The sequence below is a fragment of the Sphingobium sp. CECT 9361 genome (assembly GCF_918741285.1).
GTDB lineage: Bacteria > Pseudomonadota > Alphaproteobacteria > Sphingomonadales > Sphingomonadaceae > Sphingobium.
The window spans coordinates 55367-159875 of the sequence record NZ_CAKKNC010000009.1; the positions used below are offsets into that span (position 1 = coordinate 55367).

At 62.0% G+C, this 104509-nt stretch carries 104 protein-coding genes and 10 pseudogenes (1 of these 114 only partly in view); 73 read left to right on the forward strand and 41 right to left on the reverse strand.

Annotated features, from left to right (window positions below; genetic code table 11):
* Both LQ220_RS13955 and LQ220_RS13960 read left to right on the forward strand, forming a co-directional pair.
* Positions 1-949: the 3' portion of a TolC family protein gene (locus LQ220_RS13955; protein ID WP_132884060.1), read on the forward strand. The gene continues 314 nt to the left of window position 1, outside the view; 949 of the gene's 1263 nt are visible here — the last part of the coding sequence; its start codon lies off the left edge, out of view; its stop codon occupies positions 947-949.
* Complete coding sequence (locus LQ220_RS13960; protein WP_230188866.1) at positions 946-2181, forward strand: efflux RND transporter periplasmic adaptor subunit; 1236 nt, start codon at positions 946-948, stop codon at positions 2179-2181. Before LQ220_RS13955 ends, LQ220_RS13960 begins: the two co-directional genes overlap by 4 nt.
* Before the next feature lie 74 nt (positions 2182-2255).
* On the opposite strand, the gene LQ220_RS13965 is transcribed toward LQ220_RS13960, so the two are convergent.
* The gene (locus tag LQ220_RS13965) at positions 2256-3173 is read right to left on the reverse strand and encodes a recombinase family protein (protein ID WP_017503726.1); all 918 of its coding nucleotides are present in this window, start codon (positions 3171-3173) and stop codon (positions 2256-2258) included.
* Positions 3174-3581: 408 nt separating this feature from the next.
* On the opposite strand from LQ220_RS13965, the gene LQ220_RS13970 reads away from it, so the two are divergent.
* Positions 3582-4604 (forward strand): hypothetical protein, encoded by a 1023-nt coding sequence (locus LQ220_RS13970; protein ID WP_230188867.1) that lies wholly within the window; start codon positions 3582-3584, stop codon positions 4602-4604.
* 1781 nt (positions 4605-6385) lie between these two features.
* Here the strand turns inward: LQ220_RS13970 and LQ220_RS13975 are convergent.
* The 3 genes from LQ220_RS13975 to LQ220_RS13985 form a co-directional block, all read right to left on the reverse strand.
* Complete coding sequence (locus LQ220_RS13975; protein WP_188084536.1) at positions 6386-7501, reverse strand: replication initiator protein A; 1116 nt, start codon at positions 7499-7501, stop codon at positions 6386-6388.
* Between the two features lie 79 nt (positions 7502-7580).
* Entirely contained in the window at positions 7581-8660 is a 1080-nt protein-coding gene (locus tag LQ220_RS13980; protein ID WP_188084533.1) for a ParB/RepB/Spo0J family partition protein, read from the reverse strand.
* Entirely contained in the window at positions 8657-9853 is a 1197-nt protein-coding gene (locus LQ220_RS13985; RefSeq protein WP_029623213.1) for an AAA family ATPase, read from the reverse strand. The genes LQ220_RS13980 and LQ220_RS13985 overlap by 4 nt, the downstream gene beginning before the upstream one ends.
* Positions 9854-10390: 537 nt before the next feature.
* On the opposite strand from LQ220_RS13985, the gene LQ220_RS13990 reads away from it, so the two are divergent.
* Complete coding sequence (locus LQ220_RS13990; RefSeq protein ID WP_188084534.1) at positions 10391-11236, forward strand: toprim domain-containing protein; 846 nt, start codon at positions 10391-10393, stop codon at positions 11234-11236.
* A gap of 55 nt (positions 11237-11291) precedes the next feature.
* On the opposite strand, the gene LQ220_RS13995 is transcribed toward LQ220_RS13990, so the two are convergent.
* Positions 11292-11705, reverse strand: a complete 414-nt coding sequence (locus LQ220_RS13995) for a hypothetical protein (protein ID WP_230188868.1) — start codon at positions 11703-11705, stop codon at positions 11292-11294.
* Between the two features lie 2 nt (positions 11706-11707).
* On the opposite strand from LQ220_RS13995, the pseudogene LQ220_RS14000 reads away from it, so the two are divergent.
* The 6 genes and pseudogenes from LQ220_RS14000 to LQ220_RS14025 form a co-directional block, all read left to right on the forward strand.
* Positions 11708-12652 (forward strand): annotated as a pseudogene (locus tag LQ220_RS14000) (methylase); the annotation flags it as partial.
* Positions 12653-12935: 283 nt separating this feature from the next.
* Positions 12936-13802, forward strand: coding sequence for a PAS domain S-box protein (locus LQ220_RS14005; RefSeq protein WP_230188869.1), 867 nt, complete (start codon positions 12936-12938; stop codon positions 13800-13802).
* 93 nt (positions 13803-13895) lie between these two features.
* Complete coding sequence (locus LQ220_RS14010; RefSeq protein WP_230188870.1) at positions 13896-15557, forward strand: ATP-binding protein; 1662 nt, start codon at positions 13896-13898, stop codon at positions 15555-15557.
* Positions 15558-15580: 23 nt separating this feature from the next.
* Complete coding sequence (locus tag LQ220_RS14015) at positions 15581-15775, forward strand: hypothetical protein (RefSeq protein ID WP_230188871.1); 195 nt, start codon at positions 15581-15583, stop codon at positions 15773-15775.
* Entirely contained in the window at positions 15772-16098 is a 327-nt protein-coding gene (locus LQ220_RS14020; RefSeq protein WP_230188872.1) for a hypothetical protein, read from the forward strand. The genes LQ220_RS14015 and LQ220_RS14020 overlap by 4 nt, the downstream gene beginning before the upstream one ends.
* 154 nt (positions 16099-16252) lie before the next feature.
* Complete coding sequence (locus tag LQ220_RS14025) at positions 16253-16717, forward strand: DUF736 domain-containing protein (RefSeq protein WP_230188873.1); 465 nt, start codon at positions 16253-16255, stop codon at positions 16715-16717.
* Positions 16718-16813: 96 nt separating this feature from the next.
* Here the strand turns inward: LQ220_RS14025 and LQ220_RS14030 are convergent, their stop codons facing one another.
* The gene (locus tag LQ220_RS14030) at positions 16814-17380 is read right to left on the reverse strand and encodes a hypothetical protein (RefSeq protein WP_230188874.1); all 567 of its coding nucleotides are present in this window, start codon (positions 17378-17380) and stop codon (positions 16814-16816) included.
* A 1-nt stretch (position 17381) separates the two neighbouring features.
* Positions 17382-17732 (reverse strand): hypothetical protein, encoded by a 351-nt coding sequence (locus LQ220_RS14035; RefSeq protein ID WP_230188875.1) that lies wholly within the window; start codon positions 17730-17732, stop codon positions 17382-17384.
* A gap of 167 nt (positions 17733-17899) precedes the next feature.
* Between LQ220_RS14035 and LQ220_RS14040 the strand changes: the two genes are divergently transcribed.
* From LQ220_RS14040 to LQ220_RS14095, 13 genes are all read left to right on the forward strand, one after another.
* Complete coding sequence (locus tag LQ220_RS14040) at positions 17900-18418, forward strand: hypothetical protein (RefSeq protein WP_230188876.1); 519 nt, start codon at positions 17900-17902, stop codon at positions 18416-18418.
* Positions 18415-18885 (forward strand): DUF6878 family protein, encoded by a 471-nt coding sequence (locus tag LQ220_RS14045; RefSeq protein ID WP_230188877.1) that lies wholly within the window; start codon positions 18415-18417, stop codon positions 18883-18885. The genes LQ220_RS14040 and LQ220_RS14045 overlap by 4 nt, the downstream gene beginning before the upstream one ends.
* 2 nt (positions 18886-18887) lie before the next feature.
* Positions 18888-19289, forward strand: coding sequence for a hypothetical protein (locus tag LQ220_RS14050; RefSeq protein WP_230188878.1), 402 nt, complete (start codon positions 18888-18890; stop codon positions 19287-19289).
* Between the two features lie 4 nt (positions 19290-19293).
* Positions 19294-19605: a hypothetical protein gene (locus LQ220_RS14055; protein WP_230188879.1), complete on the forward strand. Its 312-nt coding sequence runs from the start codon at positions 19294-19296 to the stop codon at positions 19603-19605.
* 41 nt (positions 19606-19646) lie between these two features.
* Positions 19647-19844 carry a hypothetical protein gene (locus LQ220_RS14060; protein WP_230188880.1) on the forward strand — a complete coding sequence of 66 codons (198 nt, stop codon included), beginning with the start codon at positions 19647-19649 and terminating at the stop codon, positions 19842-19844.
* A 193-nt stretch (positions 19845-20037) separates the two neighbouring features.
* Positions 20038-20793 (forward strand): hypothetical protein, encoded by a 756-nt coding sequence (locus tag LQ220_RS14065; protein WP_230188881.1) that lies wholly within the window; start codon positions 20038-20040, stop codon positions 20791-20793.
* A gap of 87 nt (positions 20794-20880) precedes the next feature.
* On the forward strand, positions 20881-21141 hold the full coding sequence (locus LQ220_RS14070; RefSeq protein ID WP_230188882.1) for an AbrB/MazE/SpoVT family DNA-binding domain-containing protein: 261 nt from the start codon (positions 20881-20883) through the stop codon (positions 21139-21141).
* Between the two features lie 11 nt (positions 21142-21152).
* Positions 21153-21551: a type II toxin-antitoxin system VapC family toxin gene (locus LQ220_RS14075; RefSeq protein WP_230188917.1), complete on the forward strand. Its 399-nt coding sequence runs from the start codon at positions 21153-21155 to the stop codon at positions 21549-21551.
* Between the two features lie 240 nt (positions 21552-21791).
* Positions 21792-21926: a hypothetical protein gene (locus LQ220_RS24925; protein ID WP_290369043.1), complete on the forward strand. Its 135-nt coding sequence runs from the start codon at positions 21792-21794 to the stop codon at positions 21924-21926.
* Between the two features lie 60 nt (positions 21927-21986).
* Positions 21987-22232, forward strand: coding sequence for a hypothetical protein (locus LQ220_RS14080; RefSeq protein ID WP_230188883.1), 246 nt, complete (start codon positions 21987-21989; stop codon positions 22230-22232).
* 56 nt (positions 22233-22288) lie between these two features.
* Positions 22289-22780, forward strand: coding sequence for a hypothetical protein (locus LQ220_RS14085; protein ID WP_230188884.1), 492 nt, complete (start codon positions 22289-22291; stop codon positions 22778-22780).
* Between the two features lie 742 nt (positions 22781-23522).
* A complete protein-coding gene (locus tag LQ220_RS14090) occupies positions 23523-23867 on the forward strand; it encodes a hypothetical protein (RefSeq protein WP_051767939.1) in 345 nt (114 codons plus the stop codon).
* Positions 23868-23916: 49 nt separating this feature from the next.
* Positions 23917-25722 (forward strand): amidohydrolase, encoded by a 1806-nt coding sequence (locus LQ220_RS14095; protein ID WP_188084301.1) that lies wholly within the window; start codon positions 23917-23919, stop codon positions 25720-25722.
* A 290-nt stretch (positions 25723-26012) separates the two neighbouring features.
* Here LQ220_RS14095 and LQ220_RS14100 read toward each other — a convergent pair whose 3' ends face one another.
* Positions 26013-26660, reverse strand: a complete 648-nt coding sequence (locus LQ220_RS14100) for a substrate binding domain-containing protein (protein ID WP_354957819.1) — start codon at positions 26658-26660, stop codon at positions 26013-26015.
* Here LQ220_RS14100 and LQ220_RS14105 point away from each other — a divergent pair.
* The 8 genes and pseudogenes from LQ220_RS14105 (at position 26632) to LQ220_RS14145 (ending at position 33728) form a co-directional block, all read left to right on the forward strand.
* Positions 26632-27069, forward strand: a complete 438-nt coding sequence (locus tag LQ220_RS14105; RefSeq protein ID WP_290369044.1) for an alpha/beta hydrolase — start codon at positions 26632-26634, stop codon at positions 27067-27069. The genes LQ220_RS14100 and LQ220_RS14105 overlap by 29 nt on opposite strands.
* Entirely contained in the window at positions 27062-27955 is an 894-nt protein-coding gene (locus LQ220_RS14115) for a pirin family protein (RefSeq protein WP_030538470.1), read from the forward strand. Before LQ220_RS14105 ends, LQ220_RS14115 begins: the two co-directional genes overlap by 8 nt.
* Positions 27952-28980 carry a retropepsin-like aspartic protease gene (locus LQ220_RS14120; protein WP_230188886.1) on the forward strand — a complete coding sequence of 343 codons (1029 nt, stop codon included), beginning with the start codon at positions 27952-27954 and terminating at the stop codon, positions 28978-28980. The genes LQ220_RS14115 and LQ220_RS14120 overlap by 4 nt, the downstream gene beginning before the upstream one ends.
* 88 nt (positions 28981-29068) lie before the next feature.
* Positions 29069-29290, forward strand: a pseudogene (locus LQ220_RS24930) (OsmC family protein); the annotation flags it as partial.
* Positions 29291-29321: 31 nt separating this feature from the next.
* Complete coding sequence (locus tag LQ220_RS14130) at positions 29322-29723, forward strand: RidA family protein (protein WP_030538465.1); 402 nt, start codon at positions 29322-29324, stop codon at positions 29721-29723.
* Between the two features lie 69 nt (positions 29724-29792).
* Complete coding sequence (locus LQ220_RS14135; RefSeq protein WP_051767932.1) at positions 29793-30833, forward strand: alpha/beta hydrolase; 1041 nt, start codon at positions 29793-29795, stop codon at positions 30831-30833.
* Positions 30834-30863: 30 nt separating this feature from the next.
* Positions 30864-32648, forward strand: coding sequence for a monovalent cation:proton antiporter-2 (CPA2) family protein (locus LQ220_RS14140; protein WP_230188887.1), 1785 nt, complete (start codon positions 30864-30866; stop codon positions 32646-32648).
* A 69-nt stretch (positions 32649-32717) separates the two neighbouring features.
* A complete protein-coding gene (locus LQ220_RS14145) occupies positions 32718-33728 on the forward strand; it encodes a hypothetical protein (protein ID WP_125723805.1) in 1011 nt (336 codons plus the stop codon).
* A 98-nt stretch (positions 33729-33826) separates the two neighbouring features.
* On the opposite strand, the gene LQ220_RS14150 is transcribed toward LQ220_RS14145, so the two are convergent.
* Positions 33827-34714, reverse strand: a complete 888-nt coding sequence (locus LQ220_RS14150; RefSeq protein ID WP_230188888.1) for an AraC family transcriptional regulator — start codon at positions 34712-34714, stop codon at positions 33827-33829.
* Between the two features lie 281 nt (positions 34715-34995).
* Between LQ220_RS14150 and LQ220_RS14155 the strand changes: the two genes are divergently transcribed.
* Complete coding sequence (locus LQ220_RS14155) at positions 34996-35736, forward strand: SDR family oxidoreductase (RefSeq protein ID WP_230188889.1); 741 nt, start codon at positions 34996-34998, stop codon at positions 35734-35736.
* A gap of 36 nt (positions 35737-35772) precedes the next feature.
* On the opposite strand, the gene LQ220_RS14160 is transcribed toward LQ220_RS14155, so the two are convergent.
* The 4 genes from LQ220_RS14160 to LQ220_RS14175 all read right to left on the reverse strand — a co-directional run bounded on the left by LQ220_RS14160 (position 35773) and on the right by LQ220_RS14175 (position 39250).
* The gene (locus LQ220_RS14160) at positions 35773-36174 is read right to left on the reverse strand and encodes a zinc-binding dehydrogenase (RefSeq protein ID WP_082733607.1); all 402 of its coding nucleotides are present in this window, start codon (positions 36172-36174) and stop codon (positions 35773-35775) included.
* A 126-nt stretch (positions 36175-36300) separates the two neighbouring features.
* On the reverse strand, positions 36301-37500 hold the full coding sequence (locus LQ220_RS14165) for a tyrosine-type recombinase/integrase (protein WP_066769777.1): 1200 nt from the start codon (positions 37498-37500) through the stop codon (positions 36301-36303).
* A 219-nt stretch (positions 37501-37719) separates the two neighbouring features.
* A complete protein-coding gene (locus LQ220_RS14170; protein WP_066769775.1) occupies positions 37720-38655 on the reverse strand; it encodes a nucleotidyl transferase AbiEii/AbiGii toxin family protein in 936 nt (311 codons plus the stop codon).
* Positions 38642-39250, reverse strand: a complete 609-nt coding sequence (locus tag LQ220_RS14175) for a hypothetical protein (RefSeq protein ID WP_066769803.1) — start codon at positions 39248-39250, stop codon at positions 38642-38644. The genes LQ220_RS14170 and LQ220_RS14175 overlap by 14 nt, the downstream gene beginning before the upstream one ends.
* Before the next feature lie 253 nt (positions 39251-39503).
* Between LQ220_RS14175 and LQ220_RS14180 the strand changes: the two genes are divergently transcribed.
* Together LQ220_RS14180 and LQ220_RS14185 are read left to right on the forward strand one after the other, a co-directional pair.
* Positions 39504-39767, forward strand: a complete 264-nt coding sequence (locus tag LQ220_RS14180; protein ID WP_230188890.1) for a hypothetical protein — start codon at positions 39504-39506, stop codon at positions 39765-39767.
* Positions 39768-39845: 78 nt separating this feature from the next.
* Positions 39846-40742, forward strand: coding sequence for an abortive infection family protein (locus LQ220_RS14185; RefSeq protein ID WP_066769770.1), 897 nt, complete (start codon positions 39846-39848; stop codon positions 40740-40742).
* On the opposite strand, the gene LQ220_RS14190 is transcribed toward LQ220_RS14185, so the two are convergent.
* Positions 40739-41350, reverse strand: a complete 612-nt coding sequence (locus tag LQ220_RS14190; RefSeq protein WP_066769767.1) for a hypothetical protein — start codon at positions 41348-41350, stop codon at positions 40739-40741. The genes LQ220_RS14185 and LQ220_RS14190 overlap by 4 nt on opposite strands.
* Before the next feature lie 291 nt (positions 41351-41641).
* Between LQ220_RS14190 and LQ220_RS25030 the strand changes: the two genes are divergently transcribed.
* A complete protein-coding gene (locus tag LQ220_RS25030; protein ID WP_331711466.1) occupies positions 41642-41812 on the forward strand; it encodes an AtpZ/AtpI family protein in 171 nt (56 codons plus the stop codon).
* A gap of 128 nt (positions 41813-41940) precedes the next feature.
* Here the strand turns inward: LQ220_RS25030 and LQ220_RS14200 are convergent, their stop codons facing one another.
* The gene (locus LQ220_RS14200) at positions 41941-42342 is read right to left on the reverse strand and encodes a DNA-binding protein (RefSeq protein ID WP_066769765.1); all 402 of its coding nucleotides are present in this window, start codon (positions 42340-42342) and stop codon (positions 41941-41943) included.
* Positions 42343-42569: 227 nt separating this feature from the next.
* On the opposite strand from LQ220_RS14200, the gene LQ220_RS14205 reads away from it, so the two are divergent.
* The 3 genes from LQ220_RS14205 (at position 42570) to LQ220_RS14215 (ending at position 44122) form a co-directional block, all read left to right on the forward strand.
* Entirely contained in the window at positions 42570-42722 is a 153-nt protein-coding gene (locus LQ220_RS14205) for a hypothetical protein (RefSeq protein WP_156448168.1), read from the forward strand.
* Between the two features lie 139 nt (positions 42723-42861).
* The gene (locus tag LQ220_RS14210; RefSeq protein ID WP_066769761.1) at positions 42862-43137 is read left to right on the forward strand and encodes an HU family DNA-binding protein; all 276 of its coding nucleotides are present in this window, start codon (positions 42862-42864) and stop codon (positions 43135-43137) included.
* A gap of 76 nt (positions 43138-43213) precedes the next feature.
* Positions 43214-44122, forward strand: a complete 909-nt coding sequence (locus tag LQ220_RS14215) for a hypothetical protein (protein WP_066769757.1) — start codon at positions 43214-43216, stop codon at positions 44120-44122.
* Between the two features lie 31 nt (positions 44123-44153).
* On the opposite strand, the gene LQ220_RS14220 is transcribed toward LQ220_RS14215, so the two are convergent.
* The 11 genes and pseudogenes from LQ220_RS14220 to LQ220_RS14270 form a co-directional block, all read right to left on the reverse strand.
* Complete coding sequence (locus tag LQ220_RS14220) at positions 44154-45077, reverse strand: nucleotidyl transferase AbiEii/AbiGii toxin family protein (protein WP_066769755.1); 924 nt, start codon at positions 45075-45077, stop codon at positions 44154-44156.
* Positions 45067-45816, reverse strand: coding sequence for a type IV toxin-antitoxin system AbiEi family antitoxin (locus LQ220_RS14225; protein WP_230188891.1), 750 nt, complete (start codon positions 45814-45816; stop codon positions 45067-45069). Before LQ220_RS14225 ends, LQ220_RS14220 begins: the two co-directional genes overlap by 11 nt.
* A 495-nt stretch (positions 45817-46311) precedes the next feature.
* Positions 46312-46851 (reverse strand): annotated as a pseudogene (locus LQ220_RS14230) (conjugal transfer protein TraH); the annotation flags it as partial.
* Positions 46852-46943: 92 nt separating this feature from the next.
* Positions 46944-48443 (reverse strand): annotated as a pseudogene (locus LQ220_RS14235) (DUF5934 domain-containing protein); the annotation flags it as partial.
* Between the two features lies 1 nt (position 48444).
* The gene (locus LQ220_RS14240) at positions 48445-49452 is read right to left on the reverse strand and encodes a TraV family lipoprotein (RefSeq protein WP_066762753.1); all 1008 of its coding nucleotides are present in this window, start codon (positions 49450-49452) and stop codon (positions 48445-48447) included.
* A complete protein-coding gene (locus LQ220_RS14245) occupies positions 49449-50324 on the reverse strand; it encodes a DsbC family protein (RefSeq protein WP_066762744.1) in 876 nt (291 codons plus the stop codon). Before LQ220_RS14245 ends, LQ220_RS14240 begins: the two co-directional genes overlap by 4 nt.
* Positions 50311-51207 (reverse strand): annotated as a pseudogene (locus LQ220_RS14250) (TraB/VirB10 family protein); the annotation flags it as partial. The gene LQ220_RS14245 and the pseudogene LQ220_RS14250, both read right to left, overlap by 14 nt.
* A pseudogene (locus tag LQ220_RS14255) lies at positions 51206-51805 on the reverse strand (type-F conjugative transfer system secretin TraK); the annotation flags it as partial. The pseudogenes LQ220_RS14255 and LQ220_RS14250, both read right to left, overlap by 2 nt.
* The gene (locus tag LQ220_RS14260) at positions 51802-52383 is read right to left on the reverse strand and encodes a type IV conjugative transfer system protein TraE (protein WP_230188892.1); all 582 of its coding nucleotides are present in this window, start codon (positions 52381-52383) and stop codon (positions 51802-51804) included. The gene LQ220_RS14260 and the pseudogene LQ220_RS14255, both read right to left, overlap by 4 nt.
* 1 nt (position 52384) lies before the next feature.
* Positions 52385-52675 carry a type IV conjugative transfer system protein TraL gene (gene traL, locus LQ220_RS14265; RefSeq protein ID WP_066762733.1) on the reverse strand — a complete coding sequence of 97 codons (291 nt, stop codon included), beginning with the start codon at positions 52673-52675 and terminating at the stop codon, positions 52385-52387.
* A 61-nt stretch (positions 52676-52736) separates the two neighbouring features.
* Positions 52737-53057, reverse strand: a complete 321-nt coding sequence (locus tag LQ220_RS14270; protein WP_066762730.1) for a TrbC/VirB2 family protein — start codon at positions 53055-53057, stop codon at positions 52737-52739.
* A 531-nt stretch (positions 53058-53588) separates the two neighbouring features.
* Here LQ220_RS14270 and LQ220_RS14275 point away from each other — a divergent pair.
* The 3 genes from LQ220_RS14275 (at position 53589) to LQ220_RS14285 (ending at position 56335) form a co-directional block, all read left to right on the forward strand.
* Positions 53589-53864, forward strand: a complete 276-nt coding sequence (locus LQ220_RS14275; RefSeq protein ID WP_230188893.1) for a hypothetical protein — start codon at positions 53589-53591, stop codon at positions 53862-53864.
* A 118-nt stretch (positions 53865-53982) separates the two neighbouring features.
* A complete protein-coding gene (locus tag LQ220_RS14280) occupies positions 53983-54489 on the forward strand; it encodes a helix-turn-helix transcriptional regulator (RefSeq protein ID WP_066762725.1) in 507 nt (168 codons plus the stop codon).
* Between the two features lie 733 nt (positions 54490-55222).
* Positions 55223-56335, forward strand: coding sequence for a LysR family transcriptional regulator (locus tag LQ220_RS14285; protein ID WP_230188894.1), 1113 nt, complete (start codon positions 55223-55225; stop codon positions 56333-56335).
* 250 nt (positions 56336-56585) lie between these two features.
* On the opposite strand, the gene LQ220_RS14290 is transcribed toward LQ220_RS14285, so the two are convergent.
* A complete protein-coding gene (locus LQ220_RS14290; RefSeq protein ID WP_230188895.1) occupies positions 56586-57026 on the reverse strand; it encodes a hypothetical protein in 441 nt (146 codons plus the stop codon).
* Between the two features lie 677 nt (positions 57027-57703).
* On the opposite strand from LQ220_RS14290, the gene LQ220_RS14295 reads away from it, so the two are divergent.
* From LQ220_RS14295 to LQ220_RS14320, 6 genes and pseudogenes are all read left to right on the forward strand, one after another.
* Complete coding sequence (locus tag LQ220_RS14295; RefSeq protein WP_230188896.1) at positions 57704-59596, forward strand: PAS domain S-box protein; 1893 nt, start codon at positions 57704-57706, stop codon at positions 59594-59596.
* Positions 59586-60209 carry a response regulator gene (locus LQ220_RS14300; protein ID WP_230188897.1) on the forward strand — a complete coding sequence of 208 codons (624 nt, stop codon included), beginning with the start codon at positions 59586-59588 and terminating at the stop codon, positions 60207-60209. The genes LQ220_RS14295 and LQ220_RS14300 overlap by 11 nt, the downstream gene beginning before the upstream one ends.
* 148 nt (positions 60210-60357) lie before the next feature.
* Positions 60358-60471: pseudogene (locus tag LQ220_RS14305) on the forward strand (phosphopantetheine-binding protein); the annotation flags it as partial.
* Positions 60472-60701: 230 nt separating this feature from the next.
* Complete coding sequence (locus LQ220_RS14310) at positions 60702-61094, forward strand: response regulator (RefSeq protein ID WP_230188898.1); 393 nt, start codon at positions 60702-60704, stop codon at positions 61092-61094.
* Positions 61095-61365: 271 nt separating this feature from the next.
* Positions 61366-63036, forward strand: a complete 1671-nt coding sequence (locus LQ220_RS14315; RefSeq protein WP_290369045.1) for a catalase — start codon at positions 61366-61368, stop codon at positions 63034-63036.
* 75 nt (positions 63037-63111) lie between these two features.
* On the forward strand, positions 63112-63669 hold the full coding sequence (locus tag LQ220_RS14320) for an ankyrin repeat domain-containing protein (RefSeq protein ID WP_230188899.1): 558 nt from the start codon (positions 63112-63114) through the stop codon (positions 63667-63669).
* Positions 63670-63744: 75 nt separating this feature from the next.
* Here LQ220_RS14320 and LQ220_RS14325 read toward each other — a convergent pair whose 3' ends face one another.
* Positions 63745-64857 (reverse strand): SufD family Fe-S cluster assembly protein, encoded by a 1113-nt coding sequence (locus tag LQ220_RS14325; protein ID WP_230188900.1) that lies wholly within the window; start codon positions 64855-64857, stop codon positions 63745-63747.
* A complete protein-coding gene (locus tag LQ220_RS14330; RefSeq protein WP_230188901.1) occupies positions 64854-65621 on the reverse strand; it encodes an ATP-binding cassette domain-containing protein in 768 nt (255 codons plus the stop codon). The genes LQ220_RS14325 and LQ220_RS14330 overlap by 4 nt, the downstream gene beginning before the upstream one ends.
* 346 nt (positions 65622-65967) lie before the next feature.
* On the opposite strand from LQ220_RS14330, the gene LQ220_RS14335 reads away from it, so the two are divergent.
* The 4 genes and pseudogenes from LQ220_RS14335 (at position 65968) to LQ220_RS14350 (ending at position 68409) form a co-directional block, all read left to right on the forward strand.
* Positions 65968-66495 carry a hypothetical protein gene (locus tag LQ220_RS14335; RefSeq protein WP_230188902.1) on the forward strand — a complete coding sequence of 176 codons (528 nt, stop codon included), beginning with the start codon at positions 65968-65970 and terminating at the stop codon, positions 66493-66495.
* 172 nt (positions 66496-66667) lie between these two features.
* Positions 66668-67489, forward strand: a complete 822-nt coding sequence (locus LQ220_RS14340) for a universal stress protein (RefSeq protein WP_230188903.1) — start codon at positions 66668-66670, stop codon at positions 67487-67489.
* 232 nt (positions 67490-67721) lie between these two features.
* Positions 67722-67853, forward strand: a pseudogene (locus tag LQ220_RS25035) (N-acetyltransferase); the annotation flags it as partial.
* Positions 67854-67902: 49 nt separating this feature from the next.
* Positions 67903-68409 carry a zinc-binding dehydrogenase gene (locus LQ220_RS14350; protein ID WP_354957834.1) on the forward strand — a complete coding sequence of 169 codons (507 nt, stop codon included), beginning with the start codon at positions 67903-67905 and terminating at the stop codon, positions 68407-68409.
* Here the strand turns inward: LQ220_RS14350 and LQ220_RS25040 are convergent.
* Both LQ220_RS25040 and LQ220_RS14360 read right to left on the reverse strand, forming a co-directional pair.
* Positions 68366-69544, reverse strand: coding sequence for an AAA family ATPase (locus LQ220_RS25040; protein WP_354957848.1), 1179 nt, complete (start codon positions 69542-69544; stop codon positions 68366-68368). The two genes, LQ220_RS14350 and LQ220_RS25040, sit on opposite strands and share 44 nt — an antisense overlap.
* Positions 69462-70313, reverse strand: a complete 852-nt coding sequence (locus LQ220_RS14360; RefSeq protein ID WP_230188906.1) for a hypothetical protein — start codon at positions 70311-70313, stop codon at positions 69462-69464. The genes LQ220_RS25040 and LQ220_RS14360 overlap by 83 nt, the downstream gene beginning before the upstream one ends.
* A gap of 89 nt (positions 70314-70402) precedes the next feature.
* On the opposite strand from LQ220_RS14360, the gene LQ220_RS14365 reads away from it, so the two are divergent.
* On the forward strand, positions 70403-70963 hold the full coding sequence (locus LQ220_RS14365) for a TetR/AcrR family transcriptional regulator (protein ID WP_025290648.1): 561 nt from the start codon (positions 70403-70405) through the stop codon (positions 70961-70963).
* Positions 70964-71049: 86 nt separating this feature from the next.
* On the opposite strand, the pseudogene phbB (LQ220_RS14370) reads toward LQ220_RS14365, so the two are convergent.
* Together phbB (LQ220_RS14370) and LQ220_RS14375 are read right to left on the reverse strand one after the other, a co-directional pair.
* Positions 71050-71743: pseudogene (gene phbB, locus LQ220_RS14370) on the reverse strand (acetoacetyl-CoA reductase).
* 7 nt (positions 71744-71750) lie between these two features.
* Entirely contained in the window at positions 71751-72002 is a 252-nt protein-coding gene (locus LQ220_RS14375; protein ID WP_158013867.1) for a hypothetical protein, read from the reverse strand.
* Between the two features lie 164 nt (positions 72003-72166).
* On the opposite strand from LQ220_RS14375, the gene LQ220_RS14380 reads away from it, so the two are divergent.
* The gene (locus LQ220_RS14380) at positions 72167-73336 is read left to right on the forward strand and encodes an HAD-IC family P-type ATPase (protein ID WP_230188908.1); all 1170 of its coding nucleotides are present in this window, start codon (positions 72167-72169) and stop codon (positions 73334-73336) included.
* 231 nt (positions 73337-73567) lie between these two features.
* Entirely contained in the window at positions 73568-74170 is a 603-nt protein-coding gene (locus tag LQ220_RS14385; RefSeq protein ID WP_025290636.1) for a TetR/AcrR family transcriptional regulator, read from the forward strand.
* 538 nt (positions 74171-74708) lie between these two features.
* Here the strand turns inward: LQ220_RS14385 and LQ220_RS14390 are convergent.
* Genes LQ220_RS14390 through LQ220_RS14400 form a run of 3 tightly spaced genes read right to left on the reverse strand, consistent with a single transcriptional unit; the run spans position 74709 to position 76248 of the window.
* Positions 74709-75347: a glutathione S-transferase family protein gene (locus LQ220_RS14390; RefSeq protein WP_230188910.1), complete on the reverse strand. Its 639-nt coding sequence runs from the start codon at positions 75345-75347 to the stop codon at positions 74709-74711.
* A 3-nt stretch (positions 75348-75350) separates the two neighbouring features.
* On the reverse strand, positions 75351-75812 hold the full coding sequence (locus LQ220_RS14395) for a MarR family transcriptional regulator (protein WP_025290634.1): 462 nt from the start codon (positions 75810-75812) through the stop codon (positions 75351-75353).
* Between the two features lie 10 nt (positions 75813-75822).
* On the reverse strand, positions 75823-76248 hold the full coding sequence (locus tag LQ220_RS14400; RefSeq protein WP_025290633.1) for an organic hydroperoxide resistance protein: 426 nt from the start codon (positions 76246-76248) through the stop codon (positions 75823-75825).
* Between the two features lie 355 nt (positions 76249-76603).
* Between LQ220_RS14400 and LQ220_RS14405 the strand changes: the two genes are divergently transcribed.
* The 16 genes and pseudogenes from LQ220_RS14405 (at position 76604) to LQ220_RS14475 (ending at position 94724) form a co-directional block, all read left to right on the forward strand.
* On the forward strand, positions 76604-76753 hold the full coding sequence (locus LQ220_RS14405; protein ID WP_158013866.1) for a hypothetical protein: 150 nt from the start codon (positions 76604-76606) through the stop codon (positions 76751-76753).
* Between the two features lie 35 nt (positions 76754-76788).
* The gene (gene phbB / locus LQ220_RS14410) at positions 76789-77511 is read left to right on the forward strand and encodes an acetoacetyl-CoA reductase (protein WP_025290632.1); all 723 of its coding nucleotides are present in this window, start codon (positions 76789-76791) and stop codon (positions 77509-77511) included.
* Positions 77512-77605: 94 nt separating this feature from the next.
* A complete protein-coding gene (locus LQ220_RS14415) occupies positions 77606-78790 on the forward strand; it encodes an acetyl-CoA C-acetyltransferase (RefSeq protein WP_025290631.1) in 1185 nt (394 codons plus the stop codon).
* Positions 78791-78970: 180 nt separating this feature from the next.
* Positions 78971-79687: an LPS export ABC transporter ATP-binding protein gene (gene lptB, locus LQ220_RS14420; protein WP_053000735.1), complete on the forward strand. Its 717-nt coding sequence runs from the start codon at positions 78971-78973 to the stop codon at positions 79685-79687.
* Positions 79688-79815: 128 nt separating this feature from the next.
* Positions 79816-81573, forward strand: a complete 1758-nt coding sequence (locus tag LQ220_RS14425; protein ID WP_025290629.1) for an alpha/beta fold hydrolase — start codon at positions 79816-79818, stop codon at positions 81571-81573.
* A 3-nt stretch (positions 81574-81576) separates the two neighbouring features.
* Positions 81577-82998: a bifunctional enoyl-CoA hydratase/phosphate acetyltransferase gene (locus LQ220_RS14430; protein ID WP_230188911.1), complete on the forward strand. Its 1422-nt coding sequence runs from the start codon at positions 81577-81579 to the stop codon at positions 82996-82998.
* Positions 82995-84188, forward strand: a complete 1194-nt coding sequence (locus LQ220_RS14435; protein WP_025290627.1) for an acetate/propionate family kinase — start codon at positions 82995-82997, stop codon at positions 84186-84188. The genes LQ220_RS14430 and LQ220_RS14435 overlap by 4 nt, the downstream gene beginning before the upstream one ends.
* Positions 84189-84304: 116 nt before the next feature.
* Entirely contained in the window at positions 84305-84979 is a 675-nt protein-coding gene (locus LQ220_RS14440) for a TetR/AcrR family transcriptional regulator (protein ID WP_039996368.1), read from the forward strand.
* 208 nt (positions 84980-85187) lie between these two features.
* Complete coding sequence (gene fabI, locus LQ220_RS14445; protein ID WP_025290626.1) at positions 85188-85961, forward strand: enoyl-ACP reductase FabI; 774 nt, start codon at positions 85188-85190, stop codon at positions 85959-85961.
* Complete coding sequence (locus LQ220_RS14450) at positions 85958-87193, forward strand: phospholipase A (protein WP_025290625.1); 1236 nt, start codon at positions 85958-85960, stop codon at positions 87191-87193. The genes fabI and LQ220_RS14450 overlap by 4 nt, the downstream gene beginning before the upstream one ends.
* Positions 87194-87212: 19 nt before the next feature.
* On the forward strand, positions 87213-88190 hold the full coding sequence (locus LQ220_RS14455; RefSeq protein WP_025290624.1) for an HlyD family efflux transporter periplasmic adaptor subunit: 978 nt from the start codon (positions 87213-87215) through the stop codon (positions 88188-88190).
* The gene (gene rbbA, locus LQ220_RS14460) at positions 88187-90979 is read left to right on the forward strand and encodes a ribosome-associated ATPase/putative transporter RbbA (protein WP_025290623.1); all 2793 of its coding nucleotides are present in this window, start codon (positions 88187-88189) and stop codon (positions 90977-90979) included. The genes LQ220_RS14455 and rbbA overlap by 4 nt, the downstream gene beginning before the upstream one ends.
* Complete coding sequence (locus LQ220_RS14465; RefSeq protein WP_025290622.1) at positions 90976-92103, forward strand: ABC transporter permease; 1128 nt, start codon at positions 90976-90978, stop codon at positions 92101-92103. Before rbbA ends, LQ220_RS14465 begins: the two co-directional genes overlap by 4 nt.
* A 33-nt stretch (positions 92104-92136) precedes the next feature.
* A complete protein-coding gene (locus LQ220_RS14470) occupies positions 92137-93543 on the forward strand; it encodes a TolC family protein (RefSeq protein WP_230188912.1) in 1407 nt (468 codons plus the stop codon).
* A 236-nt stretch (positions 93544-93779) separates the two neighbouring features.
* Positions 93780-93989, forward strand: a pseudogene (locus LQ220_RS25045) (PAS domain-containing protein); the annotation flags it as partial.
* 156 nt (positions 93990-94145) lie between these two features.
* Positions 94146-94724, forward strand: a complete 579-nt coding sequence (locus LQ220_RS14475) for a GGDEF domain-containing protein (RefSeq protein ID WP_230188913.1) — start codon at positions 94146-94148, stop codon at positions 94722-94724.
* Between the two features lie 132 nt (positions 94725-94856).
* Here the strand turns inward: LQ220_RS14475 and LQ220_RS14480 are convergent, their stop codons facing one another.
* Entirely contained in the window at positions 94857-95678 is an 822-nt protein-coding gene (locus LQ220_RS14480) for an IS5 family transposase (protein WP_025290619.1), read from the reverse strand.
* 160 nt (positions 95679-95838) lie between these two features.
* Here LQ220_RS14480 and LQ220_RS14485 point away from each other — a divergent pair, with 160 nt between their 5' ends.
* Positions 95839-97464 (forward strand): EAL domain-containing protein, encoded by a 1626-nt coding sequence (locus LQ220_RS14485; RefSeq protein WP_084717589.1) that lies wholly within the window; start codon positions 95839-95841, stop codon positions 97462-97464.
* A gap of 57 nt (positions 97465-97521) precedes the next feature.
* Here LQ220_RS14485 and LQ220_RS14490 read toward each other — a convergent pair whose 3' ends face one another.
* The 4 genes from LQ220_RS14490 to LQ220_RS14505 form a co-directional block, all read right to left on the reverse strand.
* A complete protein-coding gene (locus tag LQ220_RS14490) occupies positions 97522-98196 on the reverse strand; it encodes a TonB family protein (RefSeq protein ID WP_230188914.1) in 675 nt (224 codons plus the stop codon).
* A gap of 151 nt (positions 98197-98347) precedes the next feature.
* Complete coding sequence (locus LQ220_RS14495; protein WP_230188915.1) at positions 98348-98551, reverse strand: hypothetical protein; 204 nt, start codon at positions 98549-98551, stop codon at positions 98348-98350.
* Positions 98552-98757: 206 nt separating this feature from the next.
* Positions 98758-100248, reverse strand: coding sequence for a glycerol kinase GlpK (gene glpK / locus LQ220_RS14500; RefSeq protein ID WP_004207049.1), 1491 nt, complete (start codon positions 100246-100248; stop codon positions 98758-98760).
* 31 nt (positions 100249-100279) lie between these two features.
* Positions 100280-101140: an MIP/aquaporin family protein gene (locus LQ220_RS14505; protein WP_047099721.1), complete on the reverse strand. Its 861-nt coding sequence runs from the start codon at positions 101138-101140 to the stop codon at positions 100280-100282.
* Positions 101141-101300: 160 nt separating this feature from the next.
* On the opposite strand from LQ220_RS14505, the gene LQ220_RS14510 reads away from it, so the two are divergent.
* Both LQ220_RS14510 and LQ220_RS14515 read left to right on the forward strand, forming a co-directional pair.
* Positions 101301-102866, forward strand: coding sequence for a glycerol-3-phosphate dehydrogenase (locus tag LQ220_RS14510; protein ID WP_172598892.1), 1566 nt, complete (start codon positions 101301-101303; stop codon positions 102864-102866).
* Complete coding sequence (locus LQ220_RS14515; RefSeq protein ID WP_331711422.1) at positions 102866-103702, forward strand: DeoR/GlpR family DNA-binding transcription regulator; 837 nt, start codon at positions 102866-102868, stop codon at positions 103700-103702. The genes LQ220_RS14510 and LQ220_RS14515 overlap by 1 nt, the downstream gene beginning before the upstream one ends.
* The last annotated feature ends 807 nt before the right edge of the window (positions 103703-104509 follow it).

Sequence of the window (104509 nt, forward strand, 5' to 3'; positions counted from 1 at the left end):
GGCCTTCCCCAATCTTGCCAAGCGCCATGCACGCGCCGCGCGCGCCGCGGCCGATATCGGTGTCGCCGAGGCCGGCGAGCTGGTCGAAGGCCGCAACGTGCGGCTCGAGACCGCCCTCGCCTGGGTCGATCTCTATTATGGCGAACGCCGGCTCCGGCAGCTCGACCTGCTCGATGCCAGCCTCGACGACCTGCAGAAGACCGTGACCGCGCGCCTGGCGTCGGGCAGCGCCCGACCGAGCCAGGCGCTCGAGCCCGACCAGCTCCGCGCCGCCATCGCCGATCGCCGCGCCGAGATGGCTGCGGTGGTGGCGCAGGCGCGGGCCCGGCTCGCGCGCTATACCGGCGACCCCGACCCGCAGGCGATGGGCGACCCGCCGATGCTCGATGTCGATCCGATCCGGCTGCGGGCCGGGATCGATGCGCTTCCCGCCCTGCGCGCGCAGGACGCGCGGATCGCAGTCGCCGAAGCGGACGTGCGCCTCGCGCGCGCCGACAAGCGCCCCGACTGGAAGGTCGGCGTCACCTATGGCCGGCGCGATTCCATGTACGGCGACATGGCCTCGGTCGGCGTGTCGATCGACCTGCCGCTGTTCGCCGGCAAGCGCCAGAATCCCAGGATCGCTGCCAGCGAGAGCCTCGTGCAAGGGGGGCGGTTCGACCGCGAGGCGATCCGCCGCGAACTGGTGGCGCAGCTCGACGCCGACCTTGCCGATCATGCCATGCATCTCTCCCGGTTGCGCAATGCCCGCGAGACGCTGGTGCCCCTCGCCAGGCACCGCGCCGAGCTCGACCGCGACAGCTATGGCGCCGGCAAGCTCGACCTTGGCGCCGCGCTGCTCACGACGCTCGGGCTCGCGGAGGCCGAGGTCGAGGCGCTCAACCGCGAAGCCGACGTCGCGCGCGACGCGGTCCGCATCACCATCACCTATGGGGAGGAGCGGCCATGACGCTCGATAAATCCGCACTGCGCTGGGGCGCATCGATCCTGGCTGTCGCGCTGCTGGCCGGCGGCACAGGCTATTGGGCAGGCCATCGCCAGGCACCGCAATCGGAGGCGACCACGCCCGCCGGGGCAGGCAAAGTCCTTTACTGGTACGATCCGATGTTCCCCAACCAGAAGTTCGACAAGCCCGGCAAGTCGCCCTTCATGGATATGCAGCTCGTGCCGCGATACGCGGACGGAGGAAGCGCCGGCGCGGCCCCCACGGTCGCCGTCGATCCCGCCGCGCGGCAGAGCCTGGGATTGCGGGTCGTCGCGGCGAAGATGGGCAGCCTTGCCTCGGCCCTCGAGGTCACCGGCACGATCGACTTCAACCAGCGCGACGTCGCCGTCATCCAGGCGCGTTCGGGCGGGTTCGTGAGCCGCGTCTATGCGCGAGCGCCCGGGGACGTGGTCCGCGCCGGCGCGCCGATCGCGGACCTGCTCCTGCCCGAATGGGGCGGCGCGCAGACCGAATATCTGAGCGTCAGGCGGCTCGGCAAGCCCGATCTCACCGCGGCCGCGCGCCAGCGGCTGCGGCTGATGGGCATGTCCGACGGCCTCATCGCCAGCGTCGAGCGGAGCGGTCGACCGAACGGCGTGGTGACGATCACGACGCCGATCTCGGGCACCATCCAGACGCTCGACGCCCGTGCCGGCGTGACGCTCGCCATGGGCCAGACGCTCGCCCAGGTGAGCGGGCTCGGCACCGTCTGGCTCAACGCCGCGGTGCCCGAAGCGCGCGCGGGCGATGTCCGCGTCGGCCAGAATGCCAGCGCCACGCTGGCGAGCTTCCCCGGCGAGCGCTTCGCCGGCCGGGTGATCGCGATCCTGCCGACCACGCAGGCCGACAGCCGCACGCTCACCGTGCGGATCGCGCTGCCCAACCGCGACGGCCGGTTGCGGCCGGGCATGTTCGCCACCGTCGCGCTTGGCGGCGATGCCAAGCCGGCGCTGCTGGTGCCGAGCGAGGCGGTGAAGCCACGCATCGTCATGTCCTGCAACATACGCTCACGCAGCGAATGGGTCGGGGCAGCGGTCGTGATAGTATCCATGGTAAGTTCCTCTCCGTTGAAGGAACTCCACCGTCGGCGGGCGACGCCGCCCCGCCGAAAGCCTCACAAATACTACGCTACGTCACCCCAAGCGACCCTCCCGCGGAGCGGGTTCGTGCTTTGGTCGGCAGCCGACTCCACGTGAGTGTCAGCTGTCCTCGCGATCCGGCTCCAATCCGGACAGTCGCCTACCGGCCCGCAGCCGACCTTCTCCGGCATTCACGGCGATAAGGTCGCCGGTAACTTCGGCACGACGATCAAGCCCAAATTCCGCGCCTGAGAAATCACGCGCCTCACCCCCTCAGGCGACCATTGCGTACCTTTGCGCGGCGTTGGCTCTCGCAAATCCTTGCTCAACCACGTCGCGAGGCTGCGAAGAGTAGCATCTGGATCGTTGTTGAGCTTGTCGGCCACCAGCAATGCGATCCGACTGTCGGGAGCCAATCGCGGCGCCGCCTCGAGTATCACCCGATCAGCGTAGCCCGCTTCGACCAACGTTCGGCATGCCTTCACCAGGGTACGCTCGGAAAACGACCGCACCGGCGGCTTAAGCGCCTGAATACGCCGGAGCACCAAGCTCCAGGGTAAGTGCGGTCGCAACCGCTCGACGATTGGCAGCCATCGAAGCCGGCCATCGACCAATTCGTGAAGATGCTTTTCCTTCAAACTGTGGCGCAAGTCGCCTATCGCCGACGGGTCTCTCGCGCGCATCTTCGGATTTCCCGGTCTGGCGCCGCGCGCAACCGCGGCCTTCAGCCCTGCCCGCGTCCGCTCGCGAATAAGCGCACGTTCGAACTCCGCAAAGGCGCCAAGCATCTGTGTCATCAGCATCCCTTGCGGGCTGCTGGTGTCGATCGGATCATTGATCGAGCGAAAATACGCTCCCTTGGCGCGGAGCGCTTCGACGATTTCCAGCAAATGTGACAACGATCGTGCGAGGCGATCGATCCGCACAACCACGAGGGTGTCCCCCTGTCCCACCGCTGCGAGCGCGCTGGCCAGTTTCGGACGGCTGCGGCTAGCGCCGCTGGCCCGGTCCTCGAATAGGGTTACACAGCCTGCGCGTCTTAACTCACTAATCTGGGCGAAGGTATCCTGTTCGTCGGTAGAAACGCGGGCGTAACCGATCAAGGGCATTTGTCACAATCCATCTAACGGGGTCAACCGACCGGTTGCCCCCATTGGACAACTCTTTCAATCCCGCGAGGCCACCCCTTCCCCAACCCGAGCTTACGGGTCTGAATGCGGCGAGACGGCCCGGAAAGCCCCTCAGAACGGCGTTGGGCGCGTCAATGCCCCGCCGCCCGCCGACGCGAAACGGCGCTCCTACGGGCTTTCTCGGGCCGATGCCGGCCGAGTCCTGTGTTTTGGTATCAGCCTGACGGTCGAAATCGCCGGATGACCTAGAGTCCTGCGGTTTGGGGAAACCGACAGCGAGCAATAGCCGGGATTCGGCTTAAATGATAGGGTCATGATAAACCCCCATTATCACGACTACGCATACCAGCCAATTTGACTGAGAGGCACTTTGGGTTAAAAAACGGCGTGGACGCTCCTCTTTCCAACAGCCGCTATGGCCCCGCCTACAGCGCGAAGATGGTCTCTGCGATCGCCTCCTGCACGGCCGCTATTACGCGTCTGGATGCCCGGTTTTGCGTGAGTTCGGTGGCATCGGCCTGGGCGCGCCGCGCCGCCTGGAGCGGCTACACCCGCGCGCTGCAACTGCAATCGGCCGAGATCGACGAAATCGACGTCTTTTCCTGGGGCTGCGGGCTGCAAATCCCCGGCCGGCCGCTGCGGTCGACCAACCTCGACCTGTTCGATCGCTTTCCCGCCTGGGATGCCGCACTTCGCGATCCCGACCCCCTCGCCTGGCGCGATGCGCTCCCGACCGCGATCGGCGAGATCGAGATCGCCGCGGACCATGCGCCGCTGATCCGCGCGCTCGATCGGGTCCGCCAGCATGCGCGTCTCGACGGCACCGCTCTGCCCTGGCTCTCGCTGCCCTTCGCTCTGCGCGACAAGGGGCTGGTGACCACTCCCCTCCCCTGCCTCGCGGGCGGCGGGAAGGCATTCAGGCTGAAGCGGACCGTTGGCGACGAGGACTGGTATGCGGCGTTGCGCAGCCTAGAGGCAAGCGCCACCGCAAACCTCGAACGGTTGCACGAGCTGGAGAAGCTCCATCGCGAGGCCCAGCGCGCGATCGTCGCGGAATATCGACCCGGCAATCTCCCGGCGCTCGCGGCCCTCCTCCATCACCGGCCCCTGCTCTCGCCTCAGTCGCTGGCGGATCTGCTGGGCATGAGCGTTGCCGGCGCGAGCAAACTCCTGGCCCGTGGCGTCGACTGCGGTTTGCTCGTGGAGATCACCAAGCGGCGGACCTGGCGCGTGTTCCTGACCACGGACCTTGCCGTCGAGTTTGGCTTTGCTGCGCCCAAGCGCGGGCGGCCGCGCAACGAGACCCCTCCCCCGCCTGCGAGCCGCGAACTGGCCGAGGTCTTCGATGCCTTCGATCGCGAGATGGAGAACATCGACAAGCTTCTCCAGCAACGCGCCGTGAGTTCGTAAAAGAAGGTCCGCGGGAGGATGTTTCGAATGCCGCCCGATCTGATGAACCGGGCTTTCTCCCCGAACACCGCTCTCTCGGATGATTGGAATGTCGTCGGCTAGTCAGGGCCTGTCTACTGAGGTGCGCCCGGTAGACGGTCCACCCCAGGGGGTAGGTGCCTCCCCTCCCTGCTCGCAATTCACAGCGCCGGATACAGCGAGGATCGATACGCCGGCGAGCGCGGTGCCGTTCCCCTTGTCCCAAGGGTGAAACTCGAACTCTGCAGTCGGCGGCTATCGGCTCTCGTAAGTTGTATGCGGTAGCTGGGACATCCAGTCGACGGCTCGTCTGAGCCGCAACGGCTCTAGCCCACCGGCTGCTGTTCGTGATCAGGCTTTGGTAGGAAGGCCCCACAGCGCCTTCTGGGCGTTTTGCTTGCCCTGCGGATAGCCATGGGTGGAAACGCGCTGTGCGGGCTGCTGGCGCCGCTCAGTGCAGCTCGGACCTGGTTCGGGTTTCACAGAGCGGTTCCTGTCACAGTGCCTTCGCTGAACAGTGCCCAGAGAGGTTTGGTGCGATAACCGGGTCGTAAGGAGCCAGGGCGCTGCGATGATCGGCGGTGATGTGCGGTCGCATGTCTGAGGCGACGAACGTGACGGAGCATTAGGGTTGGACGATTTGGCTAGTGCGCGGCGATCGTCCCTACCCCTTCTTCCCAATCAATTCTTCAAAAGAAGGAAGCGCCGCAGGCGGGTTAATCTCTTTAGAGAATAGGATAAAAAGTTAGGCTGTGGATGGATCTTTCGCGACTCGCCGATTCAGCGCGAGTCGGGAGTTGAGCGCCGTTCCCATTATACCGTTTGGCCGTTCCTGAAATACCCTGCGTGCCGTTCCCAATGAACCGTGATTCGGTTCCTAATGTACCGAGCCCTGTTCCTGAAATACCGTGGGCAGGGTCTGGGCGACGGGGCCTCGCCGGGGGAGTAAAACGCGTTTTACTCGTCCGAAAAGTGGCTGTTTTCGGTGCCTTTCAGGCATGTTACACCCTGCAGCGCTCGTTGTCGAACTATAGGCGTCAGGCGAGACCGCCCTGTGTTCGGAGGAGTCGAGCGGCATTTCCGCGGCCCTCCCGAGTCCTTGGGTGATTCATTGACGGTCTTTTAGGAACGGGACCCTGCCGAACTGACCTATAACGGCGATGATCTCGGCGTTTTGTTGCCTTGAGCGCATCCCGCTCGGCAGCCTGGACCGTGAAATTTCGAGGTTTCTCGGGAGCCGGCCAGGGATCTCGACGGTACATTGGGAACGGAGCCTGGCCAGGCGATGGGCGCCGATTGTGGATGTCTAGCGATCCCGGAGGCGTAGGCAGTCGAAGCATTCACGGTATTTCAGGAACGGCATCGAGGCAGAGAGGATGACTCCCCTCCCCTCCCCCAGCCTCTTCGGAGCGTCTAAAGTTTGACCTTTAGCTGGCAAATCCGGGCAATCTGATCACAAATCCGACCCTGTCAGCGCCGTTCCTTAAGTACCGTGAAGGCTGGCTGGAGAGGTGGACCGGGCGATCGTCGTGCTAGCACAGCGGTGCCCGGCAAAGCCCATCCGAGGAGGCGGCGGGCGAAGGATCGCGCGTGGTTGGGTCTTCGCAGCCCACGCAATTTTGATAGGGCGCCATACAGAGGGTTCCGAGGCCCGGCTCGTTACTTCAGGAACGGTCCACACGGATGAGTTGGCGTGCGCGAGTGAGCCGTTCTCGACCCTGTTCCTGAAAGACCGTTTTGGCGGATTGCGCCTACGGCGTCGATCAGTTGACCGGACGCTGCTTCGCGCAAAAGGACGCGAATATCTGCGTGATGTTCTTCGCGTTGAACGCTATCTCGCGCTGCCGGAGGAAGTTCCGGAAATCGTCTCCAACGAGACCGTGGTCGCGTTGGGGGCTGGGCAGGTTGGCGCGGGCGATCGCACCGAAAGCCGAATGCGAGATATGGCCGCTCGAGGGGAAGGAGATACTCGGTTCCTCGGGCGCCTTTTCCTTGACGGCCGCAGGCGAAGTTTGGGCGAGGGCAGGGGAGGGCTTGCCCTCCTCGGACGGCTCCCGATCGCGCCTGGTCATGCGCAGCAGCGGTTCGGCATCGTCACGCTGTTCGATGTCCAGGGAGTAGCCTGGCAGATCGTTCTCCCGAGCGATCTTGGTCATCTCGAACTTGAAGCGCCGATAATCGCCTTCTGCGCCGGATTTCTCGAAGAGCGTTGGCATTGAGATGGCGAAACCGTCACTGCCGGCCCCACCGGCATGTTTGCGCGCGACCCGATAGAGCCAGCGTTCTCGACCGCCTGTGAGCGAGAAATAAGCCGGATCGATGGCGAGCACGCCTCCGTCCATCAGCACTCCGTCGTAGAACCATTTCGCGAGGGTAATTCGCATCCCCCGCACGTTTCCGGAACGATCCTTGAGCTGGCTGTGACTGTCGATCCAGGAGAAGGTGGTCTCGACGGCATCCCCGGAGCGGATGTTCGTCTTGACGGTGGTCGATTGGAGCCGGTCGAGGGCATTGCCCAGGAGATCGTAGGCGCGTCCGCCAACCTCGCGCTTCAGAGTCTTCAGCATGTCGTATGGGACGACGTGGAGCGTCTGCGGGATGTCGTTGGCGCCTCGCCGCTTGTGCTCGATCAACACTGACGCGCAGTAAATCAGGATGTCGAGGTCGTAGATAGTCGCCAGGCCATATTCCGAGTTCGCGGAGACATGGACGGTGATCTTACGATCCGGGCTGACATAGTCGATCGGCTTGAGCCGCTTGCGCTTCGACAGCGAGAAAAAGGGCCGCTCCATCGTCTCGCGCTGATCCCGGAGAGGAAGCGCAGTCAGCTGAGGGAGAAAGAGGTCTACCTGACCGTCTTCGCGGTGATCCTGTTGCATCTCGTGTCCTGCGGCATCGGTAAAACGCATTTTACCAGGAGCCAACTAATTGAAAATAAAGCGTTAAACCAGATTTTACTCAATTCCGACTGAACTTCGCGCTCTCAAGGGCAGGGCGGAGCGCTTCGAGGATCTCGTCGACCGACGCTGTGCCCTTGGGGTTGATGTTGATGGTAAGTCCCTTGGCCCGTGTATCAGCGAGAACCTGTCCGATCTCGCGGCCCGATGAGGCGGTGAGGGCCGGCTTGGCGCGGGGTACAGGCTTCCTCGTCGCCGCGGGAGCCACCGCGGCCGCGGCCAGGCGCTCACAGACCTTGATACCCTCGATCTTGTCGCTTCCAGCATCTTTCAGAGCCTGTTGCTCGGCTCCGAGGGCTACAGCTGCGGCGATGATCGCGTCTCGGTGCTGTTCATTCTTCAGCAGGGGCGAGAGCCGCATGCCGTGCCGGACCTTGAGATCTCCAGGCTCAGCGAACGCTGCCACGACCTCGTCAGGCAACTCCGCGAGCTGGAGGAGGTTGTGGAGGTTCTGCTTGGCGATGGCCAAGCGATCGGCCATCTGCGTGCGAACCCCGTTGTAATATGCGTCGACGGCGTGCCTGTAATTGCGCGCACGCTCCAAATCGGTGACGTCCTCGCGCTCTCGATTTTCCAAATCGGCAAGCCGGAAAGCGGCCTCGTCATCGAGCGTCTCGATACGCGCTACGAGCTCGATTTCGCTATGGTTGTTGGCATTCAGCCAGGAAACCGAGAAATGCCGGCGGGTGCCGACGATCAACTCGTAGGGAGTCTCGGCGTTCGGCGTCCGCCGCACCACAACCGGCTCGCGGTTCGTTCCCTCCTCGCGGATGGAATCAATGAGCGAGGCACAGCGTTCGTGGCTCAGCGCCGCATGATCGCGAGCATTGCCCGGCCAGATGGAGCATTCCGAGGGCTTCAGACGGATAGTCGGACGTTTGACCGTGCGGGCGATCTCATCGAACGCAATACCTCGCCGCTCCAGGAATGAGGGCGTCGAAGGTTCGTCAACCGGCTTATCGCGATCGACCAGCACCTCGGCATCCACGACTTCGGCCACGGACGTGGGGGCAGGGGTCGTGCCGATGCTCTCGATGGCATTCGCCAGTAGGCTGCGACGCCGGCCCCCTGCGCTGCTCATGCCGCCTCCGTCAGTCTGTCGGTGCCGACCTGCGCCATACGCGACGGCCACTGCTTGCAAATATCCTTTTCGATCTCGCGAAACACCATGTTGAGGTTGTCACGGCACCGCGTGTACGTCTGGTGCGACCCATATGGCTTGTTGATTTCGTAGATCGACGACATCGACAGCCCGGCATTCTTGATCTCTTCCGACAGGAGGATCGGCGTCGATAGCATCTGGCCGGCGTAGGTCTTCTCCATGACCTGAAGCATTTGAGCCTCGTTGGTCCTGTTGGGCTGGAACATGGTGCAGACGACGCGAATGAACCCGTAGTCGATCGAAGTGTCGAACTTCGAGACGAGGTCCATCGCTTCCCTACAGGTCTGCATGAAGTGGATTGTCGAAAGATAATCCAGTTGCCGAGCCGGCACCGGGATCAGCAAGCCGTCCGCGGCCGTCAACGTGTTCACGCCCAAAAAACCCATGGCGGGGGGAGGATCGAGGATTACGACATCATAGTCGTGCCGGACCTCTTCCAGGCCGATTCTCAGCATGCGAAATGCGCCGGCAATGGCGGTCGGGCCCTCCTCGATGGTTGCTGTCAGTTCCCACTCGGTGTCCTGGAGGCCCAGGTTGGCGGGGCAGATATCGATATTGGGCCAGGCGGTCTTTTGGATCGTCTTTCGCAGCGAATCGGCTTCGTCGATTCTGGGCGAGAGGAAGTTCGAGAGCGTGTGCGTCTCGTCCACCAATGCCTCGAGATTGACGTCGAACATAACACTCATCGACGCCTGGGGATCGCAATCGACAACGAGGACGCGATATCCCCGCAGCGCAAGGTAGTCTGCAAGATGCTTGCCCGTCGTCGATTTGCTGACGCCGCCCTTGAAGTTCTGCACTGCAATGACGACCGCGCGCTCGGAGGGCAATTTACCCATCTTGATGCCAAGCTTCTCGCGAATGGCGATCAAATCTTCGACCGTGTAGAATCGGCGTCCGTTGGTGGCCGTCTTGGGTGCGGGCAAGCGTCCGCGCGCCTCAGCCTTCGAAAGCGCTTCTGGCGTTCGGCCAAGCAATTCAGCGGCGACCGTCGCCCCCATTGAAATGTTCAGCGTTTTGCGATCGGATGGATCAATGGCTGCCTGCCGCAGCACGGTCTTGGCATTCTCGCACGAGGTAATCATCGCATCGAGAATCTGACCCGACAGCATGGGCATGTCCCCTTTTTGAACCCAAACCGGCCACGGTTCGTGAAAAGCACCGCATAATGGCCCCTAATCCCGGACAGATATGCCAAATGCAGGGTGGTTAGTCAAATACGGCGACCTGACCCGGCGTGCGCAGGGACAAGCCCTCTTGCCGCCCCCGAGTCCCGGACCATCCGCGCGTATATCATTTCACCTATAAACCCGGACCAAAATCAAGACGAGTCGCTCGCCAGCACCCGCTGCTTGAGGACTTATCCGCAATTCTTGTCCGACTTAGAAAGCTCAGACAACGGGCATTCACAGCAACGCGAATCATCTCGAAGATCATTGGCGGGCACAGGGTCAGCGATGGAACCTATCAGTCCACGGCGATTCGGGTCGAACTTGGACTATTCGCTCCAACAACTGCTTTCGAGTCATGAAAGAGTCGCGCCTCGCACGACCCGTCGCGCGATCTGTTCCGTCTTGCTTCTCCGATAACCTCTAAAACGATGTTCGTGGAGAAGGGAAGGGGGGCCGAGGTTGTGAAAGGAGCCGATCATGGCCCTCACAGCCGAACGACCTTCGCAGCAACTCATCGATCTTGTTGGCGCACTTGGCGGCACATGGCACGGCAGAACCGCAATGTGCCTTTGCCCGGCGCATTCCGACAGCACCCCAAGCCTGTCGATCCGCCAAGGCAATCGCGGTATTTTGGTGACCTGCTTCGCGGGATGCGATCGGGAAGACGTTCTGCGTGAACTCCGACGCGTGCCCATCCGCGACCATTTCAGCTATACCCATGCTCCTGCCGTTTCTTCCGGCAATGCGAGCCGGCTGTGGGATGAAGCCCTTTCCCTCGAAGGCACGCTGGCAGAACGCTATCTCGCCTCGCGCTATCTCGCGCCGATCACGGACGACCTGCGCTTCCATCCACGCTGTCCGTACCGGCCAAAGCCCTGGACGAGCTTCCACCCGGCTCTTCTGGTAGCGGTGCGGGAAGGGCGGCGGCTCACAGCCGTCCAGAGAATATTCCTCGATCCCATGACCGCGCGCTATCGCATGAAGCTCATGCTCGGTCGGCCAGCGGCCGGCGCGTGGCAAGGGGGAGGGCGGGGCGCCACGGTCCTCGCCCTCGCCGAAGGCTTTGAGACCGCGCGCGCCTTCACCATTCTCAATGCGCTGCCATGCTGGGCAAGTCTCGGAGCGCGGCGACTGCATCAGATCCGCCTCCCGGAGACCGTGCAAACGCTCATCCTTGCCCAGGATAATGACGCGGAAGGCGTCCGCGCCGCCGATCAGGCCGAACTGCTCTACACTCGGCCCGGCCTCACGATCGAACGAATGCCGCCGCCGCGCGGTATCGAAGATTGGGCCAAGGAACTCGAGAGGCGTATGGCGGCCTGATCGGGCCGGATAGAATCCCGACTCTCGATATTGTGGCTGGACCGCCTCGAACGGCTCAACCCGTGGAACATGGCCAACCCAGCGCAATGGGAAGGGGAGGGGGGCGGAGGACTGATGCTGCCGACGGGGCAGCCAGTCTGGAGACCCCACCATGTCCGATCTCTTCGATACCGCCACTGCGGCTGAGCGCCGCGCGGCCGTCATTCTTGCCGATCGTCTGCGTTCGACCGATCCGATCACTCGCGCTGACCTCAATGCGGCCATGGTCGAGGGCTTTGGAGGGACGGACGCCGACGGCTTCTGGACCCAGCGTGACAGCTTCGAGATCCTCGAACACGCGCTCGCCCACCATCTCCAGTTCGGACCCTATCCCCTCCGCTCGCTCGATGACGTCGCCGCCGCCTGCGATCTCCTGGACCGGCTGCCCACCCAGACCGTTCGCAGCGAGGATCAGATTGAATGGCAGCAATTCTCCTGGCGCTGCCGATCGCGCTCCAGAACAGCATCTTCGACGAGTTCCTCTCGCTGATCGAAACCCGCGTCTCGGCCGCGCGCGAGGCGGGCCGCCTTGATGTCGGCGTCGAGACGATCCTGGTCGACAAGGCCACGCTCATCGACGACGTGGTTCTGCGGACCGATCCTCGCACGGGAGCGACCTCGCATCTTCTCACCATCGAGATCGCGCGGCGCCGCAACCCGGTCTCCCTCGAGCGCATCCTGCGGATTGCCGACGGCGATGCCACTGCGGGCTTCATGATCAACCGCAAGTCCGGCAAGGCGGCGCTCAGGACACGGGCGCGCTCGCTCATGGAGGAGAAGGAGGGGACGCCGATCCCGCGCGTCGAGATGATGCGGCCCACGCGCAACGAATATATGCGCGAGGATGATCTCTATGAATCCTCCTGGGAGGAAGTGACCTGCGAAGCCTTTACCGCGAGATGGTCGGATGAGGTCGAGACCGCCCGGCAGACCGTCGACAGCGAGACGATCCGGCTGGCCACCGGCCTGCTGCTGCCGATCTGGTCGGCGCTGCCCAGCGATCACATGGCGGTCAACCGCATCGTCGATGGGGAAGGGCGGTCATGGCTCGGACGCCTCGTGTTCGACGATCACGTGCCTCAGCTTTTCACCAAGCTCGGCATCGACCGATCCGAAACGCTCCCGCCCGATGCCGTGGTCAAAGCCGTGACCGCCGGCCGGAGCATCGACGTCTCCCATCCGTTCCCGCTCACCATCAAGCGGTCCGTGGTGAATGGCTCGCTGCGCATCGAGCTTGTCGGTTGCCCGTACGACCGTCTGGCCTGGCTCAAATCCATCGGTTGCTTCACCGAGGTGATCCAGTACCGCACGCGGATGTTCGTGCCGATGGCTTCGGCCGAGACGCTTCTAACCCAGATCCTGGCCGGCCCAGGATGAGCGCTACGCGTGCTTTGTATCCTCGGTGATCGCCTTGTCGATCTCAATATAGTTGTGCTCGATGAATTCGTCCCGGGTCATGCCGGGCTTGCTGGCGTGCCAGGCGACCAGGGCCGTCTCCGCTAGGGGTTTGATTGAGTTTAAGGCGCCTTGCATTAGAGCGATGTAGCGTTTCCTTGTCCTTTCCAGGCGATTTCAATATCTGGCTGCTACGCCGTGCTCCCGGTCAGGACTGCGTTGGCCGCCAGGCGCGGTGGAATGCAGACCGTTGGAAACGGAGAATATGCCGGCGAGCGCGAGTAAATCAGATCTGCAGGCAAGCCTTGCCGAGAGCGCCGCTCGAGAGGCGCGTAGCCGGCAGGAAGCCTTTGAAGCGAACGCCTGGCTGGCTGCGATTGTCGAGAACAGCGACGACGCGATCCTCTCGAAGACCCTTGATGGCATCATCATGAGCTGGAATGCCGGGGCCGAGAAGCTTTTTGGCTTTGCCGCTGACGAGGCGATCGGCCGCCCGATCACGATCATCATCCCCGAGGATCGGCTTCACGAAGAAGAAGCGATCATCCGGCAATTGCGCGCCGGCGAGAAGGTCGAGCATTTCGACACGGTGCGACGGCGCAAGGATGGCAGTCTCGTCCATATCTCGTTGACGGTGTCGCCGGTGAAGGATGCGACGGGCATCGGACATAACCGCATCCGCCGTGTCGATAGCTTCGAAGGCTATGAGGTTCTCGCCCATCCCCTGGCGAACCGCGAGGACCGCGTCTTCCATCGCGGCGAGGGTGGGGCGTCCCAGGTCGGGGTAACCTACGGGTCGCATGACATCCAGATCGCGCGGCCGACCGGTCCCGGAAACAAGGGCCTCCTGGCCATCCTGATGCACCACGGCGGGGGCCGCCATATCCTCGAATTCTACGAGAGCGCCCTGCCGATCAGCGCGACACTGCTCGGCCTGCCGGAGCGCGCGCAATACGCGCTGGCCTACACGATGTTCAAACAGGCCGACGAGTGCGCCATCGCCGCCCGCGTGGACGAAGCCGACCGCTGGGCCAAGGCCTTCGTCGATGGTCGCATCCGCAAGCGCCGCCGGGCCGGCAAGCGCTATGTCCACATCGAGACACCGGCCGAGAAGGAGCGCCGCTGCGCCTGACAGCCACGCCACCGCCGCCCGTGGACGCGCAGCCCCGAGCGAAAGGAGAGAAGGGCGGGGAGGGGGCCATTCGCTCTTGCCGAGGAGACCCCGATGCCCCTTCCCACCGTCGTCCACAGCCAGGTCGATCCTGCAGCGATCACCAAGGTGACGCGCCTGTTCAATAATACGCTCGGTTCCATACTGACCGAGCTCATCCAGAATGCACGCCGGGCCGGCGCGACGACCGTCGACCTCGATGTCGCCGAAGCCGACGATCGGCAGTGGCTCGTCATCGCCGACGACGGCGCGGGGATCGCCGATCCCGCGGTCATCCTCGCGCTCGGGCGCTCGGGATGGGATGAGGATATCGCGGCCCGCGAAGATCCTGCCGGCATGGGCGTGTTCAGCCTTGCCGGGCGCCATGTCGAAATCCGGACCCGTCCGCGCGCCGGCGGAGACGCCTGGCGGATCTCGATCGCGCCCGGCGACTGGGAAACGGGCGGTCCTATCCCGGTTTATCGCTGCGATCATCGCTTCGGCACCGAGATCCGTCTCCCACTCCAGGATGACTGGGCGAAATCCCTGGAGGCCAGCGCGAACGCAGCCGCGCGCTATTGTCCGACGCCGATCCGCTTCAAGGGCGCGCCGCTTGCCCAATCGGACTGGCTCGCCGACGCCCTGGTCACGGTTGAGACCGACGGCGTGCGCATCGGCATCTACAACGGAACACGCGGCGCCCACTGTCAGCCACGCATCAACTTCCACGGCCTCACCGTTCCCTGCATCTTGCCCTCGATTGACGAAAAAGATCGCAGCTGGTGGGCACGCGTCGACATCATCGATTCTCCGGCGCTGCAGCTTGTGCTCCCAGCCCGGACCGAAATGGTCGAAAGCGCCGCGCTCGAAGCGCTCCGCGACTTGGTTCGCAAGACCATCTTCCGCCACATCGCGTCTCTCGGCAGCCACCGCGTGTCCTTCGCCCAATGGACCGAGGCCCGGAATCTCGGCATCGATCTCCCCGAGGCGACGGCGCTCCTGCGAGGCTGGACCCCGGCAACGGCCGATCTCAACAGCGGACGCGAGGGTTCCGGCCTGATCCCGGCGGACAATCTCGTTCTGATGGAGCATTTCGGCGCGCCGCTCGAACAATGCGCAGCATTTGCGCTCGCCCGCGACGGCCGCCTCCAAGGTTCCCTCGCCGATCCGGACGACGCGATGGCGGGATATGGCTGGTACGATGCACTCCCCCGGATCACAGCGCTCCGGTTCGAGATCGAACGCGACGGCGCGCCCCATCTGTTCGACAGCGAGACCCTGTCCGGGCTCGAAAGCGGGACGGTCGACCGCCTCGATCTCGTGGTCGAGATCGGGGGCGCCAGACCCGAGACGCTGACCGTCGCCGCTCCCGTCGTCATCGAGTATGACGACGCGCATCATTGGGGTTTCGAGGAAGCGAACGTCCTTCTCGCCGCGCGCGGCGCGATATCCCCGGACGAGCTGGTCGACCTGCTCGAGGCTTCATGCTTCTGCGCGAGCGACGATCGCGACGCCGATAGCTGGGAGACGCAGAACGATCGCTTCCTGCTCGATGCCAGAGAAATGGCCACCCGCCTGTTGCTCGGAGACGACGCGGCGCTCGTCGAGCGGCTCCGGGCGATCATCGCCTACCGCGCCCAATGGTTCGTCCCCGAAGGGCGCCAGTTCTCGGCCATCATCGGCCGGAACGCCATCGATGTCCGCATCGAGCCCGTCCCGGCGTCGCCGGCATCCTGATCAATCTCGAAGGGACCAATCCCATGCGACCCATCAGAGCCGCGAGGCCGGCAGACCGCGACGCCGTGCGGGAGGCGATTGACCAGCTTCGCAGCGCGCGCCACCTTCTGGCCCAGAGCGGCGCCCCGCGCGCCGCCGCCGCGGTCCGCAAGGCGCTGCGCAGCGCCGAAGGTGCGGCCCGCCACGTCGATCATCGCATTCGTCGGAGCCAGACATGAGCCGCTACGAACTGAAACCGAGACCGGGGAACGGGGTCATCAAGGCGGTGGTTGGATGGGACAGACCCCTTCAGACCTTCTTCGCCCAGATATTCACGCCGACCGATGAGGAACCCGAAGAGGGCGAAGCGACGATCTGGCTTGGCACGGAGCCGGGCGCGCTGCCGAGCCCAGAGGTCGCTATCAGGGTGGTCGAAGCCTATGCCGACATTCCCGAGACGCTGGCTGCCGATCTCACGGCGGACATGAACGCCACGGTCGGCGTGAAGGACGGCCTGCATCAGGCAGAGGCCAAGAGGCGTCTCTTCGGCTCGATAAACTAACACAAGCGCCCAACGAGTTTCGCCCCGAGGCCGCTTGCGCGTGCCTCGGATGGGGCGCTTGCGCGCCTGCTCGGCCGAACGGCCGAGGAGGGGAGTGGGAGGCATGAAGGTGGCTCGGACACGGTGTTCGAGACCGCTTTCAGGAGACTTTCCCATGAACATCGGTTCGATCAAGCAGAATGACGCCGGCATTTTCGTCGGCAAGATCGCGACGCTGGCGATCGCCATGACGGTTGCGCTGCGCGAGGTGCACTCGGCCAATCCCAAGGCGCCCAAGTTCGAGGTTCTGGCGCTGTCGGCGTCGCGGGCGTGGGTGCAGGTGGGTGCGTTGTTCGAGCTGTTCTCGAACGGCACGGGCGAGGCGTTCCTCAACGGCAAGATCGAGGACCCGAGCCTGGCCGCGCCGCTCTACGTGTCGGCGTTCCGCCAGGAGGACGGCAGCTACAACGTCGTCTGGTCGCGCCCGACGCGTCGCCGCGATCTCGCCGCGGAGATGGCGCCCAAGGCCGACGAGGGCCTGCCGCCGCTGCCCGGCGCCGACGAGACCGCCGGCCCCGCCACCCAGGGCACCGAGGCCGGCCTCGGACAGTCCTCCGCCGAACACGCGTTCGCAAGCTAACGCTGCCCGACTCTCGCGAATCACCCAGGCCCTCGCTCTAACGAGCGGGGGCTATTTTGCTTCAGCGCCCCAGGCCAAGCCCTGCCTCTCCGACCCTCAGCTAGCCCTATAGAGCATAACGCGACCGGTCGGCACAAGCTGCAGCAGGTAGTCGAAGTCAGCGATGTTCGCGGTAAGCACCGTGAAACCGAGTTTCTGCGCCTGAAGGAAAAGTACGCAGTCGTGCAGCGCCTTGAGCCGTGCGTCCCGTGCGTAACCCTGTATGCGCGACAGAACGCCGCCGAGAAGAGCTGCGCGCCCGAGCACTTCCGCGTCGGGTGTGAAGACGCGGTGATCAGGCATGGCCTCGATTTGCGCCCTGATCACTTTCACCACGCCAGCCGTGCGGGGATCACCCGGATCGAGCACGCCGACAGTATGCATCAGCTCTTGAATAGCCACGGTCGAATGGTTGACTTGCCGTCTGTCGACGAGCTGCTCAACCAGTGTCGGGGCGCGACCCTGCATCTGATCGACATAGACACATGTGTCGAGCAGCAGCGCTTGTCCGCCCAGTTCATCCTGCTCCGCGAACGGGAGGATGTCGTCTGGCCGCCGCGCCAAGGTACGACGCGGGTCGAAACGCGCCCAGCGCATCGCTGCTGAAACATCGAAGCCCGCCATATTAGAAGCCGAGCTTCAGATCCGGATCCACCTTGCCGCGCGCAGCTTTGAATTTCTCGGCGAACTTGTCCTCAAGAGCGATGTTGGCGAGGGCGAACTCGATCAGATCGGTGTCCGTCTCGATGCCGGTTCGAGCCTTCGCCTTTTCGACGAGAGCAGGGCTAACCCGGCCGCCGATCCGGCCGCTCTTCTCATGTAGCAGGCCCGACCGCTGCGCGGCGGCCATCACGGCTTCGACTTGGGTACTATGAACCGTCAGGATATGGCCCGTTCCGACACTGCGCTTGCCCGACCAGCCGCCTTGGTGTTTCCCGCCGTCAGTAGTACGGCGCGCTCCGCTATTCTTAGCCATTGTCTCTTGTCCAACAAAATCCGATTTCGTTCAACATACCGTACTTGGTCCAACTCTTCAAGTTTGCTCACCAGTTTTCCTGTCAGCTTCAATCCCCGCCCGACCGGCCTGCGGCCGTAGAGAGGAGGGGGAGCGTGGCTCCTGTCCAATCGTGACGGGAGACAATCATGTCCGACATCATCGACCTCGGCGGTGCCCCCGCCAACGAGGACTGCGCCCAGCTTGGGCACACGCCCGATTTCGAGCGGCTGAACCGGCTCGAAGTCGCCGCCTACCGCGCCGCCATCATTGCCTGTTTCGGCCCGCCGCCCGACGGCTGCACGCTCGTGTCGGTCACCAACCGCCACGACTTCGGCGTCTATTACTCGCTTGGCCTCAAGGTCGATGCGCTTGCCTATCGGCGTAATCCCGCTGTTGCCGCCTATACCGTGGCCGCGCAGGACGGCCTCGAAAGCTGGGTCGAGGCCGGGTTCGCGCCGCCGGTCCGTTATGAAGACGGCAGCGCCCCGACAGTCGATCGCGACCGGATCGATGACATCGTCACAAGTGCGCTGCTCGCTACGCGGCCCAATGCCGACGGACGCTTCGCCATCCCGGACTTCGAAACCCTTCACCGCAACCTCGCCGCCGCCTATCCGGCCAGCGCCGAAGCCGCGAAGATCCTGATCCAGGAGATCGCCGCATGACCCAGCAACTCACTTCCGACCAGTCCGCTTCCGAGGCCGCGATCGTCGCGGAGATCGAGATCGGTCTTACCGCTGTCCAGGACGTCGAGGCGCGCTGCAAGACTGCCTTCCTTCCATTGCTGCGCGAACACGGCATCGCGCGCGTGGAAATCCACTATGACGGAGGCGGCGACGAAGGCAGCATGGGCGATGTCTTCGCCTATCGCGACGACGCCAGCGCTGAGCTTCCGGCCATCCTGTGCGACCATTTCGCGCTCGAATATAATGGCTCTGTCACGACGCGGACGATCGACCTCGAAGATGCTCTGAGCGCGTTCGCCGAGAATGCGGTCTGCACGCATCATTGCGGTTGGGAGAACGGCGAAGGGGCCCATGGCATCATCGGCATCGATGTCGCTTCCGGCTCGGTGACACTGACGCACAACACCCGCTTCATCGACTATGAAACCAGCGAGACGGAGCTCTAGCGATGTCGCATTGCCATTATCATGCGCTGAGTTCGGTCCGCCGATGGGGCGGTTATACCGAGGACTATCTGCCGCTTCACCAGTGGTTCGACGAGTCCAAGAAGATCATCGCCGATCCGCGCCACCGCGCCTTGAGGCATCATGCCGAGGGTATTTTTCTCCTCGAGACGATCTTTGGCGTGACGATCCGCAACAGCGACGGGCGGGACATTCCGGTCCGGCTCATCGGGGAGCAGCATGTTGCAGAGGATCTTGGGCGGATACCGTCGTTTGCCGACTGGGCGCGGCTCATCCAGCCGATGCCGTGGATCTTGCGCGGCAACCCGGCGGGCTCGCCGGGTCTCGATCCCGAGCTTGGTGCTCCGGTTCCCGGTTCCCGTGACCATATCGCTGCTATAGGCTGATGCCGTGGACAAGGGACCCTTCAGCGACGCCGCCACGCGCCATGCCCTCGACCGGCTGATCGAGATCGCTCGATCCGACACCGGTCAGGCGCGACGGGTCGCGAACTTCCTGCTTGCCTGGTGGAATGGCGATGATTGCGGTCATTTCCCAATCGCCGATCTGTTCGGCGTCGACGCGACGATCGCGACCCATATGACAACCATCATCGGGTTTCTCGGCCAGCATGAAGGCGCGATCTATCCCGATGCCTTCGGCCGCAAGGCCGAGATGATCGAGCTGGTTCGCCGTTGGCGCGACTTTCCAGAGGATGGCTGAGCGCTCGCCTCGACGCGCCTTCCGCGCTATGTTCGAGTCCCATGACCGAGCTCGATCCCCACACGCTGCGCGTCGCCGCTTCGCTCGTTCGATCGCGGATCAAGACGCTCAAGCTAGACGGCCGGATGGACGGGCTGCAGCGGTTGGGCGCGCAGCGCACGCTCACCCAGCTCGCGGTGGACCTCGAAGTGTCCGCCGACCATGTCGGGCCTCCCCGCCGCCGCAAGCGCAGGGCCTAGACTTGCCCGTAGGGCGGTAACGCCGCCCGCACCTTCCCGCCATCGCTGACCAAGGCCGCGGATATCCTCCGCGCGTCTGCTGCGGTCCGAGCTCCGTGCACGGAAAGGGGAGCGGGGCAGGGGAAGGGGGCCGGGCCTGTCTCCGAGGCCGGGGACCCGCCGTGCGCCGCATCCCTTTTCCCAAGGAGCCAGCATGGCCAACCACTTCACCAAGGCGAGCTTCACGTTCGTCGTCACGCCCGCCGAGGCGGACACCCTCCGCCTCGCCGTCACCGTCCGTCAGGGCGAGGATCCGCTCGAGAAGGCACGCCGCGTGCTCGACCTTCCTCGCACCGGCAGAACCAAGCGCCGGGTCCTCAACCGAGACAGTATATGGGACCGGGGCTCGTTCAGCGCCGTCAGGGGCAACAGCGTCATCGGTCCCATGCCGCCGGTTTGGCCGGAAGGCCGTATGCTCACCGACTTTTCGAGCCACCTCGGCAGTTATGGGCAAGGGGGCGTCGGCCTCTCGGGCTGGCAATGCAATCGCGGCTCGTGGATCGTTCTGCCGCTCACCGGGTCTGACGGGTGGATCTGGCTGACCCATGAGGAGATCGCCCCGGCCGAGGATTTCCGATCGCTCCGGGCTGCCATCGACCAGCGCATCCTTGGCGTGCATCCCGACCAGATCGGGGATTTCACGCCGTGGGAGCATCGCTATGCCGGCCATGAGCGGATAGCCGACATGCCCGACTTCGGCGACGAGAAGGCGACCATAGAGCGCTTCAAGACGACCGAGGCCGGGTTCGTTCTGGAGGCCGCCAACGGCCTCACCCGCTGGCGCTTTGCCATGGGAGACGATCTGCCCCGTCCGATCTGGGCCGGCTCGCGCGAGCCGCGCCTGCTCGCCGAGGGCGAGTCCGTCGCCGAGGCATTCCTGCTCGCCCATGACTGCTATCTCGCGGTGTGAGACGCCAGGGCCGAGGTTCCTGTTGCTGTCCGCCATTGAAATGGCCGACCGCAATGTATATGTCTATGTATATGCAAGGAGGACGGCATGGCACGATCCGAACCGATAGCCTCGCGGGAAGCCAAGCTGTTCCGCAACAACAAGAACCAGGCCGTGCGTATCCCGGCCGACTTCGAGCTTCCCGGAACGAGCGTCATGATCCACCGTGACGGCGAGCGGCTCATTCTCGAGCCGATCCGTCGGCGGAATATTCTCGAAGTCTTGGCGAGCCTCGACCCGCTCGGAACCGATGACGAGTTCCCGGACGTCGACGATACTCTGCTGCCGGCAAAGGCCATAGACCTTTGAGCACGCTCTACATGCTCGACACCAACATCGTGTCCGAGCTTGCGCGCAATCCGCACGGGGCCATCGCGAAGCGGATTGCCGAGGTCGGCCCTGACGGCATCTGCGTCAGCATCATCGTGGCCGCCGAACTTCGCTACGGCTGCGCCAAGAAGGGATCGCCCCGCCTCCTGGCGCAGATCGAAGCGATCCTCGACAGCATCCAGGTTCTCGCCCTCGATGTTCCGGCCGACACCGAATATGGCGGAATTCGCACCGAGCTCGAGGCAGCGGGCAAACCGATCGGCCCGAACGACCTGTTCATCGCGGCCCATGCCTATGCCCTGGACGCGGTGCTTGTGACCGCCAACTACGGCAAATTCTCGCGCATCCGCGCCCTTAGAATCGAGAACTGGCTCGACGAGCCCAACTGACGGCCTGTCCCTCGACCGTCCAAGCCGTGCCACCCCGCAGCAGACGATAATCGCCGGACCGCGCCGCAAGCCTGGCGAGGCCGCCATGCCACCGCGCGCGGACAACTCACCTGTCGCTCGCGCTATGGAGGGTCCCATGATCGCATTTTCCGGTCTGCGGTGGAAGATCCTGGCCGCCACCGCCCCGTCCTGCTGCGACTGGCGGACGTCTGCCGAGAGGCCGTCAACCATTGCAACATCTTGCGGGTCGGCATCGACCTGAGCTTCCGTGACGACATCATCGAAGCCCGGCCCGGCAATGATCCCGCCCAGCTCGCGAACATCTTCGAGCGCCGCGCGGCCGAGCGAGCCAAGCCGGTAGGTCGACGCCGCTGATCCACGCGCGGCGGCGGCGTCTGCCCCGCTCGATCAACTCCAAACTCGAGAGGAACGACCATGACGACCATCGTCCTGAGTAACGGCCATTTGCGCACCGAGACGATCGAAGCCGCGATCGACGCGCTGATCGAGGTGCTTGGCGATCATCCGCTCAACCGCCTGTTCGAAAAATATGGCGAATTCGTCGAACGCGACGCCCGCAACCTGCGCGGCGAATGGCTCGAAGGGGTCGAGAATGCCGTCAGCTTCTTCGGCAACTTCTTCGACCGCTCCCATGACCGCCTCAACACCGCGTCCCGATGAGCCCATCCTCATCGATGAGAAATGGGGAGCACGGCATCATCCCGATGGAGGCTCTTATGGACAAACTTTCCGACGATCTCCGGGCGCTGTTCAACACTCCGATCTGCCCGTACTGCGCGACGCTCTACGATCCTGAGCATTATGACGAGGTCGATGAATGCGCCCGCTGTTCGAACTGCGGCAGGACATACCAGGTCGCAGCCGAACACCGCCCACAACAGGCGCACACTCCGCAGGACGACCCGCTATCCGCAGCCGCCCAATCGGACAATCTGGCGCAGTTTCGGGAGGAGGCGGACCGCGTCTCGAAAGCGATCATGCGCCAGACCGCCGGCGGCAGCTACGAGATGTATGAGCGCTGGTTCACTGAGGCGCTGGAGCCGACCATCGACAAGCTCGATCCGGCGCTCCGGTCACAGGCAATCGCGATCGCCACCGAGCTTGGCTATATCGACGATCCCGAGGTCATGGCCGCTGGTTTCGGACCCGGCCTCTGCTCGATCAGCGGCATCGACGAGAACTACTGCCACTGCGGTCGTCATCCCTGACGCCATCCGGGACCGGGCCCCGCGCTCGGTCCCTTTCTTCTTACCGCTGGCATCAAGTTCCGGCTCGCTCGCGGCCCAAGCGGACCAGTCGGTTCGCACGCCGCTACGCCTTGCCGGGGTCTCCCGACGAGAGGAAACATCTCTCACAGACTTCCCATTATGTCGGACGCCCGAGACCGCCTCAAGGACGGCGGGGCCCCACCATTTTCTTCGGCGGATCAGGCGCAGCGCTTCTCCTTCGGCATCCGTGGCCGCCCAAGAAAATCGTGACCCCCACCGCCGCTTCGCGGTCGCTTCGCGATCCTTGACCCGGCCTCGGCCGCCCGACGCGCCGCTCCTGTCATTCAAGACAGACAGGAGCGAATCCATGCAGATGCCTGCGTCGCCGTGACTTGCGAGGCTGGGGCACGGTTGGAATGTCTCCGGGCATCAAGCGGGACCTTCCCAAATCAGTCGCTCCAACTCGCAGGCGCCGGGGTCGCCGGAGTGATCGACAGTGTGGCGCCGCGACCTGATGCCGTTGACTGATTGGGCAACGATAATTCGAAGTGATCGCGGCGCTTGACTGGTAAGGGCGATGGCGTTCCGCATTACGCGACACAGCAAGTCATTTTGTGGAGCTACTGGCGCGACCACAGGATTGTTAGTCCCATTAGGAGGCGGGTGCGACGAAGCCGACGACGAAACTGCTCGCATCGCACACGAACCGCGGCGCCTCGTCGGAACAGTACCAGGAGTCCCAATGCTACGCCTTCTCGCACGTAAACACGCCGCTCTCGTATCCGTTGGCATCGTCACCATGCTCTGCATGGGTTTCGGAGGAGATGACGCGAGCGCGCAAGGCTGGAATCGGAAGCAACGCGAGGACGCGCGCACGTGCGAGAGCTTCGGCAACAGGTATGGCACACCCGCCTTCAGCGATTGCATGCTTTCGCAGCAGCACAGGCGCGACACCAAACAACTCCGGTCGATTGAGGAGACCGAAAGGCTCTCACGCATCGCCAGGGACGGCCAGATCATGGCCGAACGGGCGCGCCAGCAGCGTTGCGAACGCAACCCGGACCGCCGCGAGTGCCGTCGCCGATAACTAAGCGGGTACGCCGAGCCATTTCGAACATCTTATGGGGCGAGTGAAAATGATCCGGAAAGCATTGATCGGGTTCGTAGCGATTGTTTGGTTCTCCGCAGTTCAGGCGCAGCCGGCGCCGCAGAACTCTGGCGCTGATCTGATCGTTTTCAACGCGAAGATTTTCACTGGCAACCGTGCCCAGCCAGAGGCGACGGCATTGGCCGTCAAGGACGGGCGGATCTATTCGGTCGGCCCCGATGAGGCCATCTTGGCCCTGAAGAACCCTTCGACCAAGGTGATCGATGCCCACAGCCGTAGGGTCGTGCCTGGCATTGTCGATGCCCATATCCACGTCCTCAATGACCTGGCCTTCAACTACAATGTCCGCTGGGATGGTGTGCCGACGCTGCGCCAAGCATTGACGATGCTTCGCGAGCAGGCAAGACGCACGCCGGAAGGTCAGTGGGTCAAGGTAATCGGAGGTTGGTCTCCTTATCAGTTCAAGGAGAACCGATTCCCGACGCTGGACGAGCTACACGAAGCGGTGCCCAATCACCCTGCGATCGTGCAATATGCGTACAATCAGGCCTTCCTGAACAAGCAGGCGATGACGGCGCTCGGCGTAGGGACTGATCGGTTTCCGAAGCTCGACGGCGTCGAGATCGAAAAAGACGGCCGCGGAAATCCCACCGGCGTGGTCCACGGCTACACGTGGCTGTTTCTTGCCTTGGAAGCGATGGTGCCGCAGCCCAGTTTCGACGAACAGGTGAGTTCGCTGGCTTATAGCGTTCACGGCCTGAACCGGTTCGGCGTGACCTCGATTATCGATAACGGCGGCAGGTGGCCATATCCCGACGCGCAGGCAAGGGTAAGCGTCCTTGCTCGCGACAACCGCCTCAATGTGCGTATGCCCTTTGTAGATCTGCAACTCGGCGATGGCGGGCCGGTGAACATGGTGGATCTGGAGCTTGAGGCGATCACGAAGACCGCGCCGATCAGCCCGGGACAGAACCTGTATCCCGCCTTGGCGCACGGGCATGAGTATCGCGGAGCCGGCGAGGTCTTGAGCGGAGAAGTGCACGACCACGAGAATTTCGACCGCCCAGCGGTCGTCATCGAGCCGGACACGATGCGGCGCTTCGTCGAGGAGGATGTGAAGAAGCTGGTCGAGCGGCGCATCCCGTTTCGCATGCACATCAGCTATAACGAGAACATCTCGCCTTTCCTCGATGCTCTGGAGAAGGTGAACGAAACCATTCCGCTCGGCGGGCTGCGGTGGAGTCTCGAACACGCCGAGACCATCAGTCCGCAGAATATCGCTCGGGTGAAGAAGCTGGGGGGCGGTATCGCCCTGGATGGCAAGATGGCGCTGCACGCAGATGGCTTCATCAAGACATATGGTCGGGAGAAGGCATTGGAGACGCCGCGCCTTCGCATGCTCGTCGACAGCGGCATCCCGCTGGCCATGACCACCGATGCCTTCCGGGCAGCGACGTACAATCCGTGGGTTGGCATAAGCTGGATGGTGACCGGCAAGTCCGTGTCCGGATCCGAAGCGCTCGCCAAGGACAACCGGCTTACCCGAGCCGAGGCGCTGAGACTTTTCACCATCGGAGGCGCGTGGTTCATGAACGCAGAAGCGGAGATCGGCGCCATCGCTCCCGGATATTTGGCCGACTTCGCGGTGCTCGACAGAGATTACTTCGCGGTGCCGGAGGACCAGATCAAGTCGGTCTCCTCTGTCCTGACTGTCATGAACGGCAAAGTCGTCTTCGGCGGGCAGGATTATCGCAACCTTTCGCCAGAGCTCCCCGCGATCCTTCCGGCATGGTCGCCCGTCAAATACTTCGGGAGCTACTACGGAGAGAAGTAAGTCCAAACGACAGACCTGGCGGCGGGCACAGATCTATGGTGCTCGCCGCGGGCACGATCCCAGCCACGAGACGCCGCATGCTTTCCTTGGCGCTCAGCGCTGATCCACGCTGCTGCGGGAGGAGAGAGGCAGATGGCGCCTTGCCTGAGTTCTGCCGACGTCAATCGACGTTCGCCGTCGACCGCGAAGTCCCAGCGGTGCGCGCCCGTTCCGAGGGGCCTCGCAAGCGTCGTGGGAGAAGGGCCGAAACCGCCTTCGCATTGAGGGCGAAGTCAAGCTGATGGGGGTCTTCATACTGAGAGCGTTTCCGTATCCTCGGTCGAGCGCCCGAAACACTCGATCAGCATCTCGGTGAGGACCCGAATCTTACGCGACGGGTGCTGTCCCGGCGGACGGACGACGTAAATGCCATGCTCAGGGATGGGATGATTCGGCATCACTGGCACCAGTGCGCCCGAGTCCAGATGTTCCTGGATAAGGTCGTTAGGAAGAGCTGCGATCCCGATCCCGGCCACCGCAGCGGCGACCAGGGCGACGCCGTTGTCAGCCTTGAACCGACCTTGCGGTCGCATCGTGATGACCTTGTCATCGACCGTAGCGAGCCATGTCTCGGTTCCCTGCATCAGCGCCTGATGGGTCACCAGCTCTTCGGGCGTTTCCGGTGATCCGTGCTTTGCAATGTAGGCCGGCGACGCGACGTACTTACCGATAAGCGGGCCAATTCTTCTGGCGATCAGGTTAGAATCGGGCAGCATGCCGACGCGGATCGCGCAATCGTACGCGGGAAGCGTGACGCGGAACTGATGCCGGGCACCGTTCGCCAGACCATGGCCTCCAAGCCGGCCGCACTGCGATTGTGGCTGATCTGAGCCACAGGAAGACACTCCGACGAGAAGGATTGACCAGTAGATGTCAACACTAACGACAAAGGATGGCACCCGCCTTTTCTACAAGGATTGGGGACCGCGCGACGCCCAGCCCATCGTGTTCCATCACGGTTGGCCACTGAGCTCCGACGACTGGGACAACCAGATGCTGTTCTTTCTCGGCAAAGGCTACCGTGTGGTCGCGCATGACCGGCGCGGCCATGGCCGCTCGGATCAGACCGATATCGGCAACGAGATGGACACCTATGCGGCCGACGTCGCGGAACTGGCCGAAGCGCTGGATCTGAAGGACGCGGTGCATATCGGACAAGGGCTCGGATCGAAACTCGCGTACGGCACCTTTGAGGCGATCCGTGCCACAGGACGCAAGGCAGTTCTGCTTTGCCCTTTCATGGCCGCCTACTACGCGCGGCATCCCGAATATGCCGACATCATCGCGCCGGAGAGCCCCCATGATTGAAATGGTCATCGAGCAGCGTCGCCGCGACCTGGGCGGCGGCTTCGAAGTCGGCCGCGTCCTGCCTTTCGCGAAGCGCCGTATGATTGGCCCCTTCATCTTCTTCGACCACATGGGACCGGTCGATCTGGCTCTCGGCCTCGACCGCAAGTTCGATGTAAGGGCACATCCCCACGTCGGGCTTTCGACCGTGAGCTATCTGTTCTCGGGCGAGATCATGCACCGGGACAGCCTGGGCTACGAGCAGCCGATTCGGCCAAGGCAAGTGAACTGGATGACGGCTGGCAGCGGAATCACGCACAGCGAGCGTTTCGAGCATGCCCGCGCGGTCGGCGACCGCCTGCATGGTATCCAAGCGTGGGTCGCGCTGCCTGAGGAGTTCGAGGAGACGGCGCCATCTTTCACCCACTATGCGGGAACGAACCTTCCGCACTGGAACGACGGCGGGGTTGCCGGTCATCTCATCGCCGGCAGCGCCTACGGCCTCACGGCGGGTGCCAAGACCCATTCCCCACTCTTCTACGCCCATCTCGAGATGGAGCCAGGCGCGGTTGCCGAGGTGCCGGACAAGCACGAGGAACGCGCGCTCTACATCGCGGCGGGCGCGATCGAGATGCACGGCACGCGCTACGAAGCCGGCCAGATGCTGGTGCTGGGTGCGGGTGCCTCGCACTTCAAGGCCAAGACGCATTCGACCGTCATGGTTCTCGGCGGCGAGCCCATCGGCGAGCGCCACATCTTCTGGAACTTCGTGTCGTCCTCGAAGGATCGGCTCGCCCAGGCGGCATCCGACTGGAAGGCGGGCCGCATGAAGCTGCCGGATGCGGACGATGGCGAATTCATCCCACTGCCGGACGAGCCGGCGCAACCGGCTAGCGCCGAAAAATGAGCGGCTCAGTGTCGAGCAGCGTCGCACTTGTGGCGGCGCTCTTCCTCGCTGGCAGCGGTCAGGCAGGATCGCCGGCAAGGGTGCAGGACGCACCTGCGCCCGCGTCCCGCGTCCCGACTCCAACGACCTCAGAGGTGACCGTCATACCCTTCGAGTTGGCGGACAACCTTGTCCGGATATCGGTGGACGTGAACGGACAGCGACGAAGCGGGGTTCTTGACAGTGGGGCGGGTGCGGTGCTCATCGACCGGCAGGCCAGCAAGGAACTCGGCCTCAGCGAGGGTGGCTCGGCCGGTGATGCCGCCGGTGGCGGCAACGAAGCGAAGGCGCTTATGCCCGTCACCATTTCACGGCTGGCGGCGGGGCCGTTCCGGTTCGAGAACCTCGCCGCATACGCGGTCGATCTTGGCAATCTGTCATCCTCGGCCGGGTTTCCCGTCGATGTACTTCTTGGTGCGCCAGCCTTCCAGAACGGAACGGTCAGTGTCGACTACGCGCGCCGGCAGGTAACCGTCGACAGATCAGGAGCTACGGTTCGATGTGCTTCTCCCATTCCGCTGGAGATCGTGCTCGAGTCTCCAGTCGTTGAGATCGAAGTCCTCCCGGATGGCGGCGAACGGCCGGTTCGCCTCAAGGTGCTGGTCGACCTTGGCACCCGCCACAGTTCGTTGGTTCTGGGGGGCGACTTCGTTCGTAGCGAACCCGGCAAGAGGCTGCTCCAAAAGGCCGTCGCGAAAGAAATAGGCTATGGCGTCGGCGGTGCGGTGAAAGGTGCGGTCGTTCGCGTAGCCGATGTCCGTGCAGGCGCTTCCAGCTTCGGATCGCTGGAGGTCAGCCTTACCTCGGACGTCCCGGCTTTTGAAGGCACTGGGATCGACGGCACCCTGGGCGTCCCTCTTTGGAACGGTGGCGTGATCGCTTTCGACTATGCCGGTCGCCGCCTGTGCATCACGCGTCTCGAGAACTCAGGTCGTGCGGCCTCCATCAACGCCGACGCGCGGCGTCGCCATGCAGATCCGCGCTGACGGATCGGAGAGAAATCGAATGGTGGCACTGCGTACCCGCGCGACGGCTTCGGAAACCGGTGAAAGCCTCTTTGCAGTTCAAATCGAAATGGGTGCTCACAGCATTGTTGGTGATGAGCCGATCAGCGCTGGCGGCGAGGGACTTGGCCCAAACCCCTTCGAGCTAATGACGGCCGCCCTGGCCGAATGCAGTGCCATCACCGTGCGCTGGTTCGCCCGCCAGCAGAACTGGCCGCTTGAGCATGTGGAAGTGGTGGTCGATCACGCGAAGAAGCTATCTGCGGGCTCACCCGCCCGACATGTAAAGCGCCGTCGCACCTTTCCCCTTCGTGGAGACGATCATGCAACCACCCTCATTCTTCGTCACGCCCGGTTATGGCGACCGACTTCGAGACCTGCTCCATTACTCTCAGGCCGTGCGTATCGGGAACCGCGTGGAAATCTCCGGTCAGGGAGGTTGGAACAACGATCTTGTCATAGCCGCCGACCTCGAAAACGAGATCGCGCAGGCCTTTCAAAATGTCGAGCGCACACTCTCCACCGCGGGGGCAAGCTGGGCGAATGTTGTGCATGTGAACTCGTACCACGTCGGCGGATTCCCGCCGGTGGTCAACGAGACGATGGCAACGCTATTCAGGCGCTATATGCCCGATCATGCGCCGATCTGGACGCAGGTTGGTGTCGACGCACTTGGTCTTCCGGAAATGCGGATCGAGATTCGGGTGACCGCGATCGTGACATGACAACGCAGCGCTGGCGGAAGCCCTGGAGGCGGATATCCGTACCTGCATCATCAAAGAGTTCGAGCACAGATGAACGATCCGAACTTCGGCGTAGCCGTACCGCAGCACACCGTCCCTTTCCCGTCCTCGATAAGCGACGCCGCTCGTGCCGCGCTGGAACGTCTTGTCCGCGCCGACGGGAGCGTGCTGAACGCGGCCTTCGTCGCGCCCAGCCCCGACGACCTTCAGGCATGGCTGCACGTCAAGACCCAGGTCGACGGCCAATATGCGGTGGCGGTGAATGCGCTGGCCGGACAATCCGGCTCGACCGTCGAAACGCTTACCGGGCATGGCGCAACGATCCATCTTGCTACGCCGCGAACGCTAACGGACGAAGGGCGCGCCTATATCGACTTCCATGGCGGCGCGCTGGTGTTTGGCGGCGGTGAGGCCTGCCGTGTGGGAGCGCAGATGCAGGCCGACCAAAATGGCGTGAAATGCTACGGCGTGGATTACCGAACCCCGCCCGAGCATCCCTTTCCCGCAGCGTTGGACGACGCCCTGTCGGCCTATCGCTACGTGCTTGAGCGCCACCGACCGGAAGACGTCGTCATCGGTGGACGTTCGGCAGGCGGCAATCTTGCGGCCGCGACCCTGCTCAGAGCGCGAGACGAGGGTTTGCCATTCCCGGCTGGGCTGGTGCTGCTGTCGCCGCAGGTCGATCTGACGGAGTCCGGCGATAGCTTCGAGACAAATTGGCTTGTGGATCTGGTGCTGCCTACGCGTCTGACGTCGAGCAACCTACTTTACGCGGCCGGGGCTGACCTTTCGCAGGCCCACATATCACCGCTATATGGTGACCTGAGTGGCTTTCCGCCCACATTTCTACAGTCGGGCACCCGCGACCTCTTTCTTTCCAACACAGTTCGTATGCACCGCGCGCTGCGCCGGGCGGGCGTGTCGGCCGAATTGCATATCTTCGAAGCGATGCCGCACGGGGGCTTCGGGGGCGGAACCCCGGAAGACCTTGAGCTCCAACACGAAATCAGCCGCTTCGTGCAACTGCGATGGCCGAAGCAGGATGCACAAGAAACAGCCCCGATTACGTCCGACGGGAGGAATCAAAATTGAGCCCATTCCGAAAGAACCCCGAGGGCGACCATGGCTGATGTAAGCCTTGGACAAACGATTGGGCCTGCCGTCGCATTGATGGGCGCGGCTGTCCTTGCGGTGCCGCTATTCAGGCGGCTCGGACTGGGATCAGTGCTCGGCTATTTCGGCGCCGGTGTATTGGTGGGGCCATCGGTGCTGGGTCTTTTCACCGATGCGCAATCCATCCTTCACTTCTCCGAACTTGGCGTGGTGATGTTTCTCTTCGTCATCGGGCTCGAACTGCGACCCTATAAATTATGGGCGATGCGCGGCCAGATCTTTGGGCTGGGGCTTGCGCAAGTCGCTGCCGCTATCGCCACCCTGGGATTGACCGGCGCGCTCCTCTTCGGCTTGCCGGGCCCTGTCGCATTCATCGCCGGGACTGGCTTCGTCCTCTCCTCGACAGCCGTCATCATGTCGGTGTTGCAGGATCGCGGAGAGATATCGGGGAGCGAGGGGCAGAAGTCTGTCGCGATCCTCCTCTTCGAGGATCTGATGATCGTTCCGCTCCTTGCGGTGGTCGGCTTTCTGTCACCCTTGTCTCACGGGGAGGCATCATGGGCGAATTTGCTGGTTGCAGTTGCCGCGTTGTTCGCGCTGCTCGGCATCTCGCGCTGGGCGCTTAATCCATTCTTCGCGCTCCTCGCCCGTGCGCGGACCCGCGAGGTCCTGACGGCGGGAGCACTGCTCGTTGTGCTCGGGGCAGCGTTGCTGATGGACGTCGCGGGCCTCTCGATGGCCATGGGCGCATTCCTCGCCGGCGTCATGCTGTCGAACTCGAGCTATCGCCATCAGATAGAAAGCGACATCGAGCCCTTTCGCGGCCTACTGATGGGGCTTTTCTTCCTAGCTGTCGGCATGTCCCTCGATCTCGCGATCGTTGCGGCCGAATGGCGGCTTCTGCTTGCCATGCTGGCTGCCTTCACGGTCGCCAAGGCCGTGGTCGTCTATGGAGTCGCGCGGCTTTTCGGCAGCTCCAATCACCAGGCGCTCCATCGCACCTCCATGTTCCTCCAGGGCGGTGAGTTTGCATTCGTCCTGTACACGGCTGCAACGGCCGGTGGCGTCATCGACTCACGACAGAATGCCGTCTTCGCCACCGTCGTCATCCTTTCGATGGCCTTGACCCCGCTGCTGATGATCGCGGCCGAGCGGGTCTTGCGGACGGAGACGTCGATGGACGGCGTCGATGATGCCCGTGACCTGAAAGGACGCGTGCTGATAATAGGCTTTGGACGGTTCGGGCAAATCGCCTCCCAACTGCTTCTGGCCCAGGGCGTTGACCTTTCAGTCATTGACAACGATCCAGATCGAATCCGTGACGCGGAGCGATATGGATTCAAGGTGTTCTTTGGAGACGGCGCGCGGCTCGATGTGCTGCATCATTCCGGCGCAGGCGGTGCCGATGTCATCATGGTCTGCATCGATGATCCCAAGGCTGCGATGCAGATCGTAGAGTTGGCGCAGCATGAGTTTCCGCAGGCGAAACTCCTGGTTCGAAGCCGCGACCGTGCGCATGCGGTGGAATTGATCCGGGCTGGCGTAGGCTATCAGGTCCGAGAGACAGTCGAGTCCGCCTATGTGATGGGCGCTGAAGGTCTGCGCGTGCTGGGCTTTCCCGAGGCTGAGATTGCTGACGTTGCTGAAGATATCCGCCGTCGCGACGATGAGCGCCTTTCCGAGCAGGTCCAGGGAGACGCCATGTCAGGAAGCGATCGGCTGCTCCTTCAGCCCCGGCCCGAACCGCTAGTGGGCACGCTCGCGCGCGAGTCCGGGAATGAACGAGTGTTGTAAGAGCCGGACGGCCACTCACGTGGAAAGTGAACCAGCCAACAATGCCGACGAACGAAAGCGACCAGAAAAATGCAATTGGAGATTAAAGCGGCCATCACTACTTCCGATGAGGGCCCTCAATCAGGATTATCGGCCAATCTGAAAGTCATCATGCGATGTAAAGCGATACAGCTGTCGCTCTTGGTAGCGTTGGTGACACCTCTATCTGCGACCGCCAATCCTCCAATCTCAACCAAATCAGACCGCGCTCCGGAAATGCGGCTGGCCGGCAAGACAGTTACACTGCCTCTTGTCATGGTCCGGGAGTTTCCCTTCATCGAGGGCGAGATCGCAGGTGTGAGGGGCAAGTTCATGCTCGACACCGGTATGCAGGATGCCCTTGTGATCAACGATCATCGGGTGCCGTTAGTTGGGGGAAGCAAGATAGGCACCGGTCATTTCGGCAGTGGCCAGACCTACGATGTGCGCCTCCATTCTGAGGTCCGGAAGATTCGTATCGGGGATATCGACTATCCGCGCGTAACCAGCGTGCGGAGCCAGGACGCGCGTATGCTCGAGAAGATCACGCCAGATTTTTTAGGCTGGATCGGCTACGGATTTTTCTCCAGCTACGCTATGAAACTTGATTATCAGCATTTAGAAGTTACCTTCTACGAAGAAGGTCCTGACAGATTTCTGGGTGGCGAAAAGCTCGTTGCAGCATTGCCGTTCGAAACCCGGAAGCTCCCCAACATCCCTTTGATACGGGCGCGTATCGGCGATGTGGATGCGATCGTCAGCCTGGACACCGGCATGTATGGGTCTCTGAATATCGGTGAGGAAAAAAGACGGCGCCTGCTTGACGGTGGTCAGCTAAGCTCAACGGAAAACCCGGACACATTCGACCTAGCGACTGTTCGGATTGCCGATAGGATCGACGTCAGCGCTCCGGGCATCGAGGTCGAAGAGGGCGCGTCGGCCAGCGCAGCGCCGGTTGGAATTACCGAAGATACAGAACTCGAACTCGGTTTTGTCTTCCTGCGGAATTTCAAGACTGTCTGGGACTACCGAGAGAAACAGCTCTACCTCCTTGCGCAATGATTTCTGACGGACGGCGAAATACGTGTCTCGACCGTCCCGTTGCACGCGAGGACCCGGGTTTCTCAGCATTTGTTCCTGCTGAACATCATCAGGTCAGGTCAGCGCTGCAGATCGATCAGCGGTGAGTTGCCGAACATGTTCTTGTATTCTCGGCTGAACTGGGCCGGGCTTTGATAGCCCACCTCGAATGCAACACGCGCCACATTGGTGCTGCCAGCCACAAGCAACTTTCTAGCTTCGAGAAGGCGCATTTGACGCTGAAAGGCGAGCGGGCTGTATCCGGTAACAGCCTTGAAGTGCCTATGAAATGAAGTCACGCTCATGCCTGCGCTTGCTGCCAATTCCTGGATGATCACTGGTTCGTCGTTATGGGCGCCTAGCCAGTCTGCGGCCGCCTTGATTTGCCGAACACGATCGTTCCGCTCCACGATCTGACGTAGCGTACCGCCCATCGCGCTTTGCAGGAGACGATAATAGAGTTCGCTTTCGTAGAGTGGCGCGAGCACCCCTATGTCGTCAGGCGCGTTCACAAGGCCGACGAGTTGCGTGAACGCTTCGCCGACCACGCCACCCAGATCGCCCGCCGCTACCGCGCATGTCCATCGCTCCTGATGTTTAGGCATGTCGAGTACGACCCTTGTGAGCCTATCGACGTCCAGATGGAGGCTGATGCCGACATACGGAGCATCCGGCGTCGCGCCAATGAGCTGATGAGAATAGGGCAGCCCAAAGGATGACGCAGCGCAGTCGCCGGCCGACATCTCGAAACGGTTGGCGCCCATCGTCAGGACTTTTGCGCCACGCGCGACGGCATAGAACATAGGCTCAAATACCGCCGCTGTGGGGGGCGTGACACTCGTGCTCGTCCATAGCGTCAAGCGTGGAACAGGTGTTGCCTGCCCAACAAGCGCGCCACGCGGAGCAATATGGGGTGCGATATCGTCAAGCAGGCGGCGGGTCGCAATCTCGAGATCAAACATACCCATTAGTTAGTCACTTGGTAGGATCAGGCAAGAGTAAGGTAGTATCGGGAATGCCGTTTCCTTGTCGCTGACCTATCTCAAGGACGGAAGGAAATGCGAAGCGATGACGAGGCTCCGAACCAAATTGCCGACGCCAATCGTGCACTTGCGCGAGGCGGACGTGACGGGCGGCGATAGCTTTCACACAACATGACGAGCTGAGACTGAGCTGCACACTGCTCGCGCCTTGCATCATACGGACTCGCGCCACCGGCAGCGTCAAAATGGTAGAAAAGGACAAATATATGATCGATCTGAATGGAAAACGTGCGTTGGTTACGGGAGCTTCGCGAGGCATCGGAGCCGCGATCGCGCTGGCGCTGGACGAAAGCGGCGCGGACATCGCGTTCACCTACCAGCACGCCGCCGAAAAGGCTGACGAGGTTGCTCAAGCTATACATGGTGTCGGACGTCGCGCGGTCGCCATACAGGCCGATAGCGCAGACCCGGATGCGATCACGCGCGCCGTGAGCGAGGCCGTCTCGGCGCTCGGTGGTCTTGATATTCTCGTCAATAGCGCGGCGATCGGCCATTCCGGTCTGATCGCCGACCTCGATGTGGCCGAGTATCAGAAGCTGATGGACGTCAACGTGCGAGCACCAGTGCTATTCGCGAAGGCCGCCATTCCGCATCTCTCCGCTCGGGGGCGCATAATCTCGATTGGGTCGGGGCTCGGCGAACGCGTCCCATTCCCGGGCGTAACGGCCTATGCGATGTCAAAGGCCGCGCTTACGTCCTTCACTCGCGGGTTGTCACGTGAACTCGGGCCGCAGGGCATCACCGTGAACCTCGTGCAGCCCGGATCTGTGGATACTGACGCGAACCCCGCAGACGGCCCGGCGGCAGATTTCCAACGGAGTTTGACGTCTCTGGGCCGCTTCGCCAAGCCGAGTGAAATCGCGAATGCGGTCGTGTTTCTAGCAAGTCCTGCGGCGAGTGTAATTACAGGCACCACCTTGACCGCCGACGCGGGCGCGATCGCCTGACAGCAGGCGCTCGGTAGCGGTTGGGCGAAATCGGCGTCAGGGGATCAGCACGATGCGGCCGAGGACCTTGTTGTCCTCGGCATACCGATGGGCGGCCCCTGCCTCGGCGAGCGGAAACCTTCTGTCGATTGGCACGGTGAGACTGCCTTTCGCAACGTCGGCGAGCATCATGTCGATGGTTTGGCGCACCGCTGCACGTGACAGGACGGTTCTCATGAATACGCCGATGACCGTTTGATTTCGCTGCACCGCTGGCCAAAAATCCACTGTCAGAGCCTCGCCGCCGGCATTGCCCACGGACACCAAGACTCCTTCGTCGCGGAGCGCGGCGAGGGATGTCGCTAGGGTGGAACCCACCGGATCGACGATGAGGTCAACGCCTCGGCCGCCGGTGAGGTCACGGACCACGTCCACGACCGATTCGACGTTATGGTCGATCTAAGACAGCTGGCCCCTAGAACGCTCCCCGGACGATCTCTGACACTATGACGACGATCCCACGCCGCGGATCAGCCCGTCGCGCGGCAGCTCGCCTCATGTCTTCGACGTGGAGAAGCTGTCCTTTCAACCACGGACGCGAGACAGGACGCGGGCGGCAACATTGCTACGGACAGCAAGTTTTCGGCCGTAGCGCAGCGCGGTTGCCGGCGAACTCCAGCGTAGGGCCTGCGCAATGCCGACGCCATCCTCCCCCGCTGCAAACAGGTCCTGGGTCAGGCCGACACGCAGAGAGTGGGTGGACAGGGCCTGGATCGCGTCATGCAGCTTGCCCGCCGGCAGCGTCACCAGTCCCTTGTCGTAGGCGGCCAGCGCGATACGGCGGTAGATGCCGTTGACGCCTTGCCGGGTAAGCGATGCTGTCCCGACGGAATAAGTCGTTCGCGCCAGAGCAGTTTCCGGTTCTGCCTGCTGCGCGCGCCGTCTATCGACGCCGACCCGGCGGAAAAGCGGTCCTTCCTTGATGTCGCTTGCCTCCTCCCAGGCGTGAACCCGCCGCATGGTTTCGGCCGAGAGCCACGCCCAGGCGCCTTCGCCATCCTGGTCGGTCTTCGAGAAGGGGATGAACAGCGTCGCCGAGCCATCCTCCTGCTGATCGATTTGCAGACGTTCCACCACGGTGAGTTCGCTGACCCGCAGGCCCGCATCATAGCCCAGCGAGAGCAGGGCGGCATCTCGCAACCCCTGCAAATCGCCGCCACAGGCGTCGAGCAGTGCGGCGAGGGTGAAACCCTTGGTGACATGGGTATCCAGCGCCTTGCCCAGCCGCAAGGGGGCTGCCTGGCGCTGTCGAGCGCCCCGGCGCCGGCGGACGGCCTTGAGCGCCGCGCGCACCATCGGCGCGTCGGTAGGCGCGGTATCGCCCGCCAATCCCATCATGCGGTGTACAGAGCCGAGGCTCGCGATGCGGCGCGCGAGCGTCGCGGGCTTTTTGCCCTTGGCGTCGAGCGCATTCACATAGCGCACCATATCTTCGGGATCGGCCGGCAGCGGTGTCCGATTTTCCTCGCCGCACCAGTCGCGCCAGCAATCGAGATCGGCGGCGATTGCCGCTTTGGTCGCGTCAGCCATGGCCGCCAGCGTCGTCTCGAGCCCGAGCTGGCTGATCGCTGGCAGATCGGTTGGCACGATGCCGCCGATCGTGCGCAAGAGCCGGGTATCGACGGTTTCGGCGTCCGCGTTCCGCGAGCGCGTCGGCAGGGCTGCGTCGCCGGTCTTGACGACGATGATTTCCGCATTGGAGCCGTTGGTGGGCTTTTCGGACATCGCTTGCTACGAGCCCACGCGCCGGGCGTTATGACTATGCGGCACAAGACGCGGCACCGCTGTGCCGCGTGGTTTTTCCGAGATTGTTGTCATCTGAGGAATTGCCCCTTCCCTGCCGATTTCGCGGTGATATACTTACCATAACGATCAATTATGGTAAGTGAGAAAATTGCGCGGGGAGGGGTCTTTTACTGGCGACGGTCGAGCCTGAAATTCGCGCTAAAGTCGAGCGGCGTGCTCGACGATCCTCGCTAGGATGTCGCCGAAGGGCGGTTGCCCGCGATAATAGAGCGCGCGAGTAGTTTCATATGCCCGTTGGAACAGCTCGCGGGTTTCCCGGTCTTCGAGATGAAAGGCTGAGTTTTCGGCGATGTTCCCGTTGTCGGCCGCCGGGAAACGGGCCTCCTTGTGTGCGATATATTCCGGCGAACCAATGAACGCCTGGACGTCGGGGGCCGCTAACAAGCAATAGACGTCATAATAGTGGCGCAGGAAATTCTGCGGCATGCTGCCGTCTTCGAGATGTTTGCGATACTTCGTCGAAATCGTCTGCAGCTTCTCGACGAGCGTGTATCCGGGTTCGTAGCAGGGCACGTCGACGGCGCGGTTGTCGATCAATCCCTTCAAGCCGGATGCAACAGCCCTGTCATAGGCCCATGAACTGATCAGGCAGGGCCGGTTTGGCGCCACCTGATCGAAGCCGGCTTCAAGCAAGATGCCAGTCTTCACGCCCTCCGGCAGCGGATAGGCACTGGGGTAATGAAGACGAATTCCGGCGCTGCGCATCCGGCTGTCGTCGAATGCCTGATCGCGTTCTGCGCCTTCGAAACCGGCAATCGCAAGCTTCGGCACCAGGCCATCATAGAAGGCCCGTCGCGCGTCCACATGGATCAGTTTGTTCTGGTTCTTGCCTGTCGGCAGGTCGCCGTCCGGGTGGATCAGAATGTCGAGATCTTCCGAAAAACGATGAATCAGGCCGTAGCCCTTGGACAGGGAGGTGCCGCCCTTGAGCTCGAAGGCGAAGCCCAACTGCTGCAGCCCCCATAGGCCGTGCATGATCCAATAGTCTTTCTCGACGAGACCGGGATCGATCGCCTGGTCGCGCGCAACCACCGCGAGGAGGTCGGAAAAGTCCTTGCTGTCATGCAGGAGCATGGAAGGCCGCAGCAGCTTGAGCCGGTCGCAGGACGGGCGCGAGAAGCCGTTCAGCGCGAGCCGAACCGTACTCCTTCACCGCGCGCGTGAGCCGCCCGCGGTCCATCTCCCCTGCCCTGGCAAGAGCACGGGGAAGGATTGCCGCCTTGTCCTCCGGGAGCCGGTCGATGTTATGCAGGAGATCGACAAGCAGGACTTCCTTGGAAAGCCGCCTGGGAACCGAAGACCGCATACGAAAGTCGTACGTTCGTCCATCCAGTTTGAACCGACCATGGCGCTTACGATTATAGACTACGGGCTCGTTGTGGAGTTGGGTCATGCCCACGCCAAGCCCGTTGAATGCGTTTGGAGAGACCAGCAGGAACCGATCATCGCCGAGAAATGTCTCGACCAGCTTTTCAGGCTTTGCGGGCGCGACACCGAACCGGGTCTTGCGCGGCGCCATATAGACGCCCGCCGACACCTTCTCGAGCCGCCCTTCATCGACAAGCTGACGCACATGGCGGTCGACCGCGTTCGACCAGCGCGCCAGATCCTTGCGGCGGTAAACCTGACCTGGACGCAGGTGGCGCTTGAGTTGCGCAAGGGCGGACATGCTTCCTGTTTCCATGCGTGGCAGATATGCTTCCGGCTTGGATTTTGCAACTAATCTCATTAAAAATTCATGCAAAGAACCCACGATCCGACCGCGCCTCTATCCCTCGAAGTCGGCCGTGTGTGCCCCGCACATACTGCTGCTGCCGGTTCTCGCTGGTCGCGATACTCAGGTGAAGTGCGGCTCGGACCGCACCGACAGTGCATGATCGCCGCTACCTTGCGCTAAGGGAGCGACCGGATAACATGTTGGAATGGCAAAGGTGGCAAGCTTGGTGTTGGCGACGGTGACCGCTCTTTATGGCGCGAAGCTCTCCGCACATGAACTCGCGGCATTAATCGCTGATCCTAGCAGCGCGACCAACTTCAGCGCTGCCGCTTTCTCCTTTTTCTCCGAGGTCGATCCAGCTCTGCAACGGGAGTTCGTCGAGAAAATGGGCATTGATGTTGGGAGAGTCCGAGCGGTCGCGCGGCAGTTTTCTCAACTGTCGGGCTACACGCTTGCGCTGGCCACCTGAAGTGATCGCGCTCAGCCATGTGGCCGCTGCCTGGATGGACGGAAAGCAATCGGTCCTTGCTCTCCCGGCAACCAAACCATGAGCGACAAATTCTCTGCCTTTGTCATCAAGGCGCTGGTCGATACGATCACGGGCGGCGCCGGCAACGATAACAACCCGGCGATCGGAATCTATCGGTCGGGCCCGAAGATCGAACAATTCTTCCTCGATTGCGGCCTCGACATGCGTATCGGCGCGAGCTCTCGCGTGCCCGCGACGACGGATTTCCTGCGTCAGACCGCCAATCACTATGACGGCCAGAGCGATGTCTACATCACGCGCATCATCGAGAAGGTCTGCGATCCGCGCGAATATCTTACAGAACCCGATAAGGCGACCGCAGTTCGCGAGCATCTCAACAAAGCGCTCGCCGCAGACGAGCTGGCGGTGGTCATCGTCGGCGGCAAAGCGGTACTGACCAGACGCCAGAGCTCCGGGACGATCGTCGAACCCTTCATTCAGAAAGTCCAAACACTGGACTTCGACACGGTGCAGATGGAGATAGCGCGCGCCCTCCCCAATCTCCAGGATGACCCCGAAGATGCAGTAACCGCCGCATGCTCACTCATCGAGGCTGTCTGCAGATCCATCCTCATCGAGCTCGGGCTGCCGCTGCCGCCCCGAAAGGATATCGACGGCCTTATCCGCGCCGTCCAGGAGCCGCTGAACCTGTCGCCGGGGCGCAGCGACCTGCCCGCCGCAGTGGAAGCAGACGTCCGCCAGATCCTGAGCGGCCTGACATCGGTTGCAAAAGGCATCGGTGCGCTACGAACGCATGGTGGTGACGCTCACGGGCGTGAAAAGGGCTTCCGGCGGATTGACCCGCGCATCGCGCGTCTCGCGATCAACGCCGCCAGTTCGCTGGCCCTGTTCCTGATCGAGACATGGGAGCGCCAGGAAAAGCGCGCTCTGCCGCAGCACGCACCGGGGATTTAGCCTGAGGCGCGCGCTGCCTCTGCCCGGGGCTGCCCATGCGCGCCGCGGACATAGGGTTGCCGTCGATGTTCGCTGGTGGCGATGCCTGGGTGAAGCGCGGTTCGGACCGCCTCGGTCACGGTGTAGACCGCATGACGCTGAGCGCCGCGGTTTTCATGATCGACGAAGAACCCCTGGTAGTGCCGCGTGATCAGCCCGGCCCTCACCAGCTCCGACACCGCCCGGCTGATTGCCGTCATGCCGGTTTCGCGGACACGCTCACTGACTTCCGCCTCGACCAGGCGGTCGGCCTCGGTCGGATCACCTGGCAACTCTCCCCGGCCGACGAGCGCAGTTCGGACCTTGTCGGCGGTCGCGCGGCGCTGATGATGACGCGCGCCGCTGGGTGCGATCGTCGCGGCCAGCCATTCACGGATCGGCACAAGTGCTTCGCCTTCGCGAACGAGCGGTCCCGCCTGCCCGTTGGCCCGCGCAACCCGCGCGATCAGGTCAAGCACCATAAAGGTATAGCGCGGCCGCGCCGAGTGCTCGGCGATAATGCGTACGATGTCGGGCATGCCCGTCGTCCGCTGGGGCGTCGCCGCCGCGAAGAGGTCCTGCTGGATCATGGAACGAATCAAGCACAAAGCTGGACTCTTGTGAATCCCCCAAATGCTCATGGAGACGGCAGACGGCACTTTTGCCATCCGTGTCACTTCACCCCTCCCCGTCATTTTTCTCGTCTTCACACCATGCTAGACCCGCCCCATGAGCAAAGATGAATCAGACCCCGATCTTATCGGGGAGGATCCCCGATTGGATGGCCTAAAGGATCGCCTCGCGGCGGCTCATACCGCCGAAGAGGAACGAACCCACCCTGCCCTACAGGTGCCGATGCCAGCTACAGCCTCGGTAATCGCGTGCTGGCCGAACTCCTTGGCGGCGTTGCCGGCGGTGCCCTGCTCGGCTGGATCAACGACAGGTTTGCAGGCACCGGTCCCCGGGGCCTGCTCATCGTAATTGCCCTCGGTATCGTCGCGGCCTTGGTCAACATCATCCGCATATCGAACCGCAAACCTGACGGATCGTGATGTTTGCCACCTACGTCACTTTACCTGGCGAGAGGTAAAGTGACACAGTTGGCACTAAAGCAAAGGCGGTGGCGTGCCGTAGTTCGCGAACGGGTTCGATCATTGTGAACCGCTGCCGTCATGCGGCTTCACGGCTGGGGATAGTTCGTTCGGACGTATTCATTCGCGGCTTCGACCGTGGCGAAGGTGCCTACCGTCACCATGTTTTCGTCGGGCCGCTGCGACATCTTTAGAAGCAGAATTTGCCCATTCTGAGGGCTCAAAACTGGCCGTTCGCGGACGCGCAGCCAATCAGCCTGTTTGGCCTCGGCCAGCGCGCAAGCCGCGTCGTAGTCATCGGCCACGCCAAGATGCGTAGACCGATCCCAGGCCCCACCGTTCAAGCATCGAACAGCAATACGGCCGTCGGCCATCGTCACCCCGAAAGGGCGATCCCACCATGCATCTAATTGGGCCTTGCTGCGCCGTTCGTTCGGCGTGGAGTCGAATAACTTCGGCAGCTTGGGGTCGAGCGGAATTCGGTTTGCCATACGTGCCCCTTACAGCATGGGAGCAGCACTAATAAAGCGCTGCGGAACACTCGATCAGCCGGCGCCGGTCTATGGCGAACGGCACCACAACGACAAATCGAAGACTTCGGAGAAGGCCTTGTAGGCACTGGCCTCCGTATGGAATGCGACTCCGGTCACATTGATGGTATAGTTTTCGGACAGCTCACAGAGATGGAACATCGACAGTTGGATTGCCGGAGACCAGCATGGCGGATTTCAGTCTCAAATATTACAAGCAGCGCGCCACGGGTGAATATCGTGCGGCCGCGCGGTCGACTTGTAGCGAGCGCATTCTCGCGCACCGGCAGATGGCGCGCCGTTTTGCCGAAAAGGCCCGAAAGGTCCGCCAGGCAGGCTAACGCATTCGCCTATCGTGTCATGAGCCGGTCTGCTGACCGCAGGGCCGACATTTTCATGCAGCACTGGTACGCCGATGGCGCAGGCCTATTCAGGCAGCTATACAGGGCCCGACTTCCACTGTGATGAAGGATCATCCGAATGAACAATAGTGAGCTTGCTGAAACCCTTGCCAGCCAGACCGGCACAACCAAAGCGGACGCCCGCAAGGCGGTCGACCTCGTCTTCGCGGCAATCGCGGATGCGGCCGCCAAGGGAGAGGAAGTGAGCCTCAACGGGTTTGGGAAGTTCAAAGTCAAGGACGTGCCCGCGCGCGACGGCCGTAACCCGGCCACCCGCGAAACCATCAAGATTCCGGCGTCCAGGAAGCTCACCTTCACTGTGGCGAAAGCCGTCAAAGACAAGCTCAACGGCTAGTCGAGGTTGACGCCTCGAGCCCCTGAGGACCGAGGCGTCGCCCCCTACCCTGCCTTGATGGTCGGCCCGGCACCAAATGAGCGATAACGACGAACTGACTGCGCTCATTCGCGATACATTCTCCCGCATCTGGCCAAGCGGCGATCCCGACATCGCGAACTATCTGACGCCAATGGTGGCGAGGTTCGCGCAGTCGGATTGCCGCGACAGCCATTTCCTCGACGAGTTCGGGAGCGGCGATCTCGGCAAGGTGGCGAGCCGGATCTGGGAAGCGATGCTCTATGGACGCTTTCAGGACCTCGGCTGGAACATGGCCAGCGAGGACAAGGGCCCCGACTTCATGGTCGATGGCCGGATCTATATCGAGGCGGTAGCCGCACAGCCGGGCGACGCCGCCAAGGGTGGCTTGCCGCAGGAGTGGCAGGATGGGGGCACCAGTGCCGCTGGGATGGTTCCCACCGACCAGATGCTCCTGCGCTGGACGTCCGTCATCAAAGCCAAGCGTGATGGCTATCTCAAATGCCAGGAACGGGAGGCGGTCGATCCGAACCTCCCGTTCGTGATCGCCGTGAACGCCTGCCGGCTGGGAGGCGATACCCACGGCATTGGGGGCGCCCCGCTCGCGGCCATGGCTGTGCTCCCCTTCGGCAGCCCGCAGGCCCATGTCGACGTGCATACAGGTCAGCCGCTCGGTGGCTGGCACCTCTCATGGCAAGACACCGTGCTCAAGGCCAACGGGGAAGAGATTCCCACCGACAGCTTCCTCCAGGAGGACTATCGCTGCGTCAGCGCGATCGTCGGCTGCTCGGGCTTCTACGTCTTTCCCGATGACCGCGACAAATTCTGTGGCCAACCGCCATATTATGTCATTCACAATCCACTCACCACCAGTCCCCTCCCCCAGCCTTGGCTCCCCGGTGCGATTGAATACGCCGTCACTGCCCATGAAGCGCACCGCCTTCAATTGGACCAACTGCCGGCCTAGCTGCGCCCTGTTCACGACCGAGATGGGTTGGTTACGAAAGCGCCGCTTCCAGCGCTGCCAGACCCGCCTGATGCCTCTTGGGCTGCGCGTCTCTGAACCGATGGATGTTCATCAATTTGAACTGCGGCGCTGGAAGCTCACGGATCGCGGGCAACGGGAAGCTTTCCCACTCCGGATCCCCAGCCTCGAAGCTTGTGAGAAACCGTCGATCAGCGGCGTCCAGCGAGGCGTGAAGCGTCTGCACAAGGCGCTTGAGCGTTTCGACATGATCCTCGTAGGTGAATGGCTCGAAGGGCATTCCTTCGAACTGAGCCTTGAATGTGGCGCTTTGGTCCTTTCGGCTCGGGCTGATCAGCTCAGCGACCGGGCGCCCGTGGCTTACGAGAGCTGCGACGACGCCATGACGAACCTCGTCAACGAGCCCTTCCCCGTCCAGCAGGCGCTTCACATCGAACAGATCGCGCGGGTGCTGCCGGTCGAGCGCGGCACAAATCTTCCCACCGAAAAGCTCGCCGTGCGAGAGGCATCGCGCCTCGACGAATGCCTCAAATCTCTCCTGCACCTGGTCCGAACATGGCAAGTCGCGGAGGGGAAGGAGATGGCCGCGCAGGGTGGGATTGACCTCCACCTTGATCTGGGTCTTGCCGCGCTGGCAGTTGAGCTTGACCTCCATCCCTTCCTGGCCCTGGCGTGTCTGGGTCACGCGGGTCGGTGGCAGGCGGCGTTCGATGTCCGCCTTGATCCGGGCGAGAGCCTCACTGATCGCGCGCAAGGATTGGGTCCGGTCGTGGATCGGTAGGTAGGTCAGATCGATGTCGACCGAGAGGCGCGGAAGATCCCATTCGAACAGGTTGATGGCGGTGCCGCCCTTCAGCGCGAAGACGGGATCGGCCATGACCAGCGGCAGGACATCCAGCAGGAGCCGGACCTGATCGCGATATTGGTCAGTTGCCACCCGAGACGAGCTCCTTGGGCAGGAGCAGCCGGTATTTCGGGACATAGCGCCCCATTTTCACAAGGCTGCGATCACCCGAACCGAGGTCTATCTGCTCCACCTTCAGATGGCGCATGACGGCGAGATCCGCTCGCTCCGCAAGATAGAGGAACAGCCGCCGGACCTTCACCGACGTGCACGCCTCGAGCAGCGATTGCATGAGCTTGGGACGGAGCGACGTCATGCCTTCGACGATCTGGCCGGCCTCGACGAGATCGAATTCCTTGGGTGCAAGGTGCAGCAGCTCCAGGATGGCCCGTTCGGGCGTCGCCGTGGTCAATGGATAGCCTTCCGGGCTTCGCTGCTCGGTGAGGCCGAGGTCATTCGGCAGCAGCTTGCTTTGCATGTGCCGAACCTCTTCCCCCCAATGCGTCTGGAACCAGGCCGGCAGGACGATATGCAGCGGAGAGAAGAGATAGGCCTTGCTCTCTCCGAAGCGCAGATAGTGGCTGTTGCCCGTCATCTCGAGGGCCGTCAGGGCTCCCACATGGACCGGGAGCTTGAGTTGCGATTGAACGCTGTATAGCGCGCCCTGCCAGGTCACGGTTTCCATGGGGCGCTTGAAAGCACCGCGGCCAAGCGAGACCAGCCACTGTGAGGCGGTATAGTTCTGCAGATCCTGCGCCGTCAGCCCGAGCGCCTTGAGATGCGGGCTGGTCGCCACGGTGTGCGGCTCCCAAGCGTCGAGCAACGACTTCAATTTATCGGTTCGAGCTACCTTCATGGCATATCTTTGGCATAAATTCCAAGGTTCCTCAATCCCTCGGAATTTCAGTCCGAATATGCCAGGGATATATGCCAGGCAGATTTTTCAATGCTGGGCTCCATGGCTTAGATGAACGCCGGCGCTATCCAAAAAATGGGAGCCGAGGACTCCTATCCAGTCTATGCCTCTGGCATTGCCCTGCGCATAAATGCATCGAATAGCGGAACGGTGAACGCGGTTTGCCCGTATCCCGGCGTGTAGATCATCCCTTTTGCCACGAGTGAGGCCCGCACAGGTCCGAAAGACGACGCTTTGCGCTGCAAATGGTCCGCGATCGCGGTCGAACTGTAGGGTCCTGGACCAAGGTCTGCCATAGCCCTCAAATAGCGCTTCTCGGAGGGCGTAAGGCGATCAAATCGGACACGAAAGAAGCTGTCATCCAGCGCCGATATTGCTGCGGGATGTGCGACGGCGACATCGTTTGCCGTAAGCCGCCCAGTCAGAGAACACGCCCTGACTATTTCCGACCGCCTCGCAGATCGTCGCACGCGTCGTCTCCATCTGCGGCCAAATGCCGCCGACCAGCGCCTGCGCGGTCTCGCAGCTCGAGATGTTCATCTGGTTGAGGAGCTGTGCCTTCTGGCTGAACTCATCCATGACCTTGCCGATCTCGGGCGATACGGAATCGATGGCGAGCTTGAAGGCGAAGCCGAGCGCATTGTTCGCTGTGGCCTTCAACATGGCCACGATCTCGGAGGCGTTGATGAACGAGAAGCTGCCCGAGAACAGGTCGATGCCGCCGCAGCCCGCCCGGGCGCTGGGAAGCTGAAGATTGAACGGTTGCACGCTTTTCTGCGGAAAACGCGTCCAGACATTGCCGAGCGAATAGTAGCCGGCGGATTGTCCCTGGAAGGCCGAAGGGCCGGTGACATTGGCCGCCCCGCCCGCGTCCGAGAAAAAGTTGTTCATCTCGGAGGCGACGTCGGCGCGCGCCACGCCTACAATCGCGAAATTGAGCGCGGCGATCATCGCCATCGAGGCGCCCGCCGAACGGAGGATGAGCCCTGCAGAGAGGATGACATGGGCCACGGCGAAGACTGTCTTGAAGGACGCGACGCGGGGCACAGCGACGCGCACAGTTCCTGAAGCGTCACCGACTTGCCCGACCCGGACTTGCCGACGACGGCGACATTATGGTTCCCCGCCTTGTTCTCGAAGGGACTCCAGAAATAGGGCTGGCCGCGCCGCCCGATCAGCATCAGATGCGGAACCTGGCTTCCCAGAAACTCACCTTGGATCGGGGCGAGATTGGCGGCCGTCGTGGTGAGCAGCGTGCGCATCCGTTTCATGCGCTCAAGGTCGCGCGAAAGCCCATTCGCCATCGTCATGGGCATCGCGCACAGCAGCCCCATGATCTGCAGATATCGATCGTCGAGGAGGTCCCAGCCCGCAGCCCGGTAGACCGACTTCAGCACCCGCTCGTTGGCATCACCCCTGCCCTTGGGCGAGAAAGAGGTGACGCTGAAGAACACCCGAACAAGTTTGCGGCCCTGGCGGATTTCGTCGTTCACATAGCGCCATTCCTGGCTCTGGTCCTTGAGCTGCGGGAGGAAGCGTGACGACTTGGAATCGGCGAGGCTCGTCGTCCGCATGAACTTGAAGCTCGCCTTGTTGCTCGCAGCCATGGGATCGGGGAATTCGACGCAGAGATTGGTCGCGATCGGGCACGGCATGCGCAGCTTGTCGGTGAACATGTCGCCGATCAGGCGGGCGACATCCCAGGGCGCCCAGCGCGCCGGCAGGTTGCGGACCGAAAAGGAGCGGACGTCGAAGACGTCGGGCAGGATCTCGCCAATCTCTGGTGCTTCGTCGATCGTCTTGCCAGTGGGGCGGAAGCGCTCGGTCCGCAGCAGCATGCGGTCGGGCTCGACATGCAGCTCGACGTCGCGGCGGATGGCCTGGTCGGCGATGGGATCAAGCGGATTGTAGCTGACGACATCCTCGCCGGCCGCGGTTGTCGGCGAGGTGATGTCGTCGATCCAGGCGATCAGCGCAGGCGGGTCCATCTTGCGCGCCGAGACATTGATCGACGCCAGCGCCGAGATGAGGCCGTCCATGACCGCGACGATCTCCTCGGTCGTGACGCTCGAGGTTTCGGGCGTCGAATAGGAGATCGCGACCCGGTGGTTGCGCAGAGAAAAGGGCGCGTCGGCCGACAGTGACTTCCAGACCCCGTCGGTCAGAAAATCGACCCTGTGCTTGGCCATGCGCTCATAGACGCCGCGCGCCGAGTAGCGCGGCAGATACCATTTCGAGAGGCGCTCGCCGATCCGCGGGCTCATCCATTGGTGGAACTGCAGGCAGCCGGGCGCGGGGATCGCTTCCGACAGGAATTGCGTGAGAATCTCACCCGTCCGCTCATCAGCACCAACGAGCGGCGCCGCCTCGATCACGAAGCCCCGAGAGGCGCTGTTGTAAAAGATCCCGGTCTTGGGATCATAGCTTCGATAGGGCAGCCAGTGCGCGAGCATCGGGACACCGAGTTCCGGCCGTTCGGCGTCAGGCCGCTTGGCGTCGCCAAGTATCCCGGAAAGCAGGCTTTCGAAGACGCCCCCCGCCATCTCACTTATCCTCCTGGACGGCAGCGGGGAAGTTCGCGGCCTTCACGGTCGGAGCGATCGCGGCGGGTGCGGCCTGCACTCCCGACCGCGCGGCGGCGGCATCCCGCGCGCCCTTTGCGGCGCCGTTCGCGACGGCCTGATAGCGGGGATCGGCCTTCACACGCGCGGCCGCTTCCGTTCCGGCAACACTCGCAGCCGGCGGCGCTACCTGCGCCTTGGCTTCGGGACTGCCGCCCGTCGATGCCCCTGAGGGGGGTGGGAGCACCGACGAGGCGGCAGTCGGCGGTGAGTGGCTCAAAGCCGCCGCCGGTCCCGAGCCGGATGCCGCTTGCGCCCTGGGGGCAAGACGCGTCCTGACATCCGCTTTGATTGCTCTGATCGGATCTGGCGCCGCATCGGGCTTGCGTGCCCGCGCGGCAGCAACGGCAGCCGGATCCGGGGCATTCGGATCAGCGACGGCGAGACCCTCCAGCGGTGGATCGGCCCGGTCGACCGCGTCGGCCAGCGATTCCGGCAGAGCCGACGCGGCGGCCGCCGTGCGGCGCGGCGGCAAGGATGCCTGCATCAGCGCCTGCTGCTGCCACTCGCCGCGGGCGACGACCGCATGGACCGCGCTCGCTTCGTGGAGCCGTCCCCGCTCGTCAATGTAAGGCTGAAAGACGATCCGCAGCACTTTCTCCTGTGTGCGGCCCGCGTCAGCCACAGCGAGGCGAGCTGGCTGGATAGCCTCCGCACGGTTTGACCGGCCGCGCATGGGTTGCCGCTGATTGCCTGTGGGCAAGGTATCGGCCTCCGAAGCGTCGGCGGAGATGAGCGCCAGGGCGCGATCGTCAATCGTCGCACTCGGCGCGCAGATTCCATCCGGTGCGGCGCAAGAGAAGCTGCCGCGCACATTGCCGCCGAGGCTGGCGCAACCGCTCAGCGCGAGCAGGCTGGTGAGGCCAAACGTGCCGGCAAGCCAGAGCCGCTGGCGCGCGCCAACACGCGCCGTGGAGGACCGCCGCGTCACGACTGCCCTCCCTTGAGCCAATTTTCGAGGAATGCGCGCGGGCGATAACCTTCGATCACCGCGCCGTCACCACGGACGATGACGGGCGTACCGCTCAGACCATGGCGGTGGGCGAATGCCTCGTTCGCATCGAGCCCGGAGGTGTCGCAGGATGCGCCGCCCTTTACCTCCTCGCCCGCATAGGCCGCGTGAAGGGCGGCTTCGCGGTTCCTGGCGCAATAGACGCGATCCGCCACGTCGCGGCTCCCCAGAACCGAGATCGGCCGTTCGACCACGCGCAGGTTCATATCCTTCAGCACGCTCGTCAGCGCCCGGCAGTAGCCGCAGCGGAAGTCGGTGAAGACCGTGACCGTCTGGCCCGACGGATTGCCCCAGACGATGGCACCATCGCGCGGCAGTTCCGCCAGCGAGAGCTTTTGCGGCGTCGCAGGGCGGGCAAGCTTCTCGGCGCGCCCGGGCGTCGCTGCTGCGAGCTGGGCGCTTTCGTCGTCGCCTCCCGCATTGGCCGCGGCATTTGCCTTGGCGGCAGCCCCAACCAGCATGTCAGGGTTCATTTCGAGCAGCCGGGCGGCGGTGATGTCCTGCCGGGTCTGCATGTCATAAACACGCCCGATGACGAGGAAGCGCGCCCCGGTGTCCACGTAGAACAGGTTGGCGCCGGCGGTGACCTCGCAGAGACCACTGATCTTCCCGCAATCGATCGCGGTGACCGGCGTCTTGGGCAACCGCGTCTTCAGCAGCAGCCGGACCCGATCTTCCGGGCTGTTGGTGTCGGCCGCAAGCGCGATACCGGCAACGCTGAGCCCAAGAAGCGTGGTGAGGACCAGGCGCGACGGACGCGCCAGCGTGCGGATGCGGTCAATTGCGGACATAAACACCCTCCAGGAAAACGATTTCGACGTCGATGCCGGTCGGCATCTCGATCACCGGCTGGTACTGCTCGGCGCGCTCGATCAGATATTTGGAGACCATGTCGCCGGTCTGGGCGACGCCTTCGCCAAAGCCGCCTTCCAGGATGTCACCGGTCGAGAGCTTCTGGCGCTGGCCGTTGGTGGTGATGTTGGTGCCCTGGAAGACCGAGTTGGCGTTGGCGGAGAAGCCGCGACCGAACCCGCCGGCCAGACCTGCCAGGAAGGCCTGCGTGACGAGCGATCCTTCGCGCGAGACCACCCGGCCGCGCACGCCCGTCTTGCCGCCGAAGGCGATGAAGCCCTTGACCTCGGACACGGCATAGCGGCCCCCGGGCTGCGGGCATGTCATCTTCTGGAGCTTGACGTAGACCTTCTCGCTCGAGAGATCGCCGCGCGCTGCGCCGTTGATGAGGCAGCCCTCGATCTTCGTCGTGAGCAGGCGGCCATTCTGGTAGACCGAGCGCGCCGGGCCCGTGACGCGCAGCACCACCGGCAAGGGATCGCTCTGGCTATTGACCCCGGCGCTGGCATCGACGCCGACGATGACCTTCGCGCGCGCGAAACTGTTGGGCGGCAGATAGTTGACGCTGTCGGTATAGACCGTGTTGCCCTTGGCGACCCGCGAAGCGTTTCCGCTGTCGGCCGTGGTGAAATTGACGAGCTTCACCTCGGCGGGCGAGGCAACCGGAGCGGCCCCCTGTGCGGCGCCCTGTCCGTCGGGACGCTGATAGGCCTGCGGTCCATTGGGGCCATACATCGCTGAGGGTCCGGGCGTCGGCGCCTGCGCCGTGCGCCGGTCCGCAACTTGCCGACGCAGCTGCTCGTTCTCGGCCTGATAGGCTGAGGGTCCCGACATAGACCGGGCGAAGGGTGCGCTGGCGCATCTCATATCCGTCCGCGACGGCGTTCGAATACATCGCCTGGACAAGCTCGACCGCAGCATCCTGGGGGCCAAGCTGGTTCGTGGGACCGTTCTCCGCGGACCGCTCGTTGGCGATCGCCGGGTTCGACACGAACACCTGGGCGGCCTGGTCGCCGCTGATGCGGCAGACGAACTTGTAGACATAGCCGCGCTTGCTTGTCGCGAAGAAGGAGAGCGCGGGACGCCCGAAACCATCGGGCACCGACAAATAGATATCGCCGCGCACCGGCTCGTTGACGACCGAGAAGTCGTCCTGCGGATTGCCGGTCGAGATTTTCGACACCGACGCGAATTCGTCTTCGACAAGGCTGATGCGTGTTAGGTCCTTGGCCGAGGCGGTGCAATCGACCTGGGCGCTGTCGCTCGCCATGATCGTCTGGTCGGCAAAGGCCGGCTCGGCGATGAGAAAGAGTGCGACGGCAACGAGGCTTGCGCCAATGAAGCGGCTCGCATGGCAATAGACGCGTGTGAGGAAGGCAGTGCCGAGGGCGGCACTCCCGATGGCATAGACCGGCATCATTGGTCGCTCCCCTGTTGGTCCTTGGCGGCGCCGGTCTTCACCATTCCGAAGCCGACCAGCTTCAGCGACAGGCCGGAATATTCCCAGTCGTAGCGGAAGGTCCGGTTCTCGCTGGAGATGACCTTGTTGCCGACGATTGTGTGTAGCTCGCCGGTCACCTCCGAACGGAGGTTCTTGGTATCGATCTCCATCTTTTGGATGGTGAAGAACTGAGAGATCGACGAGCCGCGCTGCTCATTGACGATCTTGAGCAGGTCGGCTTTGATCTTGCCCTGCGTTCGCGGGCTCGCAATATCCAGCACCGCATTCATCCAGTATTCGAGATTTTGCGGGCTACGATCGAGCGTCAGCACGACCGTGTCGCGGGTGATCATCTCGAGATATTCGCGGCTGACACCCGCGGAGCTGATCGTCAGAGGAGAGCGCAACACCGGCTGCAGCACAACCTCCCGCTCACGCGACAGGCTGACGGTGAAGAGCAGCAGGGTGAGCGCGCCCAGAGCGGCTGCGGCAACGGCCAGGATGTTGCGCTGGCGCAGGATCCGCTGGCTGTTCGTATGGCTGTAGGAAAGTTCCATATCACCCCGCCATCAGTCGGAGATATGAGGGTGGCGTGGCCTTGAGACCGGTGAAGCCGGCCGGCAGATACCAATAGGCCAGGTGAAGCAGCCAGGACGTCGCCCGACCTGCCTTAGCTTTTCTGAGACCCCACCAGCCTGCACCCGAAAGAAGCATGCCAATGACGATGTGCTGAGACAGGATCCCCCAGACGAATGGAATGACCATCGCCAGGAACTCATCCAGCGTCCACAGCCCGATCAGCTCGGGATCGTCCAGATGAGTTGGAATGACGTACTTGTCTGCTGCCATTGCACCACCCCCTCCTTGTGCCCGGGCGGAGCTGCTACTTCGCGCCAGGCCTCGGATCGGTTCAGATCGTCGCGGTCACGGTCGAGGTGACGATCGGAATGCCGGTGCCGGCGCCCACGCCGACACCGACGGGAATCGCGATCTGGCCCATCGAAAACCGGCCCGACGCAAGCGCGACGATGCCGCCGGCAAGGCTGAGCACGGTGATGATCTTGCCGCCCGACCCTTCGAGGAAGTCGGTGAACTTGGTGAGCGCGGTGTTGAACGTCGTGTCGGCGCCGGCGAACGCGGGCCCCGCGAAGAAGAGACAAGCGAACAGGAGTGCGGCGAGGGCGAGGATCGCCAGCTCCGCGTGTCCGCTCTTTTTGAGGACAGACTGCATGTGGATTTCCTTCGGTTGGAGACGCGACGGAACCGCGCCCAAGCAAAGGGTGACCAGTCGGCTCTTGGCCGAGCAACGGGACTGCGAGCCGGCCGTTCGCGAATCGTAATTTTTTGTGTGCTTAGTTTCGGCGCGACCAACTTGGCGGGGCGCAGCGCTGCGGCTGCAGGGCGCGCTGCCCCATTTATGGGGCACCTCGTCCTCGCCTCGGGGCAACCTGCCCCAAATTGCGAAAGCCGTTAAACAGCTATAGATTCGCGGCGCGGGACTCGCGAGGTGTTAATCGATATCCTTTCGTAAACCTTCCGCAGCGCCCGACGATTACCGGGCTCCTTTCGATATGAGGCTGAGCAGGACGTGGGCAGAACCGGCGCTGAGTCCCCTGATTGTACGCTCGACATCTCCGAGCACCTTTTTTGCCTGACCACGGAAAGTCTTCGGCTTAGGTCGAACGAGACAAAGTCGTACCAAACCCTCGAATCCCTCCTGGAAGCCCGGAATGGAAGTCTTGAGCGAATCAGGGACCGCGACATGACCACGTTGAAAGAGCATCTGGTCGCAATTCCCACACAAGGAGACATCCGTATCGAACTGCATATTTCTCAGACGAGCGCCGACTGCCTGGGTGAGGTCAAAGACCTTCTCAGCAAGGAGATGGACACCGATCTCACCGTCGGCGATGCCCTTTCCGTCTTGCTCTTCGACTACATGTCGGAACTGAAGGCTGCGTGGGTTTTGGAGCGACTGGACCTCGAACGGCTGATACCTGCCAGGATCGCCATCCCGCCGAGTAGCCCGCGTCACTAGAAGAGTTATACCGCCTTTCAGTGATTTGGATGTTGCTCACTTTGGCCCCAACCGAGCTTGCAAATGAAGATTCCGTCATGTTCTCTTCATCTTCCAGAAAGGTGTGGAGGGCATCTGCATGCCGGAAGCCTCGGATTCGCAGTCGATCGGCACGGTTGATCCAGACTATATTCGTCTGATCCGCGACCTGATGGCCGCGCATGATACGCCGCATCGTTCGCTCGCTGAAAAGACCGGCATCAGCAAGTCCCGGCTCGGACGCATTCTTCATCAAAGCCCGCATAAGCGTCTGTCCATGACAGTCGATGAGCTTGAAGCAATCCTCCACGCGCTGGGAACGAATATCCTCAAAGCTTTCCTGCGCACCGAAGCGTTGCGCGACCTCGATCCTTCGGATCACGCGCGCTACGAGAGCGTGATCAATCTCGTTGGCGATATCGTGAAAGACCTCGGGCAGGAGTTGGTGAAGACGCTCGAAAATATGAACGGCATCGACGGTACCGAGCCACAACCTCATTGGGTCGGCATTCTCCGCAACGGTTGGATCGAGGATATCGCCAAAGCCGTCGCCTTTGTCATGGGACGCCGCACCGTGATCACCCAGCGCGATGAACTCTGGCGCTGAGCCAGCGCGCGAAGCGTGGGGGTCAGCGTACCGGGCGCAAAGATCAGCCAGATGTAGATCGCGTGGGGGCGCTCATCGGCTCGGCAGACCATCGTCAGGTCCGGCCGCATACCGCTGAATTGCTGATTTACGAGCGCCCAAGCCCCCCGCCGATTGAGCGGGAGATAGGCAAGGAACGCCGGTCGATCCGCTCGTTCGCCATGCTCCCCCACGAGATGAAAAATATCCGGGTTATGCGCGATAGCCGCCGCGGCAACATCGTCGGGGACCAGCCCTCGCAGATGTCTCCTCGCAACCGCCAAAGCAGCGAGCGCGTTTTCCGAGCTCGCCGGCCGTGTCACCGATACACGCTTCCCGCCACTGGCGCAGAGCCGCTGGACGCGCTCGGAAAATGCCATTGTGTGAAAGCCATCGATTGCCGCGGCCTGTATGTTCGCTTGGTACATGGATCACCCTTCGTGCCTGGAAGGGTGATCCATGTACTGGCATCGACCGGCCTTGAGGCGAGGCCATCTTTCACCAGGGCGGGCGCGCTTTTGACACACCCATGCCGTTGGCAGCCCCATCTCATCGGGCTGATGCAAGCTTGTTCATCAAGACTCAGCAATTTCCGCCCGCGATTCGAACCGTTCAAAATCACCCAGATTGACCGAGTTTATTGTTGATTCTGAAAGACCACATGGGCTCTCTTGGAACGAATTCTGCCCTAAGCCGGACTAGAGGAGAAAGCGGTTTGCCTACGTCTAAGAAAGCGCGAAATGGCACAAAGATACCAGGCCCGTCCGCCAAAGTTATCAAGCGCCGTCCCGAGACACGTTCTTATGCCGGCAAGAAGTCCTTTCACGAAAAACTCAAGCTGGTCGACTGGACAGACTTAGAGCTGTTTCTCGATGTGCTCGAGGCAGGCAGCCTGCGGGCTGGCGCGTCAAAGACCCGCCACGCCGTCGGAACAATCCGCCGGCGGCTGCAACGGATCGAGGATAAGCTCGGAGAGGTCATTGCCCAGCGCGGTCCCTCCGGACTGCGATTGTCATCGGTGGGCGAGCAACTTCTCCTCACCGCACGAGAGATGCGGCGAACCCGGCAGAGCGCTGAGGCAGTGCAGCCTCCCGCCGGTCAACGGGAGCGAATCCGTATCGCCGTCACCGAGGGCCTGGGAACCTACTGGCTCATGCCTCGGCTCGTGGAGTTCCAGCGGGCCAATCCCGGTCTCGATGTCGACCTTCACTGCGATATGAGCCGCAGCGACGTCGCCGGCGGCGAATGCGATCTCGCCGTGCAACTCGAGGCACCTGCAGAAGGCACGGCTATCGTCCACCACATCGGCTGCTTGCATCTCATGCTCTTTGCTGCGGAGAGTTATCTAACCGCAGCGGGCACGCCGACATCGATCGACGAATGGCCGAACCACAAGCTCGTTTGGCAGGAAGCAGATCAGGTCGCGTCCAACCTCCTGCCCTTCATCCTGGGACGCTCGGAGGCACCTGGACTGATAGGCATAAGAACCAACAGCAGCTCCGCTCATTTTCGGGCGATCGCGACAGGCGGAGGCATCGGCATTCTTCCCACCTACGCCCGTGCGATCAGCAGACGGGTGCGCCCACTGGACCTGGACGTGCGGTTGCGCCGAGAAATACTCTGCGTAGTCAATCCCGCCAGATTCTCCTCTCCAGCGGTGCAATTGGCAATGACATGGCTGAATAGCTGCTTTGCCGGCGATATATATCCCTGGTTTCGCGACGAATTCGTGCATCCGCAGGATTTCGAACAGGCCATCTCATCACGTCACGTCATCGGCCTATTCGAGGGTTTCATCGACAATATGTCCGCCGACGGCCCCGATTGAATTCTCTAATCGTTCCGATCTTGAGCGTCGCGCCAGTACGTGGCGCTGATGAAGACTTGGAAATCTTGTTGTCATAGCGCAGCCTGTATACTGTGATCCTGCGGTGCTAGCGTGGTTTGGCCAATCTTACCCATAGGTGAGCGATTGTCACCGGGCGCTGCAACGCTGCGGTGCGAACTATCCAAATTGATTGCCAGATATGGCGGGTGCATCCGTCCCAGCCCTGCTGTCCTCGCGGATCGTCAGCATTTCATTTCGCCTTCAGGCGCCGAACATTGGATGTGACCCTGTTGCGGATCGGCACCATTGTATCTCTCGGAAACGTGGCAAGCTCGGCGAGAGCACCGAGGTTTCGTTCCGCCATCCGCATATAGTCGGACGGCCAGAGAATGCCGCCACCGGTAATCTTTCCCAGATCGCGCGCATTGCCCACTGCTGCCATCTGCACCTTTCGCGCCGCAGATGAGAACGAGCGATGCAACCGGCCGTGAGCCTCGGCCCTCTCGGTTACCATGCGAGTGAGTTCTGTCGTGTTGGTAGTCCGGGCACCGTTCATCGCGTCCGATATCATCGGCAAGCGAGCGGCGAGAACGGACGGTACATCAGCCAAGATTTCGAACATTGCGATCTGGGTCTGCACTATCGTCCACGGCCAGACCCAGATCGCAGCCGTATCCTCAAAGCTTTGCATTGGCTAGGCTCCACATTGTTGCACCGCAACAACGCTTGGCCGGACGAACCGCCCCCGAGGCGTGTCTTGGTGCCCAAGCCTGTTGAATGCCTTCGAGAAAGGCGTACCAACTGGCATTGTTGTTGCCAATAGACGGCGGCTGAGATCGGGTGGGTCATGGCCTACCAGACCGTCCCGACGCAATCGTCGGCGATGCGACCGCCTGCCATCAAGCCTCTGAAGCTCCTTTGACGGGGGAGTCCGCGCACTGTTTTTGGCGCGCTTGGAGCGATTGCGGACAGCCACAAGGCTTGAAGAGTAGCCCAAGAGGGGGGCGGCTCAGCCGTCGAAGCATCGGTCCAGCTTTGCACCAACCAGCAACGGCCTGACCAAGCATGTCCTGCCATTGCCTTCGTCTGATATGGCGTGACCTTTCAGACCGATCGCGCCAAGCCTGATCGTCACCGCATCTCGCAACTATCGTGGAATGTGCGTAGCTGCCAATCGGCGCAGTACGTGCGGTTCGGGGTCCGAACGCGCGGCGATGTCGCAGTTGGCGCTCCTAACTTCAACGTCTTAGATGATCCCATGCCGTTACTTCTGCGGACGGGTCGGGAAATATTCTCAAAGAGTTGCGGTGAGCTGCCTGTGAGAACACTCTGCGGCATGTCCCCTTGTCGCCTGGCGAATCGAAATCGATGACAACAACGCATCTGGCCCCGTTGCAGCGCGCGAGCCCCTTCGGTTCGCTGGCCTTCGCCCTGCTCTTCGTCCTGATCGCCACGGTGACCGCGCTGGCGCTGGAACCTCTTTTGGCCGACCGTCCGACATGGCTACTGCTCACGGTTGCTGTTCTTGCATCGGCATGGACACGCGGCGTGATCGCAGCGATCTTCGCCACCTTCGTTTCGGCTATCCTCGGTTTCATTCTCGTCGAGACGCCGTTTCGCGACATGGACCATCTCGTCCATGCCGCAGGCTTCGCTACGGTTTCGCTCGGGATCGTGCTGCTCACGGTTCGCCTTTCGCATTGGCGCGAAGCCGCGCATGTGCATGAAATCGACGCCGGTGAGAAATCGCGCAGAGCACATGAGGCCGCGGAAGAATTGGCCCTTCTGATCGACGGCGCAACGAGCCTGGCCATCTACATGCTCGATGAAGAAGGCCGGGTCGCGATCTGGAACAAGGGCGCAGAGCGGATCAAGGGCTGGAAGGAGGAGGAAATACTGGGGCACAGCGCCGCCGCCTTCTATCCTCCTGAGGAGGTCGCGAGCGGTAAGCCTGAGGCGGATCTCGCTTATGCCCGTAAGCATGGCCGGTTCCAGGAGAAGTCGTGGCGGCTGCGCAAGGATGGATCCGAGTTCCTCGCCGACGTCACGATCACTCCGCTCCATGACGAGAATGGACGGCTGCGCGGATATGGCAAGGTTGTACGCGACATCACCGACGAGAAGGCAGCCGAGCGCGCGATAGAGAAGCGCGAGGCCCAACTCAACTCGATCCTCGCGACCGTGCCCGACGCCATGGTGGTAATCGATGCCGAGGGAACGATGCTCTCGTTCAGCTACGCGGCGCAGAAAATGTTCGGATATGAAGAGGCCGAGGTAATCGGCAAAAATGTTGCGATGCTGATGCCCACTCCCGATCGCGAAGCGCATGATGGCTATATCGCGCGGTATTTGCAGACCAGAAGAGCCCATATCATCGGTAGTACGCGTCGCGTCATGGGCTGCCGCAAGGATGGCACGCTCGTGCCGCACGAGTTGGCGATCGGCGAAGCGACCGGTGGCGGCGAACGGGTCTTCACCGGTTTCATGCGGGATCTGACCGAGCGGGAGGCGACTGCGGCGCACCTGAAGGACCTGCAAGCCGAACTTATCCATGTCTCGCGGGTGAGCGCGATGGGGGCGATGGCGTCGACCCTGGCGCATGAGCTCAACCAGCCGATCACGGCGGTCGTCAACTATGTCCAGATCGCGCATGCCCTCCTTGAGGATCCCGATCCGGAGACGATAGCAGAAGTGCGTGAAGCTATGGCGGATGCTGCGTCCGAGTCGCTTCGCGCCGGGCAGATCGTTCGACGGTTGCGCGATTTTGTGGCGCGCGGTGAAGTCCAGAAGCAGGTCGAGGATCTCCCGCAACTGATCGAGGAAGCCTGCTCCTTAGGACTGGTGGGTCTCAGCCAAAACGGTATTCGAACTCGGCTCATACTCGATCCGGCGGCCACGCCCGTGCTGGCAGATCGCGTGCAGATCGAGCAGGTCCTGGTCAATCTCATCCGCAACGCTGCAGAAGCTATGGCGGAGAGCCCCGTCCGCGAACTCACCATTGCCACCGCGCTCGAGGGGGCTGCGATGGTGCGCGTCACAATCGCCGACACCGGCCCCGGGCTTGCCGAAGAGGTGGCTTCCCAACTGTTTCAGGCGTTTCTCAGCACGAAAACCGAAGGCATGGGTCTGGGGCTGTCGATCTGCCGCACCATCATTGAGGCCCATGGCGGCAAAATCTGGGTGGACACGCCAGTCGAAGGCGGAACGCGCTTTCATTTCACATTGATGCATATCGTTTCGGAGGACCGTGATGACGGATAGGCGCACCGTTCATATTGTCGACGATGAGGCCGCTATCCGCCGTTCGTCAGGCTTTCTCCTCAAGAAATCAGGCTATCACGTGGAAACCTGGGCCTCGGGTGTCGATTTCCTGAAGGAGGTGCGGCACGCAACCGCGGGATGCATCTTGCTCGACGTCCGGATGCCCGTGATGGACGGCCTGGAAGTCCAGCAGGAACTTATCAATCAGGGCGTAACGATGCCGATCGTGCTGCTCACAGGACATGCGGACGTGGGTATTGCCGTGCGCGCGATGAAGGCCGGCGCGGTCGATTTCGTCGAAAAACCCTTCGAAATGGCGGTTCTTCTCGGGGCTATCGAGACAGCCTTCGCCCGCCTTGAGGACAAGGAGCGCTATGCCGCCTCGGCGCAAGAGGCCGCGCTTGTGGTCGCGAGTCTCACGCCGCGCGAACGCGATGTGCTCGAAGGCCTTGCCCGAGGCCTGCCCAACAAGACGATAGCCTATGAGCTCGATATCTCAGCCCGTACGGTCGAGGTCCACCGCGCCAATCTCATGGCCAAGCTGGGCGTGCATTCCTTTCCGGATGCCCTTCGGATCGCTTTTGCGGCGGGCATGGGCGTCGACCGGGAATAGGGCCTCTTTCTCCCCTCGATCGCTGCCACTGCTAACGTGATGATCGCGTATGCGCTCTTGACCCGATGATACACATAGTAAAGCGACCGGATACGCTGCACCTTTCGGCTGATGTCGAACCTAATTCGATATCAGCCTTAAATATCAGATGCAGGATCTGGGCGGTGACAGTCTCGATGTCGTTGAACTCGTGATGGCGCTCGAGGACGAACCTGAAATCGCCATTGCGGATGAGGATATCGAGCATGTCGCCACGGTCAGGATGCCATCAACTGCCTGGAGCGAGCCAAGAAATCGGACTGATCGCTGCCTTTTCGAGTTGACGGGCTGCCTCAGAGGGCACCCGATGACCGCTTCCGGCTACCGAGAGTGATGTTTCCCCCCTCTGGGCGGTCGCTTCCTCGCTTGCCGGGTGGGATCATTACGTAGGGACGAGGCCTTACAGCGGACACATAGTGGCAACGGAGCCGCATTTTGCCGGTAGGATGGACGATGCCCGAGCAAACCAATTCCACTGAACCGGAGCGACCGCGTGTCCTCCTTGTTGAAGACGATAATACGTCGCGCCGGTCGACCCAGTTGATACTTCAGGCCTGTGGCTATGACGTGCGTGCATTTTCCAGCGGCACGCTCGCGCTGGCCGATCCCTCCGCGATCCAGGCCGCATGCCTCGTGACCAAATATCGCATGGCAGGAATGAGCGGATTGGACCTGCTGCTTACTCTTCGCGCCATTGGATGGCGAAGTCCTGCTATCCTGATCACCACGCATCGCGGGGACTATATCGCGAACAGCGAGGAAACACTGTTCGATGAGATAATGGAGCAGCCCCTGCTGGATCGCCGGCTGTGCGCGTGCGTCGATCGCGCTATCAAGCGCCAGTAAGATCGCATTCACACATTTCCATGTCGTTCTGAAACCCGCGTCGCAGGTCCGTGGTCTCGTTCCTTCGCCCATCACGACTGCGATAATACCGAGCTACGCGACGAGGTCGACCTTCTCCCAAGCCAGGGGGACGACGACATCAGGGAAATACTTCGGCAATCATCGAAAGAACTGATCACTGAAAGAAAGTTAAGTCATTTTCCAACTTTGTGAAGGATCGGCGACAAGGGGCCAACCGCCGGGAACAGTCCGGAGAGCAGAGGAGGACCCCATGACATCCTGTTCCACAGTCACGACCACCGCCGTGCGCGGTCTGACGCTCACCGCCGTCAGCCTCGGAGCGCTCCTGAGCGCTCAGGCCAACGGCCAGAACAACACCCAGGTTTCGTCGCGAATGTCGACGGCCAGCCTGCCGGCGGATGCGGGGGAGACAATGGCAATTCCGGTCGAAGCGGCTCCGGCAGTTGCACCCAATATGACCCGCGACAACGGCGCACCGATCGGCGCAAACCGCAACAGCAAGGCTGCTGGCGATCTGGGTCCTGTTCTGCTTGAGGATACGACGCTGATCGAGAAGCTCGCGCGCTTCGATCGCGAGCGCGTGCCCGAGCGCGTCGTTCACGCGCGCGGCACCGGCGCGCATGGTGTGTTCCGCGCCACCGCCGATATCAGCGACCTCACCAAGGCTTCGCTTTTCCAGTCGGGCAAGGAAACGCCAGTCTTTGTGCGCTTCTCCAGCGTCATCCATCCCTCGGGTAGCCCCGAAGGCCTGCGCGATCCGCGCGGCTTCGCTACCAAATTCTACACCGATCAGGGCAATTGGGATCTGGTGGGCAACAACCTCCCGATCTTCTTCATCCGCGATGCGATGCAGTTCCCGGACATGGTGCACAGCCTCAAGCCCTCGCCGATCACGAACAAGCAGGACCCGAACCGCTTCTTCGATTTCTTCTCGGCGACGCCTGAAGCGACCAACATGCTGACGCATCTTTTCTCCAATCTCGGAACGCCATCCTCCTATCGGACGATGGACGGCAACGGCGTCCATGCCTTCAAGCTGGTGAACAAGGACGGCAAGACGGTATTCGCCAAGTTCCGCTGGGTGAGCCGGCAGGGGGTTAAGAACCTTACCGCAAAGGAGGCTGGCGCCGCGCAGTTCAACTTCATGACCGACGATCTTTATCGCGAGGTTGGCAAGGGCAACTTCCCGGTCTGGGATCTCATGATCCAGACGATGACTCCCGAGCAGTTCGCCGCGGTCGACTATAATCCGTTCGACGACACCAAGGAGTGGCTGGACGTTCCCTTCCGCAAGATCGGCGAGATGACGCTCAACCGCATGCCGGCCAACTTCTTCGAGTTCACCGAGCAGTCCGCGTTCGCGCCGGCCAACATGGTGCCCGGCATCGAAGCCTCGCCGGACCGGATGCTGCAGGGCCGTCTCTTCAGCTATTCCGATACACAGCGCTATCGTGTCGGCGCCAACGTCATGCAGCTTCCTGTCAATAAGCCGCTGGCGCCGGTGGTGAACAATTATCAGGATGGCGTGCTCGACCAGTCGGGCTCGACGTCCAATGTGAACTACTTCCCGGCCTCAGCGGAGAAGCAGGTCTCGCCGGAGTTTGCCCAGTCGCCCTATGCAGTGAACGCGACGGTCGATGCCCGCCCGATCGAGAAGAGCAACAATTTTGCGCAGGCCGGCGTCTTCTATCGCTCGCTCTCGGCGAAGGACAAGGCCGACCTCATCGCCAACCTCTCGGGCGACCTCGGCAAGGTGACTTCGATGCGCACGCGCACGATGATGGTCAGCTATTTCTACCAGGCGGACCGGGACTATGGCACGCGGCTCGCAAGGGCGGTGAATGTGCCCGTCGCCGAAGTGACCAAGGCCGTTGCGGAATATGAGGCTGCCTATCCGCAGCAGCGTCTGGCTGTTCGCTGAGAGATCGGCGCTCAACCGGCAATGGCGTTCTCCCCCCACGCCATTGCCGGGTAACCCTGAACAAGAGGATTTTCCATGCTTTCGCTTCTACTCGCCGCGGCGATGGCCAGCACTGCTGCGCCCGCCACGGATGCCCTGCCCTCGCCCGAGCGCCGGCAGGAACTGCTGTTCGAGGCTGTCCGGATCGGGCGCGTCGACATGATCGAGCCGCTGGTCAAGGCGGGCGCCGACATCGATGGTTACGATGCGCGTGGATTCACGCCATTGATCCTGGCGGCCTACAATGGCCAGTTGGGGACTGTCGAAGCCCTGCTCAAGGCGGGAGCGGATGCCTGCAAGCCTGACGGCACCCAGGGCAACAGCGCGCAGATGGGTGTCGCGTTCAAGGGCTTTGACGCGATCGCCGCTCGTCTGCTCAAGGCGGGTTGCGACGTCAATGCCCGTAACAATGCCGGACAGACCGCACTCATGATGGCGTCGCTGTTCGGTCGGACGGCGCAGGTGGATATGCTCATCAAAGCGGGGGCTGACGCATCGCTGTCCGATGATGCCGGGCGGACAGCCGCTTCGGTCGCGCATGCGCAGGGTAATGAGCCTATGCTTCGTCAGTTGCATAATCCCGGTACCCGATAGGCGAAAGCCCTCAACTGCCAGCGTGCGGGTGTGACGCATGTTCCCGGCGATTGACGCCCCGAAGATCCGGAGGATTTACATCGCCCCGGATCTGGCGGCGGCGATCGCTCGGATGACCTCCTCGCGAACCGCCTCTGGAATCTTCTGTTCGTCGAGATTGAGAAAGCCCTGGATGATAAGGTCGCGCGCCTCGTCTTCGCTCATCCCGCTCGCCATCAGATAGGATAGCTTTTCCTGATCGATCATGCCGATCGAAGCCTCGTGGGAAAGCTGGGCCTGCGCGTTCAATGCGCGCAGCGCCGGCACCGAGAAGATTTCGCCTTCATCGGTCAGCTTGAGCCCATTGCAGCCGAGGAACCCGCTCGTCCCGCTCGCGTCACCGATCAGCGTTGACCGGTTGGAAATGACGCCGCCGGCGGTCACCATACGGGTGATGCTCTCGGAGCGGGAACCCTGCCCCTTCAGCCAGGTTTCGCTGTCCATGATCCGGGTCGTACCGACAGGCGCATAGATGACCGACTGGTCATTGGCGGTAGCGCCTTCCTCCAGATAGCTGCGGCTCTGCGAGACGTGGTGCTTGACGGGCGCAAGCTGAATGACGCTGTCGGTCGCATGGGCGTTTTTCTCGAGGCGCGAACGAGCGTAGCTGTGGACTTCCATGTTCGCGGCCCAATGCTCGATCGAGACCGAACGGCATATTGCGCCTTCGCGCAGATAGCTTTCGGAGAGCGATACATGATGCCCGGCATGGACCGAGCGCGGCACCGCCGAGCCGGAGATCATCTCCACCTCCGCACCCTTCTCGATCACGGTGATATTGTGATGAAACTGCCGGCCCTGCGGCGCCGCCAGCAGCGTGAAGAGCTGGATGGGCAGGCGCACCTTGGCACCTTCGAGGACGCGCACGAAATGGCCGACCGGCGCATGCCTGCTCTCGGCGACCTCGGCGATGCGTTCATCCTCATCAGGATCGATAAGGCCGAACATCAGGTCCTGGACCCAGTCGTAACGCCTGAGCGCCTCGGCCAGCGGCAGGATTTCGACGGCATTGTCCGTCAGGCCGATATGCCGGACTGCCTGATCGACAAGGACGCAGGTGCCTGCACGCTCGTTCTCCTCTTCATAGCCGACCTCGGCAAGCAGCGCCTTCTCCTCGACGGTGATGTCTTCGCGAAGCGATGTGGTCATGATGCTATCCTTTCATCCGAAGCCGCCGCAGCGGGCTCAGAGGCCCAGGGCGGGAGCGTGTATCCGTGAGACTTTATGTGTGCGAAGAGACGGTTTGGGTCGCCGGAACAGATGATTTCGCCATTCACCAGCATATGACCCATGCCCGCCTGGACATGATCGAGGATGAAGCCGGTATGCGTGATGATGAGCGCCGAACGGCGCTGGTCGCCGGTACCATCGCGTCCCAGCAGGCGCTCCATCGCGGCGCCCACCGCGGCGATATGCTCGAGATCGACGCCGCTTTCGGGTTCGTCGAAGAGACAAATCTGCGGGCGCTGGAGGAAGAGCTTGAGAATTTCCCAGCGTTTGATCTCGCCGCCGGAAAAACCGACATTGATGTCCCGGCGTACAAAGTCGGCAAGATCGAGCACGGCGGCCGCGTCGGCTAGTCCGGCATCCGCCCTCAGCGCCCGGGCGAGCGCTGTGATGGTCACGCCGTCCAGCTCCGGGGGCCGCTGGAACGCCATGCCGAGGCCAAGCCTTGCCCGCGCGTCTACCGGAAGATTGTCGATCCGCTCGCCGCCGAGCCGGACTTCCCCGCGGGTTACATGATAGGGTGGAAGACCCATGATCGCGGACAGGAGCGAGGATTTACCGGAACCGTTGGGCCCGAAGAGGATGTGTGTTTCTCCGGCGCCGATGGTGAGATTGAGGCGGCGCAATAGGACGCGCGGCCCAACGGCAATTTCGACATCGGCAAGAACCAGCGGTTTTGCAGGCATAAGCGACTCCTGTTTCGCCTGATGCTGGCGCGTGGGCTCCCACGACGACATTGGGGAATGTGCTTAGATCGCTTTGCTAGGCGGATGCGCTAGTCTGCACGCCATGGCCGGAGTGATGCTGCCGATATGGCCATGCGAACTTGCACGCGGCCACCACCACGCAGGCAGATAATTGCGATTCGTTCGCAATTATGAGACATTGATCCACTACCAATGAGGATCGACCGAAGGAGAACGACATGTGCGCACGGCGCGATCCATCCGTCATGACCAACCGTCAGGTCATCGCAACCAGGCTTGCCGATCTGAGCGCCATTTCGGATCGAAAGATGGCGAGGCCCCTGTCATGAACCAAAGCGTCACCCCCTCCCTCATCAGGCTGCCGGAGGTTCACGGCCTCGTCACCGCGGCCGCTCGCTGCTGGCGCGTCGCGCGTGATCAGCACGCTGCAGTCCAGCGGCGCCTCTACAGGCTGCTCGCGGAGCGGGACTACGGAATGCTTGCGCCGGTCTTCCACGGCTTGCTGACCCTCTACGAAGTTACCTTGAACAGACCCTTGATCGTTGGCGGATCGGTCCTGTCTCAGGATGAGCAAGCGCTGCTGGACATGATCGATGGCTCCGGCGGCCGCGAGGCACCGACACGGTGCAGCGAGGGCATGGCCGAGGCGTTCTCGGGCGCGGTGCAATCGGCGCGGATCATGTTGGTGAAGGTGCTTGCCGACCGGATTGGCCCCTATCCTCCATTCGCCACGCCGCTCTCCAACGCGGATTTCAACGGAGGCGAGGGCCTGTTCCCCTGGACGGGACGAGCGCAAACACGCGTGACCGGCATGACCAGCGTTCGGCGGCCTGATCCGTTCGCGGTTATCTAGGATGAGCGCATCGGCGGGGTGCTGCGACGGCTCCATTGAGAAGCCAACGTCAGCACTTCTCCGTCTTTCTGCATCGCTCGCGCCACTGGGCTGTAGAGTTACGTAGATTCCACGAATGCCAACGCCTGCTAAATGATCGACCTTCCCGTCAGCTTAGACGTGCGAGGGCGACATGACCGTGAAGGACATATTGGCGATCGTCGATACGGGCGATGAAGACGAGCAGTTCCTCAAGGACGCACGTGAGTTCTCGCGCTTCCATGAGGCGCATCTTAGCGTTGCAATTCTTTCGGCTGTCCCGACACCGGATTATGCCCTCGCCTACACCCAGCCCTTTTTTCTTCTGTCGGACTATGTCGAGGCGGCCGAGGAAAAGCAGGCGAAAGTCGCAAAGATTGGCGAGCGCGACGGCTTCGAGGTTCGGATTCTGAGCGACGATCCTGGCGCCTTGCTGGAGAAAGCCCCGGTACAGGCTCGTTATGCCGATCTGATCCTCTTCGGTCCCGTGGATGCCTATGCCAACAAGCATCTGCGGCGCCGGCTCTTCGAGAATATCGCCCTCTCCTCGGGTCGACCTGTGATCGTCCTGCCCGCGCAGTGGAAGCCCCGCCCCTTCGCGCATCTCGCCATCGGATGGAATGCGACGCGCGAAGCGGCCCGCGCGCTGGGCGATGCGCTGACACTCGCGCAGCCGGGCGCCAGGATCGATGTGCTCGTGGTCGATGCCAAAGCCAGCACGAAGGGGCACGGCTCCGAGCCCGGCGCCGACATCGCGCGCAATCTCAGTCGGCACGGTTTCAACGTGACGGTTCATGCGCTGTCTTCGGAAGGCGAGAACCAGTCCGCCGTCCTGGTTGATTTTGCGAGGCGAAATCGCGCCGATTTGTTGGTCATCGGCGCCTCCGCCCATTCCCGGCTGCGCGAACTGTTCCTGGGCGGTGTCACCCACGACCTGCTCGACGGCGCCCCCCTGCCGGTTCTTCTGGGGCATTGATCGCTACAATCACCCAATAGCGCGCCGCAGTTTTCGGAGCCTCGTCATGTCTTCTCAATCTCCAGCGCAATCGAGCCTCACCACCCGCACGGGGCTGAACCTGCGCATTCGCCGCGCTATTGCTGCCGATGAAGCCGCGCTCGAGACCTTCTTCGAGCAGGTGACGCTTGAGGATTTGCGTTTTCGCTTCCTCTCAGCGGTTCAGCATGTGGGACATGATCAGATCGCCGCCATGCTGCGGACCGATCAGCAGGCTGAGACCGTCCTGGCTTTCGCGGGGGATGGGGCGCTCGTCGGTGTAGCGACGCTCGCCGCGGATGCGCGACGTGAGACCGCGGAAGTGGCGGTTTCGGTGCATCGCGACTGGAAGGCGCAAGGCGTTGGCTGGAGCCTGTTGCGGCACGCGGCGCAAATTGCGCGCGCCTCATATCATCGCCCAGGTCGCCGTCTGGCAGGGGCGCGAGGTTTATGCCTTCACCCGCGAAGAGGACACGCAAGCCCAGGCCTTCGCACGATCGCTCGGCTGCTGCTGGGCCGGCGCGTCGACCGAGCAGCCGCCTGTGCAACTCGACGCCGTTCTCATCTTCGCGCCAGTCGGTGCGCTTGTTCCCGCCGCCCTGAAGCTGGTGCGCAAGGGTGGCCGGGTCGTCTGCGCCGGCATCCATATGAGCGACATCCCAAGCTTCGCCTATGCGGATCTCTGGGAAGAACGGCAGATCCTCTCCGTCGCCAATCTGACGCGCGAGGACGGCACATCCTTCTTCGAGGTGGCAGCGCAATCGGGGCTGCGCACAGTTACCGAAACTTTCCCGCTGGAAGAGGCGAATGTCGCGCTGGATCGCTTGCGAAGCGGCGCGCGGACGGGTGCTGCGGTGCTTATCCCGCCGCGGGGAGACATAGCGACCGATGCCCATGGCTGATCCGTCCGATCTGACCGAATGGCTGGCATCTGGAGAAGCTTTCCGAGTGTCCGGGCCTGTCCGCCGCATCGACACCCATGCGGCGAGCATTTTCCTGAATGGCGAGACAGCCTGGAAGATCAAGCGCCCCGTTGATCTGGGCTATCTCGACTTCTCCACGCCCGACAAGCGCCGGATGGCTCTCGAAGCCGAACTCAAGCTCAATCGGCGAACCGCGCCGGCTCTCTACAAAGCGGTGCATCCGATCACACGGGATGAGGACGGTTCGTTCGCCATCGATGGTGACGGCGAAGCGGCGGACTGGATCCTCGAAATGCGTCGCTTCCCGGACGGAGCGCTCTGGAGCGAACTGGCGGACCGGAACGCTCTCGATGAGGTGGCGCTGCAAAAGCTGGCCGACGCGCTCGTTGGCTTCCATGCGAAGGCGCAGATCGCGTGGCCGGGCGACGGCGCGGCCCGTATCGGCAAGATCATCGCCGGCAATGCCGAGGCGATGGCGCTCTATCCCGACATCCTCGAGCCCAAGGCCGTCGCGGAACTTACCGGGCGGCTTGAGGCGCATGTCGATCAGAACAGTGGCTTGCTCGATGCACGCGGGAAGGCCGGCCGCATCCGGCATGTCCATGGCGATCTCCATCTTGCCAATATCGCGACGATCGACGGTGTGCCGACGCCGTTCGACTGCCTCGAATTCGATCCCGAGTTGGCGACGACCGACGTCCTCTATGATCTCGCCTTCCTGTTGATGGATCTGCCCTGTTGCAAGGGCCGCCCAGGCAAGGCCATCCAGCGCCATGTAAGTCGCGCGACTGGCTTCGGCGGTATAGCCGGACGCCGGCAGGGGCGTCTCGGCGAAGACCCCGGCCAGGCGCTTGCGCAGGACATCGCTGCGCAGGATGCGAGCTCCTGGCGACCTGCCGACGGCATCCCCGAGCGTTCGCGCCAATGTCGATTTGCCCGTACCTGACAGACCGCCGATCGCGATCAGCCGCGGCGCTTCGTCGGCAACGAGCTGTCCCGCTACCGCAAGATAATGGGCTGCCGCTTTGGCATCACCGCCGTCGCCGCCGTGTTTTGCCCGCGCCGCCGACACATGAGCGCGGATGCATGCACGCACGCTCATGAACAGCGGCATGAGACCGACAGCGCCTTCGTCCTCGGGCGAATGATCCAGATAGCGATTGAACATCATATTGGCTTCGCGACGAAGGCCCTGCTGCCACATGGCGTGATCGCCGACGCGGTGTTCGGGATGACGCAAGAGCGCGACGCAATCGAAGAGGTCGCGGGCCGCGTACCCACATGCTCGTTGGCAGGAAGGTGTTGATCGTAGCGATCAGGATGACGATCGCGAGGCCCATGCTGGTGCCGGTCCGGCTGTTGTCCCTGCGGCCCCGCTTCATCCACAACACGCCAGGAGCGGCAGCAATGAGCATGTTGGTGAACAGAAACCATTGCAGGATGCTGCCCTGTCCCATGAACCCGATCAGGATATTGATGAGGCAATAGAAGGCCGCGAGTTGCAGGCCCACGCTCAGCAGTGCGTTCCCGAGCGTAACCGGGCGGGAAAAGACCTCCCCGAAAACCTCCTGCCGCTCAACCGTGATGACCATGTATATGTTGATGATCTCGAATATGTTCCAGACCAGCAGCGCGATCGCCGTGGCGGTGAAGAACCAGTGCCATTCATGGCTGGCCGCAGCCATGAACATGATGATCGCCCAGCTGCTGTCATGCGCCAGATAGAAGGTATGCATCCAGATCGGATAGGGCGCCTTCTTCTCCCGGAAGATGAGCGCGAAGCTGTAGATATATTCGAGATAGCCGAACAGGAAGGTCACCGCCGTGATCGCAAGCAGCGGCGTGTTGTCGAGCCGGAACGCGGCCATGAGTTGATCATACATCGAAGCGACTCCGCGCTATCGGCCTAACTTGACGATCGGCAAGTATTTAGGAACTTACCGATCGTCAAGTTTTCGTGCATGGGGTGACGATGAGTCAAACCGATCCAGCCCTTCAATCGCTCAAACGGACGCGAGGCGGGCGCGAGCGCTTGCTTCAAGCGGCGACCGACCTTTTCCGAACCCATCGCTTCGCGGGTACGTCGCTGCAGATGATCGCGGACAGGCTCGGTGTGTCGAAGGCGGCCATCTACCATCATTTCAAATCCCGCGACGACATCATCGAGGCGTTGATGGAACCGGTGGTGGTGGATGCCGAAACTGCGATTGCACGGATTAGCGATCTGCCCCGCGAAGAACACTTTCGCTCCGCCCTGGACTTCTATGCTGCCTTCACGGTCAAGCATCGTGACATCATCAGCACTGTCTTCTTTGATCGCCCGGCACTCGGCTCCGTCCTGTCCGGGAAAGTCGATCTCCTTGTCGACCAACTCGCCGTGCTTCTCGCCTACGACAATACACGGGCAGAAGAGGCCCGCGCGAAGATGATGATTTACGGAATTGCCGCCGTCGTCGCTGAACCCCGGCAATACGCCCTCGATGACGATGATCTGCTCAACCTGGTGACATGCCTTGCGAACGCATCGCAATGAGCTTGGCGGGACACCAGCCGGCTTCACCGTGAACGTCAAGGCGGGCAGGTACAAGCCCCTGCACCGACGCGGTCGCGCCTTCACCATCAGATAATGGCCTGGCCACCATTGACCGACAGCGTCGATCCCGTGATGAACCCCGCCTCTTCGGCAACGAGGAAGGCAACGCAGCGTCCAATATCCGTAGGCTGCGCGAGGCGCCCGACCGGGATGCGCGCCACGATCGTCTCCATGATCTCGGGCGGTACGGCCGCGACCATTTCGGTGTCGGTATAGCCCGGCGCGACCGCGTTCACCGTCACGCCATCGCGCGCCACCTCGAGCGCCAGGGCCTGGTGAAGCCAAGCATGCCGGCTTTGGCGGCAGCATAGTTGGTCTGCCCGAACTGACCCGTCTGGCCGTTGATCGAAGCGATATTGACGATGCGTCCCCATCGCCGCGCCTTCATGCCGCCTACAACGGCCTGCGCCATGTTGAAGCAGCTGTCGAGATCAACACCGAGCACCCCGTTTCCAGGCCTCTTCGCTCATCTTGAGCAAGCTGGAACCGCGGGTGATGCCCGCATTGTTGACCAGGATATCAATGGTACCGATCGCAGCTTCAACCTGCGCGACGCCTGCCGCGCAGGCCGCATGGTCGGACACGTCCCAGCGGAAAGTCGGCCGCGCGCGCTTCGTTGCCGCTATATGTCGCAGCGACACGAGCGCCTGCAGCCTGAAGCGCGGTGCAGATGGCCGCGCCGATGCCGGTCGTACCGCCGGTTACAAGTGCCGTTCGCATGACATTCTCAGCATGTTTCTTTCATGGGGGACTTCGCACCGCCGGAACTGAAGAGGGACAAAGTCGGGCGGGCAGACAGCGCCATCGGTGCCTTGATCGGAGCCAGCGCTCGATTGCCACGGATTTCCGCCAGACGGCGCTGATAGGCTTTCACCAATTGGGCATGGCAAAGGCGTGCTTCAGGGCAACCGGCCTGTTCAAGCCGACGTCGATGAAACAGCACGCGTTTCAGATAATAGCTGTGGTCATTGTCCAGCACGGTCCTCGCCCTTTCCCAGGCAAGCCTGCGACACGGCCTGCTGGTTCGCATTACGCATATTCCCGTAAGCGCCCCCGGGTCGGCCCTAGTATGATCCCGTATATTCCCGAGCCACGCCGACCCTGATCTTTCCGGGAAGTTGCACGGATGAGCGGGGTAGACGCGTGAAGCTGGAAAAGATCGAAGCCTGGCACGCGTTGGCGGCTGACTCGGTGCTCGACCGGCTGGAAGCCGATATCGCGGGCCTCAGCCAGCATGAAGCCGAAGAACGGCTGGCCCGTCACGGGCCGAATGCACTGCCGAGCACCGCGGCGACGCACCCTCTCCTACGCTTTCTCGCCCAGTTCAACAGCGCGCTCATCTATTTCCTGCTCGCAGCGGCTTTCGCGGCAGCGTTGCTGGGCCACCTCGTCGACGCGCTGGTCACAGGCGTCGTCGTCCTGGTCAACGCAATCGTCGGCTTCGCCCAGGAGGGCAAGGCAGAGCGAGCGCTGGGCGCGATCCGCGACATGATCGCCCCGCACGCGACCGTCCTGCGCGACGGCGCGCGCCGGACAGTCTCGGTCCCGGACCTCGTGCCCGGCGACATCGTCATGCTCGAAGCCGGCGATCGTGTTCCAGCCGACCTGCGCCTGCTCCGCGCGCGCGGCTTATTGATCGACGAAGCGCCACTCACGGGCGAATCCGTGCCGGTCGAGAAACAGGAAGAGCCCGTCGAGGACGCGGCCGGCATCGCGGACCAGCGCAGCATGGCGTTCTCCGGCACTCTGGTCGCCTCCGGCCAGGCGAGCGGCGTCGTCGCGGCCACCGGCACGCAAACGCAGATCGGCCGGATCAGCGGCTTGCTGCAGGCCGTCGAGACCGTGACCACCCCTCTGCTCCGGCAGATCAATCGCTTCGCACGCCGCTTCACCTGGCTGGTGATGGCCGGCTCGGTGCTGCTGTTCGCGTTCGCCGTGATTGCGCGCGAGTTTCACTGGATCGATGCCCTAATCGCCGTCGTGGCCCTTGCCGTCGGTATCATCCCCGAAGGCCTGCCAGCGGTCATCACCATCACGCTTGCCATCGGCGTGCAGCGGATGGCATCGCGCAACGCCGTCATCCGGCGCCTGCCGGCTGTAGAGACGCTGGGCGCAACCTCGGTGATCTGTTCGGACAAGACAGGCACGCTAACGCGCAACGAGATGATGGTCCGGCGCCTGCTTATCGAGCGCGCCACAATCCTCGTCGGCGGATCGGGCTACCCACGCTCCATCCCGCGGCTTTCAACGACCGCGCGATGGCAGCGCCGATGCCGCGGGTTCCACCCGTTACGAGAGCAATATGCGTCATGATTCTCCGGTTCCTTCTTGAGGTTACGCAGCGACAGTCGATCGCAGCGCCCTTTCGGAAAATGCGTAAGTATACTTAGTGGTTTTGTTATTGCGCCGGAGCAGGCCACGATCAGGTGCAGTCTTTCCCTTACGGATCGAAAGCCGCTATCAAGGCATATGGCAGTAAGGAAACCATCTCGGCCCCAACCTCTCCCGCCGCGCGATCCCAGGGGTGGACGGCCGTCGCTTGAATTGGCGGCACGCCTTGGCGAGCATATTCTCGAGGTTGCCCTTCGGCAGTTCATCACGGAGGGCGCCGAAGGAGCGAGCATGGACAGGATCGCGGCGGCGGCGAATGTCTCGAAGCGTACGCTCTATACGCGCTATGGTTCGAAAAAGGCACTTCTCGTTGCGGCGACCGAACATGGAACCGCTCGCCACCTCAAGCCGATCAGGTCGGCCATTCCGCACGGAACGCCGCGGGAACAGGTTCTCCATGTCGCAAGGAAGCTGCTCGATCTTTCGCTCAGTGAAGAACTGATCGGCATACAAACCCTTGTGGATTGGATTGCAAAGCAGGGACTGGAAACGAACAGGCCGCGGCCCTCAATCGGCGCGACGGCAGGAGTATCGGTTATCCTGCCCATCCTCCGGCAAGCCGCTTCTAACCTCGACTCTCGGGATGACGACCTGCCATTTATTGCAGGCTTCGTTTTCGATGCACTTGTCGGAGCTCCAAGGACACGCATTCTCTGGCGACGAGATTTGGCCAATACTGCCCAGGCCAAGGCAGACTATCTTGAGCGGACGATGGACTTGGTCGCCCAAGCTGTTCCTCTCCTCGCTGGGAAATAGACGAATTGAACGCAAAAGCGAACTGCAAAGCCTGGTCAGGCTTGCTCCCTCGCCGCCGGTCTCGCTTAAGTCTTCGTCGCGAGCAAGATCGGGCCGCCGGCGGGCTTTCCCCAACAACAGGCTTGTTATGCCCTCTCGTTCGGTCCCGTGTCTTTCACAAGGAGACACTTCTCAGATCTTCTGGAACGCCCGATGACTGGTTGGAACGGTAATCAACCGGTCATTGCCGCGACGAACGCGGTATCGGATCTTTCCGCGACAGGCGAAAGCAACTGCGATGGTTGCTCCGCGCAATAAGCGGTCCTTGGCCTTTCAGATATCCGAACGGCAACAAACGTTCTTACGGCGGAACCTGAGATCGAATGGTAAACCTTGCGTTGGCGGTTCTGGCCAGGCCGGTATTTCGCAAAATGATCTGGCCCAGCGTTCGAAGGAGGGTTCGCGGCGTCAATCGTTTGGCAGTCCGCCGACAAAGGCTGATCACGCCGCACATCCGTGAAATCGCGCAAACGCAGCAGAGTTCTGATGCACCTGGACGTCACTCGAGTTTGAGTTGCAGCCCCGGATCCGCTTTCTCAATGGCCCTGACAAAAGCGGGCCTTTGCGCAATCCGGTGCAAATAGGCCCGAATAGCGGGATAGGGCGCGAGATCGAGCGGCACGAATTCCCGCATGGTCGTAAGAGGGAAGATCATCATGATGTCGGCGACCGTGAACACCTCGCCTGCCAACCAAGGGCCAGTCTGGGAAAGATGCGCTTCAAGCGCGGCGATGCCTCGATCAAATCGTTGCTTCATCAGCGCCGCCATGTCCCCGCTCGCCATCAACAGCATCATGCTAGGCAGAAACGAACCGTTGGCGAAATGATACCAGTAGAGATAGGTTGCAAAGTCAGCGTGATTGGCCGGAAGGGTCAGCCGCCCTCCACCATGGCGCGCAACGATATAGTCGATGATCGCGCCCGATTCGGCGAGGCAAAGCCCGCCTTCTGTCACAACCGGCGCGGTGCCGGAGGGATGAAGCGCCTTATAGGCCGCGGGCGCAAGGCGTGTGACGGGATCGCGATCGTACCGGATGAGAGAGTAAGGGATCTGGAGTTCCTCACAGAGCCAGACTATGCGGTCGGACTGCGAAACTCCCAGATGGTGGACTGTCAGCATGGCAGTTTCTTGGGTCATCGTTCAACTCCGTTCGACAAGCGAACCGTGGATGATGCCTACGAGCGCCCGCACCTGGTCGCGCAGGCCCACGATTTCGCCCTCTGTGATGGAAAGGCCCGCGACGAGCGTCGCCGGCACCGTCTCGGCCGATGCACGCAAGACGCGCCCCTCGGGAGTCAGATCAATCTGCACCCGTCTTTCGTCCTGCGGGTCCCGCGCCCGCTGGATCAGGCCCGCTTGCTCCATCCGCTTGAGCAAGGGCGTCAGCGTTCCGCTGTCGAGATATAGCGCCTCGCCGAGCGAGCCGACCGTCTGCGGCGCGTGCTTCCACAGCACAAGCATGACCAGATATTGTGGGTAGGTCAGCCCGAGATCGGCCAGAACAGGCCGATAGAGCCGAGCCAGCAGGTTCGACGCGGCATAAAGAGGAAAGCAGACCTGCCGATCGAGATCGAGTGGGTCGTCGCTGACCGGCAAGCTCATACATTGATCCTCAGTTCACCGACACCGAGATAGCGACATCGATATTGCCCTTGACCGCGTTGGAATAGGGGCAGACGGCATGGGCTTTGGCAACGATGTCCTCGGCCGTCGCTGAATCGAGGCCGGTAATAGCCACATCGAGCGCGACAGTCAGTGCAAAGCCGCCCTGCCCGTTCGGCTGCATGCCGACTTCGGCCACTACGATGATATCGTCGTCCTTGACCTTGTCCGACGTCGCACGCGTCACATGGATGACAGCATTCTCGAAGCAGGCGGCATAGCCGGCCGCGAAGAGTTGCTCGGGGTTGGTCGCGTCCCCCTTGCCGCCGAGAGGCTTTGGCAGAGCGAGAGAAAGATCGAGCAGGCCATCGTCGCTTTTGACGGTTCCGGCGCGGCCACCCACCGCAGTCACCTTGGTACTGTAGAGCGCGCTCATCCAGGTTCTCCTTGATCAGGTTGAGGCGTTGATATATTTTACACAATATAATTGTGCAAATGTTAAAATCTGACCGGTGGATTTTTCATCGCCGCCAAGGCTCGTTCCGTCGCATGTCGCGCCCCATCAGGGGCGGCCGTGCTCCATCCGGTTTGACCAGCGGAATACGAAACTTATAAGTATAGTTACTAATGGCGGACGCGCTGCCTCGCGTCGACAAAAGCGCCACAAGAAGCCTCAGAAATCTCAAGGAGAGTATGCCCTCGGCATGGAGTGTCGCTTCTGGCCTGAAGCTCCTCCTTGCCGCCTTCGATATCGTTTCGGGGCGGTGCTCATATCGGCCGGGAGGACACACATGTCCGATTTCGAGGGCAAGGCAGTGATTCTGACAGCGCTGCGATGGGGCCTGGCGACGCAATGGCGCAGGACCCCGCTTCTCTCAGGCCAAGCCTCCTTGAATGCCGGCGGCCGCTACCCTGTCGATGGCGACAATCTCGTCCGGTGATGCGTCCTCTTCTCCCTCAATCCAGGATATTGCCCATGCCCAGAACTGCGCTCGTAACTGGCGGCGTCACCGGAATCGGTGCCGCAACCGCAAAGCTCCTCAAAGAGAAGGGCTATGGCGTCGCCGTCAATTATTTCGGCAATGACGAGGAAGCCGACCGGTTCGTCGAGGAGACGGGCATTCCTGCCTATAGCTGGAACGTCGCCAGCTTCTCGGAAAGCCGGGACGGAATCGCCAAGGTCGTCGCGGAACTCGGATCGATCGACATCCTCATCAACAATGCCGGCATCACCCGCGACGGCACGCTCCACAAGATGACCGAGGAACAATGGCGAAGCGTCATCGACGTGGACCTTGGCGGCTGCTTCAACATGTGCCGCGCCGTTATCGAGGGCATGCGTGCGCGGCGTTTCGGAAGGATCGTCAACATCAGCTCGGTCAATGGTCTCTCCGGCCAGTTCGGCCAGACCAATTATGCCGCCGCCAAGGCGGGGGTGATCGGCTTCACCAAGGCGCTCGCGCTCGAAGGCGCGAGCCGCAACATCACCGTCAATGCGATCGCGCCGGGCTACACGGACACCGGAATGGTCGCGGCCGTGCCGGAGGAGGCGCTGAAGGCGGTATTGGCGGGCGTGCCGGTCGGGCGGCTCGGCACCCCGCAGGAGATTGCCCGCGGCGTGCTTTTCCTCGTCGAGGACGAGCAAGGGTTCGTGACCGGTGCCACGCTGTCAATCAACGGCGGCAAATATCTTCAGTAGTGGCTGACCGCCATCGCCACGAAGCGATCGTCCAAGTCGGCAGGTCAATCCAACTGTCTGGGAATCGCTTCAGGATCAAGGAAAGGACTTCCCCATGACCAGCCCTGTCTTCCTGTGTGCGCCCGTCCGCACCGCCATCGGCGCCTATGGCGGAACGCTCAAGGACATCACCGCGCCTTCCCTGGGCAGCGTCGCGATCGCCGAGACGCTGAAGCGCGCGGGCGTTGGCGCCAGCACGATCGATGCCGCCGTCATGGGCCAAGTAGTCCAGGCGGGCGCGAAAATGAATCCCGCCCGCCAGGCCGCCATCGCCGCCGGGCTGCCCGACAGCGTCCCCGCGCTCACCGTCAATCGCGTCTGCGGCTCGGGCGCACAGGCGATCGCGTCGGCCGCGCAGGAAATCATGCTGGGCCTAAGCCAGGCCGTGGTGGCAGGCGGCATGGAGAATATGGACCAGGCCCCCTATCTCATCGAGAAAGGACGCTGGGGCTACCGCATGGGCGACGGCAAGCTCATCGACGCCATGCTCCATGATGGCCTCAACGACGCCTTTTGCAACCAGCATAGCGGATGGGTGACGGAAGACCTTGTCGCGCAGTTTCAGATCTCACGCGAGGCGCAGGATGCCTGGGCGGCCCGGTCGCAACAGAATTTCAGCGCCGCCCAGGCGGCCGGCACGTTCGACGAGGAGATCGTGGCGGTCGAGATCCCTTCGCGCAAAGGGCCGACGGTCTTCGCAAAGGACGAGCAGAACCGGCCCGAAACGAGCCTCGAGAGCCTGTCACGCCTCAAGCCGGCTTTCCGGCCGGAGGGCACGATCACAGCCGGTAATGCCCCGGGCCTCAACAGCGGCGCGGCAGCCATGATCGTCGCCAGCGAACAATGGGCCGAGCGCAACGCTGTGGCACCGCTCGGGCGCCTCGTCGCCTTCGGTGTCGGCGCGGTCGCTCCGGGCCTGTTCGGGCTCGGGCCTGTTCCGGCCGTCCGGCAAGCGCTGGAACGGGCGGGCTGGTCGGTCGCTGATCTCGACCGCGTCGAGATCAATGAAGCGTTCGCCGCCATCGCCATAGCCGTGACGCGCGAACTCGGGCTCGCCGAGGATGTGGTCAATGTCGAGGGTGGCGCCATCGCTCATGGTCATCCGATCGGCGCGACCGGGGCCGTGCTCGCGACCCGGCTGTTGCACGCGATGAAACGCGAGGGCCTGCGCCGCGGGCTTGTCACCTTGTGCATCGGTGGCGGCCAGGGCGTCGCGCTCGCACTCGAAGCCGTCTCATGAGGTCAGCGCACACGGCAATCCCGGGCTTGCCCTTGGCTGGGCGGTCTGCTGCCCGAAAGGGTGAGCATGTTCGATGAAGCGCATGCATGGCTCGCCGGAAAACCGGATGATCCCGCTTGCCAGATCGATGTCGGCGGACAACAGGGCTGCGCCATCGGCCCCGAAGACACGCCCACGCCCATGCTGCGTGTGATGAACATCGAGAAAACGTTTGGAAAGCGCAAGGTGCTGGACGGCGTCTCGCTCGATGTCGCACCCGGTGAGATCGTCGGGCTCCTTGGCCCCAATGGGGCGGGCAAGACGGTCTGCTTCTATGGGATCATGGGCCTGCTCCGATTGGACGGTGGCCGCATCCTGCTTGCAGGAGAAGATGTCTCCGCACTTGCGATGAGCGAACGCGGCAAGCGGGGCATGGGATATCTGCCACAGGAATCTTCGATCTTCCGGGGCATGAGCGTGGAGGAAAATATTCGCGCGGTGTTGGAACTGCGCTGCCGCGATCGAGCGACGCTGGAGAAGCGGCTGGACGCGCTGCTCGGCGAGTTCAACATCGCCTATGTGCGCCATACGCCGTCCGGGGCGCTGTCGGGAGGCGAACGCCGCCGGTGCGAGATAGCAAGGGCCATGGCCGCCGATCCGAAAGTCATTCTCCTCGACGAGCCCTTCGCGGGTGTCGATCCGCTGTCTATCCTCGACATCAAGGCCATGGTTCGCGCGCTCAAACGGCGCAATGTCGGCGTTCTCATCACCGACCACAATGTCCACGAGATGCTCGAACTGGTCGATCGTGCCTACGTCATCCATGCCGGCAGGCTGCTTTTCGAAGGAGAGCCGCGGGCGATCCTCCATGACCCTGACGTGCGCCGGCTCTATCTCGGCAAGGATTTTGAGGAATGACGCTTGATTTCGAGCCGGCCCGCCGATCGGTGCCACGCCAGGAAGACATATGCAGCCGCCTCCAGGCCAAGCCAGTCCGCGGCGGCGTCACTCACCCGTAAATTATCGCGACAAGACAAGGATCGATCATGAGCGCTGAGACTATGACATCACCGCCCGACCCGCTGGACGGCATCGCCCAGACCCTCGACAATGCCGCAGGTGCCGCTATTGCGCAGGTGACTGCCGGGCTCGCCCCTGCAACGCTCCTGCAAGCCTTTTCGGATTGGGCACTGCACCTGGCCTTTTCTCCGGGAAAGCAGTTGCAGCTGGGCGCCAAGGTAGCGCGCAAATATACCCGGCTGTTCGACTATGCGATGCGAAGCGCAACCGACAGCGGGGCGACACTCGCGATCGAACCTTTGCCGCAGGACCGGCGCTTTGCAGATCCGGCCTGGAAGCAGCCGCCTTTCAATATCCTCTCGCAAGCCTTCCTTCTCAACCAGCAATGGTGGCATGCCGCAACCACCGGCGTGAGCGGCGTCACCAGCCATCATGAAGACATGCTTCAATTCACCGCCAGGCAGATGCTCGATGTCCTGGCGCCGACCAATTTCCTGGCGACCAATCCTTTGCTTCAGCAAAAAATCGTCGAGACCGGAGGCAAATGCCTTGTCGATGGATTCCAGCATCTGCTGGAAGACATGCAGCATCTCGCCCGGGGACTGCCGGCCGTCGGCGTCGAGAACTTCCGCGTCGGCGAGAATGTTGCCGTCTCGCCCGGCAAGGTCGTCTACCGCAACCGCCTCATCGAACTGATCCAATATGACCCGACGACGGAGAAGGTCCGCCCGGAGCCGATCCTGATCGTCCCCGCCTGGATCATGAAATATTATATTCTCGATCTCTCGCCCGAAAATTCCCTGGTCAAATGGCTGACGGACCAGGGTTTCACTGTTTTCATGATCTCCTGGCACAATCCTGGAACGCAGGATCGCGATCTCGACATGGAGGCCTATCGCCTGATGGGGCCGGTGGCCGCGCTCGATGCGGTGACCGCGATCACCGGCGCGTCGTCGGTCCACGCCGTTGGATACTGCCTGGGCGGCACCCTGCTCTCGATTGCGGCTGCCACCATGGCGCGCGATGGCGACGACCGCCTGGCGAGCGTCAGCCTGTTCGCTGCGCAGACCGAGTTCAGCGAGCCGGGCGAACTGGGTCTCTTCATCGACGAGGGGCAGCTTAGCCTGCTCGAGAAGATGATGTGGGGGCGCGGCTATCTCGACAGCAGCCAGATGGGCGGCGCCTTCCAGATCCTCAAATCGAACGACCTGGTTTGGTCGCGCATCCTCAGCGAATATCTGATGGGCGAGCGCGAGCCCATGAACGATCTTATGGCGTGGAATGCCGATGGCACACGCATGCCCTATGCGATGCACAGCCAGTATCTGCGGCGGCTCTTCCTCGACGATGATCTCGCTGAAGGCAAGTATAAGGTCGATGGCAGGACCATCGCGCTTTCAGCCGTCCGCAAGCCGCTGTTCGTCGTCGGCACCGAGCGCGATCATGTCGCCCCATGGCACTCGGTCCACAAGATCCATCTCCTCACCAGCGCGGAAATCACGTTCGTGCTGACTAGCGGCGGTCACAATGCCGGCATCGTCTCCGAGCCGGGCCATAAGGGCCGCCGCTATCGGGTGCTGACCAGGAAAGCGGATGGCCTGTCCTATGACCCCGAGGAATGGGAAGGACGCGCTGAGCGCAAGCAAGGAAGCTGGTGGATCGAATGGGGCGAGTGGCTTGGCCGTCATTCCGGCGAGCCGGTAGCACCCCCGCCGACCGGAAACTCCGAAAAGAACTATGCGCCGATCATGGATGCGCCCGGTCACTATGTCCTGGAGCGCTGAGCCATGAGCGAAGACGCCATGATCGAGAACCGCACCTTCGATGAGATCGGTGTCGGCGATACCGCAAGCATAGTCCGCACCTTGACCGGGCAGGATATCCAGCTCTTCGCGCTGGTGTCCGGCGACGTCAATCCGGCCCATATGGACGCGGACTATGCCGCGACCGATCTGTTCCGGCGGGTGATCGCCCATGGCATGTGGGGCGGCGGCCTGATCTCCGCCGTGCTGGGAACCGAGCTGCCGGGCCCGGGCGCCATCTACCTCAGCCAGTCGCTCCGTTTCACCCGGCCGGTGGGCCTGGGGGACACGATTACAGCCTCGGTCACAGTCATTGAGAAGCGCCCGGACCACGACATTGTCATATTCGACTGCCGCTGCGTCAATCAGGATGGGGAACTCGTGATTTCCGGCCAGGCCGAGGTCAAGGCGCCCAGGGAGAAAGTCCGGCGCGCACGCGCGACGCTACCCGAAATCCAACTGCGCGATCATGACGGCTATCGCAGGCTGATCGACCTCACGAAAGGCGAGCCGGAGAGCACCGCCGTTGCCCATCCGTGCAGCGCGGCGGCACTCCTCGCCGCCATCGAAGCGGCCGAAGCAGGACTGATCGCCCCGATCCTCGTCGGACCCGACGCAAGGATCAGGCAGGCGGCACAAGAGGCCGGCAAGGATATCTCGGGCGTCCGGATCGTCCACGCCGACCATAGCCATGATGCCGCCGCCAAGGCCGTGGCGCTCGTCCGGTCAGGCGAGGCCAGGCTGCTGATGAAGGGCTCGCTCCACACCGACGAACTGATGGGCGCGGTGGTTCGTTCATCCACTGGTCTGCGCACCGAGCGCCGGATCAGCCATGCCTATATCATGGACGTACCCGACCACCCTGCCCCTCTCATAATCACCGATGCCGCGATCAATATCGCGCCGACGCTGCAGGAAAAGGCCGATATCATTCGCAACGCCATCGACCTTGCCCAGGTGATCGGCATTGAAGAACCCAAAGTCGCGATCCTTTCCGCCGTGGAGACCGTCAACCCCGACATCCCGTCGACCCTGGACGCAGCGGCGCTGTGCAAGATGGCCGATCGGGGACAGATCAGCGGCGGCCTGCTCGACGGCCCGCTCGCTTTCGACAATGCGATCAGCGAAGCAGCAGCCAAAGAAAAGGGCATCGTCTCGCCGGTGGCGGGCAAGGCGGATATCCTGGTCGTCCCCAATCTCGAAGCCGGCAATATGCTGGCCAAGCAGTTGACCTTCCTGGGTGGTGCGGATGCCGCGGGCATCGTGCTGGGCGCGCGGGTGCCGATCATCCTGACGAGCCGGGCCGACAGCCTGCGCACGCGGCTTGCCTCCTGCGCGGTCGCGGTGCTGATGGCGCGCGCGGCGACCAGGGCCGCGCCGGGCCTGCCGCAGGAGCCGCATACATGAAAGCGGTCGTCAGCCTGAATTCGGGTTCCTCCAGCATAAAATTCTCGCTGTTTGTCGTCGATCCGGCCGGCACGCTTCAGCTCTCGGCCGGCGGCAAGATCGAGAAGATCGGAATTGCGCCGACCCTTGCGGCCCGTTCGGCTGATGGTAGCATGGTGCTCGAACGGGACTGGCCCGACGGCGCTTCGCTCAGCCATGCCGATCTGCTGGCGGACCTCTTCGCCTGGGCGGCGGATCATCCGCTCGAAGGCCGGGAGATCATCGCGATCGGACATCGGGTCGTCCATGGCGGCCCCGATTTTGCCGCGCCGCTCCTCGTCGACGACGCCCTCATCGACAAGCTTGAAGCACTGTGCCCGCTGGCGCCGCTACACCAGCCCCATAATCTGGCCGCGATCCGCGCGATCGCAAGGCTCCGTCCCGGACTGCCGCAGGTCGCCTGCTTCGACACCGCCTTCCATCACGATAAGCCCGCGCTGGCCTCGCGTTTCGCCCTGCCGCGCGCGCTCCACGACCAGGGCATCCGCCGCTACGGCTTCCACGGCCTGTCCTATGAATATGTCGCCCGGCGCCTCGCGCAAATCGATCCGGAGCTTGCGGCAGGGCGCGTGATCGCCGCGCATCTCGGCAATGGCGCCAGCCTGTGCGCCATGCAGGCGGGGCAAAGCATCGATACGACAATGGGCTTCACCGCGCTCGATGGGCTGATGATGGGCACGCGCTGTGGCGGTCTGGACCCCGGCGTAGTGCTGCATCTCCTGACACAGATGGGCATGACTACCGCGCAAGTCGAAGATCTTCTCTACAGGAAGTCCGGTCTGCTGGGTGTCTCGGGCCTATCAAGTGATATGCGCACGCTTTCCGCGAGCACGACCGCGCCAGCAGAGGAAGCGATCGCCCTCTTCGCCTGGCGGGCTGGCCGGGAGGCCGGGGCGCTCGCGTCCTCACTTGGCGGCCTAGATGGCATCGTGTTCACCGCCGGTATCGGCGAGAATGACGCCGGCATGCGTAGTCGCATCTGCAACAGCCTGAAATGGCTCGGGCTCGAGATTGACGAGATCGCCAATGCTGGCAACGGCCCTTTGATCAGTCTGCCCGATAGCCTGATCAAGGTCTATGTTATTCCGACCGACGAGGAGCGCATGATCGCGCTGCACACCTTGCAAATATTGAGCGAGAAGCTTGCATGAGGCCGCTTGTGGATTTGGCGGTCAATGAGGCGACCGCCGTTCCACCAAATCTGAAACGAGCATTGTGCCGGCGCAATACGTCATATATGTTCAACTGAACATATCATGGAGCACGCATGTCGAGTGAAGTCATCTTTCCTCCTGCCACTCCGCCCCGTGGGCGTAGGCCCAAGGATATGGCAGGAGGCAGGCAAGAGTTGTTGGCTGCCGCCATTTGTGCATTTTCGCATGACGGGTTTGAGCGCGCGGATCTGAGAGGAATCGCGTCGGCGGCCGGTGTCAGCCAGAACCTGATTCGCGTGCATTTTGGAAACAAGGCTCAGCTCTGGAATGCGTGCCTTGACACAATAACGAAAAGTGCGGCCGGGATAATTTCCGAGATCTCGAAAATTGCCTCCGACGAAAGCCGTTCGGTTCACGACCGCCTTTGCGACGTACTTCCTCGCATAGTCTATTTTTACTCCGATCACCCCTACGTCAGGGACTTTGTCGTTCGGCACGCTGCAGACAGGTCTGAACGATCAACGTTGGTCACGGAGCAACTCATTTATCCCGCCTATGAAAGCTGCCGTGCCCTTTACGAGGACGGGATCGCTCAAGGCATTATCCGGGCGAGTCACCCAGCACTTTTTTTCGCATTGCTAAGTGCCGCAGCCAATCAACCTGCAAGTTTTCCGACCGTCCTGCAATCTCTTGCCCCTGAAATACCTGCGGATGCCGCGCGGATCCTCATTGCAGAAACCATTGTCGAAACGTTGCTTCACGGCGAGCCATGCCCGCCGCAACGGTAAAAAAGGAGCAAAGCCGCTCGACGCCTTCAAAGGCTTCAGAGCGATTGCCGACGGACGCGGTTTCGCTGTGCATCTGGACAACGGCGCGATGCAGAGCGCCACGGAGGCACGCGAAGCGTTGGCAGAACCATATCGCCGAGAAACGCACGATCGCAATTCAACGCATGATCGCAATTCACAGAGACAATCTGTTGGAGGGGTTTGCTTGATGACACCGCTTGTGGATCTGAAAGGGAAGCGCGGCCTCGTTATCGGCATCGCAAACGAACATAGCATCGCGGCAGGGTGCGCGGAGGCATTTGCCCGATGCGGAGCCCGGCTTGCCGCTACCTATCTCAACGACAAGGCAAAGGACTGGGTCCAGCCTGTCGTCGACCAGCTCGGCATCGAATGGACTGCGCCGTGCGACGTACGCATCCCCGGCGAACTCGAGGCGCTTTTCGCCCAAGTGCAAGAACGCTGGGGCGGCCTCGATTTCCTGCTGCACTCGATCGCCTTCGCGCCGAAGGAGGATCTCCACGGTCGGGTGGTCGACAGCAGTGCGCAAGGCTTCTCGATCGCGATGGACGTGTCCTGCCACAGCTTCCTTCGCATGGCGAAGCTCGCCGAACCGCTGATGGCGACGGGCGGATGCCTGCTTTGCGTGACCTTCTATGGTTCGGAGCGGGTGGTCGAGCACTATAACCTGATGGGCCCCGTCAAGGCGGCGCTGGAAAGCGCGACGCGCTATGTCGCCGCGGAACTGGGCGCCAAAGCCATCCGGGCACATGCCATTTCACCGGGGCCGATCGCCACCCGCGCCGCGAGCGGGATCGACCGGTTCGACGAACTGCTCGATCGGGCTGCCGCGCAGGTTCCCGCAGGAAAATTGGTTGACGTCAGCGACGTCGGCGCGCTGGCCGCCTTCCTCGTCAGCGATGCCGCGAAGGGGATCACCGGCACGGTCATTCCGGTCGATAACGGACAGCATCTTTTCGCGTGATCGTTCGGGCCGCCCCTCTTGCCCTTGCGGCCAGCGCCGTACTGGCGCCGCAGGCGCACGCGCAAGGCGCTCTGGAATATGTCGTCCAGCGCGCCGGCAACCGCGATGAGAGCAGGTATATCCTTGTCGATGTGCGCGTTCTCAATGCCGGGGCAGCCGCGCAGGAGGTTCGCCTTCCCGACAAGGTTGCGGCCGATCTGGTCAGCAACGGCACGTATCGAAAGGTCTGGCTGCAACGAGGCGAAAAACAGGCTGCGGTTCTGACGATCCCGGCCAATGGCTTCGCGGCGGCGCTCTACCGGATCGACTTTCAGGACGTCATGGACGGCGCGGTCTTGTCCATTCCCTCCTGGTCAACGCAGCAAATCCTGCTGACGATCGGCGTCGATCCTGAAGCCGACCGCTCTGCACCTGCCGCCCTGGCTATGGCGCCCTCGCTCACACCCCCGACCTCTACGCAGATATCGCCAGCCCCTGTCACACCATCGCCGGCAGACCGAACCCGGGGCAATGCTTTCATCCCCAATCTCTCGGTCTACGAACCGATCTATGCGGTCTATGGCCCCGGCACCAACAGCGACGCGCGCATCCAGATCAGTTTCAAATATCAGCTGTTCGGAAGTCGAGCGCGGATGGACCGCTCTCCCTCGCTGATCGACGGCCTCTACTTCGCCTATACCCAGCGCATGTTCTGGGACGTGGCGGCGAAATCCTCACCCTTCCGAAATATCGATTATCAACCCGAGCTCTTCTATCTCTCGCCTGCCCTGCCCGTGTCAGAAAAGGCCACGATCAGCGGCCAGATCGGCCTTCGCCATGAGTCCAATGGACGCGATGGCGCGGCCTCGCGCAGCCTCAACATGCTCTATGTGGCCCCGATGGCCGTCTTCTCGCTCGGCGAGGACCGAAGGCTGACGATCGCGCCGCGGCTGTGGCTCTATCTCGGAGACCTTTCGGACAATCCTGACATTCGCCGATATCGCGGCAATAGCGGGCTTTTCATTGAGGCCGGCGAGGATGATGGGCTGCGCGTCTCGGCTTCTACCCGTCTGAACCTGGGTAGCGGCAAGGGAGCTCTGACCGCCGATCTCTCCTACCCGTTCCGGCGTATCCTGGGCGGAGGCCCGGACTTCTATCTCTTCGGCCAGGGCTTCACCGGCTACGGCGAAAATCTGCTCGACTATAACAAGCACGTGACGCGCCTGCGGATCGGCGTGGCGCTTGTGCGATGAACGCTCAAGGAGGCATAGCGTGAAGCTGCGGGCCTGTATCGTCATTCCCATTCTGGCCGTCGTCCTCATCGCCCTGGCTTTCGGGCTGTGGTGGATGTTTGGACGCACCGACAAGCTCCCCGAAACCATCGTGCGCGGCAACGGCCGTCTCGAGATGACGCGCACCGATATCGCCGCCAAATATCCCGGCCGCCTGATGTCGCTTGACGTCCATGAAGGTGATCTCGTCCGGGCGGGTCAGGTCATCGCCCGGCAGGATGACGTAGACCTCAAGGCACAACTCGCCGGAGCGCTTGCCAAGCGCGAACAGGCAGTGTCCGCCCTCATGCGCGCGCAAGGGGAGCTCGCCGCGCGGGACAGCCAGGCCCAGCTCGCCCGCATCGACTGGGTCGAGACAGCCAAGCTTCGTGATCGCGACATGGTCTCGAACGTCGAGCTGGAGCAGCGTCGCCTGGCATTGGGCGCTGCGCAAGGTGGCGCGCAGGCGGCGGGCGGCGGTGTCGGCGAGGCACGCTCGGCCATTGCCCAGGCCGACGCCCTGATCGCGCAAACCAGAGCCGGCCTTGCCGACCTGCGGATCATCGCACCGACGCCCGGGCGCGTCGAATATCGGATCGTCGAGCCTGGAACCATGTTGCCGCCGGGCGGCAAGATCGTGTCGCTGGTCAATGCCGAGGATGCCTGGCTCACCATCTTCCTGCCCGCCTCGGTCGCCGGCAAGATCAGGATCGGCGACGAGGCACGCATTCTTCCGCAGGGTTTTGGCGACGCCATTCCCGCGCGCGTCAGCTTTGTGGCGCCCGATGCGCAGTTCACGCCCAAATTCGTCGAGACGGCCAGCGAACGCGAGAACCTGTCCTACCGGGTGAAGCTGCAGATCGCGCCCGATCTCGCCCGTCGCCTGGACGGAAGGCTGAAGGCCGGCATGACGGCGGACGGGTTCGTGCGCACCGATACGCACCAGCCCTGGCCCGACCTCACCAAGATCGACAAATGATCCCGCCCGCTCAGATCCTCCCCGAAGAGGCGATACGGATCGAAAGCCTTTCGCATCGATACGGTGGTATCGTCGCCCTGAACGAGGTTTCGCTCTCCCTGCCCAAGGGGAAGACCACCGCGCTGGTCGGGCCCGACGGTGTCGGCAAGTCGACGCTGCTCGGCCTCATATCCGGCGTGAAAAAGCTGCAGACGGGACGTCTTTCGGTTCTCGGCTTCGATCTTGCCGAGCGTCGCAAGCGGGAGGATTTCCTTGCCCGCGTCGCCTACATGCCCCAGGGGCTTGGTCGCAATCTCTACCCGACGCTTTCCGTCCGCGAGAATATCGACTTCTTCGGGCGCCTCTTCGGACTGTCCGCAGCCGAGCGGGAAGCGCATCTGCGGCGCCTGCTGGACGCGACGGGACTCGCTCCCTTTCCGGACCGGCCCGCCGGCAAGCTTTCGGGCGGCATGAAGCAGAAGCTGGGCCTGTGTTGCTCGCTGGTCCACGATCCCGACCTGCTCATCCTCGATGAGCCCACCACGGGTGTCGATCCCCTGTCGCGACGGCAGTTCTGGGAACTGGTGGATGCGATGTGCGCGGAGCGGCCGGACATGACCGTGCTCGTCTCCACGGCTTACATGGAAGAAGCAGAGCGCTTCGGCCACCTCGTGGCGATGGATGATGGCAAGGTGATCGCGCAAGGGGATACAGGCGAGATCATGCGTGAAGCGGGCGCGGATACGCTGGAAGCCGCCTATGTACGCCTGCTCCCGCAAGACAAGCGGCCGTCGGGCGACGCGCTGGTCGTGCCGGCCTGGCAGGACAAGGGCGAGGCGCCGGCAATCGAGGCGCATGACCTTACCCGGCGCTTTGGCGATTTCGTAGCGGTCGATCATGTGAACTTTCGCATCGGACGCGGCGAGATATTCGGTTTTCTGGGCTCGAACGGCTGCGGCAAGACCACGACCATGAAAATGCTGACCGGCCTGCTCGATGCAACGGACGGGACGGCCAGCCTTTTTGGGCGGCCGATCGCCCCCGGAGACATGGAGACGCGCATGCGCGTGGGCTATATGTCGCAGGCCTTCTCCCTCTATGAAGAGCTTTCGGTTCGCCAGAACTTGGTCCTTCATGCGCGGCTCTATCGCGTGCCACGCGCGCAGGCAGGCGAACTGGTTTCGGCCGCGCTTGCCCAGTTCGAGCTCGAGGCCCATGCCGACGCCGTTCCCTCGGCGCTTCCGCTCGGCATACGGCAACGCCTGCAACTCGCTGCCGCCTGCCTCCATCGACCCGAGATCCTCATCCTGGACGAGCCGACATCCGGCGTCGATCCGGCCGCGCGCGACATGTTCTGGCGTCACCTGATCCGGCTCTCGCGCGACGAAGGGGTGACGATATTCGTCTCGACCCACTTCATGAACGAGGCGGAACGGTGCGACCGCATATCGCTGATGCATCGTGGTCGGGTTCTGGCCGTCGGCGCGCCGGCGGAACTCACGCAGCGTTATGATGCGGAGCGGCTCGAGGATGCGTTCATCGCTGTCCTCGAGAAGGATAATGACGAAGTGCCGACTGCGGCCCCCGCTACCTTGCCGACCGACACTTCGGCTGCTTCCCCGACTGTGGCCGCCGGTGCGCGAGCGATGGCTATGGGCGTGCCGCGATTGCCGACCGCTGCCGGCAACTGGCCGGGCTTTGCCTGGGCCTTTGCCCGGCGCGAAGCGACCGAACTCATGCGCGATCGCATCCGGCTCGCCTTCGCGCTGATCGGCCCGATCATCCTGCTGTGCATTGCAGCCTACAGCATTTCCTTCGACGTCCAGAATATCCGCCTTGCCGTGCTCGATCATGACTGCAGTGCCGCGAGCCGCGACCTGCAACGTTATTTTGAAGGGTCACGCTATTTCCGGGTTGAGCCCGAACTTCAAAGCGACGCCGCCGCCGAGCAGGCGTTGCGCGAGGCATCGGCCAAGATGGTGCTGGACATACCCCCCGGCTTCGGACGCGACCTGGCCGCAGGGCGGCGGCCCGCGATCGACGTGCGGATCGACGGCGCAAGCCCCTTCCCCGCGTCGAACGCGCGCGCTTATGCCGAGGCCATTCTCCTTCGCTATTCGATCGATCAACTGCGGTCCACGCAGCTCTTCGCAATCCCTGATCTTTCGTCCACGATCGAACCCCGCTTCATCTACAACCAGGAGTTTCGCAGCATCTACGCCATGGCGCCGGGCGTCCTGATGCTCTGCATGATCCTCATTCCCGCAATGCTGACGGCCCTTGGGGTCGTGAGAGAGAAGGAGATCGGTTCGATCACCAATCTCTACGCCTCGCCGGCGAGCCTGGGCGCATTCCTGGTCGGCAAGCAGATGCCCTATGCCCTTCTGGCGATGATCAGTTTCGTGACGCTGATCCTCGTGACTGTCTTCATTTTGGGAGTGCCGCTCAAGGGGTCCTTGCCGGCCCTTCTGATCGGTGGCTTCCTCTTCATCCTGTCAGTCACCGGGCTCGGGCTGATGATCTCCGCATTTGTGCGCTCGCAGGTCGCCGCCATCTTCGCGACGTCGCTCATCTGCCTCATCCCGTCGGTGAACTTCTCAGGGCTCCTCTACCCCGTTTCGACCCTGACAGGCCCGAGCCATATGATCGGGCTGACATTTCCCTCCTCCTGGTTCCAGATCGTCAGTCTGGGCACATTCACCAAGGGTCTGGGCATGGCCAGTTTCGGCCAGGCCTATCTGGCCCTGATGGCGCTCGCATTGCTCTTCGTGGGCGGCGCACGCCTGATGCTGGGAAAGCAGGAGAAATGACGCGCTGGATTCTCAACGTCGCGCTTCTGAGCGGCAAGGAACTGCGCAGTGTCATGAAGGATGTGACGCTGATGGCGCTTATCCTCTTCGCTTTCACCGTGGCGATCCAGCTTGTTGCGAACGGGGTGCGCGCAGAGGTCATGAACGCTTCGGTCGCGATCATGGACGAGGATCATTCCGAACTGTCGCGCCGACTGCGCGATGCCATCCAGCAGCCCTATTTCAAACCACCCGAGGACATCGAGCGATCCGCGATCGGCCCTGCGATGGACAGCGGCCAATATATCTTCGTGATCGAGATCCCGCCCCGCTTCGAAGCCGATACGCTCGCGGGCCGGTCGCCCTCCGTCCAGATTCTCGTCGACGCGACTGCCATGACGCAGGCAGGTCTGGGCGCTGCCTATTTCCAGCAGATATTCGCTCAGGAAACGCTCGACTTCCTCCATGCCCGGGGCCTCCTGGAGGCGCTGCCGGTCCAGGTCGAAAGCCGGATGCATTTCAATCCCAACGCCCAGTCGGCCTGGTATACCTCGGTCATGCAGATCGTCACCAATGTGACGGTGCTCTCGATCATCCTCGTCGGCGCGGCGGTGATCCGTGAGCGTGAGCATGGCACGATCGAGCATCTGCTGGTGATGCCCGTGCGCGCCAGCGAGATCGCCTTCGCCAAGATCCTTGCCAACGGCCTCGTCATCCTGCTGGCCTCGATCGCGTCCCTCTGGTTCGTCGTTCATGGCGCTGTGGGCGTGCCGCTGACCGGATCTCTCCTGCTCTTTACAGCGGCAATGTTCCTCTATCTCTTCTCGGTCACCTCGCTCGGCATGTGGATGGCGACGCTCGCGCCATCCATGCCGCAGTTCGGGCTCTTCGCGGTGCCCGTCTATGCCATCGCCTATCTGCTCTCGGGGGCGGCGACGCCGCTCGAGAGCATGCCCTCGGCGATCCGCACGATTGCACTGTGTCTGCCGACCACCCAGTTCGTCAGCCTCTCCCAGGCGATCCTCTATCGCGGCGCGGGCGTGCGAACGATCCTGCCGGAACTCGCGATCATCTGCGGCTCGGGCGTGTTCTTCGTGGCGATGGCCGTCAGCCGCTTCCGTTCGATGCTCTCAAGGCAGGGCTAAAGGTCATGGATGACATCACCCAGGAAAATCAGAATGCATAGCCGATTGCTTCCCCCCTCGCTCGCGCTGCTGCTCACCGCCTGTGCCAGCGTTCCTAACACGTCTTCTCACGCGCCACGCGTCACTCCGCCCGCTCGCCTCGACGCAGCGGCGGCGAACGACGCGGCAATAACCGGGACAGACCGCTGGTGGACGGCGTGGGGCGATCCCGCTCTTGATGCGCTGATCGAGAAATCGCTCGAAGTAAACGCCGATATCCGCGCTGCAAAGGCCCATGTCGCCGCCGCGCGAGCGCTGGTCACTGTCGCGGAATCCGCACTTTATCCTACCGTTGCCGCAAATGGCACAGCCTGGGCCAGTCAGAGCGATGCCGGGCTCGATGACAAGTGGCAGGCCATGCTGCCATCGCTGTCCGGAAACAGCGGCAGTGGATATCTGGTAGGTCTTGGAGCCACCTGGGAGGCTGACCTGTTCGGTGGAAGTCACGCAGACGCCGAAATGGCGCGCGCGCTTTCCGAAAGTGCCGCACGAACGGCTGATGCCGTCAGGCTCATGGTCGCCGCCGATGTCGTCGAGAATTATCAGCAGTTGCAGGGGCTGAGACGTCGCCTCGCCGTCCTTGATCGCAGCGAGGCGACGGCGGGCCGCCTTGTCGATTATGCAGCCGCCCGACAGCGGACGGGCGCTGCGACAGCGGCCGATGTCACCCGCGCTCGCAATGGCCTTGAGGCGCTGCGCGCCTCCCGCCCGGCTCTCACATCCCTCATCGATGCGCGCCGGCGGCGACTGGCCGTGCTGGCGGGCGACCTGCCCGAACAGGCGCCGGCCATGATCGCCTCCGCCACTTTTGAGACGCCGGGCGCGCCCACGGGGCAGCTACCTTCCGACATTCTTGCTCGCAGGCCTGATGTCGCGGCGCGATCTTGGCTGGTGAACGCGCGCGCGGCGCGCCTCAAGAGCCTGAAGGCCGATCTGCTTCCGCGTTTCGCCATCCATTTCCTTCGGCAGAACGGGCATATCGAACTGGGCGGCCTGCCAGGTTATGGCGGAACCGGAGGTCTGGTCGGCCTTTCCGCATCGATGCCGCTTTTCAATGCCGGAAGGTTGCAGGCCAGAGTGAAGGCGGGCGATGCCGAACTTGAGGCTGCTCTCGCCAATTATGACCAGGCCATGCTGTCGGCGCTCGAGGAAGTTGAATCCGCTTATGGCTTTCGGACGGGGCTGGACGAACGCCTGGCCGGGCTTATCCGTACATCCGACATGGCGCGCCGACGCGCCGACCAACTGGCGATATTGTACGATGCCGGACGCACCCAATTGGGCGATGTGTTGCAGGCCCGACTGGATGCCCTCTCGGACGAGGACAAGATGGAGCAAACCCGCATCGCGCAAGGAACGGCGACCGTTCAGCTCTATCGGGCGTTGGGAGGTGGCTGGTAAAAACTGGACAGCAACGCCAACCGCCGTTTTTTGGGCAGGCCGCACTGTCCATCTGATTGCAGGTGAGGCCTACGCCCCTGTAGGCAATTTCGAAGCCGCCCCGGACCGATTTTGTCTATTTTTCCGATCACGACCCCGGATCATAGATGCGGGGTTAAGATTTAACGGTTAAGCATGCTATTGCGTATGCATGGGAGCCATGAAGGCCTCAGCGAGCCTAGCGAAGTAGGTATACCATGAAGGAATTTCTTGAACGCGCGGCGAATGCCGGCGCCCTGTCGTTCCGTGACTTGCACGTCATTCTGGATGCGCTCCCGATTCCTCTGTCCTGGGCCACCTTACCGCAAGGAGAGATTCAGTTCGTCAACCGGGCTTTTACAAAGACGTTCGGCTACGCCGAAGGGACTTTCACAAACGTCAGTGACTGGATCGATAAGGCCTATCCGCATGAGCATCACCGCCGGGAAACCCGTCGGCTTTGGCACGATCTTTGGCTCGCGCAGTCGGATGGTATTTCGGAAATAGATGTTTGCGAGGTCGAAATTTTATGCGCTGACAACAGGATCAGAACGGCTCAGCATCGCGGAATTCTCCTTCACGAGATGGGCATCGGCATCGCGCTATTCGATGACATTTCGAGCAGACGTGAGGCCGAGAACGCATTACGTCGCATTGCGTTTGAGGACCCGCTAACCGGTCTTGCCAATCGTCGGGTGCTGCAAGATCTATGGGCAGAGCACGCAACACGGGGCGCGATCGCAGACAATATGATGGCTGTACTTGTGATCGATCTGGACGGCTTCAAGGCGATCAATGATCGTTTGGGCCATGATGCAGGCGACGAAATGCTGAGAACTGTGGCTCAGCGGCTCAAGGAATGCGTTCGGGAAGGCGATCTCGTTTGCCGCATAGGAGGCGATGAATTTGCTGTACTGCTACCCGGCCTGCGAAGCCCATGGCCCGTCGAACCAATTTGCCAGCGGATTGACGCGGCCCTGCGCCAGCCGGTCATAATCGATGGAAGCATAGCCGCGGTCGGCGCCAGTGTCGGTGCAAGCCTGTACCCCCAGGACGGCGATGAACTGCAACTTCTGGTGAAGCGCGCTGATGAGGCGCTTTACCGTCGAAAATCGCAGCGCATGGGTGGTTGGGAATGGTTCCAGGCGCCGATTGCGGCCTGAACGATCGCCATCTGATATGAGGCGCCCAACAAACAGGGCTGAGCATTGATCGCTGCTCTCAGAATTACGATTGATATAACCAGTCCCAGAATGCGTCCCTTAGTGTCTGATTCAAAATTATCGTCGCGGATTTCATGATCTTGCGATGCGTCGGGCAAAGAGCTGGATCGATGCGATGAAGAGCCATGCGGCTGCCGACGCAATGGTTTGTTCGAAGTCCTTGGCGAGCCGCCGGTTCCGGTTCAGCCATGCCAGCGTGCGTTCGACCACCCAGCGTCGGGGCAGCACGTCGAAGCCTTTCGCTGCATCGGACCTCTTGATGATCTCGATGGTCCATTTGCCGAAGCGGCGCAGAGCGTCCTTGAGCTTGTCTCCGGCATAGCCTCCATCAGCGAAAACATGGCGCAGCCAGGGGAAGCGCCGAATGATTTCGGCCAACACCATCGGCGCGCCGTCGCGGTCCTGGATGTCGGCGGTGTGGATCACGGCATGGACGAGATTTCCCTCGGTGTCGGTGAGGACGTGGCGCTTGCGCCCTTTGACCTTCTTGCCCGCGTCATAGCCACGAGGCCCTCCGCTTTCCGTGGTTTTCACGCTTTGGCTGTCGATCACGCCGGCGCTGGGCGAAGCCTCCCGGCCGTGCGCCTCGCGTGCAACCATCAGCAGTGTGTGATTGATCGTCAGCCACAGCCCGTTGTCGCGCCAAAGGTAGAACCAGTGCCGCACGGTCGAAACAGGCGGAAAGCAAGGCGGCAGCATCCGCCAGGGCAAGCCCCCGCGCAGCAAGTATAGGATAGCCTCGACAATGCGCCGCAGCGACCATTTGCGAGGTCGCCCGACATGTGATGCTGGTGGCAGCAATGGTTCCAGAACCGCCCACTCGGCATCAGTCATATCACTTGGCAAAGTCAGCCCGCTTCGCGCATGAAGGGCGCGAGTGGTATCGGTCCACATCGTTGTATCCATGGTAGTTTTTGGCGAAACTCATGAATCAACGACAGGTCAGGCCGTCAAGCTAACCTGCTGATACCACTCAACTTAATTTCCGATCGGGCTCTTATAGTTTATTGATAGTTAAACTTTGGGGCGGAGAGTAAGCCGAGTCGCCCATGACATGGCGATTTATGGAAAACAGAAGGCCATAGCAACGAATCCTGCGAAAGCAAATCGCACTGTAAATTTCTCGGTAGAAGGAAGATCAACAAGAGGATTTAGCAATAATTATATTAAAGCCAGACTCAAATCGGCAATCTCAAACGGGAATATCTGGCCCGCTTTTCAGCCTATTGTATCAATTGACTCCGGACATCTCGCAGGTTTCGAGATTTTGGCTCGATGGACGGCATCCGGGGGAAGGAACATTCCGCCAGATCACTTCATCCCGCTGCTGGAAAAGCATAATCTGATTGATGATCTTACCAAGGCTTTGATACGATCCTCATGTGCGCAGGCCAGAGATTGGCCCGGCACATTCTTCATCGCTTTCAACATTTCCCCATGTCAACTCCTGCATGAGGAAATGCCTGACTGGCTCATGGCGGAAGAAGTTCGGGCAGGTTTTCCACTGAATCGTCTTCAGATTGAAGTCACCGAAGGATCGCTCCATTCTCAGGAGGAAACAGCATACGCTACGCTTCGGAAACTGGATTCCCTGGGCGTTAAAGTGTCGATCGATGATTTCGGGACCGGCTATTCCAGTCTCGCAAGACTGGAAGCCTTTCCGTTCAGAAAGCTCAAGATCGATGCTCGCTTTGTACGTGGCCTGGACCGGGATGCGGGGAAGCGGCGAATTGCAGCTGCCATCATTGGTCTCGGACAAAGCCTTGGAATTACCGTTGTCGCAGAAGGCGTAGAATCGGAGAAGGAAGCCTCGATTCTATCGGATCTTGGTTGTCCGCTGGGCCAAGGCTGGCTTTTTGGTGCGGGAGTGCCGGCCCACGAGGCTCGCGAGATGGTAGATGGACTGGGAACACCTCACACCGATACCCCACCTTTACTCGACGCCTCGCCGTTTCAGCAACTCCATCAGCTCCGATCCCTGTACCAACAGTCCCCCGCGGGGCTATGCTTCCTGGATGTGAACTTGCGCCACGTACGCGTGAACGATCTCTTCGCCAAGATGCTGGGAGCCAGTTCATTTCAAATTACGGGTAAGACAATTGATGAGGTATTATCCGACCCCACTCTCGACCAACTCCGAGAAATATTGAACGCAGCGCTGAAAAATGACCATACTCCCACTCAGGAAGTCGTTATAGCCGAACGAGACTATCAAGTATTTGTACAAAAGGTTGTCGATGTAGGCGGCGACGTCATCGGTCTTTCGTTAGTGACAGTCGATGTCACAGAACAGAAGCACATCATTCGCAAGCTTCACCTTAGCGATGCGCATTTCCGGCACCTTGCAGAAGTGAGTCCGACGATTGCCTGGGCAGCCAGGCCTGATGGAACCGTAGATTATATCAGCCCATTAGCGACGGACATCGAGGGCGAAGCAATGCAAAAGAGAATTGATCGCTGGTATAGCAAAATGCACACGGACGATCTCGCACGGGTTCGTGCGGAATGGCTTGCCTGGTTGCCGTCAGTGCGACCGTTTTCGACCACATTTCGAATGGCGCAAACGGGAGGAAATTATCTCCTCATGAGAAGTCGGGCACATCCTCAGCTCGATGAGAATGGAGCAGTTATCAGATGGAATGGGATGATATCACCCCTGATCGTCGATGAAGGGGCGTAATCGAAGAAACTTTTGGTCTGCCTGGTGTAACACGGTGCCCATCACGTTACCTCGCCTTCACCGGGTCAGGGAGAACTCCACCGGCACGACCAGTTCCAGCGTTTCGCCGGGTTTGTCGTCGGGCGGCTTGGGAAGTGGTGATGCCCGTTTTGCAAGCGCAACCGCTTCGCGATCGAGGTCAGGAAAGCTCGAAGACCGTTCGAGGCGGGATGATAGGACCTTGCCTTCGCGGTCCATCACGAAACGAATCCAGGGCGCTCCCTGTTGCCCCCGCGCCATCGCCGCACGCGGATATTGGCGATGCTTGTTGAGCGCCGCAAGGACGCGGCCTTCCCAGCTATCGGCTCCGTGGCTTGCCACCTGAGGCGCCAATGGCGCGGGCATGGTCTCGGGCGCGGCCGTCTCCGGTTCCGTTGGCGCCGGATGAGTGGGCGTGGGCGTCACTCGCGGTAAGGGCACCGACACCGGCGGGATCGGCACGATCGTGCGTTCAACCAGTTGCACCTTGGGCCGCTCCGTAGACTTTTCCGTCCTCTCGACCGGCCTGAGCGCATCCTTCTCTTCCGGCTGAATCTCTGGGGGTGATGCGGGAGCCCGGACGTCGAACACGTTAAGGGTAGTCGATGCAGGCGGTGCGCTATAGGTCCGCCAGGTAAACAACGCCGCACACAGGATCAGCAGCCCGATCACCGACACGCCCCCAATGCCGAACTGTCGCGTCCCCAGGCTCATGGGTTGATCGGCATACCGGCTCGAAGGCTGCCACGCTGATGCATATACGGGCGGCATAGCCGGCGCAGCGCTTGTCCCGGACAGGGCCGCGCCGCATTGCGCGGGTTGCGGTTGGGGTATCACAAGCGTCATACCTTTGTTCCGAGCGCCGTCAGCAGGATGACAATGCCGGCCACAACGGAAAGCGTCGCAGCCACCCCCACACACCAGCAACACCGCGGAAATGGAAGGTCGCCATGGCAATGAAGGCAAACATTGCGAAGCTCGCCAAAGTTGCGACTATAAGGGCCTCGGCCTGCCCCATTCCGATCCGGACCAACAGCAGCGAGAGGGCCACGGTTGCAAGCGATGTCACGCCGTAGGCCCCCAGCGTTCCCGCGATTGTGCGGAGAACCGCCGGCCAGCGTGCTCTTGCCCGTTCGCTTTGGCACATCATTGCCGGACTTTCCGCAAGAAGCGCTCACGGTTGAGCTGCGCAATCATGGCGACGAAGTACGACGACACGTCCGATATCAGATTAGTAATGCCGCCGTTATAGCATTTCTGGCTCAGATCGTCTTGCTAACGCAACGTACGGCGAACTGCATCTTGCCATCCGGCAACGAGCGTTTTGCGTTCAAAATTCGCCATTTTCGGTTCAAAAATCTGTCCCTGCGTCCAGGTTTCGGCCAGAGCGTTGAGATCCGCCCAGAGCCCTGTTGCAAGGCCCGCATGAAAAGCAGCGCCAAGCGCTGTCGTCTCAAGATGAACGGGCCGCTCAACCTTCGTCTCGAGCATGTCGGCAAGGAATTGGCAAAGCCAGTCATTGGCGGCCATACCGCCATCGACGCGCAGTTTGGCAGGGGCTGCGCCGCCATCTGAGACCATCGCTTCTGCAAGATCCATAGTCTGGTAGGCGACCGCCTCAAGCGCGGCGCGAGCGAGATGGGCCTGGGTCGCGTCAAGCGTCAGGCCAAAAATCGCACCACGCGCATCAGGATCCCAGTGAGGCGCGCCAAGTCCCACAAAAGCCGGAACCATATAGACACCATGACTGGAGGGAACCCGCGTAGCCATATCGTTCGTTTCACGAGCATGCGTGATGACGCCGATCCCGTCCCGCAACCATTTCACCGCCGCGCCAGCAACGAAAATCGAACCCTCAAGAGCATAGGTCATCTGCCCGTTCAGGCGATAGGCTGGTGTCGTGAGGAGGCGGTTATTTGATTCCAATGCCTCGGTACCCGTGTTGAGGAGCATGAAGCAACCGGTGCCATAGGTCGACTTCGCCATTCCCACGCCAAAGCAAGCCTGACCGAACAGCGCGGCCTGCTGATCCCCGGCAACACCGGCAATGGGGATTGCTGCGCCCAGAAGCGCAGCGTCAGTCGTGCCGAAATGATGCGCATTATCATGCACCTCGGGAAGCACCTGCATCGGCACACGCAGCAGACGACACATTTCCTCATCCCAACGTTGCTCGCGGATGTTGTAGAGCATCGTCCGACCAGCATTGGTCACGTCCGTGGCATGAACCTTCCCACCCGTCAGGCGCCAGATCAGGAAACTATCGATGGTGCCAAACGCAAGCTCACCCCTTTCAGCGCGCTCTCTGGCGCCGCCGACATTATCAAGAATCCAGGCGAGCTTGGTGCCCGAAAAATAGGGATCGACGAGAAGGCCGGTACGCGAGCGCACTTCCGCCTCAAATCCTTCCTCTCCCTTGAGTTCGGCGCATAGTCTGGCGGTACGGCGATCCTGCCACACGATGGCGCGATGGATCACCTTCCCAGTACCGCGCTCCCAAACGACCACTGTCTCGCGCTGGTTGGTGATGCCGATGCCGGCAATGCCGCCGGTACCCACCCCGCTCTTCTCGATAGCTTCTTTGGCAAGACGGAGGGTGTCGCGCCAAATGTCCTCCGGGTCATGCTCCACCCACCCCAGGTCGGGATAATGTTGTTCGAACTCACATTGCGCGCTTGCAACGGGACGCGCGTGCCTGTCGAACACGATGGCGCGCGTCGATGTCGTGCCTTGATCGATGGCCAGAATGTGCACAGGCTGAGGCATTAGGCGGCTCTCCGGGCTTTTCTTCAAAGGTTTACTTGACAGGCATGTCCGTATCGCCCGGCGCACCTGACTTGCTTCGCGAAGGTAAATATGGCTTGACGGCAATTTGATAGAGACCAGCGCCGAGCGTTCCACCAAGTAACGGCGCGGCAATCGGGACCCACCAGTAATTCTCGGGACTTGGAAAAGCGGCCTGATCGTATCCGGCGAGCCAAGCCAGAAGCCGTGGCCCAAAATCGCGAGCGGGATTGAGTGCCCAGGCTTCCAGATATCCTGCGGACGCGCCAATGGTCGCGACCAGCAGACCGATCATGAGAGCGCTCGAATTCGCCCGTGGCGCAACATCGTTGAACTCGTCCGTGATGGCGAAGATTCCCAGCAACAGGAGGCCGGTCAGGATCACTTCATCCCAGAATGCGTGGATCGGGGTGATATGTTCGCCGGGATGAGTGAAGAATACCCCAGCGGCGCCACCTGTCGCACGCGTCAAGCCATGGGCTGCATTATAAGCGTCAATCACCGGATGATAGAGTTGCAGCACCAGGCTGGCACCGATGAACCCACCTATCACCTGCGCTATCCAATAAGGCAAAATCTTGCGTTTGGGGAAACCACGGAAAAAAGCGAGCGCCAGCGTGACCGCTGGATTGGCGTGTGTTCCGGAAACGGCACCCGTGACATAGATCGCGATTGTCACGCCCAGCCCCCAGGCGATGCAAACGCCCCAATAGGCCTGAGCGTAGGGACTCGGGTCATAAAGGGTGATCATGGCTGCCGCACCATCACCGATCAGGATTATGATCGCGACCGCCAAGGCCTCGGAGATGAGTTCGCCGATCAGGGCGCGGCGATATTCCACCTTCAAGTCTCCCCACGTTGGAACAATTTTCATCTGAAACTGCCCCATCTGCACACGCTTTCATATTAACGTCAACTCTTTCGTTTGCATTTTCGGTTTCGGCATATTATTTTCTATCGAAAGAAACCTGGGAATGATGCCCTTCGGATCGAACCAGGACACTTCCGCCGCCTTCCTATCGAGAGAAGATCGAATGACCGCATGCCCGCCCCCCTCTCCTGCTACCGGTATGCACGTCGAAACCTATGATTTGTTGATCGTGGGGGGAGGCGTGAATGGCGCCGGGATAGCACGCGACGCCGCCGGCCGCGGACTTTCGGTCCTGCTGGTAGAGCAGGACGATCTGGCCAGTTATACCTCCTCATCATCGACAAAACTAATCCACGGCGGGCTGCGTTATCTGGAATATTACGAATTCCGCCTAGTCCGAGAGGCTTTGATCGAACGCGAGCGGTTACTGGCTATGGCGCCGCACATCATGTGGCCGCTGCGGTTCGTCCTCCCGCAATCACTTTCCCCCCGCCCCGCCTGGATGGTCCGACTTGGCCTGTTCCTTTACGATAATCTGGGTGGCCGGAAGAACTTGCCCGGAACCGAAACGATAAACCTCGACCGGAGCCCGGGCGGGATCGGGCTCAAGCCCCAGAAGGGCAAGAAACGGGGCAAGGCTTTCGTCTATTCAGACGGGTGGGTGGAAGACAGCCGGCTCGTCGTACTTAACGCAATGGATGCGGCTGCCCGCGGCGCCCGGATCGAAACACGCACACAGCTAACGCAAGCACAAAACGAAAATGGCGAGTGGATTGCAACGCTCGAAACGAAAGCCGGTACAGTCCGTCAGGTGCGCGCAAGGATGCTGGTCAATGCCGCCGGTCCATGGGTCGATAAGGTTCTTGGCCGTATCGGGCGCAGCAACAACAATCGCGGCGTGCGGCTCGTCAAGGGCAGTCATATGATATTGCCGCGCCTCTACGATGGCGACCATGCGTTCATGCTGCAGAATCCGGACCGTCGCATCGTCTTCGCGATTCCTTATGAAGGCGAATTCACACTGATTGGCACCACCGATGAGCCCTGGACGGACGAACCCGGCAAGGCTGAAATCAGCCAGGGCGAAGTCGACTATCTGTGCGCGACGGTGAATCGCTATTTCGAAAAGGAGATTACACCGTCCGATATCGTGTGGAGCTATGCCGGCATCCGCCCGCTTTATGACGATCATGCTGCCAACGCCTCTGCGGTAACGCGTGACTATGTGCTCGATTTCGAGAAACCCGAGAAAACACGGGCGCCACTACTCAGTATCTTCGGCGGAAAGATCACCACTTATCGCAAATTGGCTGAGCATGCGATGGAGCATATAGCTGAAGTGTTCCCAACTGCCGGGAAGGCCTGGACAGCAGGTGAACCGCTGCCCGGTGGAAATCTGCCGGGGCAGGACTTTGATCGGTTTGTGGCTGACCTGTCATCGCGGTGGCCAGCCATGCCCTCAAAGTTGCTTCGCCGCCTCGCTCGGGCATATGGCACAGAAGCGATCCAGATTCTTGGCGCCGCAAGCGTTCCGGCTGACCTGGGCGAGGACTTCGGGGCCGGGCTCCACGCCGCCGAGATAGAATATCTGTTCGCGGCCGAATGGGCGCGTACAGCAGAGGATATTCTTTACCGACGCTCGAAGCTGGGCTTGCATGTGCCGCCTGGGACCGAGACTGAAATCGATGCCTATCTCAGCACACTTTCCCGGTGCGTCGCTTCGCTTTAGTGATCAGCAAGATCACAAGGAAACAGGAAGCAGGAGCAATGGAGCGAGGAACCGCGGCTGAAGGCGATGTCGTCGTAGCACGTCGAGAGCATATCCTGGAGATAGCCCGCAGCGCTGGCAGCGTTGCCGTTGAAGATCTAGCCGAGCGGCTTGGCGTAACACCGCAAACGATCCGCAAGGACCTGAACGTGCTAGCCGGACAGTCGCTGCTTTCCCGCATTCATGGCGGAGCGCTGGTGACCTCCGGCGTTGACAACCTGGCCTATGACGCACGTCGGACTGTCGCATCGAATGCGAAGGCTCGTATTGGGGCAGCAGCTGCCGCGCTGATCCCCAATGGCGCTTCCCTGTTCGTGAATATCGGCACCACAACCGAGGCTGTGGCTGCAAATTTTGTGCATCATCGCAACCTCATGGTGGTCTCGAACAATCTCAACGTCGTTGACACCCTTTCAGATCATCAGGCGATGGAACTTGTCTGCGTAGGCGGCAAGGTGCGCACCGGCGATCGTGCCGTGGTGGGAGCGCTCGCAATGCGCTTCATCGAAAATTTTCGCGTCGACTATGCGCTCATCGGCATCTCGGCGATCGATATTGACGGAAGTCTGCTCGATTTCGCGATCGATGAAGTGGAAGTCTCGCAGACGATCATCCGTAACGCGCGCAAGGTGATCCTTGTAGCTGATTCCAGCAAGGTGGGGCGCTCGGCTCCAGTGCGCGTGTGTGGAATGGATGTGATCGATTTCTTCGTCACTGATCGGATCGACGATCCGAATCTCCGTTCCACATGCGAACGTCATGGCGTCAGTCTGATCGAGACCAGCATTACTTGCTGACCTTCCCAAGCGATAGCGCGGGTACACTTGGTTGCATGGCAATACGTCAAGTGGGCGAACAGCCTCCTGGGGCTGCTTTGGTGATGACCTTCAGAGGGACTGCGCTATCTTTCAGGAGCAACGGATCAGCCCCGATCTAGCCGATGACCAATGCCCTGCCCATAGTCTTTCGTGGCATGCATGCAATCGAGCGCCGCGACGCCCCCGCGCTTCAGGGTCAGGATCTGTAATTGCAGTTGCTAGGCGGTGCCGATCGTTTAAGGTTCTCATGGATCTGGCCGAACTGGAGCTTGGTCGTGCTGTATCGGGTCTCACAGAGGCGAACGTTGCATTGACTCGGTGCGGGCTTTGAAACAACTGACTGCCTTCGCAGATCGTTCGTCCCTGCGTTCCCTCTGCGGACACCGCCCTCGGATCAGCTTTGACGCTGCACCGCTGGCAAACTGGTTCTATCCTACCTCACGCCTGGAACAAAGTGCCATCGCGCAGCATGGCATGCATGATGACCGCGAGCCGACGAGCGAGCGCGACACGGGGCGCTTTGCAACCTTCATGGAGCGCGGAGGCCTCGTTGCTCCCGATCGGGGCAGGACAATTCGCATGGCGCAGCCTTGACACTGCTCGACCTTGTTTGCGTCGGATACGCAGTCGACCAGCGATTTCCCCTCCCCTTCCTGATCGGCCCAGTCGGCCCGAAGCTGCGATTTTGGCCATGTTGAAGAACAAAGATTGAACATGGCGATCTACCAGGCTCGCTCTTGTCCTCCAATCTCGTAAACATCGGTCTCGATCGAGCACCTGTAGCTC

What these genes read in the sequence shown, in the direction of transcription:
- LQ220_RS13960 (WP_230188866.1), top strand. Translation starts at nt 946, where the DNA reads ATGACGCTCGATAAATCCGCACTGCGCTGGGGCGCATCGATCCTGGCT.
- LQ220_RS13965 (WP_017503726.1), bottom strand. Translation starts at nt 3,173, where the DNA reads ATGCCCTTGATCGGTTACGCCCGCGTTTCTACCGACGAACAGGATACC.
- LQ220_RS13975 (WP_188084536.1), bottom strand. Translation starts at nt 7,501, where the DNA reads ATGCAACAGGATCACCGCGAAGACGGTCAGGTAGACCTCTTTCTCCCT.
- LQ220_RS13980 (WP_188084533.1), bottom strand. Translation starts at nt 8,660, where the DNA reads ATGAGCAGCGCAGGGGGCCGGCGTCGCAGCCTACTGGCGAATGCCATC.
- LQ220_RS13985 (WP_029623213.1), bottom strand. Translation starts at nt 9,853, where the DNA reads ATGCTGTCGGGTCAGATTCTCGATGCGATGATTACCTCGTGCGAGAAT.
- LQ220_RS13990 (WP_188084534.1), top strand. Translation starts at nt 10,391, where the DNA reads ATGGCCCTCACAGCCGAACGACCTTCGCAGCAACTCATCGATCTTGTT.
- LQ220_RS14005 (WP_230188869.1), top strand. Translation starts at nt 12,936, where the DNA reads ATGCCGGCGAGCGCGAGTAAATCAGATCTGCAGGCAAGCCTTGCCGAG.
- LQ220_RS14010 (WP_230188870.1), top strand. Translation starts at nt 13,896, where the DNA reads ATGCCCCTTCCCACCGTCGTCCACAGCCAGGTCGATCCTGCAGCGATC.
- LQ220_RS14015 (WP_230188871.1), top strand. Translation starts at nt 15,581, where the DNA reads ATGCGACCCATCAGAGCCGCGAGGCCGGCAGACCGCGACGCCGTGCGG.
- LQ220_RS14020 (WP_230188872.1), top strand. Translation starts at nt 15,772, where the DNA reads ATGAGCCGCTACGAACTGAAACCGAGACCGGGGAACGGGGTCATCAAG.
- LQ220_RS14025 (WP_230188873.1), top strand. Translation starts at nt 16,253, where the DNA reads ATGAACATCGGTTCGATCAAGCAGAATGACGCCGGCATTTTCGTCGGC.
- LQ220_RS14030 (WP_230188874.1), bottom strand. Translation starts at nt 17,380, where the DNA reads ATGGCGGGCTTCGATGTTTCAGCAGCGATGCGCTGGGCGCGTTTCGAC.
- LQ220_RS14035 (WP_230188875.1), bottom strand. Translation starts at nt 17,732, where the DNA reads ATGGCTAAGAATAGCGGAGCGCGCCGTACTACTGACGGCGGGAAACAC.
- LQ220_RS14040 (WP_230188876.1), top strand. Translation starts at nt 17,900, where the DNA reads ATGTCCGACATCATCGACCTCGGCGGTGCCCCCGCCAACGAGGACTGC.
- LQ220_RS14045 (WP_230188877.1), top strand. Translation starts at nt 18,415, where the DNA reads ATGACCCAGCAACTCACTTCCGACCAGTCCGCTTCCGAGGCCGCGATC.
- LQ220_RS14050 (WP_230188878.1), top strand. Translation starts at nt 18,888, where the DNA reads ATGTCGCATTGCCATTATCATGCGCTGAGTTCGGTCCGCCGATGGGGC.
- LQ220_RS14060 (WP_230188880.1), top strand. Translation starts at nt 19,647, where the DNA reads ATGACCGAGCTCGATCCCCACACGCTGCGCGTCGCCGCTTCGCTCGTT.
- LQ220_RS14065 (WP_230188881.1), top strand. Translation starts at nt 20,038, where the DNA reads ATGGCCAACCACTTCACCAAGGCGAGCTTCACGTTCGTCGTCACGCCC.
- LQ220_RS14070 (WP_230188882.1), top strand. Translation starts at nt 20,881, where the DNA reads ATGGCACGATCCGAACCGATAGCCTCGCGGGAAGCCAAGCTGTTCCGC.
- LQ220_RS14075 (WP_230188917.1), top strand. Translation starts at nt 21,153, where the DNA reads ATGCTCGACACCAACATCGTGTCCGAGCTTGCGCGCAATCCGCACGGG.
- LQ220_RS14080 (WP_230188883.1), top strand. Translation starts at nt 21,987, where the DNA reads ATGACGACCATCGTCCTGAGTAACGGCCATTTGCGCACCGAGACGATC.
- LQ220_RS14085 (WP_230188884.1), top strand. Translation starts at nt 22,289, where the DNA reads ATGGACAAACTTTCCGACGATCTCCGGGCGCTGTTCAACACTCCGATC.
- LQ220_RS14090 (WP_051767939.1), top strand. Translation starts at nt 23,523, where the DNA reads ATGCTACGCCTTCTCGCACGTAAACACGCCGCTCTCGTATCCGTTGGC.
- LQ220_RS14095 (WP_188084301.1), top strand. Translation starts at nt 23,917, where the DNA reads ATGATCCGGAAAGCATTGATCGGGTTCGTAGCGATTGTTTGGTTCTCC.
- LQ220_RS14105 (WP_290369044.1), top strand. Translation starts at nt 26,632, where the DNA reads ATGTCAACACTAACGACAAAGGATGGCACCCGCCTTTTCTACAAGGAT.
- LQ220_RS14115 (WP_030538470.1), top strand. Translation starts at nt 27,062, where the DNA reads ATGATTGAAATGGTCATCGAGCAGCGTCGCCGCGACCTGGGCGGCGGC.
- LQ220_RS14120 (WP_230188886.1), top strand. Translation starts at nt 27,952, where the DNA reads ATGAGCGGCTCAGTGTCGAGCAGCGTCGCACTTGTGGCGGCGCTCTTC.
- LQ220_RS14130 (WP_030538465.1), top strand. Translation starts at nt 29,322, where the DNA reads ATGCAACCACCCTCATTCTTCGTCACGCCCGGTTATGGCGACCGACTT.
- LQ220_RS14135 (WP_051767932.1), top strand. Translation starts at nt 29,793, where the DNA reads ATGAACGATCCGAACTTCGGCGTAGCCGTACCGCAGCACACCGTCCCT.
- LQ220_RS14140 (WP_230188887.1), top strand. Translation starts at nt 30,864, where the DNA reads ATGGCTGATGTAAGCCTTGGACAAACGATTGGGCCTGCCGTCGCATTG.
- LQ220_RS14145 (WP_125723805.1), top strand. Translation starts at nt 32,718, where the DNA reads ATGCAATTGGAGATTAAAGCGGCCATCACTACTTCCGATGAGGGCCCT.
- LQ220_RS14150 (WP_230188888.1), bottom strand. Translation starts at nt 34,714, where the DNA reads ATGGGTATGTTTGATCTCGAGATTGCGACCCGCCGCCTGCTTGACGAT.
- LQ220_RS14155 (WP_230188889.1), top strand. Translation starts at nt 34,996, where the DNA reads ATGATCGATCTGAATGGAAAACGTGCGTTGGTTACGGGAGCTTCGCGA.
- LQ220_RS14165 (WP_066769777.1), bottom strand. Translation starts at nt 37,500, where the DNA reads ATGTCCGAAAAGCCCACCAACGGCTCCAATGCGGAAATCATCGTCGTC.
- LQ220_RS14170 (WP_066769775.1), bottom strand. Translation starts at nt 38,655, where the DNA reads ATGCTCCTGCATGACAGCAAGGACTTTTCCGACCTCCTCGCGGTGGTT.
- LQ220_RS14175 (WP_066769803.1), bottom strand. Translation starts at nt 39,250, where the DNA reads ATGTCCGCCCTTGCGCAACTCAAGCGCCACCTGCGTCCAGGTCAGGTT.
- LQ220_RS14180 (WP_230188890.1), top strand. Translation starts at nt 39,504, where the DNA reads ATGGCAAAGGTGGCAAGCTTGGTGTTGGCGACGGTGACCGCTCTTTAT.
- LQ220_RS14185 (WP_066769770.1), top strand. Translation starts at nt 39,846, where the DNA reads ATGAGCGACAAATTCTCTGCCTTTGTCATCAAGGCGCTGGTCGATACG.
- LQ220_RS14190 (WP_066769767.1), bottom strand. Translation starts at nt 41,350, where the DNA reads ATGATCCAGCAGGACCTCTTCGCGGCGGCGACGCCCCAGCGGACGACG.
- LQ220_RS14200 (WP_066769765.1), bottom strand. Translation starts at nt 42,342, where the DNA reads ATGGCAAACCGAATTCCGCTCGACCCCAAGCTGCCGAAGTTATTCGAC.
- LQ220_RS14205 (WP_156448168.1), top strand. Translation starts at nt 42,570, where the DNA reads ATGGCGGATTTCAGTCTCAAATATTACAAGCAGCGCGCCACGGGTGAA.
- LQ220_RS14210 (WP_066769761.1), top strand. Translation starts at nt 42,862, where the DNA reads ATGAACAATAGTGAGCTTGCTGAAACCCTTGCCAGCCAGACCGGCACA.
- LQ220_RS14215 (WP_066769757.1), top strand. Translation starts at nt 43,214, where the DNA reads ATGAGCGATAACGACGAACTGACTGCGCTCATTCGCGATACATTCTCC.
- LQ220_RS14245 (WP_066762744.1), bottom strand. Translation starts at nt 50,324, where the DNA reads ATGTCCGCAATTGACCGCATCCGCACGCTGGCGCGTCCGTCGCGCCTG.
- LQ220_RS14260 (WP_230188892.1), bottom strand. Translation starts at nt 52,383, where the DNA reads ATGGAACTTTCCTACAGCCATACGAACAGCCAGCGGATCCTGCGCCAG.
- traL (WP_066762733.1), bottom strand. Translation starts at nt 52,675, where the DNA reads ATGGCAGCAGACAAGTACGTCATTCCAACTCATCTGGACGATCCCGAG.
- LQ220_RS14270 (WP_066762730.1), bottom strand. Translation starts at nt 53,057, where the DNA reads ATGCAGTCTGTCCTCAAAAAGAGCGGACACGCGGAGCTGGCGATCCTC.
- LQ220_RS14275 (WP_230188893.1), top strand. Translation starts at nt 53,589, where the DNA reads ATGACCACGTTGAAAGAGCATCTGGTCGCAATTCCCACACAAGGAGAC.
- LQ220_RS14280 (WP_066762725.1), top strand. Translation starts at nt 53,983, where the DNA reads ATGCCGGAAGCCTCGGATTCGCAGTCGATCGGCACGGTTGATCCAGAC.
- LQ220_RS14290 (WP_230188895.1), bottom strand. Translation starts at nt 57,026, where the DNA reads ATGCAAAGCTTTGAGGATACGGCTGCGATCTGGGTCTGGCCGTGGACG.
- LQ220_RS14295 (WP_230188896.1), top strand. Translation starts at nt 57,704, where the DNA reads ATGACAACAACGCATCTGGCCCCGTTGCAGCGCGCGAGCCCCTTCGGT.
- LQ220_RS14300 (WP_230188897.1), top strand. Translation starts at nt 59,586, where the DNA reads ATGACGGATAGGCGCACCGTTCATATTGTCGACGATGAGGCCGCTATC.
- LQ220_RS14310 (WP_230188898.1), top strand. Translation starts at nt 60,702, where the DNA reads ATGCCCGAGCAAACCAATTCCACTGAACCGGAGCGACCGCGTGTCCTC.
- LQ220_RS14315 (WP_290369045.1), top strand. Translation starts at nt 61,366, where the DNA reads ATGACATCCTGTTCCACAGTCACGACCACCGCCGTGCGCGGTCTGACG.
- LQ220_RS14320 (WP_230188899.1), top strand. Translation starts at nt 63,112, where the DNA reads ATGCTTTCGCTTCTACTCGCCGCGGCGATGGCCAGCACTGCTGCGCCC.
- LQ220_RS14325 (WP_230188900.1), bottom strand. Translation starts at nt 64,857, where the DNA reads ATGACCACATCGCTTCGCGAAGACATCACCGTCGAGGAGAAGGCGCTG.
- LQ220_RS14330 (WP_230188901.1), bottom strand. Translation starts at nt 65,621, where the DNA reads ATGCCTGCAAAACCGCTGGTTCTTGCCGATGTCGAAATTGCCGTTGGG.
- LQ220_RS14335 (WP_230188902.1), top strand. Translation starts at nt 65,968, where the DNA reads ATGAACCAAAGCGTCACCCCCTCCCTCATCAGGCTGCCGGAGGTTCAC.
- LQ220_RS14340 (WP_230188903.1), top strand. Translation starts at nt 66,668, where the DNA reads ATGACCGTGAAGGACATATTGGCGATCGTCGATACGGGCGATGAAGAC.
- LQ220_RS25040 (WP_354957848.1), bottom strand. Translation starts at nt 69,544, where the DNA reads ATGCCGCTGTTCATGAGCGTGCGTGCATGCATCCGCGCTCATGTGTCG.
- LQ220_RS14360 (WP_230188906.1), bottom strand. Translation starts at nt 70,313, where the DNA reads ATGTATGATCAACTCATGGCCGCGTTCCGGCTCGACAACACGCCGCTG.
- LQ220_RS14365 (WP_025290648.1), top strand. Translation starts at nt 70,403, where the DNA reads ATGAGTCAAACCGATCCAGCCCTTCAATCGCTCAAACGGACGCGAGGC.
- LQ220_RS14390 (WP_230188910.1), bottom strand. Translation starts at nt 75,347, where the DNA reads ATGACCCAAGAAACTGCCATGCTGACAGTCCACCATCTGGGAGTTTCG.
- LQ220_RS14395 (WP_025290634.1), bottom strand. Translation starts at nt 75,812, where the DNA reads ATGAGCTTGCCGGTCAGCGACGACCCACTCGATCTCGATCGGCAGGTC.
- LQ220_RS14400 (WP_025290633.1), bottom strand. Translation starts at nt 76,248, where the DNA reads ATGAGCGCGCTCTACAGTACCAAGGTGACTGCGGTGGGTGGCCGCGCC.
- LQ220_RS14405 (WP_158013866.1), top strand. Translation starts at nt 76,604, where the DNA reads ATGTCCGATTTCGAGGGCAAGGCAGTGATTCTGACAGCGCTGCGATGG.
- phbB (WP_025290632.1), top strand. Translation starts at nt 76,789, where the DNA reads ATGCCCAGAACTGCGCTCGTAACTGGCGGCGTCACCGGAATCGGTGCC.
- LQ220_RS14415 (WP_025290631.1), top strand. Translation starts at nt 77,606, where the DNA reads ATGACCAGCCCTGTCTTCCTGTGTGCGCCCGTCCGCACCGCCATCGGC.
- lptB (WP_053000735.1), top strand. Translation starts at nt 78,971, where the DNA reads ATGCTGCGTGTGATGAACATCGAGAAAACGTTTGGAAAGCGCAAGGTG.
- LQ220_RS14425 (WP_025290629.1), top strand. Translation starts at nt 79,816, where the DNA reads ATGAGCGCTGAGACTATGACATCACCGCCCGACCCGCTGGACGGCATC.
- LQ220_RS14430 (WP_230188911.1), top strand. Translation starts at nt 81,577, where the DNA reads ATGAGCGAAGACGCCATGATCGAGAACCGCACCTTCGATGAGATCGGT.
- LQ220_RS14435 (WP_025290627.1), top strand. Translation starts at nt 82,995, where the DNA reads ATGAAAGCGGTCGTCAGCCTGAATTCGGGTTCCTCCAGCATAAAATTC.
- LQ220_RS14440 (WP_039996368.1), top strand. Translation starts at nt 84,305, where the DNA reads ATGTCGAGTGAAGTCATCTTTCCTCCTGCCACTCCGCCCCGTGGGCGT.
- fabI (WP_025290626.1), top strand. Translation starts at nt 85,188, where the DNA reads ATGACACCGCTTGTGGATCTGAAAGGGAAGCGCGGCCTCGTTATCGGC.
- rbbA (WP_025290623.1), top strand. Translation starts at nt 88,187, where the DNA reads ATGATCCCGCCCGCTCAGATCCTCCCCGAAGAGGCGATACGGATCGAA.
- LQ220_RS14465 (WP_025290622.1), top strand. Translation starts at nt 90,976, where the DNA reads ATGACGCGCTGGATTCTCAACGTCGCGCTTCTGAGCGGCAAGGAACTG.
- LQ220_RS14470 (WP_230188912.1), top strand. Translation starts at nt 92,137, where the DNA reads ATGCATAGCCGATTGCTTCCCCCCTCGCTCGCGCTGCTGCTCACCGCC.
- LQ220_RS14475 (WP_230188913.1), top strand. Translation starts at nt 94,146, where the DNA reads ATGGGCATCGGCATCGCGCTATTCGATGACATTTCGAGCAGACGTGAG.
- LQ220_RS14480 (WP_025290619.1), bottom strand. Translation starts at nt 95,678, where the DNA reads ATGTGGACCGATACCACTCGCGCCCTTCATGCGCGAAGCGGGCTGACT.
- LQ220_RS14485 (WP_084717589.1), top strand. Translation starts at nt 95,839, where the DNA reads ATGGCGATTTATGGAAAACAGAAGGCCATAGCAACGAATCCTGCGAAA.
- LQ220_RS14490 (WP_230188914.1), bottom strand. Translation starts at nt 98,196, where the DNA reads ATGAGCCTGGGGACGCGACAGTTCGGCATTGGGGGCGTGTCGGTGATC.
- glpK (WP_004207049.1), bottom strand. Translation starts at nt 100,248, where the DNA reads ATGCCTCAGCCTGTGCACATTCTGGCCATCGATCAAGGCACGACATCG.
- LQ220_RS14505 (WP_047099721.1), bottom strand. Translation starts at nt 101,140, where the DNA reads ATGAAAATTGTTCCAACGTGGGGAGACTTGAAGGTGGAATATCGCCGC.
- LQ220_RS14510 (WP_172598892.1), top strand. Translation starts at nt 101,301, where the DNA reads ATGACCGCATGCCCGCCCCCCTCTCCTGCTACCGGTATGCACGTCGAA.